The 109,306-nt window shown below is 36.4% G+C and carries 85 protein-coding genes, 2 tRNA genes and 1 pseudogene; 38 read left to right on the top strand and 50 right to left on the bottom strand.

Going from position 1 to position 109,306, the window contains the following annotated elements:
• Positions 1-139: 139 nt before the first annotated feature.
• From chrA to G508_RS0114575, 8 genes are all read right to left on the bottom strand, one after another.
• Positions 140-1,270: a chromate efflux transporter gene (gene chrA / locus G508_RS0114540; RefSeq protein WP_026706008.1), complete on the bottom strand. Its 1,131-nt coding sequence runs from the start codon at positions 1,268-1,270 to the stop codon at positions 140-142.
• A gap of 11 nt (positions 1,271-1,281) precedes the next feature.
• On the bottom strand, positions 1,282-2,538 hold the full coding sequence (locus tag G508_RS19110) for a cation:proton antiporter (RefSeq protein WP_035694909.1): 1,257 nt from the start codon (positions 2,536-2,538) through the stop codon (positions 1,282-1,284).
• A 196-nt stretch (positions 2,539-2,734) separates the two neighbouring features.
• Positions 2,735-3,145 carry a hypothetical protein gene (locus G508_RS0114550; RefSeq protein ID WP_026706009.1) on the bottom strand — a complete coding sequence of 137 codons (411 nt, stop codon included), beginning with the start codon at positions 3,143-3,145 and terminating at the stop codon, positions 2,735-2,737.
• Between the two features lie 71 nt (positions 3,146-3,216).
• Complete coding sequence (locus G508_RS0114555) at positions 3,217-3,783, bottom strand: hypothetical protein (RefSeq protein ID WP_026706010.1); 567 nt, start codon at positions 3,781-3,783, stop codon at positions 3,217-3,219.
• Between the two features lie 278 nt (positions 3,784-4,061).
• The gene (locus tag G508_RS0114560; protein ID WP_157486047.1) at positions 4,062-4,811 is read right to left on the bottom strand and encodes an abortive infection system antitoxin AbiGi family protein; all 750 of its coding nucleotides are present in this window, start codon (positions 4,809-4,811) and stop codon (positions 4,062-4,064) included.
• A 164-nt stretch (positions 4,812-4,975) separates the two neighbouring features.
• A complete protein-coding gene (locus tag G508_RS0114565; protein ID WP_157486049.1) occupies positions 4,976-5,491 on the bottom strand; it encodes a hypothetical protein in 516 nt (171 codons plus the stop codon).
• Positions 5,492-5,948: 457 nt separating this feature from the next.
• A complete protein-coding gene (locus G508_RS0114570) occupies positions 5,949-6,404 on the bottom strand; it encodes a 6-pyruvoyl trahydropterin synthase family protein (RefSeq protein WP_026706013.1) in 456 nt (151 codons plus the stop codon).
• Positions 6,405-6,554: 150 nt separating this feature from the next.
• Positions 6,555-7,322 carry an enoyl-CoA hydratase/isomerase family protein gene (locus G508_RS0114575; protein WP_026706014.1) on the bottom strand — a complete coding sequence of 256 codons (768 nt, stop codon included), beginning with the start codon at positions 7,320-7,322 and terminating at the stop codon, positions 6,555-6,557.
• 141 nt (positions 7,323-7,463) lie between these two features.
• On the opposite strand from G508_RS0114575, the gene G508_RS0114580 reads away from it, so the two are divergent.
• Positions 7,464-7,537 (top strand) — tRNA-Ala (locus tag G508_RS0114580).
• A 64-nt stretch (positions 7,538-7,601) separates the two neighbouring features.
• On the opposite strand, the gene G508_RS19645 is transcribed toward G508_RS0114580, so the two are convergent.
• A complete protein-coding gene (locus G508_RS19645; protein ID WP_051197675.1) occupies positions 7,602-8,099 on the bottom strand; it encodes a hypothetical protein in 498 nt (165 codons plus the stop codon).
• A 328-nt stretch (positions 8,100-8,427) separates the two neighbouring features.
• On the bottom strand, positions 8,428-8,997 hold the full coding sequence (locus G508_RS0114590; protein ID WP_035694911.1) for a helix-turn-helix domain-containing protein: 570 nt from the start codon (positions 8,995-8,997) through the stop codon (positions 8,428-8,430).
• Positions 8,998-9,161: 164 nt separating this feature from the next.
• Here G508_RS0114590 and G508_RS0114595 point away from each other — a divergent pair, with 164 nt between their 5' ends.
• Both G508_RS0114595 and G508_RS0114600 read left to right on the top strand, forming a co-directional pair.
• Positions 9,162-10,418 (top strand): putative DNA modification/repair radical SAM protein, encoded by a 1,257-nt coding sequence (locus G508_RS0114595; RefSeq protein WP_026706016.1) that lies wholly within the window; start codon positions 9,162-9,164, stop codon positions 10,416-10,418.
• Positions 10,418-11,191 (top strand): TIGR03915 family putative DNA repair protein, encoded by a 774-nt coding sequence (locus G508_RS0114600; RefSeq protein WP_026706017.1) that lies wholly within the window; start codon positions 10,418-10,420, stop codon positions 11,189-11,191. The genes G508_RS0114595 and G508_RS0114600 overlap by 1 nt, the downstream gene beginning before the upstream one ends.
• A 116-nt stretch (positions 11,192-11,307) precedes the next feature.
• Here the strand turns inward: G508_RS0114600 and G508_RS0114605 are convergent.
• Both G508_RS0114605 and mce read right to left on the bottom strand, forming a co-directional pair.
• Positions 11,308-11,381, bottom strand: a tRNA-Ile gene (locus G508_RS0114605).
• 128 nt (positions 11,382-11,509) lie between these two features.
• Positions 11,510-11,911 (bottom strand): methylmalonyl-CoA epimerase, encoded by a 402-nt coding sequence (mce, locus tag G508_RS0114610; protein ID WP_026706018.1) that lies wholly within the window; start codon positions 11,909-11,911, stop codon positions 11,510-11,512.
• A 296-nt stretch (positions 11,912-12,207) separates the two neighbouring features.
• Between mce and rbfA the strand changes: the two genes are divergently transcribed.
• Together rbfA and G508_RS0114625 are read left to right on the top strand one after the other, a co-directional pair.
• Entirely contained in the window at positions 12,208-12,600 is a 393-nt protein-coding gene (gene rbfA / locus G508_RS0114620; RefSeq protein ID WP_026706019.1) for a 30S ribosome-binding factor RbfA, read from the top strand.
• 1 nt (position 12,601) lies between these two features.
• A complete protein-coding gene (locus G508_RS0114625) occupies positions 12,602-13,801 on the top strand; it encodes an ABC transporter permease (RefSeq protein ID WP_026706020.1) in 1,200 nt (399 codons plus the stop codon).
• A 183-nt stretch (positions 13,802-13,984) separates the two neighbouring features.
• Here G508_RS0114625 and G508_RS0114630 read toward each other — a convergent pair whose 3' ends face one another.
• Positions 13,985-14,593 (bottom strand): superoxide dismutase, encoded by a 609-nt coding sequence (locus G508_RS0114630; protein WP_026706021.1) that lies wholly within the window; start codon positions 14,591-14,593, stop codon positions 13,985-13,987.
• Between the two features lie 445 nt (positions 14,594-15,038).
• Between G508_RS0114630 and G508_RS0114640 the strand changes: the two genes are divergently transcribed.
• From G508_RS0114640 to G508_RS0114655, 4 genes are all read left to right on the top strand, one after another.
• Positions 15,039-18,203, top strand: a complete 3,165-nt coding sequence (locus G508_RS0114640; RefSeq protein ID WP_026706022.1) for a UvrD-helicase domain-containing protein — start codon at positions 15,039-15,041, stop codon at positions 18,201-18,203.
• A 73-nt stretch (positions 18,204-18,276) separates the two neighbouring features.
• Positions 18,277-19,476, top strand: a complete 1,200-nt coding sequence (gene kbl / locus G508_RS0114645; RefSeq protein ID WP_026706023.1) for a glycine C-acetyltransferase — start codon at positions 18,277-18,279, stop codon at positions 19,474-19,476.
• Between the two features lie 104 nt (positions 19,477-19,580).
• The gene (locus tag G508_RS0114650) at positions 19,581-20,978 is read left to right on the top strand and encodes an OmpA family protein (RefSeq protein ID WP_026706024.1); all 1,398 of its coding nucleotides are present in this window, start codon (positions 19,581-19,583) and stop codon (positions 20,976-20,978) included.
• 65 nt (positions 20,979-21,043) lie between these two features.
• Positions 21,044-23,803, top strand: a complete 2,760-nt coding sequence (locus tag G508_RS0114655; RefSeq protein ID WP_026706025.1) for a PD-(D/E)XK nuclease family protein — start codon at positions 21,044-21,046, stop codon at positions 23,801-23,803.
• Between the two features lies 1 nt (position 23,804).
• On the opposite strand, the gene G508_RS0114660 is transcribed toward G508_RS0114655, so the two are convergent.
• From G508_RS0114660 to G508_RS0114675, 4 genes are all read right to left on the bottom strand, one after another.
• On the bottom strand, positions 23,805-24,587 hold the full coding sequence (locus tag G508_RS0114660) for an alpha/beta fold hydrolase (RefSeq protein ID WP_026706026.1): 783 nt from the start codon (positions 24,585-24,587) through the stop codon (positions 23,805-23,807).
• 169 nt (positions 24,588-24,756) lie between these two features.
• Complete coding sequence (locus G508_RS0114665; RefSeq protein ID WP_026706027.1) at positions 24,757-26,049, bottom strand: aminopeptidase P family protein; 1,293 nt, start codon at positions 26,047-26,049, stop codon at positions 24,757-24,759.
• Between the two features lie 71 nt (positions 26,050-26,120).
• Positions 26,121-26,717: a Crp/Fnr family transcriptional regulator gene (locus tag G508_RS19120; protein WP_084625999.1), complete on the bottom strand. Its 597-nt coding sequence runs from the start codon at positions 26,715-26,717 to the stop codon at positions 26,121-26,123.
• A 39-nt stretch (positions 26,718-26,756) separates the two neighbouring features.
• On the bottom strand, positions 26,757-28,118 hold the full coding sequence (locus tag G508_RS0114675) for a hydroxymethylglutaryl-CoA synthase family protein (RefSeq protein WP_026706028.1): 1,362 nt from the start codon (positions 28,116-28,118) through the stop codon (positions 26,757-26,759).
• 192 nt (positions 28,119-28,310) lie between these two features.
• Between G508_RS0114675 and G508_RS0114680 the strand changes: the two genes are divergently transcribed.
• The 6 genes from G508_RS0114680 to G508_RS0114705 all read left to right on the top strand — a co-directional run bounded on the left by G508_RS0114680 (position 28,311) and on the right by G508_RS0114705 (position 36,818).
• Positions 28,311-29,162 (top strand): ChaN family lipoprotein, encoded by an 852-nt coding sequence (locus G508_RS0114680; protein ID WP_026706029.1) that lies wholly within the window; start codon positions 28,311-28,313, stop codon positions 29,160-29,162.
• Positions 29,163-29,380: 218 nt separating this feature from the next.
• Entirely contained in the window at positions 29,381-30,211 is an 831-nt protein-coding gene (locus tag G508_RS0114685; protein WP_026706030.1) for a succinate dehydrogenase cytochrome b subunit, read from the top strand.
• Positions 30,212-30,226: 15 nt separating this feature from the next.
• Positions 30,227-32,227: a fumarate reductase/succinate dehydrogenase flavoprotein subunit gene (locus tag G508_RS0114690; RefSeq protein ID WP_026706031.1), complete on the top strand. Its 2,001-nt coding sequence runs from the start codon at positions 30,227-30,229 to the stop codon at positions 32,225-32,227.
• Positions 32,228-32,275: 48 nt separating this feature from the next.
• Positions 32,276-33,019 (top strand): succinate dehydrogenase/fumarate reductase iron-sulfur subunit, encoded by a 744-nt coding sequence (locus G508_RS0114695; protein ID WP_026706032.1) that lies wholly within the window; start codon positions 32,276-32,278, stop codon positions 33,017-33,019.
• A gap of 160 nt (positions 33,020-33,179) precedes the next feature.
• Entirely contained in the window at positions 33,180-35,987 is a 2,808-nt protein-coding gene (locus G508_RS0114700; protein ID WP_026706033.1) for a GH92 family glycosyl hydrolase, read from the top strand.
• Between the two features lie 69 nt (positions 35,988-36,056).
• The gene (locus tag G508_RS0114705) at positions 36,057-36,818 is read left to right on the top strand and encodes an amidohydrolase (protein WP_026706034.1); all 762 of its coding nucleotides are present in this window, start codon (positions 36,057-36,059) and stop codon (positions 36,816-36,818) included.
• On the opposite strand, the gene G508_RS19125 is transcribed toward G508_RS0114705, so the two are convergent.
• From G508_RS19125 to G508_RS0114750, 9 genes are all read right to left on the bottom strand, one after another.
• Complete coding sequence (locus G508_RS19125; RefSeq protein ID WP_051197678.1) at positions 36,815-38,452, bottom strand: Ig-like domain-containing protein; 1,638 nt, start codon at positions 38,450-38,452, stop codon at positions 36,815-36,817. The genes G508_RS0114705 and G508_RS19125 overlap by 4 nt on opposite strands.
• Before the next feature lie 81 nt (positions 38,453-38,533).
• Positions 38,534-39,217: a ComF family protein gene (locus G508_RS0114715; protein WP_026706035.1), complete on the bottom strand. Its 684-nt coding sequence runs from the start codon at positions 39,215-39,217 to the stop codon at positions 38,534-38,536.
• An 89-nt stretch (positions 39,218-39,306) separates the two neighbouring features.
• Entirely contained in the window at positions 39,307-43,689 is a 4,383-nt protein-coding gene (locus G508_RS0114720; RefSeq protein WP_035694915.1) for a T9SS-dependent choice-of-anchor J family protein, read from the bottom strand.
• A 186-nt stretch (positions 43,690-43,875) separates the two neighbouring features.
• Positions 43,876-47,025 (bottom strand): T9SS type A sorting domain-containing protein, encoded by a 3,150-nt coding sequence (locus G508_RS0114725; RefSeq protein WP_026706037.1) that lies wholly within the window; start codon positions 47,023-47,025, stop codon positions 43,876-43,878.
• Between the two features lie 164 nt (positions 47,026-47,189).
• Positions 47,190-48,854, bottom strand: coding sequence for a tetratricopeptide repeat protein (locus G508_RS0114730; protein WP_026706038.1), 1,665 nt, complete (start codon positions 48,852-48,854; stop codon positions 47,190-47,192).
• Between the two features lie 174 nt (positions 48,855-49,028).
• A complete protein-coding gene (bioB, locus tag G508_RS0114735) occupies positions 49,029-50,117 on the bottom strand; it encodes a biotin synthase BioB (protein WP_026706039.1) in 1,089 nt (362 codons plus the stop codon).
• Positions 50,118-50,271: 154 nt separating this feature from the next.
• Positions 50,272-50,724: a hypothetical protein gene (locus tag G508_RS0114740; protein WP_026706040.1), complete on the bottom strand. Its 453-nt coding sequence runs from the start codon at positions 50,722-50,724 to the stop codon at positions 50,272-50,274.
• Between the two features lie 138 nt (positions 50,725-50,862).
• Positions 50,863-52,185 carry an HTTM domain-containing protein gene (locus G508_RS0114745; RefSeq protein ID WP_026706041.1) on the bottom strand — a complete coding sequence of 441 codons (1,323 nt, stop codon included), beginning with the start codon at positions 52,183-52,185 and terminating at the stop codon, positions 50,863-50,865.
• Positions 52,185-53,114: a bifunctional riboflavin kinase/FAD synthetase gene (locus G508_RS0114750; protein WP_026706042.1), complete on the bottom strand. Its 930-nt coding sequence runs from the start codon at positions 53,112-53,114 to the stop codon at positions 52,185-52,187. The genes G508_RS0114745 and G508_RS0114750 overlap by 1 nt, the downstream gene beginning before the upstream one ends.
• 268 nt (positions 53,115-53,382) lie before the next feature.
• Here G508_RS0114750 and G508_RS0114755 point away from each other — a divergent pair, with 268 nt between their 5' ends.
• Both G508_RS0114755 and G508_RS0114760 read left to right on the top strand, forming a co-directional pair.
• Positions 53,383-55,629, top strand: a complete 2,247-nt coding sequence (locus tag G508_RS0114755; RefSeq protein WP_035694919.1) for a zinc-dependent metalloprotease — start codon at positions 53,383-53,385, stop codon at positions 55,627-55,629.
• 122 nt (positions 55,630-55,751) lie between these two features.
• Positions 55,752-57,299, top strand: a complete 1,548-nt coding sequence (locus tag G508_RS0114760) for a glycine--tRNA ligase (protein WP_026706044.1) — start codon at positions 55,752-55,754, stop codon at positions 57,297-57,299.
• A 51-nt stretch (positions 57,300-57,350) separates the two neighbouring features.
• Here G508_RS0114760 and G508_RS0114765 read toward each other — a convergent pair whose 3' ends face one another.
• Both G508_RS0114765 and G508_RS0114770 read right to left on the bottom strand, forming a co-directional pair.
• The gene (locus tag G508_RS0114765; protein ID WP_026706045.1) at positions 57,351-57,860 is read right to left on the bottom strand and encodes an acyl-CoA thioesterase; all 510 of its coding nucleotides are present in this window, start codon (positions 57,858-57,860) and stop codon (positions 57,351-57,353) included.
• 83 nt (positions 57,861-57,943) lie between these two features.
• Positions 57,944-58,876, bottom strand: a complete 933-nt coding sequence (locus tag G508_RS0114770; protein ID WP_342662973.1) for an HU domain-containing protein — start codon at positions 58,874-58,876, stop codon at positions 57,944-57,946.
• A 108-nt stretch (positions 58,877-58,984) separates the two neighbouring features.
• On the opposite strand from G508_RS0114770, the gene dprA reads away from it, so the two are divergent.
• Entirely contained in the window at positions 58,985-60,085 is a 1,101-nt protein-coding gene (gene dprA / locus G508_RS0114775) for a DNA-processing protein DprA (protein ID WP_026706047.1), read from the top strand.
• 344 nt (positions 60,086-60,429) lie between these two features.
• Here the strand turns inward: dprA and trpS are convergent.
• A pseudogene (gene trpS, locus G508_RS19130) lies at positions 60,430-61,404 on the bottom strand (tryptophan--tRNA ligase); the annotation flags it as partial.
• Between the two features lie 134 nt (positions 61,405-61,538).
• Here trpS and G508_RS0114785 point away from each other — a divergent pair.
• Positions 61,539-62,279: a lysophospholipid acyltransferase family protein gene (locus G508_RS0114785; protein ID WP_026706048.1), complete on the top strand. Its 741-nt coding sequence runs from the start codon at positions 61,539-61,541 to the stop codon at positions 62,277-62,279.
• Between the two features lie 222 nt (positions 62,280-62,501).
• On the opposite strand, the gene G508_RS0114790 is transcribed toward G508_RS0114785, so the two are convergent.
• The 5 genes from G508_RS0114790 to G508_RS0114810 form a co-directional block, all read right to left on the bottom strand.
• Complete coding sequence (locus G508_RS0114790; protein ID WP_026706049.1) at positions 62,502-64,154, bottom strand: outer membrane beta-barrel protein; 1,653 nt, start codon at positions 64,152-64,154, stop codon at positions 62,502-62,504.
• Positions 64,151-64,699 (bottom strand): RNA polymerase sigma factor, encoded by a 549-nt coding sequence (locus G508_RS0114795; RefSeq protein WP_026706050.1) that lies wholly within the window; start codon positions 64,697-64,699, stop codon positions 64,151-64,153. The genes G508_RS0114790 and G508_RS0114795 overlap by 4 nt, the downstream gene beginning before the upstream one ends.
• A gap of 17 nt (positions 64,700-64,716) precedes the next feature.
• Complete coding sequence (locus tag G508_RS0114800) at positions 64,717-65,154, bottom strand: membrane lipoprotein lipid attachment site-containing protein (protein WP_026706051.1); 438 nt, start codon at positions 65,152-65,154, stop codon at positions 64,717-64,719.
• 105 nt (positions 65,155-65,259) lie between these two features.
• The gene (recA, locus tag G508_RS0114805; protein WP_026706052.1) at positions 65,260-66,264 is read right to left on the bottom strand and encodes a recombinase RecA; all 1,005 of its coding nucleotides are present in this window, start codon (positions 66,262-66,264) and stop codon (positions 65,260-65,262) included.
• A 96-nt stretch (positions 66,265-66,360) separates the two neighbouring features.
• Complete coding sequence (locus tag G508_RS0114810) at positions 66,361-66,951, bottom strand: riboflavin synthase (protein ID WP_026706053.1); 591 nt, start codon at positions 66,949-66,951, stop codon at positions 66,361-66,363.
• 59 nt (positions 66,952-67,010) lie between these two features.
• Here G508_RS0114810 and pdxA point away from each other — a divergent pair, with 59 nt between their 5' ends.
• The 8 genes from pdxA to G508_RS0114850 all read left to right on the top strand — a co-directional run bounded on the left by pdxA (position 67,011) and on the right by G508_RS0114850 (position 74,017).
• Complete coding sequence (gene pdxA / locus G508_RS0114815) at positions 67,011-68,057, top strand: 4-hydroxythreonine-4-phosphate dehydrogenase PdxA (RefSeq protein WP_026706054.1); 1,047 nt, start codon at positions 67,011-67,013, stop codon at positions 68,055-68,057.
• Positions 68,058-68,140: 83 nt separating this feature from the next.
• A complete protein-coding gene (locus G508_RS0114820) occupies positions 68,141-68,683 on the top strand; it encodes a YceD family protein (protein ID WP_026706055.1) in 543 nt (180 codons plus the stop codon).
• 9 nt (positions 68,684-68,692) lie between these two features.
• Positions 68,693-68,887 carry a 50S ribosomal protein L32 gene (rpmF, locus tag G508_RS0114825; protein ID WP_007137315.1) on the top strand — a complete coding sequence of 65 codons (195 nt, stop codon included), beginning with the start codon at positions 68,693-68,695 and terminating at the stop codon, positions 68,885-68,887.
• A 163-nt stretch (positions 68,888-69,050) separates the two neighbouring features.
• The gene (locus tag G508_RS0114830) at positions 69,051-70,040 is read left to right on the top strand and encodes a beta-ketoacyl-ACP synthase III (RefSeq protein ID WP_026706056.1); all 990 of its coding nucleotides are present in this window, start codon (positions 69,051-69,053) and stop codon (positions 70,038-70,040) included.
• 34 nt (positions 70,041-70,074) lie between these two features.
• Positions 70,075-70,560 (top strand): acetyl-CoA carboxylase biotin carboxyl carrier protein, encoded by a 486-nt coding sequence (gene accB, locus G508_RS0114835; protein WP_026706057.1) that lies wholly within the window; start codon positions 70,075-70,077, stop codon positions 70,558-70,560.
• 99 nt (positions 70,561-70,659) lie between these two features.
• Positions 70,660-72,006 (top strand): acetyl-CoA carboxylase biotin carboxylase subunit, encoded by a 1,347-nt coding sequence (gene accC, locus G508_RS0114840; protein WP_026706058.1) that lies wholly within the window; start codon positions 70,660-70,662, stop codon positions 72,004-72,006.
• Positions 72,007-72,257: 251 nt separating this feature from the next.
• Positions 72,258-72,554: a hypothetical protein gene (locus tag G508_RS0114845; RefSeq protein ID WP_026706059.1), complete on the top strand. Its 297-nt coding sequence runs from the start codon at positions 72,258-72,260 to the stop codon at positions 72,552-72,554.
• 128 nt (positions 72,555-72,682) lie between these two features.
• A complete protein-coding gene (locus G508_RS0114850; RefSeq protein ID WP_026706060.1) occupies positions 72,683-74,017 on the top strand; it encodes a sigma-54-dependent transcriptional regulator in 1,335 nt (444 codons plus the stop codon).
• Here the strand turns inward: G508_RS0114850 and G508_RS0114855 are convergent.
• The 4 genes from G508_RS0114855 to G508_RS0114875 all read right to left on the bottom strand — a co-directional run bounded on the left by G508_RS0114855 (position 74,009) and on the right by G508_RS0114875 (position 81,428).
• Positions 74,009-76,432 (bottom strand): hybrid sensor histidine kinase/response regulator, encoded by a 2,424-nt coding sequence (locus G508_RS0114855; protein ID WP_026706061.1) that lies wholly within the window; start codon positions 76,430-76,432, stop codon positions 74,009-74,011. The genes G508_RS0114850 and G508_RS0114855 overlap by 9 nt on opposite strands.
• Before the next feature lie 108 nt (positions 76,433-76,540).
• Entirely contained in the window at positions 76,541-77,734 is a 1,194-nt protein-coding gene (locus tag G508_RS0114860) for a C1 family peptidase (protein ID WP_026706062.1), read from the bottom strand.
• A 110-nt stretch (positions 77,735-77,844) separates the two neighbouring features.
• Entirely contained in the window at positions 77,845-79,749 is a 1,905-nt protein-coding gene (locus tag G508_RS0114865; RefSeq protein WP_035694922.1) for a S9 family peptidase, read from the bottom strand.
• Between the two features lie 509 nt (positions 79,750-80,258).
• Positions 80,259-81,428, bottom strand: coding sequence for a hypothetical protein (locus G508_RS0114875; RefSeq protein WP_026706064.1), 1,170 nt, complete (start codon positions 81,426-81,428; stop codon positions 80,259-80,261).
• Between the two features lie 282 nt (positions 81,429-81,710).
• Here G508_RS0114875 and G508_RS0114880 point away from each other — a divergent pair, with 282 nt between their 5' ends.
• From G508_RS0114880 to G508_RS0114900, 4 genes are all read left to right on the top strand, one after another.
• The gene (locus tag G508_RS0114880; RefSeq protein WP_026706065.1) at positions 81,711-82,826 is read left to right on the top strand and encodes an NAD(P)/FAD-dependent oxidoreductase; all 1,116 of its coding nucleotides are present in this window, start codon (positions 81,711-81,713) and stop codon (positions 82,824-82,826) included.
• Between the two features lie 165 nt (positions 82,827-82,991).
• Positions 82,992-83,669 carry a monofunctional biosynthetic peptidoglycan transglycosylase gene (mtgA, locus tag G508_RS0114890; protein WP_026706066.1) on the top strand — a complete coding sequence of 226 codons (678 nt, stop codon included), beginning with the start codon at positions 82,992-82,994 and terminating at the stop codon, positions 83,667-83,669.
• Positions 83,670-83,672: 3 nt separating this feature from the next.
• Positions 83,673-84,614, top strand: coding sequence for a lipid A deacylase LpxR family protein (locus tag G508_RS0114895; RefSeq protein WP_026706067.1), 942 nt, complete (start codon positions 83,673-83,675; stop codon positions 84,612-84,614).
• Positions 84,615-84,668: 54 nt separating this feature from the next.
• Complete coding sequence (locus G508_RS0114900; protein WP_035694925.1) at positions 84,669-84,971, top strand: hypothetical protein; 303 nt, start codon at positions 84,669-84,671, stop codon at positions 84,969-84,971.
• A gap of 50 nt (positions 84,972-85,021) precedes the next feature.
• On the opposite strand, the gene G508_RS0114905 is transcribed toward G508_RS0114900, so the two are convergent.
• The 11 genes from G508_RS0114905 to G508_RS0114960 all read right to left on the bottom strand — a co-directional run bounded on the left by G508_RS0114905 (position 85,022) and on the right by G508_RS0114960 (position 96,637).
• Entirely contained in the window at positions 85,022-87,127 is a 2,106-nt protein-coding gene (locus G508_RS0114905) for a prolyl oligopeptidase family serine peptidase (RefSeq protein ID WP_026706069.1), read from the bottom strand.
• A gap of 48 nt (positions 87,128-87,175) precedes the next feature.
• Positions 87,176-87,535 (bottom strand): DoxX family membrane protein, encoded by a 360-nt coding sequence (locus tag G508_RS20150; protein ID WP_026706070.1) that lies wholly within the window; start codon positions 87,533-87,535, stop codon positions 87,176-87,178.
• A gap of 142 nt (positions 87,536-87,677) precedes the next feature.
• Positions 87,678-88,250, bottom strand: coding sequence for a hypothetical protein (locus G508_RS0114915; RefSeq protein ID WP_026706071.1), 573 nt, complete (start codon positions 88,248-88,250; stop codon positions 87,678-87,680).
• A gap of 19 nt (positions 88,251-88,269) precedes the next feature.
• Complete coding sequence (locus tag G508_RS0114920; RefSeq protein ID WP_026706072.1) at positions 88,270-90,657, bottom strand: TonB-dependent receptor; 2,388 nt, start codon at positions 90,655-90,657, stop codon at positions 88,270-88,272.
• A gap of 84 nt (positions 90,658-90,741) precedes the next feature.
• Positions 90,742-91,083, bottom strand: coding sequence for a hypothetical protein (locus tag G508_RS0114925; RefSeq protein ID WP_035694931.1), 342 nt, complete (start codon positions 91,081-91,083; stop codon positions 90,742-90,744).
• Between the two features lie 158 nt (positions 91,084-91,241).
• Positions 91,242-92,231, bottom strand: coding sequence for an aspartate-semialdehyde dehydrogenase (locus G508_RS0114930; protein WP_026706074.1), 990 nt, complete (start codon positions 92,229-92,231; stop codon positions 91,242-91,244).
• 163 nt (positions 92,232-92,394) lie between these two features.
• Positions 92,395-92,781, bottom strand: a complete 387-nt coding sequence (mscL, locus tag G508_RS0114940) for a large conductance mechanosensitive channel protein MscL (RefSeq protein WP_026706075.1) — start codon at positions 92,779-92,781, stop codon at positions 92,395-92,397.
• 62 nt (positions 92,782-92,843) lie between these two features.
• A complete protein-coding gene (locus tag G508_RS0114945) occupies positions 92,844-95,282 on the bottom strand; it encodes a bifunctional UDP-N-acetylmuramoyl-tripeptide:D-alanyl-D-alanine ligase/alanine racemase (RefSeq protein ID WP_026706076.1) in 2,439 nt (812 codons plus the stop codon).
• Positions 95,283-95,292: 10 nt separating this feature from the next.
• Complete coding sequence (locus G508_RS0114950) at positions 95,293-95,703, bottom strand: type II toxin-antitoxin system VapC family toxin (RefSeq protein ID WP_026706077.1); 411 nt, start codon at positions 95,701-95,703, stop codon at positions 95,293-95,295.
• Positions 95,700-95,960, bottom strand: a complete 261-nt coding sequence (locus G508_RS0114955) for a DUF6364 family protein (RefSeq protein WP_026706078.1) — start codon at positions 95,958-95,960, stop codon at positions 95,700-95,702. Before G508_RS0114955 ends, G508_RS0114950 begins: the two co-directional genes overlap by 4 nt.
• Before the next feature lie 89 nt (positions 95,961-96,049).
• Positions 96,050-96,637: a thymidine kinase gene (locus G508_RS0114960; RefSeq protein WP_026706079.1), complete on the bottom strand. Its 588-nt coding sequence runs from the start codon at positions 96,635-96,637 to the stop codon at positions 96,050-96,052.
• A 101-nt stretch (positions 96,638-96,738) separates the two neighbouring features.
• Here G508_RS0114960 and G508_RS20155 point away from each other — a divergent pair, with 101 nt between their 5' ends.
• The 6 genes from G508_RS20155 (at position 96,739) to G508_RS0114995 (ending at position 101,868) form a co-directional block, all read left to right on the top strand.
• Positions 96,739-97,821 (top strand): hypothetical protein, encoded by a 1,083-nt coding sequence (locus G508_RS20155; RefSeq protein ID WP_026706080.1) that lies wholly within the window; start codon positions 96,739-96,741, stop codon positions 97,819-97,821.
• Positions 97,822-97,923: 102 nt separating this feature from the next.
• Positions 97,924-98,601 (top strand): 16S rRNA (cytidine(1402)-2'-O)-methyltransferase, encoded by a 678-nt coding sequence (gene rsmI / locus G508_RS0114970; RefSeq protein WP_026706081.1) that lies wholly within the window; start codon positions 97,924-97,926, stop codon positions 98,599-98,601.
• Positions 98,602-98,672: 71 nt separating this feature from the next.
• A complete protein-coding gene (locus G508_RS0114975; protein WP_026706082.1) occupies positions 98,673-99,089 on the top strand; it encodes an OsmC family protein in 417 nt (138 codons plus the stop codon).
• A complete protein-coding gene (locus G508_RS0114980) occupies positions 99,090-99,437 on the top strand; it encodes a HopJ type III effector protein (RefSeq protein ID WP_026706083.1) in 348 nt (115 codons plus the stop codon). It begins immediately after the preceding gene.
• Positions 99,438-99,549: 112 nt separating this feature from the next.
• Positions 99,550-101,247 (top strand): single-stranded-DNA-specific exonuclease RecJ, encoded by a 1,698-nt coding sequence (gene recJ / locus G508_RS0114985; RefSeq protein WP_026706084.1) that lies wholly within the window; start codon positions 99,550-99,552, stop codon positions 101,245-101,247.
• Between the two features lie 264 nt (positions 101,248-101,511).
• Positions 101,512-101,868 (top strand): hypothetical protein, encoded by a 357-nt coding sequence (locus G508_RS0114995; RefSeq protein ID WP_026706085.1) that lies wholly within the window; start codon positions 101,512-101,514, stop codon positions 101,866-101,868.
• Here the strand turns inward: G508_RS0114995 and G508_RS0115000 are convergent.
• On the bottom strand, positions 101,865-102,623 hold the full coding sequence (locus G508_RS0115000) for a UDP-2,3-diacylglucosamine diphosphatase (RefSeq protein WP_026706086.1): 759 nt from the start codon (positions 102,621-102,623) through the stop codon (positions 101,865-101,867). The two genes, G508_RS0114995 and G508_RS0115000, sit on opposite strands and share 4 nt — an antisense overlap.
• A 230-nt stretch (positions 102,624-102,853) precedes the next feature.
• On the opposite strand from G508_RS0115000, the gene G508_RS0115005 reads away from it, so the two are divergent.
• Positions 102,854-109,306 (top strand): choice-of-anchor L domain-containing protein (locus G508_RS0115005; RefSeq protein WP_026706087.1); only part of this gene is annotated, 6,453 nt, incomplete at its 3' end.

Consider the following 109,306-nt stretch of genomic DNA (forward strand, 5'->3'; position numbering starts at 1 on the left):
GAACAGACGAAGCGAATTCCTTATCGTGAAATAGCACCACGGGAAACCATCATAAAGCAAGAATCCCTTCCAGGCAACTGGAAGGGATTTTTTTGTGATGGTAGTAAACAATATTTTATTTGCTTGACAGCATTTCAAATTATAGTAGAGTCAATAGATATCCAAGCAGTGAACCCCCAATTACTATGAAGGCACTGTTTATTTTTTTATATCCAAAAGCGAGAATGAGACTTATTATGGCAATAAAAATTGTTCGCCAATCGGTGAGGGTGTCCTGACCCATAGAGAAGCATACCGAAATGATGATGGCAACCGAAGCCACATTAACAGCATCTAAAAAAGCAGCTGCTAGTTTTGAGTTACGCATTTTCTTAACCAGTGGATTGAGCAAGGCCACAAAGACAAAAGAGGGAAGAAAAATTCCAATTGTAGACACAACAGCACCATAAAAGCCATTTATTTGATAGCCAATAAACGTTACAGATGAAAACACAGGCCCAGGTGTAAATTGTCCTACTGCAATTGCATCAATTAATTGTTGGCGGCTGAGAAGGCCTGTTGACACAAGTTCTGTGTCCAAGAAAGCAAACAACACATAACCACTGCCATAAAGGATTGCACCAATCTTTAGGAATATCAAAAAGAGATTAAAATTGCTTACTGAAAGAAGAAAGGTGTTGCTTAAATTCAAAAAAACAAAAGGGAAAAAAGATTTTAAAGAAGTAGACTTTTCGTTTCGGAAGTATTGTATAAATAGGCTTATGAAGCCAGCTCCAAAAAGCAAATAGATCTCGTTGAAATTTAAAAGGGAACAGATTAAAACTAAAAATCCAATCAGAACTAATTCAAATGATTTTAGTGCTTTTTTTGCCAATGGAACTATTGCAGTAAGAATGATCGCGATGATGGCAGGCTTGATACCGTAGATAAAAGGTTGCACTTCGGGAAGCTGTCCATACAATTTATACAGCCATGCAAAAACTCCAGTGATGCAAACAGCAGGAAGTATAAAGCACAAACCAGCAATAATCAGTCCTTTCCAGCCTCCTTTTTCATGGCCGATATGGATTGCCATTTCTGTGCTGTTTGGACCCGGAATCAAGTTTGTGGCACCAATCAGGTCTAAAAAATGTTGTTCGGTGAGCCATTTTCTTTTGGTGACCACCTCTTCTTGCATCATGGCAATGTGAGCGGCAGGGCCACCAAAGCCAATTGTTCCAAGTTTTAAAAAGAGTGCAGCGATGTCCTTTAGTGAAACTTTATTATTCATTTTATAACTACTTAAGCACCGTCATATTGGTCCAGCTTCTTTTGAATGGAAGCGGCAGAAATTCCGTGTATTAGAACCGAAAGGATGATGGTAACGGCTGTTAATTGAATTAATTTTTGAGATTCGGTAAAGGTAGTTTGGCCCAAAGCATACATCAAATAATATAACGAACCCACACCCCGAATACCATAAAACGAAAGGGTAAACTTCTCAAAATTACTGATGCCTTTTTTTCCTACAAGTGAAATCCATCCCGCAAGAGGTCGGACGAGAAGAATAAGAATCAATGCCGTAAGGATAAGTTTAGGATCCATCAAATCGGTTATATTAGAAGCCATGTACACACCAATAACTACAAATAATAAGGCTACAAATATACGTTCAATTTCTTCTGTAAAGTCATGCAAGCTGTCCATGTGTTGGGCATTTTTTTCACCGTAGCTAAAAGCAGTTGCCGCTAAAAAAACCGCAATAAAACCATAACCGCCTACTATTTCCGCAATAGCATAAGGCAAAAGGGTCAAAGCCAATGACAAAATGCCTCGGCTAATTTTCGACTGCTGATTTTTTGATGTAAATCGGAAAACAACTTTATAAAGAAGCCATCCCGAAACAAGTCCGATGATTACACCGGCTACAATTTTATAGACAAATTCCATCCAAAACCACTCGGTAATCCATTGCGAATAATCGGTGCCTTTTGCTACTAGAAAGATGGCAAAATAGGTAAAAGGAAAGGCGAGTCCATCATTAATTCCTGCTTCCGAAGTAAGGGCGAGGCGTGTTTTCGAGCTGTCTTTTTGGCTGGGTTTTGTCGTTTGCAAGTCAGAGGCTAGGACGGGATCAGTTGGAGCAATGAGTGCTCCAAACAAAATCGCTGCTGCAGGAGTAAAGTCAAGTATCCAATGGCTGGTGTAGGCCGAAGCCACAATCGTTATCGGCATGGTGATCAAAAGCAGCCAAAACGAATATTTCCAAGTAGTCCAGGAAAACGGATCCTTGATTTTTAAACCCGCATTGGTTAGGGCAACAATGACAACGAATTCGGTAATTTCTTCGATAACTTTCACATTGTTTAATGGAGCAATAGAAGCATAATGATCACCAAAAATATAAATGAGCACTCCAATCCCGATATAAATTATGGGAGCCGTAATGTTCTTGTTTTTAAGGACGTTTGGAATCGTAGCTGCCAAAAGCACTACCATTCCTATGAGGAGAAGGTGAATATTATAAGGACTAAAATCAAAAAATGTAGCAGTTGCCATAAAGGAAAGTTTTGGGGATTAACTTTTCCTAAATTTAAAGAAAATACTTAAGACGGGACAGTGTTTTGGGCATTTTTTAGGGATACGGTTAGTAAAAACGTGCGAACTGTTGAGGATTCAGAGCGAAGGGGTTTTAGGCTTGCAGTTTTATTTTGTTTGTCCCATCGAAAGGATGTGGGAGAGAGCTGGGCCCGTATTATTCTGTTTTAATTTCCGCAAGAATTAGTTTGTCAGCTTGCAATTCCACTATTTTATAAATTTTTCCTTTTAGGTTAATAGGTTCAGTGGTGGTTAAAACCCATTCACTTTCATTTAGACTCCATTTTCCCTTATAATTATGAGTCCGCAACCTAGTGTCATTTCCACAAGGTGCAGAATATCTATTATAAAATTCTCCGTTTTTTAGTATTTCAACCCTTAAGCCATATTTATGGTCAGTTGCTTTTCGTTTTTCAAAAATCAGATTGTCACCTTCTCTGTTATATTTCGAATACCAAACTCCAATTAAATCACCAGAATTAAATTCAGCCGATTCATTTTTTTGTCCATAACTCAATTGGTTGCTGAACAGAACCACCAGAATTATTATTAGAAAGTTGTTTTTCATAATGTTTTTTTGCTTGAGTATAATGTTTTGGTACTAACCAGCGTTTCTTGCTCAAATATAATTACTTCCCATCAATCGGTCACCAATTCCTGTTTTTCTTTTCTAAAAAGAAGTAAAATCAATCCTAAAGAAAAAAGCAGGCAACTTAGTACCATATACACTCCATCTTTCAGTATAAAAAATGAAAAACCTACAGCAGGTGCGCCAATTATAACCATTAAGGCTTTTAGAGTATGGGTTTTAATAAAGTTTGAAGCGTGAGTTGCTAATCCAATAAAGAGCAAAGAGGGTCCAATAATTATAAAAGGATATAGGATTGATGGAGTATTGCTAATGTGTTCGCTCAATTCCATTCTAGCAGTATCGTCATTTCCAAAACTCCACATTATAAAATCAATAGTACAAAGGCCTATATGGGCAATAACTCCTAAAGCAGTTAGAAAGGAAGCAACGGAATTTAAATTGTTTTTTGGAAACACTTTATTAAATGAAAGGAGTAATGTTGCCCCAATCAGATTCAACCAATGCGCAAAATCTATGGGTTCCTGAAAATACGCTACTTTAGAGCCTTGAGAAAACAGCATATAACTCACAACAAAAAACAATAATCCGATTAAACAAATACTTTTTGGTTTCATAATTTTTCTATAAAGACAGCTATCTTGAAAATGTGTTCTATTAATTTAGGTTTGCAGTTTTATTTTGTTTTTGCAATGCCAAAGGATTTGCGCGATCAATGTCATTAAGTTAAGCGGTTTAGTTGTCATTCCGAGGAACGAGGAATCTCACAAGTAATTCCGTAATGTGAATTTGACAATGGGATTCCTCGTTCCTCGGAATGACAAAATTGACGCTTTATATCCTTAACTTAATGACATTGTTCGTGAGGGAGCGGGGAAACGGCTGTTGGCAGCAGTTAAAAGTCATTATAAATTTGACTCTTTGTAATTATTCGTGTTGAAAGAATTTTCAATTGCTTTGTTGTGCATTTATCTTCATAAACCGTATTCAATAGTGTCAAAATTTCTGGAATATCATTTTCATCTTCAACAATTATATATGATATATCATCAAAAGAAAATTTGATACTGCAATTTACAAGCTTTATGTTATGTGTTTCCTTATCTTCCTTATAATTTTTACCAGCTATAAATAAAGGCGCGCCTTCAAGTTCCTTTAATCCTGCAACAAATCGCCACTCTCTTTCATCATAAAATCTATAAGTTTCAGAATTTATCTTTCCGTGTATTAATTTACCTTCATAATTTTTGCAATGAGAAAGTATAGCAATATGTTCACTTTGAAGATTTATGTCATTTGACTTTGCCTTTCTTAATTCAATAATGCGTCGATATTGCTCACCAATGTTCTTGGTTAAGCGAGATTCTTTTTCTAAATATAGAACTGGATTTAAACCAGTTGCTTTCGCCCAAGATTTGGTTAAGCCTATCGCGTAAGAGCCATATGAATCGATATGATTTTTTACTTCTGATAAAGGAATGTCACAAAATGAAACCATTGGGAAGGCAACACTTAAATTTGGACCATTTTCGATCATTATTCTCTCTGAACAATATTTTAAATTAAATCCTTGAGAAGTAATTATTCCTTTCAAGTTTTCTACCTTATTGGTATAATGTATTACTGAATTTGTACTGATTGCCATGTTGCGTTTTGTATTAATTGCTGCCAACGTTCCCTCGCTACAAGAGGTTTGAGATTAAATTAAGCCTTATTTTCGGATTTGCCTAAATTTCCCAAATACAAGACCATTTTCAAATTAAACCAAATGCCCAAATCTCTTGTAGCAAGTGTTACCTGCAGTGCTTTTTATTTACGATTAATTTGATTTGAAATTATTTTCAATTTACTTTCTATATTTTCTATTTCTGAATTTCTTGTGATCGTTACATATGCGTTGATTGTGAAGGTCAGGATAGCTAATATCAAAAGTATGGTGACTGACCAATTTCTAATTATGTCATGGTATTTTTCTCTTGATCTTTTTTTTCCTTCATCAAGATATTTTTGATTGTAAAAAGAAGCAATACCAATTTCCGTAATTGCGTGATAAAACACATAATACTCTTCTTCCTGACTATATATCTCTTTTTGATTTTCTAGATACTGAATTTGCTCAACGATTTTATTTTCTGAAAAATCAACGGTTTCTACCAAGTCTGACCAAGTTCGAGCAATTTCTGAAACATGCATATTATCTGGACCAGTTCCTTCTGACCTTTTCTCATGAAGCGACTTTAATATTGCATGTCGAATTTTAAATTTATTTTCCATACTTTCTACAATAGCATTGCGGGTAACTTGTTTATTGTCTAACATCATCATACCTATCCCTACGAAAACGGTTGTATAAGTCTGATTGACCTACTCCCTAGTAGTATCGTAAAAATATACAAAAAGAACCTATAAACACAAATTTTATGTAGAAGAATTACTACTACTTTCCCGTTAACTCTCGCACTCCATTTACACTTTTCCATGCCAACTATTTTTAATAAAAAAACTGCAAGGTTTTAGATTTGCAGTTTTATTTTGTTTGTCGGCACGAGCAAGATGCTCGCGGTCAATATAATTAAGTTAAGCCGTTTAGTTGTTCTTCCGAGGAACGAGGAATCACACAAGTAGCTCCGTAATGTGAATTTGACAATGGGATTCCTCGTTCCTCGGAAAGACAAAACGGACTGTTAATATCCTTAACTTAATGAAATTGTCCGTGTACAATAAAGGGAACGACGACAATACTGAAAAAAAAAGCCCATTCAATTCAGAATAGGCTTGAGATTTATGCTTCGTTATCGCTTGCATACCATTCGGCAAAGGACGATTCGGTTTCTTGTAGTTTTAGTGAAAAAAGAACGATGTCTTGTGGCAATCGGTCTTGGATTCTTTTGGCAAAATCGATGACCATGTTTTCGCTCGTTGGTTGATAATCCACTAGAATCACGTGGTGTCCTCGGTTTTTGAGTTCGTTTGCAAGCTCGATATGGGGTGTGGTTTCGTTGAAAACCGTGGCGTGGTCAAACTGGTCGACAATTTCTTCCTTGACAATTTTTTTGAGATCAGTAAAGTCAATCACCATTCCGAATTTCACATTGTCCCTGTCGGTTATTGGTGTTCCGATAACGGTTACCGAGAGTTTATAGCTGTGTCCGTGAACGTTTTTGCATTTGCCGTCATAGCCATAAAGGGCGTGTCCTGTTTCGAAGGTAAATTGCTTGGTGATTCTGATTTTACTCATGATGGGTTTTCTTTGGGGACAAATTTACAAATTTATTGCTTAGGGTGTTTTGGAAACGGATGTCCTAGCCCTGATGGAAGCGGCATCCTTTTCCTTTTTTCTTTAAAAAGGAAAAGATAGAGCGGACAGCGGGAATAGCTTCTTAAAAAACTACTTCTTGAACTGTTCTAAGGCTTTCTTGGTAAAGTCGGAAAGGACGAGTTTCCCCGAAATGGCGGCACGATCGTAGAGCACTGTTTCCCAATGATCCGTGTTTTCCCAGAGCACTTTTTTCATGGCAGAAAGGGCTTCGGGGTTATAATTGGAGAGCTTTTCAGCAAATATATTCAGGGCATTATCGAGTTCTTCTATGGTTTCAAAAACTTTTGCATAGAGTCCTTTTTGCAGGGCCCACTGGGCAGTTTGCCATTCATCAGCAGCAAGGGTGAGTTCGGCTAGACCGCTAACACCCACTTTTCTTTCGACAGCGGGAGCGATGACAAACGGGCCAATCCCGATGGTAAATTCAGATAATTTGATGCTACTGTTTGTGGTTGCAAATACATAATCGCAGGCTGAAGCCAGACCCACACCACCACCAACGGCTTTTCCTTGAACGCGACCGATGATGAGTTTGGAACATTTTCGCATGGCATTGATCACATTGGCAAAGCCCGAAAAGAACTTGGCACCTTCGTCGAGATTCGAAACCGCCAAGAGTTCATCGAAGGAAGCTCCTGCACAAAACACTTTTTCGCCTTGGCTTTTTAATACAATTATGGCAACTTCTGGATTGTTGCTCAATTGGTTCAACTCGTCAGTCAAGAGCTGCAAAAGCTGACTCGGAAAGGAATTTCCAGAAGGATGATGAAAGGTTATTGTAGCGATTTTTTGATCGATTGTAGTATGGATTGCACCATTTTGGAGGTCTGTGGTCATGTGGTAATTTTTAGTAAAAATACAAAAAGAGGCTTAATTGTAGGGATGTAGAAGGTAATTTGACAAGTATTTTGCATCTTAGTCGAAATTCGAAATCTTTTTTGCAAATTGTTTTGTAATTATAGTATATTTGCCCTCGAAGGGGGATTAGCTCATTTGGCTAGAGCGCTTGCCTGGCAGGCAAGAGGTGACCGGTTCGAATCCGGTATTCTCCACAAGTATAAAACCGCAAAGATCACTAGATTTTTGCGGTTTTTTTTGTGTTTTATGAAGTAGCTATTATGAAGTTGGCAAAGGAGCTCCTACTGCAATTTCGCAACGGTGTCCTGGTTGTCCGTGTGGCGGATTCATTCCCGGAGCCGTTGGTGCTACTGCTGCATTTGTAGGCTGAGTCAATGTTGTTTTTGCAGCTGGTTTTTCTAAAGATGTTGGTTTAGGAACATTATGTGGTGCAGGGGCATTCGCTTTTGGCGAGTTCAAAGGCGCTCCAACGGCAATGTCACAACGGTGATTTGGTTGTCCGTGTGGCGGATTCATACCAGCTGCTGTTGGAGTGGCTCCTGCAGTTGAACTTTGAACCGGAGCCACCGGCATTGGTGTTGATGCTGGAGCAGTTGTTGTCGCATCTTGAGGTGTTACCTCGATCGGGTTTTCTGGAGTTGCCACTGCTTCGGTCAAGGGAGTTTCTGAACTATCTTGTGGCTCTAATTCTTTCTTGCAAGAAGTGAAGAATATAGAAGCAACGAAAACCAAACTTAAAATTGTTTTTGTATTCATGGGATTATTTTTAATTTAAAGAAAATCAAATATAAAACTTTAAAATCCTTTTCGAAATACATTAACATAAAATCATGAACAAAAACAATTTTAACAAAAAAAAGAGACTGTTATAACAGCCTCTTTCTAATGGGTTAAACTTCGGTTCCGCAAGTGCAGTTGCTACCACAGTTACAGTTTTCGCATTTACAGTTTGGATTGTCGCATCCATTATTTCCTGTTGTTTTCATGATTTCTAGTATTTAAATTATTAGTACTACAAAGTTAGAGCACCAGTTATGGTTTGCTTTATGCAAAAAAGGGGAAGATGTATATAATTTTTGGATTCCTAAAGGCTGTCGATGGACTTTCGTTTCTCGTTTCCAATCTTCTTGAAGAGGGAAGGCGAGAGTCCCGTTACCTTTTTGAATTGAGCCGAAAGGTGATGCACACTGCTAAAACCGGTTTTGAAAGCGATTTCGGTTAAGGAGAGTTGGTCGTAAACGAGGAGTTCTTTTACCTTCTCGATCCTTTGAATGATAAAAAACTGCTCGATGGATTTTCCTTCAATCGACGAAAATAAATCGCTCAAATAACTGTAGTCATAATGAATTTTGGAAGTAATAAAAGCCGAAAGATTTACTTTTTTATCCGAGGCATCGAGAAATTCAAGGATGCGCTTTTTGATGTCTTCAACGATTTTATTGATTCGGGTTGCAATTAATTCAAAGCCTACCTTTTTTAGTTCGGCTTCAAGGTTTTTTAGTTCAGATGGGTTTAATTCTTGTGCCACAACCACTTCTCCAAGATCGATCCTCTGGATTGGAATGCCTAGATTTTCAAAGATGTTTTCTACCGAAAGAATGCATCTCGGGCAAACCATATTTTTGATAAGAAGGAGGTTGTTTGAACTTTTCATACTACAAATTTAAACTTTTTATAAATAAGGAAAAGGGCTGTTTTATCGATGTTAATTAACAAATGTTGTACGTTGATATTCCTTAGATTTGTGATAGCAATTTCCTCCAGAAGCAATTTCTGCAAAGAACTTCCTCTACTTATTTTACACTAAACGAAACGAATATGTCCGACAGAATACGTGAAAAATTAACCATTCTTGCAGATGCTGCAAAGTATGATGTTTCCTGCTCGTCAAGCGGAAGCAATAGAAAAAACGACAGCAAAGGTCTTGGCGATGCGAGTTCTTCGGGAATTTGCCATACCTATACCGAAGACGGACGATGTGTTTCGTTACTCAAAATTTTGCTGACCAATCATTGCATTTTCGATTGTGCATTTTGCGTTTCCCGAAAAAGCAATGATGTGAAACGTGCCGCTTTTACGGTAGAAGAAGTCGTGGAATTGACGATGAGTTTCTACCGAAGAAATTATATAGAAGGATTGTTCCTGAGTTCGGGAATTTTCAAGAATGCCGATTATACCATGGAACGTTTGGTGCGAATTGCCAAAAAGTTACGTCTAGAAAATAATTTCAACGGCTACATTCATCTGAAAACCATTCCAGGTGCAAGTCAGGAATTGTTGACCGAAGCAGGATTGTATGCCGATAGGATGAGTATCAATCTGGAAATGCCAACCGAAGCCGGATTGAAATTGCTAGCTCCAGACAAATCGCATGATGATGTCAAGAAACCACTTTCGTTTATCAAGGACAGTATCATTCAATTTAAGGATGAGAAAAAAATCATCAAAAGCACGCTAAAGTTTGTTCCGGCAGGGCAAAGCACCCAAATGGTGATTGGGGCCACTCCCGAAACCGACATGGAAATCATGTACAGTGCCAATGAATACTATAAGAATTATGATTTGAAACGGGTGTATTATTCGGGCTATATTCCGATTAGTTATGATACCCGAATGCCGATGATTGGAAGTCAGCCACCACTTTTGCGGGAAAACCGATTGTATCAAACTGATTGGCTGATGCGTTTTTATGGTTTTGATGTACACGAAATTTTAAATGTAAAAAATCCGCATTTGGATGTAGATATCGATCCGAAACTGAGTTGGGCACTCCGAAATATGGAACAATTCCCGATAGATATCAATACTGCCGATTATAAGATGATTCTCCGTGTTCCCGGAATTGGAGTAGGGTCGGCGAATAAAATTGTACAGGCTCGGAAATTTGGCAAGCTTCGTTCGGATCAGTTAAAGAAGATTGGAATTGCCTATAATCGGGCGAAATATTTTATCAGATGTGCCGATAGTGTTTTCCAATTGAATACACCCGAAGCGTTTACGGTTAAGAACCTTATTTTATCCGAAAGCAATAGCAAATATTTGAAAGTACCCCAAAATCAGCTAAGCCTTTTTTAATGATAACGTATGTTTTTGACGGAAGTCTGGAAGGTTTGCTGACAGCGGTTTTTGAGTTTTATGAACGAAAACCGGGCAAGATTCAGTTGGTAAGTCAGGTACATTTTCAACCGACTTTTTTGGAAGAAACCTTTGAAGTTGTGAATGATGAGGCTAAAGCCAAAAGAGTCTGGGCGGGTTTGTGCAAGAAAATAAGCCCCGATTGGCGAAGCCGTTTCTACAAATGTTATCTCTCCGAAACACCTGAAATTTTCCAGCATCTGTTTGATTTTGCCTGCTATATTTTTGACAATCCAAAAGGTGCCGAAGATAATTTCGGACATCCATCAGTAATCGCCCTTTCTAAAATGGACAAAAGCGTGAACCGTGAAAAGCATCGGATGAAAGCTTTTATCAGATTTCAAGAAACGGGTGACGGTATTTTTTATGCTCCAATTGAACCCGATTATAATGTGTTGCCGTTGATTTCCTCGTTTTTCAAAAACCGATATGCCGACCAAAAGTGGATTATCTATGATTTGAAACGGAAATACGGTTTGTTTTATGATTTGGAAAAAGTGGAAGAAATCATTTTTGATTATGTTCCCGAAGTAAAGAAAAGCAATGTGCACCTGCCTTCGGAGGTGTTGAACGACAAGGAAGAATTATATGCTTTGCTTTGGAATGATTACTTCAAGAGCACGAATATTCCTGCGAGAAAGAATATGAAATTGCATATTCAGCATGTTCCGAAAAGGTATTGGAAGTATTTGACGGAGAAGCAAAATAGGTAGTAGCTTATAAAGATTTGAAGTTGATATTGTCATGAAGAGACCTAACAGGTTTTCAAAACCTGTTAGGTCTTCCGTGAAAATAAAAAAAGCCTTTCCGTTAAGAAAGGCTTTTTAGGTGGTCCCACTTGGAATCGAACCAAGCACCTACTGATTATGAGTCAGTTGCTCTAACCGAATGAGCTATAGGACCAGTTATGAGGATGCAATATTACTACTATTTTCGTTTTGGTGCAACTATTTTCGGTTTTGATTTGCTGTTTTTTTGCGTTTTGAACCCGTTTGGTAACTCACAAAATCCTAATATTCTAAAAATCAGCTTTATTTTATTTCCTGGCAAAGCTCGATCAGAACACCATTTGTTCCTTTTGGATGCAGGAAGGCTACAAGTTTGTTGTCGGCTCCTTTTTTTGGTGTTTCGTTTAGGACGGTAAATCCTTCTGCTTGTAATCTTGCAATTTCAGCAACAATATCTTCTACATCAAAGGCAATATGGTGGATGCCTTCGCCTTTTTTTTCTAGGAATTTTGCAATCGGGCTTTCGGGAGTTGTGGCTTCGAGGAGTTCGATTTTGTTGGGTCCGTTCATGAAGAAGGACGTTTTTACGCCTTCGCTGGCTACTTCTTCTTGTTTGTAGGGTGGGGCTCCAAAAAGTTTTTCGAAAAGTGTGTTGGAAACTTCAAGGTCTTTTACGGCAATACCGATGTGTTCTATTTTTCTCATTTTGGTTGGTTTGGGGCAAAGTTCGGAAAGTTTTTTGGGATTCAACACAAAGTTTGCACACAAAGGTCTCGAAGTTTAAATAATGCCTAAAGTTTTTCAGCTAGCCCCGATGGTGCCATTGTTTGAGCTCTTGCAACTGCCGTAAGAGCTGTTGCAAAGCGAGTGGCTCCAGCGGGAACATGGATGAAACAAATGCCCGAGCTCCCGAAGCTTCGGGATTGCTTCTAATTATCATCAAAAAAAGATAAAACTTTGTGGCTTATTGACTTTGCCTCGAAAAATCGTATTTTTGCAGGATGGAAACAAACAGACAGAAAAAAATAGGCGGGGTGATCCAAAAAGATTTGGTGGATATCCTGCAGGGTGAAGTGAGAAAAAACGGAATTTCGAATTTGATAATTTCGGTATCCAAGGTTGTAGTTACGACAGATTTGTCAGTAGCGACGGTGCATTTAAGTATATTTCCTCAAGAAAAAGCGGCCGAAACTTTGGCGGCTATAAAAACAAATTCGGCTTTGATTAAGCACGATTTGTCACAAAGAGTGCGTTTGCAATTGCGAAAAGTGCCTAACTTGACGTTCTTTATCGACGACTCTCTGGATTATATCGAGAAGATTGACAATGCTCTTGCGGCAAAGGAAAATCCGATTGAAAACCGCGATTTGTTAGAAAGAAGAAGAAAATCGTAATTTGAATTTTTCCCTTTACATAGCCAAACGCTACCTTAGAAGCGCCAGTAAAAATAATGCCATCAACATTATCAACTGGATTGCCACGATAGGAATTATTGTGGGAAGTATGGCGATGTTTGTTATTATGTCCGTCTTTAGCGGCTTGGTCGATTTCAGCCTTTCGTTTACGAATTCGGTTGATCCGGATTTGAAAGTTTTGCCCTTGACGGGAAAATCATTCCTTATTTCGCCCGAACAAGAAAGCCAGCTTAAAGGCTTGAAAGACATCGCTTTTTACAGCAAAGTTGCCGAAGAACAATTGCTTTTTATGTTTGATGGCAAACAGCAAGTGGCCAATTTGAAAGGGGTTGACAGTGTTTTTACAAAAGTCAGCACGATTAAAGAAGGTGCTTTCAGTGGCGATTGGATTGAACCAGGAACGGTTCAAGTTGTGGTTGGCGGAATCATTGCCCAAAAATTATCGATGGGTTTGATGGATTTCAACAATCCGTTTGAGGTTTTTGTTCCCATAGCCGGAAAAGGCGACATCAACCGACTGGAAGATGCTTTCAGGAAAGAGGCCTTGGTGCCAATTGGCGTTTATTCGGTAAACGAAGAAATCGATGCAAAATATGTTTTTTGCGATTTGCCTTTGATTCAGGAGTTATTAAACTTCCAGAAAAACCAGATTACGGGTTTAGAATTAAAACTGAAACCCGAAGTTAATGAAGCAAATGTAGTTGCCGAACTTCAAAAGATTCTAGGTAGTAATGTGATCATTAAGAACAGAGCCCAACTCAACGATTCGCTTTATAAAATGCTAAACACCGAAAATATAGCCGTTTATTTAATCTTTACACTAGTGATTATCGTGGTGCTTTTCAACTTGATTGGAGCTTTAATCATGATGATTTTGGAGAAAAAAGGGAACCTCAAAACACTTTACAATCTCGGAACCGAAATCAAGGATTTACGAAAGATATTTCTACTCCAAGGAACTTTGTTATGTGTAGTTGGTGGATTGATAGGTGTTGTTTTAGGATTGATCATCGTGTTTTTGCAACAGCAATTTCAACTCATCATGATTACCGATTCGCTCGCTTATCCTGTGAAAATCACCATAATGAATATTTTTTTAGTTCTTGGAACGGTTATCGTTTTAGGATTTATAGCTTCGTTGATTGCTTCAAGCAGAGTCAGTAAAAAATTAATGGAGTAAAATAGAAAAAAGAGGCAAGAGAAAAGACTTTTAAAAACTATTAAGGAATTAAGTTTCATTAAGCGTTAAAAAACTTAATTTTTCTTAATTCCTTAATGGTTCAAAAATTAAAATAAAAAAGAGGCAAAAAGAAAAACGTAAAAATCTTTTCTCTTGCCTCTTTTTTCTATTTTCTAAAAGAGATTATTTCTCGATAGCAAATCTTCTAGCTACTTCCGTCCAGTTAATTACACTGAAAAAAGCTTCAATATAATCCGGTCTTCTGTTTTGATAGTTCAAGTAGTAAGCGTGTTCCCAAACATCCATTCCTAAAATTGGAGTTCCACCACAACCTACTTCTGGCATCAATGGATTGTCTTGGTTTGGCGTTCCGCAAACGTCTAATTTTCCACCTTTGTGCACACAAAGCCAAGCCCATCCAGACCCAAATTGAGTAGCACCAGCTTTAGCAAACTTCGCTTTAAACTCTTCAAAACTCCCAAAAGAATTTTCAATAGCATCAAGCAAATCGCCTGTTGGAAGTCCGCCGCCATTTGGCGACATCACTGTCCAAAACAAATTATGATTGTAAAAACCACCACCGTTATTTCTCACAGCAGCATTCTTTTTGTCAAGATTAATCAAGATATTTTCAATCGTCAAACCCTCCAATTCCGTTCCGTCAATTGCAGCGTTCAAGTTGGTTGTGTAAGCATTATGATGTTTTGTATGGTGAATTTCCATAGTTCGTGCATCAATATGGGGTTCCAATGCATCATAAGCATACGGTAATTTTGGTAATTCAAAAGCCATAGTATCGTGTTTTAAATGATTTATAAATAATTAAAATCAAAATTAAACATTTAACTTTGGAAAAGGAAATACTATTTTGTTATAATTGTATTAACAAAAATAATAATACCGTAATTTTTTAGAAGCTCATCCTGCTTTTCATTACAATCTTTTTTGTCAATGGCTTTTTTTGCAAGCCACAAAAGGAGCTTCCGTTGGTCGCTCTTTTGCAGCAGCAAAAAATAGCCATTGCCTAAAAAAGGATTTCCATTTCAATCAGGGCTAGGGTGAAAGTGCTAAAATTCAACATCGGTTCCTAACAGGTTTTCAAAACCTGTTAGGTATTGTAATGATTCAAACACAAAAAAATAAACTAAATTCAATATCAAAGAAAAAATCAGTGCTAATCTGTGACCCGAGACCGAAGGTCGAATAGACGAAGAAAATCAGTAACAAAAAAACAAAAATGAAAAGACACTCCTTTGCAATATACGACGCTTCTGCAGGTTCCGGAAAAACCTATGCACTTGTAAAAGAGTACCTCAAGATCATCCTTTCCGCCAAGCAAAATGATGCGTATCGGAACATTCTCGCCATCACTTTTACCAACAAGGCCGTTCACGAAATGAAATCTCGGATTGTGACCAACTTGTCCGAGTTTGCAAAAGACAATCCCACAGAAAAGTCAGCCGATTTGATGCAGGAAATTGCAATTGAAATCAATCTTTCGTTATCGGAAATCAAACAAAAATCAAAAAGTATCATCAAGCACATCATTCACAATTATGCCGCTTTTGATATTTCCACGATTGATAAATTTACCCACAAAGTCATCCGGGCTTTTGCACACGATTTGAATCTTCCAGTGACTTTCGAAGTCACGCTTGATACTGAAAACCTCTTGATAGAAGCCGTCGATGCCTTGATTGCACAAGCCGGAGAAGACGAAACGCTCACAAAACTTCTAGTCGATTTCACGATGGAAAAAACCGACGATGATAAAAGTTGGGATATTTCACGCGAAATCCTTGAAACAGGAAGATTGATTTTGAATGAAAACAATCGGGAAGAAATCACGCATTTTCACGACAAGACGATTACGGAGTTTTTAGAAATCAAGAAAAAAATCCAAGAAGCCTGTAAAATATTAGGAGATGAATGTGTAGAAGGCGGAACGAATATTTTGAATTTAATCGATTCGAACGGAATCGATCATAAATCATTTTCAAGAGAAACATTTCCCAATCATATCAAAAGCATCAAGGAAAACAGATTCAATCCTAAAAACAAGATGTTTCATGAAGTGGAAGATATTGCGATTAACAAAACCGCAAAAGATAGAGCGATTATCGAAGGCATAATCCCAGAACTGCTTTCGAGTTTAAGCAAGATTTATGAAAACTATCAGAAGATTGGTTTTTATACTGCTTTCCTGAAAAACATAACGCCTTTATCGTTGCTGAACACAGTAAGTAACGAATTATCCAGAATCCAAAAGGAACAAAACATACTTTCGATTGCTGAATTCAATGCTATCATTCACAACGAAATTCAGAACCAGCCCGCTCCGTTTATCTACGAAAGATTAGGCGAACGTTACAAAAATTTTTTTATCGATGAATTTCAGGATACTTCGGAAATGCAATGGCAAAACTTGATTCCACTAATCGATAATGCACTTTCGAGCGAAGATTTGCAAGGCGAAAGAGGTTCGCTGATGATTGTTGGCGATCCAAAACAATCCATTTACCGCTGGCGTGGCGGAAAAGCCGAACAGTTTATCGAGTTGAGCAAGGACTTGAATCCGTTTAATAATCCTGACAAACATTTGGTGCATCTGGATAAAAATTACCGCAGTTATTCTCAAATTATTGATTTTAATAATGGATTTTTCAAGATGCTTTCGGGCGAATTTGAAAATGCAGATTATAAAGATTTGTATGAAAACCACAGTCATCAAAAAAGCAATGATAAAGCGGGAGGCTACGTCAACATTTCCTTTATACCGAAAGTAGAAACTTCGGAAGGTGATGAAGAGGCATTGGATAAAACAGAATTATATGTTTTGGCTACTTTAAATACCATTAAAAAAGTCCAAAGTCAAGGTTTTGAATACCGCGACATCGTAATTCTAACCCGAAAAAGAGGTCAAGGAATTGCAGTTGCGAATTACTTGACAGAACAAAACATTCCGCTACTTTCATCGGAAACGTTGATGATTGCAAATGCTACCGAAGTCCGGTTGATTATTAGTTTTTTGAGGTATTTGAAAAACAGCAATGATTTGGAATCGAAAGCGAATTTCCTGCAATACATCGCCAGAATGATTCAAAACGAAATGCCAGTTCACGATTTTATCGCAAAAGGAATGGAGCTCAAAAATGAAACAGAGTTTGAGCAATGGTTGGTTATTTTTTCAACTGATGCTTCGGGATTGCTTTCGTTTCAAGACATCCGGAAAAAATCTTTGTATGAAGCGGTAGAAATTATCATCTCGAAATTTATTAGTCCTAAAAAAAATAACGCTTACATTCAATATTTCTTAGACATCGTTTTGGAAAGAGATATCAGGAATCAAGCAGGAATTTCGGACTTTTTGAACTATTGGGATAAGAATTCAGAGAAGTTCAGTATTCCATCTCCAGAAGGTGATAATGCTGTGAGAATTATGACCATTCATAAATCGAAAGGATTGGAGTTTCCGGTTGTCATCATGCCTTTTGCGGAAGAAGATTACAGTCGAGCTCCAAGAAATAAATTATGGTTGGATGCGAATCAGGACGATTTCGGACTTCCAAAAGTGTTGATCGACAATAGCAGTGCCGTTGAAGGCTATGGCGAAGATGCTTCGGTGGTTTATAATGCCAAAAAGCAAGAGGAATTGCTGGACAATGTCAATGTTTTATATGTTGCACTAACAAGAGCCGAAGAACAGTTGTATATTATTTCAGGGATGAATTTATCTGCAAAAGGAGAAATCCCGAAAAACAATATGGGGACTTTTTTCATCAATTATTTGGAACAATATGCTGATTTTAATGTCGATACATTCGAATATGAATTCGGAAATCCAATAAAATTATCTGCTGAAAGCAAGACGGTTGAAAAGCCTAAAAATATTGAATTGGTGCAACAAGCTCTGAATCCGAAAAATATAAAAATTGCACAGCGAGAAGCCTTAATGTGGGGAACTCATCAGCAAAAAGCAATTGAGTATGGAAATGTTTTGCATGAGATCTTATCCTTTATAAAAACAAAAAATGATGTGCAACTTGCCATTCAAAAAGCCATTGAAAACGGATTGATTACGATAAGCCAAGAAGAAATTGTAAGGCAAACAATCGATGAAATTGTGAACCATAACGACCTTGAAATTTATTTTTCAGAAGGAAATAAAATTCTCAACGAGCAAACCATCATTCAAAAAGAAGGACAAATCGTGAAACCCGATAGAATGGTTTTGACAAAAAACAATGAGGTCTTATTATTGGATTATAAAACGGGAATTCACAATCGAAAATACCAGTTGCAATTGGAAAATTATGAATCGGCAATTGAGAAAATGGGTTATACTGTTTCAAAAAAAGCTTTGATTTATATAGGAGAAGCAATCAATATAGTAAATTTGTAGCAAAGTAATTAGGGAAAAGCCAAAAGGCACGAGTGAACCCTGAACCATAAACCCATAACCTTATATCTTTAAAATGTACGGAAAAATACAACAACACCTGCAAAATGAATTAAAAACCATTGAAGACAATGGGATTTTCAAGAAAGAAAGAATCATCACTTCGCCACAAGGAGCTGAAATCACGATCTCTACTGGAGAAACAGTCTTAAATTTTTGTGCCAATAATTATTTGGGATTATCTTCTCATCCAGAAGTGGTTCAGGCAGCAAAAGATGCTTTGGATACTCACGGTTTCGGAATGTCGTCAGTTCGTTTTATTTGCGGAACTCAGGATATTCACAAAACGTTGGAGCAAAAAATCGCTGAATTCTACGGAACGGAGGACACAATCCTTTATGCTGCCGCTTTTGATGCAAATGGGGGAGTTTTTGAGCCGTTATTAGGAGAAGAAGATGCTATTATATCAGATAGTTTGAACCATGCATCTATTATTGATGGTGTTCGTTTGTGCAAAGCTTCCCGTTACCGTTATGAAAACAGTAATATGGAAGATTTGGAACAGCAATTAATCAAAGCTAATGAAGCTGGAGCTCGTTTTAAAATTATTGTAACGGATGGCGTTTTCTCTATGGACGGAGTTGTAGCTCCACTTGACCAAATCTGTGACCTTGCTGATAAATATGATGCTATGGTTATGGTGGATGAATGCCATGCTGCAGGATTTATTGGTGCAACTGGAAAAGGAACACTTGAAGCAAAAGGTGTTATGGGAAGAGTTGACATCATCACTGGAACCCTAGGAAAAGCCCTTGGTGGTGCAATGGGAGGATATACAACGGGAAAAAAAGAAATTATAGAATTGCTTCGTCAACGTTCAAGACCTTATTTATTTTCGAATTCTTTGGCTCCCGCGATTGTTGGAGCTTCAATCAAGGTTTTTGAATTGTTGAAAAAGGATACTTCCTTAAGAGATAAATTGGAATGGAATACCAATTATTTTAAAGAGGGAATGAAAAAAGCAGGTTTTGATATTATCGATGGGGACTCTGCAATCGTTCCTGTAATGCTTTATGATGCAAAATTGTCTCAAACAATGGCGAATGAACTGCTAAAAAAAGGTATTTATGTAATAGGATTTTTCTTCCCAGTAGTACCAAAAGAAAAAGCAAGAATTAGAGTACAGCTTTCAGCAGCACATACGAAAGAACACCTAGACCAAGCAATTAGTGCATTTATTGAAGTTGGAATAGCATTAAAAGTAATAACTAACTAATTTTTTATCTAAAAATTATGTTATTTTTTTAACATTTTCTTTTGTGATTAGAATTTATCGCATTACTTTTGTCCTAATAACTTTTGTAACTAAAAAAATCAAGTATGAAACATCTTAACAAAATTTTTGCTGCTGCATTGATGGTTTTCGGACTAAGTTCGCAAGCACAAGATAGCGACAACCCATGGGCTATCTCCTTTGGAGTTAACGCAGTAGATACTCAAGCAAGTGCCACAAGAGATGGTGACTTTGCAGACCGTTTTAACAAACCTTTTAAAGTAAAAGATAACTGGAACATTCTTCCTTCTGTATCTTACTTAACAGTAAGTAGAAGCGTTGGAGATAATTTCTCTGTTGGAATTACTGGATCTGTAAACAAAATCGACAAATTTGTAACTCAGTCAACTGAGAGTTCAGATTACATCGTTACAAATCCTGGTGATTTAACTTATTATGGATTAGACGGTATCATCAGATACAGTTTTATGAATCTTATTGGTTCTAAAGTAATTGACCCTTCTGCACATATTGGTGGAGGTTATACTTGGTTAGGAGATTACAGTGCAGGTACTGTAAATGGAGGCTTAGGTTTAACTTTCTGGTTTAATGATAACGTTGGTTTGTCTTGGCAAACTTCTTACAAGAAATCATTTTCTGACACTCGTGAAGAAGTTCCTACTCATGTACAACACTTAGCAGGTCTTACTTTCAAATTTGGAGGTAAAGACACTGACGGAGATGGAGTATATGACAAAGATGATGCATGTCCAGAAGTTGCAGGCCCAAAAGAATTAAATGGATGTCCTGATACTGATGGAGATACAATTCTTGATAAAGATGATGCTTGTCCAGAAATTGCTGGTCTAGTTGAATTTCAAGGTTGTCCTGATACTGACGGAGACGGAATTGCTGATAAAGATGATGCTTGTCCAGAAGTTGCTGGTTTGAAATCATTCCAAGGTTGTCCTGATACTGACGGAGACGGAGTTCAAGATAAAAATGACAAATGTCCTACTGTTGCAGGACCAAAAGAAAATGGTGGTTGTCCATGGCCAGATACTGACGGAGACGGAGTACTTGACAAAGATGACAAATGTCCTTCTGTTAAAGGTACTGTAGCAAACAATGGTTGCCCAGAAATCTCTGAAGAGCAAATCACTAAATTGAATGCTTACGCTAAAACGATCTTGTTCAACAGTGGAAAATCTACTTTCAAACAAGAAACTTTCGCAGTACTTCAGTCAATCACAGCTATCTTGAAAGAATATCCTTCTTCTAAATTTAGCATCGAAGGTCACACAGATAGCGATGGTAAAGATGCAATGAACCAAAAATTATCTGAAGATAGAGCTGGTGCAGTTAAAAACTACCTAATCGAAAACGGAATTGCTTCTGACAGATTAACTTCTACAGGTTTCGGAGAAAGCAAACCAATCGATACTAACAAAACAGCTAAAGGAAAAGCTAACAACAGAAGAGTTGAAGTGAAATTGGTAAAATAATTTCTTCCTTTTAAATAATTAAGAAACGCCTCGATTTATCGGGGCGTTTTTTTTATTTTTATAAAATGACAAATGCTACTTTTTTAGATAAGATTGCCGAAACCATAATTGATAATTACCAACAGAATTTATCAGATCTGATCGTGGTATTACCTAACAAAAGAGCAAAGGTTTTCTTAATTGAAGCATTAAAAAATAAAGTAGAGAATACTATTTTTTCGCCTCAAATAATTAGTATCGAAGAATTTGTACAGGAAATTGCAAGTATTCGTTCCATTGATAGTATCGAGCTCCTATTTGAATTCTATGAAGTATATCTGTCTGTTACAGATAAACTACATCAGCAAACCTTTGAGCTTTTTGCCAATTGGGCAAAGACTTTACTTCAAGACTTTAACGAAATAGACCGTTATCTTTTAGATCCAAAGCATGTTTTGTCTTACCTAAAGGATATTGATGACATTAAAAAATGGGGTATTGAAGTTGAAAACAAAACCACTTTACTCGAAAATTATATCGATTTCTGGAAACTCCTTCCCAACTACTACGAATCGCTTTATAATCATTTGCTCAATAAAGGAATTGGTTATCAAGGCTTGATTTATCGTCAGGCTGTTGAAAACCTAAATCATTTTTCTAATTCAACAGGTGATAATCAATTTTTATTTGCGGGATTTAATGCTTTGAATGCTTCCGAAGAAAAGATCGTGCAACATTTAATTGCTTCCGATTCTGCTAAAATTTATTGGGATGTTGATGCGGTTTTCTTGAATGACCATTTCCAGGATGCCGGATTATTTGTGAGAAGATTCAAGGATGGCTGGAAACATTATAAGACAAACCCTTTTGAATGGATTGTAAACGACTTCTCGCAATCGAAGAATATCAAGATTATTGGTACTCCAAAAACAATCGGTCAAGCCAAAATAGCGGGAAGTATCATCGAACAATTAATTGATGAAGATGCAGTTTCAATGAATAAAACAGCACTTGTTTTGGGAGAAGAAAATCTCCTCGTTCCACTTTTATATTCGTTACCTTCAACTGTGGGAGCCTTGAACATTACGATGGGATATTCTGGAAAAAATAACCCAGCCCAAATCTTGATTGCCAAGTTGTTCAAGATGCATACCAATGCACTTTCCAGAAGTGGCGACAGTTATGTGTTTTATTACAAGGATGTCTTGGATATTTTGACACACCCGCTAGTGGAACCCTATGCAAGAACATCAAAGTTGGTTGCTATAATCAATCAGAATAATTACACCTTTATTACCCATAAAAAAGTAAACGAACTCAACGAAAATCCAACCGAATTATTTCTTTTATTATTTCAGAAATGGGAAAATGGATCTGTTACGGTACTTGAAACATTATCTAATTTATTGCTAATCATAAAGTCGAATCTGAGCAATGACAATGAGGAAGAAAAGATTACAAAAGCTTTTGTCTATTCGATTTTTAAAGTCATCAATAAATTAATTAATTATTATTCCCAACATCATCATATTGACAAGATTGAAACCTTGCATGCCATCTACAAGCAAATAATTGACCTTGCTGAGGTTTCGTTTGAAGGTGAACCCTTGAATGGATTGCAGATTATGGGAGTCCTGGAAAGCCGTGTGCTCGATTTTGAGACCGTAATTATAACCTCGATGAACGAAGGCAAGTTTCCGGCTGGAAAATCACAAAATTCATTTATTCCTTATGATGTAAAACGAGAATTGGGACTGCCTACTTTTAAAGAAAAGGATGCCATTTATACCTATCACTTTTATCATTTGCTACAACGGGCCAAGAACATTTACCTGCTTTACAATACCGAGAGCGAGGGTCTTGATGGTGGAGAAAAAAGCCGTTTCATTACCCAACTTGAGGTCGAGAAACAACCCAATCATACCATAACGCATGAAATCCGTAACAGCGAAGTTCCGCTAATTGCGTATGAACCCATTGTGATCCCAAAGTCGGGAAGCGTGATGCAAAGGTTGAGAGAAATAGCTGAAAAAGGTTTTTCCCCATCGGCATTGACCAGTTATATCCGAAACCCGATACAATTTTATTTCCAGAAAATTTTACGCATTAGCGAAGTAGAAGAAGTAGAAGAAAATATAGCTTTGAATACTTTAGGGACGATTATTCACGGAACACTTGAAGCTTTATATCTGCCCTTAATTGGAAAGTTCCTTACCGTTGAAGATATTAAAAACTGCATCAAATTGATTGACGAAGAAGTCTTAAAGCAGTTTAAATTGGTTTATAAGGAAGGCGAAATCAAGAAAGGACGAAACCTTCTTGCCTTTGAAGTTGCCAAACGGAATGTCTATAACTTCCTCAAACTCGAACTCCAAGAGATAGAAAATGGCGATGCAGTAAAGATTATCGCATTGGAGAAAACCTATGAAAGAGTTTTAGAACATCCAAGTTTGCCTTTTCCGGTTTTAATCAAAGGAAATGTAGACAGGATTGAATCCCGAAATGGAAAAATTCGAATTATTGATTATAAAACAGGAAAGGTAGAAGCTCGAGATGTTGCTTTAAAACAATGGAATAAACTGACTTCAGACATAAAATCAGATAAGATTATCCAGGTTTTGGCTTATGCTTTTATGTATGAGCTACAACTTCAAGGACAAGAAATGGAGGTTGGAATTATTTCTTTTAAGAACTTGAAAGCAGGTTTTATGCCTTTCAAGTTTAAAATCGATAAGGAGGAAATTTCGACAATCAATCAAGAAATTTCGGGTAATTATATTGAAGAGTTGGTGGTCCTTTTAAACGAAATATTAGATGTGAATGTTCCTTTTGAAGAAAGGATTTAAGCTATATGCTTTTAAAAAACCCCAATAAACTTTTCTTCAAATCATCCCTGTTTTCAATGTGGCTCATGTGTCCGTCTGGAAAAGTGAGGAGTTTTACTTCAGTATTTTCAATCTGTTCGATGCTTTCTTCGTAATTTAAAACAGGATCGTTTTTTCCCAAAACTAACAAGATAGGAAATTGAGCAAAATGCAAAATAACTTCACGGTCCTTGCGGATTTTCATTCCTTCAAGCGATGCAACAATTCCCTGCAAAGGTGTTTTTAAAGCTTCGGTTTTTACATTTTCAATTTCAGATTCTAATTTTTCACGATTATTTTCTGAAAATAAATTGGCAATTGAAAGTCGAACAAAGTTGTTGTAATTTTGTTTTACGGCTTTGATGGCTCTGTCGCGATTGGTTTTTCGTTCATCAGAATCGGCTCTGGAAGTAGAATTTAAAAGCACTAATCCTTTAACGTTATCGGCATACAGTTCGGCGAAAGCCAAAGCCACATAACCGCCCATCGAATGTCCCACAAAAACCGCTTTTCTGATTTTTAATTCTGATAAAACGGCATGAACCACATCGGCATTGTCTTCCATAGAATGCACATATCCCATTGGTTCTGTGTTTCCGTGACCTAATAAATCAATGGTAATGGCGCGGTATTTTTGGGTAAGTTCTGGAATGAAATAATCCCACATCTTGCTGTTTTCCAAAAACCCATGTAACAAAACAACTGCAGTTCCTTTGCCAGAATCTGTGAAAGAAATTTTTGTGTTTTTGTAGATTATTTGTTTCAAGGAAGATGTTTTTATAGTACAAAAGTATAATTTATTATTTCATCAGATACATTTTTTTGCCACAGATTAAAGGATTTTCCGGATTAAAAATTATTCTGATTTTATAAATCTTTGTTTCAAAAAAAACGGCTCGCTTTCGCAAACCGTTTCATAAATCAAAAATCTTAAATTAAGAATTCATCAACCCCTCAATTTCCTCTACCTCAATCGGGATATTTCGCATCAGGTTAAACGGTTCTCCGGATTCTTGAACGACAACATTGTCTTCCAATCTAATTCCGAAACCTTCGGCAGGAATGTAAATTCCAGGCTCTACCGTGAATACCATATTGGCTTGCATTGGCTCGTGAAGCAAACCATAATCATGCGTGTCAAGTCCCATGTGGTGAGAAGTTCCGTGCATAAAATATTTTTTATAGGCTGGCCAATCTGGATTTTCGTTCTGTACATCGGCTTTGTCAATAAGACCCAAACCTAATAATTCAGAAGTCATTAATTTACCCACTTCTAGATGATATTGTTTCCAAAGTGTTCCTGGAACAAGCATTTTTGTAGCTTCGTTTTTCACTCTCAAAACCGCATTGTAAACTGCTTTTTGTCGGTCAGAATATCTTCCTGAAACTGGAATCGTTCTCGATAAATCGCTTGAATAATTGGCATATTCAGCAGCGACATCTAGTAAAATCAAGTCTCCCGCTTTGCATTGCTGGTTGTTTTCGATATAATGCAAAACGTTGGCATTATTTCCAGAAGCAATTATTGGAGTGTATGCAAAACCTTTTGAGCGGTTGCGAACAAATTCGTGGATCAATTCGGCCTCGATTTCATATTCCGTCACATTTGGTTTTACGAATGACAATAATCTTCTGAAACCTTTTTCGGTAATATTACAAGCATTCTGAATCAAATCAAGTTCTTCACTTTCTTTTACCGAACGTAAACGTTGCAAGATTGGGTTTGATTTTTCTACTTTATGAGCCGGATAGTTCTCCTTCCACCATTTTACAAAACGAGCTTCACGTGTTTCAGTTTCAATAGATGCACGATAATGTTCGTTTGTATTGATGTAAATCGTTTCAGAATAGGCCATGATTTCCTTTAATGTTTTATGGAAATCCTGCAACCAAATCACGGTTTTCACACCCGAAACTTCAAAAGCACGTTCTTTTGTTAGCTTTTCACCTTCCCAAATCGCGATGTGTTCGTTGGTTTCTTTAAGGAAAAGAATCTCTTTCAAATTTTCATAAGGAGCATCTGGAAAAAGCAACAAGATACTTTCTTCTTGGTCAACTCCGCTCAAATAAAAGATGTCGCGGTGTTGTGCAAACGGCAAAGTGCTATCGGCCGAAACCGGATAAATATCGTTAGAATTAAAAATTGCAACGCTGTTTGGCTTCATTTGAGCCGTAAACTTTTGACGATTTTTTATAAATAAGTTACGGTCAATTTGATGGTATTTCATAATATAAAACTTTGATAATTGTGTATATCAAAATTAGGGAAAGATTAGTTGTAACAAGTAGCCAAATGGCGTTATTTTATATTTTTTCGGATACGGCTCATGTGCCTTGAAGAAATTCCGAGAAAGGAAGAAAGGTAGTGAAGAGGCACTTCCTGAAGCAGTTTAGGTTCGGTAGACAATAATTTATGGTAACGTTCTTCTGGTGAAAGTGTCAGCAAATCAATACGATAATCATCAATAAGACAAAGCTGTTTTTCAATCAGATTATAATAGAATTGATGGAAAGCTTCATTATTTTCAATCAAATTTTTGAAGGTTTTCAAATCCACAATCCATAATCCACAATCGGATATGGCCTTGATATTTTTTCGTGAAGGCTTGTTGAATAGAAAGCTGTTCAAGGAGCTGGTAACAGAATTTCGAAGTGCCAAATAAGTGGTTTTTTCCTCGTCATCCACCATAATAGAATGTTGCAGGATGCCACTTTCTACATAGCAGAAATAGTGGCAAACTTCGCCTTCCTTAACAAAGAAATCATTCTTTTTGAGCGATAAAAAGGTAAACGCGTCTTTGGATTTTTCCAAAAGCTTACTAAAGGAATCGTCAACAGGATTGGCAAACTCTGTCAGGTAGTCTAAAAAATTCGTAGGTTTTGCCACTGCTTTCATAAGGACAAAATTACCTAAAAATTTCAAACGAAAGAGGTGTTACTCCACCCATTTATAATATCTGGCACCAATCAGATTCGGGATTTCTTTTTCAATCCTATCTAAAACCCATTCTTGTTTTGGTTGCAGGACAGATGTTTTTAATTCCTTTTTATGCAGTTTTTCATAGGTTTCAAAATCAATTTCAATACTTTTTTTCAAGGTTTCAAAGAGTTTTACTTTGGCTACAGCCAATTTCCAGTCGAGCATAACAACACCTTCAAACACCTTTGATTTTGAACCTGAACCATAGGCTAGAAAGCCAATCTTTTTGCCTTCGAGTTCACTATTTTTCTCCGAAGCATTGGCCAAAGTCGAAAGCAATCCCATAAAAATTGAACCGGTATATAAATTTCCAATCAAGGAAGAAGCAAGTTCTGCGGGTTGTAGTTTTTTAGAAACAAATGCTTTGTAGGCATCGGTTTTACTTAGCTCTTTTAATTTATTCTGATATTCCACAGCATCTTCATCGCCCGAAAGTATTTTTTTATGGGCATCCAAGGCATAAATTTCGGGAAGCATTCTTCGGCCCTGAAACGCATAGGGAAGGTGCATGATGATATTTTCCCAGTAATGGTAGAGTGAATCTTCGGTGTTTTTTAAATCCTTCAACGAAAAATAAGCATCTCTAGTTCTGTCGGTATAGCATTGGTTGGAATATTGACCGTCAAAAACAGGCTGGTCCTTGTGGATTTCAATTTCGCTTTCCAAATTTTCAAACCAAGGTTCGTTGCTGGAACTTCCTGTAATTTCTTCTTTTGCGACATGACGATACGGTTTAAAAAAGTCAAAAACACCTTTTGTGCTAACGGTCCATTGATTATCAAAAGCAATAATTCTCGGGTTGGAACTAATCAGCATTGCCAAAGCTCCAGCACCTTGGGTATATTCTCCGGTTGAATTCAAGTCATATTTTGCAATATCGGTAGTGACAACAATCGCTTTTTTATCAGGGTATAATCGAACGAAATCGAGACAATTTTGCAACGCATCAACACCACCAATGCAAGCGAAAGTAAAATCGACAGCATCACATTCGGCAAGTATGTTTTCGCCAAATTTTTGTTCCATCAAGGCAATTAAAAACGAGGCGATTGGTTTAGAATTGTCAATTCCGCTTTCGGTACCGACATAGATTCTGGAAATTTCGCTCAAGTCGATGTCGTTTTCGAGAATGAGTTTCGTCAAGGCATTGGCACCTAAAACCACCGTGTCCTGATGCACATCCGGCAAGGTCATATTGATTAAGCCCAAACCTTTTTCGAGTTTTTCGGGTTCAATATTTCGGGCTTTCGCCAAAGTTTGAATGGATAAATATATTTTGGAAACATCAAAAGCTAGGGCATCAATTCCTGTTCTCATTTTGGATTTTTTTTTCGGATGCTAAAATTAGGACTATCAAGCTAAAAAACATCCTTTTTAATTTAGAAATAACGCCAGATTTTCATTTTTATTGAATTTAGAAAAAAGTATATTCTAAATTATGAAATCCATAATTTTAGTTGGGCAAGCTCTTTATTTATATTAATTTAGCACGACTTTAAAACATTTGAAATGAACTATATTGTCTCCCTATTCGCTTTCGTACTTTCGTTAAATGCTGTTGCACAAGACAAACCAGCTTACCAGATTTTTGATATAAACGGAAAGAAAAGTTCCTATTCTAAAATGTTGCAAAAAGCCGAAAATTCTGAAGTGGTTTTGTTTGGAGAACATCACGATAATTCCATCATTCACTGGTTGCAACTGGAACTTACAAAAGATTTGGCAGAGAAAAAGCAACTGGTTTTAGGTGCCGAAATGATTGAAGCTGATAATCAAAAGCAGTTGGACCAATATCTGAAAGATGAAATCAATCAGAAGGCCTTTGACACTTTGGCCCGGCTTTGGAACAATCATAAAACAGATTATAAGCCTTTGGTGGATTTTGCAAAAGAGAAAAAATTCAATTTCATTGCTACAAATGTTCCAAGACGTTATGCAAGTTTGGTGTATAAACAAGGTTTTGAAGCGTTGGATAAATTATCTGCGGAAGAGAAATCATGGATAGCTCCGTTTCCTATTGCCTATGATAAAAATCTTCCAGGTTATGTGAAGATGCTCGAAATGATGGGTGATCACGCTAATGAAAATCTTCCGAAAGCACAAGCTATCAAAGATGCAACGATGGGATATTTTATATTACAAAATTTAAAATCAAATTCGGTTTTTGTGCATTACAACGGAACCTATCACAGTGATAATTTTGATGGAATAAATTGGTATTTGAAAAAAGTACAACCTGCTCTAAAAATCATGACCATTGCCACTGTTTCGCAAAAAGAAGTTTCAGAATTGGAAAATGAAAACCTGAAATTAGCTGATTTTATCATTGTTGTAGATGAAGATGTGACTAAAACGTACTAATTTAAAAATATTTTTTCAGCAATTTAAAACCTCGATTTGGCAGATTTTTTTCGGCATTAAAAGTTTAATTTCAAATTAATTATGCAGAATAAAATTTTACCTCTGATTTACTGCAAACTATAAACACTTTATACTGATTATAAATAAGTCGAAAAGGTTGTAGTTATTTTGAATATGCGTTATTTTTGTGTACTTTTTTAAACACACAAACAACTCTTATGGCAAAATCTGCAATCTTAAAGTCATCTCTAGCAAAAAAGTACTGGATGGCTCTAACGGGTTTATTTTTATGCTTGTTTTTAGCGGGCCACTTGGCCGGAAACTTACAGCTTATTTTCGGAAATGCATTACAATTCAACCAGTATGCATTGTTTATGACCACCAATCCGGCGGTTAAATTATTATCTTATGTTACCTATATTTCAATTCTTTTTCATGCAATTGATGGTATTTTGCTAACGGTTCAAAACCAAAGAGCACGACCAATCAAGTATGCGAAGGAAAATGCTTCGGCTAATTCAGCTTGGGCTTCAAGAAACATGGCGGTTTTAGGAACATTGATTTTGGTTTTTATCGTGACACACATGGTAAATTTTTGGGCAAAGATGCATTTTGATGCAAACATGCCTTTGCAAACCATAATGATTGACACTGGAGGAGGTAAACAAGAACTTTATTTGACAACAGATGGAGATTATTTGCCAAAGGTTCGAGTAGAGCAAAAACTGGTTACCATCAAGAATAGAACTGAGTTTTATGACACGGGAGCCGATGTAAAAATTAAGGATGGTTATAAAGATCTACACAAAATTACGTTTGCCTTTTTTCAAGATGCAAAATACGGTTTGATTGCCACAATTGCTTATGTAATTGCAATGTTCGTTTTAGCATTTCACTTGCTGCACGGATTTGCAAGTGCCTTCCAATCTTTAGGTGCTAACAATCCAAAATACAACGGACTAATAAGAAGTTTCGGAAAAGGTTTTGCTATCATAGTGCCACTTTTATTCGCGATTATTCCAGTTTACATTCACTTTTTTGCTAAATAATATAGTATACAAATCATGAGTTTAGATTCAAAAATTCCTGCAGGTCCAATTTCGGACAAATGGACAGATTATAAAAATCATATTAATTTAGTGAACCCAGCTAACAAACGTAATATTGATATTATCGTTGTTGGAACGGGACTTGCTGGTGGTTCTGCCGCTGCAACTTTAGCTGAATTAGGTTATAACGTAAAAGCATTTTGCTTTCAAGATTCACCAAGAAGAGCTCACTCGATTGCAGCTCAAGGTGGTATCAATGCTGCAAAAAACTATCAAGGAGATGGAGATTCAACTTTCCGTTTGTTTTATGATACAGTGAAAGGTGGTGACTACCGTGCTCGTGAAGCAAATGTTCACCGTCTAGCGGAAGTTTCAGCTAATATCATCGACCAATGTGTGGCACAAGGTGTTCCGTTGGCTCGTGAATATGGCGGACTTTTGGACAACCGTTCTTTTGGAGGAACTCTAGTTTCTAGAACATTCTATGCAAAAGGGCAAACAGGACAACAATTATTATTAGGAGCTTATTCTGCAATGAACCGTCAAATCGGTCGTGGAAAAATCAAAATGCACAACCGTCACGAAATGCTAGATTTAGTTATCGTAAACGGAAAAGCTAGAGGAATTATCGCTCGTAATTTGGTTACTGGAGAAATTGAAAGACATTCAGCTCACGCGGTTGTCATTGCTTCTGGAGGATACGGAAACGTATTTTTCCTTTCTACAAATGCAATGGGAAGTAACGCGACTGCAGCTTGGAAAATACATAAAAAAGGGGCGTTTTTTGCAAATCCTTGTTACACACAAATTCACCCAACTTGTATTCCAGTTTCAGGAGATCACCAGTCAAAATTGACTTTGATGTCGGAATCGTTGAGAAATGACGGTAGAATCTGGGTTCCAAAATCATTGGAAGATGCAAAAGCCATCCGTGAAGGAAAAAAGAAACCAACGGATTTATCTGAAGCAGAAAGAGATTACTACTTGGAAAGAAGATATCCATCTTTTGGAAACTTGGTACCACGTGATATCGCTTCTCGTGCTGCAAAAGAAAGATGTGATGCAGGTTTTGGTGTAAATAAGACAGGAGAAGCTGTTTATTTGGACTTTGCTGCAGCAATCGAAAGATACGGAAAAGACCAAGCCAGAATAAAGCATTTGGACGAAAATGACATGAAACTGGTGAAGAAATTAGGAACTGAAGTAGTGGCTAATAAATATGGTAACTTGTTCCAAATGTATGAGAAAATCGTTGATGAGAATCCATATGAAACTCCGATGATGATTTACCCAGCAGTTCACTATACAATGGGTGGAACTTGGGTTGATTATAATTTGATGACGACTATTCCAGGTTGTTTCTCAATTGGAGAATCTAATTTCTCTGATCACGGAGCGAACCGTTTGGGAGCTTCAGCTTTGATGCAAGGTTTGGCTGATGGATATTTCGTATTACCTTACACAATCGGAGATTATTTGGCTCCAGATATCAAGACAGGAAAAATTTCTACAGATTTGCCAGAATTCGTAGAAGCTGAAAATAATGTTAGAGAACAATTGAACAAGTTCATCAACAATAACGGAACACATTCTGTTGACCATTTCCATAAGAAATTAGGTAAAATTATGTGGGACAAAGTAGGTATGGCTCGAAATGCAAAAGGCTTGACCGAAGCAATCGATGAAATTGCTGCTTTGCGTGAGGAATTCTACAGAGATGTAAAAGTGCCTGGAACTTTGGACAGCTTTAACCAAGAATTGGAAAAAGCAATGCGTGTTGCTGATTTCCTTGAATTAGGAGAGCTTTTTGCAAAAGACGCTTTGCATAGAAATGAATCTTGTGGAGGACACTTTCGTGAGGAGTACCAAACACCAGAAGGAGAAGCACAGCGTGATGATGAGAATTTTGCTTACGTTGCCGCTTGGGAATACAAAGGAAAACCTAGCGAAGCTGTATTGCACAAGGAGCCTTTGGTTTTTGATAACGTGAAATTGGTTCAAAGAAGTTACAAATAAGATATAAGTTCGGGTGTACCGATTACTTAATTCTCAATACTGAAAATTATGAAACTTACATTAAAAATATGGCGTCAGAAAAACGCTAAAGAAACAGGAAAAATCGTTGAATATCCAATAGACAATGTTTCTCCAGATATGTCTTTCTTAGAAATGCTTGACGTTTTGAACGAAGGCTTAATTAATAAAGGAGATGATCCTGTTGCATTTGATCACGATTGTCGCGAAGGAATCTGTGGGATGTGTTCGCTTTTCATTAATGGAGAAGCTCATGGTCCAGATAGAGGCGTTACAACTTGTCAATTGCACATGAGAATGTTTAAGGATGGCGACACGATCTTTATCGAGCCTTTCCGTGCAAAAGCATTCCCTGTGATCAAAGATTTGGTTGTGGATAGAAGTTCTTTCGATAGAATTCAACACGCTGGAGGATTTATTTCGGTAAACACTTCTGGAAACACAATCGATGCCAATACAATTCCAATCAACAAGCACGATGCTGACCGTTCTTTTGACGCTGCAACTTGTATTGGTTGTGGAGCTTGTGTAGCCACTTGTAAAAACTCATCAGCAATGTTGTTTGTTTCTGCAAAAGTATCGCAGTTCGCCTTATTGCCACAAGGAAAAGTTGAAGCAGCCGACAGGGTTTTAAACATGGTAAACCAAATGGATGCCGAAGGTTTTGGAAACTGTACCAATACAGGAGCTTGCGAAGTAGAGTGTCCGAAAGGGATTTCGCTTGAAAATATTGCTAGAATGAATAGAGAATATTTGGTGGCAAGTATCAAATAAGCCAAAAGAGAATAGCCATAAGGCAAAAGTAAAAACGCATCTGAATCAACAGATGCGTTTTTTATTTTAAGTTACCCAGATAAAGATTTAAACTCTGCTTGAGCTGGTCCCTCAGTTACATAATAAGATTTTCCTATATTTGAAAAGCAAATACAATACAATGAAATATTTTTCCCTCCTATTATTCATTTCAACTTTCACTTTCGCTCAAAATTACCAGCAACACGTCAATCCATTTATAGGAACGGGTGGTCACGGACACACTTTTCCAGGAGCAACAGTTCCCTTCGGTATGGTGCAGCTTTCGCCAGATACCAGAATCGACGGCAGTTGGGATGGCTGTTCAGGTTATCATTATTCGGATAATGTGATTTATGGATTTTCGCATACCCATTTGAATGGAACAGGAGTTTCTGATTTTGGAGATATTATGCTGATGCCAACAATGGGAAAACCTTCATTGCACAAAAACGATTATTCCTCGAAATTTTCTCATACAAATGAAAAGGCTTCCGCTGGATTTTATGCCGTAAAGTTAGACGACGATAATATTGATGTCCGGCTCACGGCTTCAACCCGAGTTGGTTTTCATGAATATACTTTTAATAATTCTGGTCAAGCAAATATCATAATCGACCTGAACCATAGAGATAAGTTGTTGCAAGGAGACGTGAAAATCATTAACGATAAAACAATTGAAGTGTTAAGAAGGAGCGAAGCTTGGGCAAAAGATCAATACGTTTATGCCCGAATAGAGTTCAGTAAGCCGATGAAAATTTCAAAAGCAACGAGCAATAAATTGACGTCATCTCAATTTTCTGATAAATTCTTGGCTTTGAGTTTTTCCAAACAAGTTAAAAAAGGAGAGAAGATTATGGTAAAAGTTGCTCTTTCTCCCACAGGATATATTGGTGCCGAATTGAATATGTCCGAAATCAAGCATTGGGATTTCAACAAGACAAAAAAAGACGCAGAAGCACTTTGGAACAAGGAATTATCAAAAATAGAAGTCACATCAGCAGATAAAGAAAAGCTCTCGATTTTCTACACGGCCTTATACCACACCATGATGCAACCGAATATTGCCCAGGATCTGGACGGAAAATACCGCGGTCGCGACAATCAAATTCATACAGCAAAAGGCTTCGATTATTACTCGGTTTTTTCGCTTTGGGATACGTTTCGAGCTGCTCATCCGCTTTATACTTTGATTGATAAGAAACGAACGTCCGATTTTATCAATACGTTTTTGATGCAATATGAACAAGGCGGACGATTGCCGGTTTGGGAATTGGCTTCCAATGAAACGGATTGTATGATTGGCTATCATTCGGTTTCGGTCATGGCCGATGCTATGGCAAAAGGTATTGAAGGTTTTGATTATGAAAAATGTTTTGAAGCCGCCAAACATTCTGCAATGTTAGATCATCTCGGTTTAGATGCTTACAAAAAGAATGGTTTTATCAGTATTGATGATGAACACGAGAGCGTTTCTAAAACCGTTGAATATGCCTATGACGATTGGTGTATAGCCCAAATGGCAAGCATTTTAAACAAAAAAGAAGACTACGACTATTTTATGAAACGTTCCCAAAACTGGAAGAATCTCTTCGATTGGGAAACCGGTTTTATTCGTCCCAAAAAGAATGGTGGTTGGTCAACACCTTTTGACCCGAGGGAAGTGAACAATAATTTTACCGAAGGAAATGCTTGGCATTATACTTTTTTCGTTCCACAAGATATTCCCGGAATGATTGAAGCCTATGGCGGAAATGAAAAATTCGAAGCCAAACTCGATGAAATGTTCAATGCCGATAGCAAAACCACAGGAAGAGAACAAGTCGATGTGACAGGTTTGATGGGACAATATGCTCAAGGAAACGAACCAAGCCATCACATGGCCTATTTGTATAATTATGTTGGAAAACCAGAAAAGACAACCGAAAAAGTACATTATATTTTAAATGAGTTCTATAAAAATGCTCCTGACGGCTTGATTGGAAACGAGGATTGCGGACAAATGAGTGCTTGGTATGTGTTGAGTTCGATGGGGATTTATGCTGTGACACCGGGGAAACCGGTATGGGAAACAACTATTCCAAGTTTTGAAAAAATTAAAGTAAATTTTGAAAACCATACTTCGAAAACGATATTAAAAACTTCGGAAGCATTTGATTTGGTTTATTTTGATTCTGATAATGAAGATTATGATGAAGTTGCTATTGTCGGCATGCTAGATTCAGATATAGAAAAAATTATTCCAGTTCCCGTATTTACAGATGAGAGCAAGTCGTTTAAAGACAAATTGAAAATTGAAATTATTTCGCAAAATCCAAATGATGAAATTTTCTATATGTTTAAAACTGCCAGTCCAGGTAAGACAGCTTGGATGAAATACACAAATCCATTAGACATTTCACAATCTGAAAAAATTCAAGCGTATGTGAAAAGTGAAGGAAAAAGTAGTAAAGCTGTTTCTGCCACTTTCTTCAAAAAACCAAACGATTACACCATCGACATCAAATCAAAATACAACCGACAATATCATGCAGGTGGTCCCGAAGGTTTGATTGATGGAATCCACGGGGCAAAAAACTGGCAAAAAGGCGAATGGCAAGGCTATCAATCTCAGGATTTTGAAGCAGTTGTCGATTTGCAGAAAGCTCAAAAAATCAATTCCATAAGCTCAACTTATTTGCAGGATTCCCGTTCTTGGATTTTGCTTCCGCAAAAGGTGGAATACTATGTTTCTAATGATAATATTCATTTTCAGCTGATGAAAACGGTAGAAAGCACCCTCGATTGGAAGTACAATGATACTGCAATTGTAGATTATAAAATCGATTTGGAAAACATAACTGCACGATATGTAAAAGTCAAAGCCTATAATTTTGGCAAGCTTCCCGAAGGACATCAAGGCTTTGGAAGCGATGCTTTTATTTTTATTGATGAAATAACTATTGAGTAAATAGGCAAAAGGTAATAGCCAAAAGCAAAAAAACTAATTACTAATCACTATTGGCTAATGCCTAAAAACATGAAAATAGCTTTAATTCAAACGGATTTAATTTGGGAAAATGCTCCACAAAACCGGAATAATTTTGAAGCAAAAATCAATTCAGTTGCTTCGGATGTGGATTTGATTGTATTGCCGGAAATGTTCTCGACGGGTTTTTCGATGCATCCAGAACAGCTGGCCGAATCAATGCAAGGAGAAACTGTACTGTGGCTTCAACATTTGGCAAAAGCCAAAAATTTAGCACTAACAGGAAGCTTGATTATCAAAGAAAAAGGCAATTTTTATAATCGGATGGTGTTTGTTTTTCCTTCGGGCGAAATGCAGTATTATGACAAAAGGCATTTGTTTTCCTTGGCTGGAGAAGATAAAGTATATTCGGCTGGAGCCAAAAAACAAATTGTAGCCCACAAAGGTTGGAAGATTTGTCTCCAAATTTGCTATGATTTACGTTTTCCGGTTTTTGCTAGAAATACCGAAGATTATGATCTCTTGATTTATGTTGCCAATTGGCCCACAACTCGAATTTTAGCTTGGGACACGCTTTTGAAAGCTCGGGCAATCGAAAATATGTGCTACACAATTGGCGTGAACCGCATTGGCGAGGACGGAAATAATCATCCTTATCCTGGACATTCGCAAGTGATTGATTTTCTTGGGAAAAACCTGATTGAACCTTCAGGAGAAAACACAATTTTAACGGCTACTTTGGATAAAACCGAAATGCTGGAAACCCGAAAAAAATTAGGCTTCCTGAACGATCGTGATGTATTTACTCTTTAAGGACTTGGAGTAATTGGAGGTTTAGGATTGGATTGTGGTGTCAGTATAAAGTTTACATCAACATCCCAATTTGCCCTTCCTTCTTCTTCTGTTGGATAATAAATTACTTCTTCGCCTGTAGTTTTTTCTAGATAATTTCCAGGATCCCATACACCATTTCCGTTTTCATCATAAATGATTCTGATAAAGAATTTTTTAGGTAAAAAGGACTCGAAGACTATGGTAGAACTCTCCGTAGAATATTCTGAATCTAGGACTTTTCCTTTTGCATCTGTGAGTTCTACAATTATCGGGAACTTCTTGACATTTTGCAATTTTAGCACCATATTGGCATAATCGGATAAATCTCGGGTACTGAATTTATAGTTTAAGGTGTCGTTTTGGGTCTCATAAAAATCTGTCAGGGCACCTGGTAAAAGCAACATCGTATATTTTTCAAGAGGCTCTTTCTTGAAATCAAATTTCAGGGTTTGATTAAATTCGTCATACTTGGTTGTGAAGGGAACAATGATAGAATCCTTGTTTCGTAGTGTTATTTTTGTGCTGTCGAATTTTGTCAACGGAATGGAAGAAACTAGTTCAAAATTCTCTCTAAAGTGAAGCGTTCCCAACGGTTTTGCCGTAAAACTCAACGTGTCTTTTTTCTGATCCTTGATTTTGAAATTAAAGTCTTTTTTGAAATTTTCATTCACGATTTCCAAGTTCAACGAATCTACTTTTACAGGAGGAAACCATATTTGAACAGAATCTTTTTCGGGTAATTTGGTCACGATTGTTGGAAGGATTTCGCTTCCGTTTCGTAGCGTGAATTTTGCTTTTTCGGGTTTTCCTTCATATCCAACTGTGGCACGATTTCCCGAAGCCTGACTAGGTTTTAGGCCTTTAAAAACAGGAACTTCCTGAAAGAGTTGTAGATTATAATTTGAGGGTTCGTTATCGACTATGATGTGTTCCTTATAGAAACCGATTTTATCTTTCTTAGGATCAAAAATATAATTGTTGTTGTAATCCTTCATTGCGATAAGCATGTATTTTCCAGCCTTTATATTGTCTATTTGCCATGTTTTCGAGCTGTCTAAGGTGTTGGTTACATAGCGTGGTTTTTCTTTGTAAACTATCGAATCAGTAAATTTTTCGTTTACTTCATACAACATTACGGTAACAAAATTATCGACCGTTTGCTCGAGTGCATCACTAATGGTTCCGCTAACAGAAAGGGAATCAATGTAGGTTCCTGTAGAGAAAATATATTTGAATTGAGGATAAGGATTTCCTTCGTTGTTGTCCTGAATACTTTGCCCGAAGTTGAAACTGTAGGTTGTGTTGGGTTGTAAAGTATCTTTTATTTTTATCGTAATATACTTGCTAGCGTTTGTAGGCGAAATGACAGGCGGAACGCTCATAGGAGGGGAAACAACTAACTGCTTGTTGATGTCCTTTAGTTTCACATATTCATCAAAGTATAATTTTACTTCATTTCCTTTAAATTCGGTGCTAAAATTTTTAGGAATACTTCGCTGTAAAACTGGTGGAATAGTATCGGTTAAACCACCTGTTATATTGCCTCTTTTGGCACAGCCTACAACGAAAACCGTTAAAAGGATTAGAAAATACTTGTACTGAGACTTCCACATAAAAAAGTAAAATTTGTAGCTCACAAAATAACAATTATATTTAGTGTAAACGAAATGTTTTAGAGAATTATTAGCAATACTTTACGAATGCGAAAATGCCATGGTGATGATGCTGAGTTTTGCTCCAGGGATCTTCAGGATTGCCTTGCCACAAGCTTCCAGTGTAGCTCCAGTGGTGAGAACATCGTCAATGAGAAGATAATGCTTGTTGTGATGCTCTTCATTAAAATTTACGTCAAAAAGAGCTTGAGTCACATCGGCCCTGCCTATACTATTTTTTAAGGTTTGCGTTTTTGAATACCTGTTTCGACGCAAAAGTGTTTCGTCAAGCGGAATTTCAAAATTATAGGAAAGGGATTTCCCAAATGTTGTAACCTGATTGTAGCCTCTTTCTTTTAATTTCTTCGGATGAAGCGGAACAGGAATAATGGAATCGACGGTTTTCAAGATGGCATTGTCTTTCAAATCCTCCGAATACCAATCTCCAATCAAGGTCCCTATTTCTTCATGACCACGGTATTTGAGACTGTGGATGATTTCTTGAACGATGCCTTTTTTATGAAAATACATGAAAGAGGAGCCATATTCAACTTGTATCCTGCCATAGAATTTCTGGGTAGTTTCGTTCTCTTGATGCAAATGATGACTCGTGAGTGGCAGTTCATGCCTGCAATTTGCACAAATTATTGCCTCGTTGCTCATCAAAAAAGCATCACATCCCACACAGGCTTTCGGAAAAAATAAATCGGTCAAGGCTTTCAGCATATATTCTATTTTGGATCGAATTATAAAAGTATAAAAAAAAGGCCGAAAGTATTGAAACCTTCGACCTTTTTTGAATTAACAAAAACAAACTACTCTTTTATGATTTTCACTACTTTAGTGGCATTAGTAGCAACTACTTTTACGATATAAGTACCGCTAGCCAGTTCAGAAAGGTCAACTTGTGGTTGGTTAGTATCCATCTTTTTACTGATGATTTTCTGACCCAACACATTATAAACTTCTAGGTTGGTAATATTTTGATCGTATGAAAGGTTCAAAATATTTTTTACAGGATTTGGAAAATAGCTGAATTTAGAGTTGTCGAAAACATCATTTCCTAAATCTGAAGACCAAATTACATTATCTATAAACATGCTCACAAAAGGAGATTCTCCTCCATTTAAACGTAATCCGATATAGGTGTCGGTTCCTGTATAATTAGCAAAATCTACAATGGTCTGTATCCAATCCCCAGTTACTGTAACGGTTTCTTTTAAGGTAAACACAGCAGTATCAGTATTGTCGCTCAAGGTTCCTACTTCTATCTGACAAGGAGGACCTGCATGTGAAAATGCTAATTGATGTGTTCCAGCACTTAGATTAGAAAGTTTTGGCAGTACTAAAATTTGTTCGTCTTGAACGCCTGACATTCCTTTGAAAACGTTAATAGAATTTGGAGCACCAAAGCCATCATTTGGTTTTACACCAATAAAATCAATATCATTTTCTGATGGTCCTCTTAAGATAGTTGTCCAACATTCTGGAACAGCATTCACTTCGGTAGTGTCGAAATTTTCATTCACCTCTGCTACAGCAGGACAAATTTCGGTTATGATAGGTTCCCAAACAATATCATCTACATATATAGTCGTATTGTTTACACCTCCATGACGAATTCCGATATACATGTCCGTTCCTGAATAATCACTAAAATCAATAGTGTGTTTCGTATAAGTATCAGTTGCAGGAACTGTAGCAAATACCGTAAAATCAGCATCAGAAGCGGTGTTGTCATCAAGTGTTACAACTTGAATCCCTCCTGTATTTCCTTTTAAATAGAAGCTCAATTGATGCGTTCCAGTTGCCAAATTTTCCATTGGAGGCGAAATTAGCATGATGTCGTTTCCATTATTATTGGTACTGTTAAACATCGAAACAGCTTTTGTTCCAGAATTAGGGTTGATAGTAGTCACCATTACAGAAGCAAAATTTTCTGCAAATGAATCTCCTCTTACGATTCTCGACCAACAAGTTGGAAGAACATTCCCGGTTGTAGCATCAAAATTCTCATCAAAAGCTGTTCCTGCAACACATTTGGTTCTGAAGGTTTTTGGACCTACCCATTCGCCTTCAGTATCAGCACATAAAGAACGAATCCAAACATTATATTCCGTATCAGCTGTTAAACTTTCCAATGAATATTCCATTGTAGCAGCGGTTTCATCGATAGTTCCAGCATTAGCATCGGTTATATCGGCAGTAGCATAAGAGATTTCCCAATTGTCTGAAAGCAATTCTCCCATTTCCCATGTTACGAAGGCTGTTTCTGTCGTAATATCTGTAATTGCAACAGTTTCAACACTTGGACATAATGGAGCAACTTCCCACACAAAATCATCAATATAAGCATAACTATTTGTGCCGTTATGACTCAAACGGATACCGATATATTGGTCTGTGATGCCTTCCCATTGTGTAAAATCAATGATATATTCTGTATGAGTTGAGGTTAAAGTAATCTCTTCAATAACCGTGAAAACAGCATTTGGAGTATTCTTGTCTAGTGTTCCAACCTCAATAGAAGATAGATAATAATGTGTAGCGAAGAAACGCAAACGGTGTGTTCCAGCACCAAGATTAGAAAGATTTGGAGAAACCAAGATTACATCCGTTAGATCCGTTTGATTTTGGCTGTATAGCTCAATTGCTTGTCCTTCACCATGTGCATTGCTAGTTGTACTTCTCACAAGTCCGGCATTTGGACTAGAAGTTCCTTTGATGATCGATGACCAGCAAGATGGTAGAGCAGGAGTGGCAACACTATTAAAATTTTCTGTAATGCTATCTACCGCAACACAATCTGTTTTGAACAAGATTGGCCCGATCCAAGCTCCTTTTTCGCTACCACAATCAGAACGAACCCATGCTGCATACGAAGTATAATCATCTAAATTTGGAATTTCTATTGTAGTCGTTTCGGTTGTTAGAACAGGAGTTAAAGTATTAGCATCAGTAGTTAAAGGATCTCCATATACTACATCCCATGAAGATTCTGGTCCGTCTTCTTCCCATGACAAAGTAGCACTGTTAGCTGTGACACCTTCTAAAACAATATTTACAACATCTGGACAAGATGGAGCCAGTTCCCATTTTACGTTGTCAAGATACGTATAACTATAGGTTGCAGCATTATTGATACGGAAACCAATATAAGTATCAGTACCACCAAAGCCAGTGAAATCTACAATATGCTCTTCATAATTGTTAGTAACTGTGATGCCTTCTAAAGGTGTGAATATTGCTGTGTTGGTTGTATTATCTAATGTGCCAATTTGCAAGTTTCCATTACCTTTCACAGAAAATCTCAAACGGTGAGTTGCCGTTTCCAATGTGTTTACATTTGGAGTAACCAAAATCACATCGTTAGTTGTGTCTAAAGTTACATAGCTTCCCGGTGTAAGTAAAACAGCATTTGGAGCCGATTCGTTATTGGCAGTTCCAGTAGCAATGTTTACATATTGTCCTGGTTGTTCTCCTCTAATAATGGTGCTCCAGCAAGCAGGTAAGCTTGGAGTTGTAGTAGTGTCAAAATTTTCACTGAAATCTGCTATTGCAAAACAAGCCGTTCTAAAAGGAATCGGTCCTGCCCAAGCTCCAACACCACCTTCACAAACTGAACGTACCCAAACATTATAAGGAGTATCTGCTGTTAAATCTGTTAGTTCAAGCGAAGATGTTGTTGCTTCAAATGATGTTAACAAAGCTGGATTTGTAATCCCCGAAGCTGTATCATACACTACCTCCCATTCGGTTTCGTCGCCAGATGACCAGCTAACTGTTGCTGTTTCTTGTTGAATATTTTCTACTACAATTCCTGTCACATCTGTACAAGCTGGAATCGCTTCCCAACGGATGTTGTCTAAATTAATAGCATTATAATTTGTAGTAGAATTTAGTTTTATACCAATGTAAGTATCTGAACCTGTGTAGCTAGAAAAATTCACTGTATATTCTGCATAAGATGCTGTAGTCGCTACAGTTCCAACAGTTGGAAGCGGAGTGAAAGTTGCATTTGCAGTCGCATTGTTTAATGTTCCAACAACCAATTCATTTACGGCAGTTCCATCAGCGAAAAAACGCAATTGATGATTTCCTGAAGCTAGATTGCTAAGTTTTGGAGCAACTAAAATTATATCGGCAGTATTCGGAGTATCAGCATTGACTAATTTCACACTATTTAAACCGGTAACAGCATCGCCAACAACTGTACCAACGGATGCAAATGTAGAAACACCATTTCCTCTTATGATTGAAGACCAGCAAGATGGAAGAGCATTTGCAGCAGTGGTATCAAAGTTTTCAGTGAAAGTTGTTGCTGGATTACATTCTGTTCTAAAAGACGTAGAATAAGACCAATCAGCAGCATTTCCGCCACAAATATTTCTTATCCAAATATAATATACCGTATCGGCATCCAGATTATTTAACATTGCAAACGGACCTGAATCTCCTGTTGGAGCTGTATCAGATGTTGGAGCAATATTTTCTTCTGAAAGATAATATTGGCTGGTTCCATCTGGACTTGGATTTCCCCAAACTACCATTGAAGAGTTAAAAGTTGTCATTATCGTATTCAAGAAAAATGGAGTAGGACACGCTTTTTGGATACCTCCAAAAATAATATTAGGTAAAAAATTTACGAGGCCACCTTCTTGTGGAGCAGCCAAGTTGGGAGATGTGACATCATTTTGGTAAACAAGTGAACGATTTCCTGTTGCTTCTTGCGACAGAAAAGAGTCATTGTTGTTATCATGGCCCGATTGTAATTCGGCAGTTGCCACAACTAAATTGTCTGTTCCGTTGTAAGGAAAAGGGGTTGCAAAAGTAACAGATACCCATCCTTGTCCATTCACTGAAATTGAACCTGAATAGACTTCGGTTAAATTTGTCGTCGCTTCCCAATCAGTCCCAGATGCGAATTCGCTTTTAGTAGTATGGCCAAGATATACTTTTAAATCTTGACTACTATTAGGAATATTATTTCCTATCGGACCTCCATAGTACCACGAAATTGAATTAATAGATCCATTGGCATTAATTTCGGCAGCCGTATAAATGGATTGCGAATAGGAATAGACATAATACGGATTTATCGGGAGGTTTTTGAGTGTGGTGCCGTTCCCGATCAGCACCTGTCCTTGACCCTGGAACATTCCCAGAAGTAAGAGGAGTAAAAGTGTAATTTTCTTCATTAGTATTAAGGTTTTTTGATTTTTTAAATTTTCCAAAAATCAATTGGTTTGTCCTATTATAGTAACAGGAAAAAACGTGACAACCCTAAGGTAAAAACGTGATTATATTTAATACCAAGCATTTATTAAAAGCAAAAAAGGCTGAAAGTAATGCACAATCAGCCTTTTCATGGTTATAAAAACTATTTATTGTTTTAAAATTTTAATACTTTTTGTTTGATTTTCTGCATTAACCTTCACAAGATAACTTCCGCTTGAGAGATTTTGCATGTCAATTTGAGCAGTAGTTGAATTTATTTCGTGTTCCATTATCAGCTGCCCCAACATGTTATAGACCGAAATTTTGGTGATGTTTTGGTCATACGATACATTCAAAACATTTTTCACAGGGTTTGGATAGAAGTTGAAATTTGATTTTTCGAAACCGCCATTTGATAAATCTTCAGATTGCCAGCTGATGTTGTCCATCCCAATTGGCATATAACCTTCTTCAGAGCTTAAACGAAAACCAATTCTATTGTCAGTACCCGAATAGGAACCAAAATCAACCGTATATTCTTCATAAGAACTTGTCAGGGTAATTTCTTCGTAAAAAGTAAAGAACCCGTCTCCATCCAAAGTGCCAATTTCCAAACTTCCAACATCTCCCAATCTTGCAGCATAAAATTTCAGCAAATGGGTTCCTGCCGTAAGATTATTTAAAGTTGGCGATACTAAAATGATGTTGTCTGTTGAAGCCGAACCTGCATTATAGATTTCAACACCTTTAGAACCAGCATAAGGTTGCCAAGTGATTACCGAAACACCTGCACCACCGTTAATGTCGATATTTTCTCCACTAAGGACTGATGACCAACAGCTAGGAAGTTGTGGAGCATCTGCATCCTCGAAAGTTTCATTAAAACTAGAAACTTCCTCACAAGGAGTTCTTACTAAGAAAGGTCCTTTCCAAGCCCCATTTCCATCAGTTTCGCCACAAACGGTTCTAACCCAAACGTTATAATTCGTGTTGCTAGACAAACCTTCAATTTCGTTGCTTGCGATTGTAAGTATATCCGAAATTGTTGCAAGATTTGGATCTGTAATGGAGACCAATCCGTGAGCGGTTTGCCATTGTGATGCATCACTTGCATTCCAACCAACAGCAATTGTATTGATATCCAAAGCTACTGCATCCACATCAGTTACATCTGGACATGCAGGAATTGGTTCCCAAATCACATCATCAATCATCACACCCGAAAACATTTGTATAGTGTTGTATCTAAAGCCGATGTAAGTATTCGTTTCAGCATACGAAGAAAAATCAATTACATATTCGGTCATTGCATCATTGTCAAGTTCTACTTGTTCAAAAACTTGAAATGGTGCAGCATTGGTATTACTTGCCAATGTTACAATTTGCAATGTTCCTGTTCCTTTTGCAAAAAATTTCAAGCGATGTGTTCCACTTGACAGGTTGCCCAAATTAGGCGAAACAGCCATAATATCATCTGTTGGAGCAGGATTGGAATAACCACTGTATAATTCAAGACTAGATGTGCCAGAAGTAGCAAGATCGTTATAAATAACTCTTACATCTGCATACAAAGACAAGCTATTTCCTCTCAAGATACTCGACCAACAATAAGGTAATTCCTGACCTGTTATTTCATCAAAATTTTCATTGATACTGTTTACCGGAGGGCATGCTGTAGTAAAAGCAGTTGGGCCAACCCAAAATCCTTCTCCATCATCACATTTTGACCGTACCCAAACATAATAGGTTGTTTCTGCAGTTAATCCTTCGATGGAAGCTGTAGCCTCTTCATTAGCCTCAATTACGGGAGTTAGAGTTGCGGGATCTGCGGTTGCAGAATCGCTATAGACAACTTCCCATTCTGTAATCGATTCATCAGCTGTCCATGCAATTGTTGCAGTAGTTGTAGTGGCTAATGGAACAACAATGTTTTCCGCATCAGGACATAAAGGTGCCAATTCCCAACGAATGTTGTCAATGTAGCCAAGGAAATTTTCATTAGTTGTATTTAATCGGATACCAATATAAGTATCGATTGTGCCTTCTGCAAGATCAAAATCAATCTTAAATTCTTTGAAGGTATTGGTTAAGTTGATTTCGTCTATTACATTAAAATTAGCCCCACCAACATTATCATCCAATGTTCCGATAATAAAGCTACTACCCTGAATTGCCGAAATATCTTTTGCAAAAAAGGTCAAGCGATGTGTTCCAGCCGCTAGATTTGAAAGTTCTGGCGAAACCAAGAAAAACTCCGAAGTTCCATCTCCATTGGTGTAAAATTGAACTGAATTTCCTGTAACTCCATCTTCATTGGTCACCACAACTTCGCCTGATGTAGGGTCTCCATCTTGGTTAAAAATTACTGAAGACCAACAAACAGGAACTGTTCCTGGTGTTGTGCTGTTAAAATCTTGATAAAAAACACTAATTGGATCACAAAGGGTAACAAAAGAAATAGCGTTCGACCATGTTCCTGGACCTTCTTCACAAACATCTCTTACCCAAGCATAATAAGGCGTTCCTGAAAGTAAAACATCTTCAACAACAGCCATTTGACCTGATGCCACACTTCCAGTTGGTTCGGTAGTAGGAGTTGGAGCGGTGTTTGTAGTTGCAAAATAATATTGTGAACCTTGAGTTGCTGGAGCATTTGAAGTCCAATATAGCGTCACACCATTTGTAGTGATATCTTCGGCTATTATTTCAATTGGTTTCGGACATGCTTGGTTGATTCCGTCAAGCGAAATATTGGCTACAAAATTGGTTAACATTCCTTCTTCTGGATTTTCTACATCTACAGCTTCAGACCAACTTGCAAAAGTTATGGATCTATTTCCTTCAACTTCATACGCATAAAATTGATCTTCATAAAAATCATTCTCATCACTGTCTTCTTTGGCAGCAACAATTAAATTATCAGTTCCGTTGTAGGTAAATGGATTTTGAAGTTCAATGGTGACCCATCCTGGTCCATCGGCTTCTATTTCGCCAACATATACTTCGGTCAAATTTTCAATCGGTTCCCAGTCGGTTCCTGATGAAAAAGCGGTTTTTGTAGTATGCCCTAAATAAACAGTCAATTCCTGGCTTCCTTCTAAATTATAATCTCCGGCATAGTACCATTGTATAGAAGTAATTTGTCCAGTTGCTAAAATTTCGGAGGATAAATAAATAGATTGTGCATACGAATATGGATTTCTAGGTTCAAAAGGAACTCCTTTTTCAATCGCCGTTCCATCTCCAAGTTGCACTTGTGCGAAACTGCCAAAAACCGACAGCAAAAGCACGGCAAAACAAATTGTAATTTTTTTCATGTGGTTGGATTTTTATTTGCTAAATGTTCCAAAAAGGCCAAACCATTTCAAAAAAAATAATCAGACAAAGCGTGACATACAATAAGACAAAGCGTGAATTTTGACGTAAAACCTAGAATTTAAAAGGATTTTATTCGATAATGAATTTCAAAAAATTCATGCTATCAAATAGTGGCTAGATAATCATAAAGACTGATATCTTCTGGAATTTCCATCTTTGCCGAAATTCTTTCCTTGCGTTTTCTGCAGGATTCAGGTGCGATATTGAGCATCGAAGCGATTTCTTTGGTGCTTAAATTCATGTAAATGTAGGACAGGAATCGAATGTCGTTTGCAATAAGGTTCGGGTGTTTTGCTTTTAATTTCGTTAGGAAATTTTGATTCACTTCTTCAAAATGCGTGATAAAATTATCCCATTCATTATCGGTTTTTAGATGTGTTTTCAAGGTTTGGATGTGATTTACAAGTAAAGCATCCTTTGAAACCTGAGGCAATTCTGAAAGTTCTGACAAGACCTCCTCAATCATTTGGTTTCTGCCTGAAAGATATAAGGCTTTCGCCGATAATTTCCGGTTCTTTTGTTCGACTTCGTTTTTGAGACGTTCCTGTTCGAGTAGTGAAATTGCCTTTTGTTCATCGAGTTGTTTCTCTAATAAAAGCAATTCGTTCTTTTCTTTTTCGAGTTCTAATGATAAAATTTGCTGATTTCTTTCGGCAATCAATTTCTTTTGCTTGTGTTTTACCGAAAGGTTTTGGAGTATCAAAATGATAAAAAGTACCACAATAAAAATAATAGCAATGATAGAATAGAACATTTTTCGTTCGTTGCTCAAGGTGGCCTCATTCAGCTTGATCTGGTTTTGATAGTTTTGGATTTCAAATTTAACCTTGCTAGTTTCATACAGCTTTCCATTCTTGATGGCATCGAGTTTTGCATTAGAGGCAATTATAGAATCCTTGTAACTAAAGGCCAAATCATAGTTTTTTTTCTTGAAATTAATTTCCGAAAGCAATTTGAATGCCATTATTTTGGTCTCGATGTTCGGATTGTCCTGCAGTAACATTTTGGTGTAAACCGAAGCTTCGTCCAATAGATTATCTTTTATATAGGATTTTGCGATAATAGTAATCAGCGAAAGATCGGCTTCAAAAGTGCTTAAGTTTTTTGAATTTTCAAATAATTCTAAGGCAACTTGCCTGGATTTTGTGGTATTTCCCTCATCTAAATCACATTGGATGAGGCCAATTTTTGCCATTAGATGAAAGTTTTGCTGGCTAATCAAAAGTGGAAGTGCCTCATTAAAATAACTTCTTGCCAATTTAGGATTTAACTGTTCGTTTGCCAGATTTCCTAAATTCATGGCATAAAGTCCAATCTTTAAGTCGTCGTTATTTTGCTTCGCAATGTCGTAGGCTTTTTTAAAATATTCATTTGCCTTTTCATAATTTTTTTCTTTCGAATAAAGAATCGCAATGTTGTTTAGCACAATCATTTCATATTTGGCATCCAGTTCTTTCAAAGCAATCGAATAGGCTTCGATATAATAATTGAGGGCTTCGCCATATTCCAAAAGTCTATAATAATTGGCTCCAATATTGTTTATGGCCAGAAAGCTTTGTTTGTACCATCGGTTTTTTTCTGACAAGGTTCTTGCCTGTGTCAAATATTCAAGGGATTTGATATGCTCGTTTTTGTTCAAAGCCTCCACGCCAGCTACAATTAGTGAATCACATTTTTCAATGGTATTCGCTTTGGTTGCTATACTAAAAAAAAGACTGATCAAGATACTGAAGAACCAATACTTGAATTGCCTGAAACTTATAAGCATAATGGGTTAGAATTTAATTCAAATAAAGGCTTGGAATGGAGTGATTGAATTATCATGAATGGTTTTGTGTAAAAGCAAAAAATTAATTTCAAAAAAAATGCTCTTAACAAAAGCTAAGAGCAAATTTATAAAAGGTTTATTCTAAGATAAGAAACTTTAACAAAAGAGAAAGATTTATACTTTCAATTTCCCCGAAGCTTCTAGGTTTCTTTCGATTGTATGTCCAGGACGTGACCATTTTGGTTTTTCACCTAGAGGCTGAAATTGAGAATCTTTGGCTTCAACGGTTGTAGGTTGCGATACTTTTGTAAATGGCTTTTGAGGAATCAATCCCAGCATTTCGAACATCTTCATGTCTTCGTTTACATCTGGATTTGGAGTCGTCAACAATTTATCTCCAGCAAAAATCGAATTTGCTCCAGCAAAGAAGCACATTGCCTGACCTTCACGGCTCATGTTCATTCTTCCTGCAGAAAGACGAACTTGTGTTTGGGGCATGATAATTCTTGTTGTTGCCACCATTCTAATCATTTCCCAGATTTCTACTGGTTTTTCTTCCTCAAGGGGAGTTCCTTCAACGGCAACCAATGCATTAATTGGCACTGATTCTGGCTGTGGATTTAGTGTTGATAGGGCAACAAGCATTCCGGCTCTGTCTTCAACGCTTTCTCCCATCCCGATGATTCCGCCACTGCAAACGGTAACATTTGTCTTACGAACGTTCTCGATGGTTTGCAAACGGTCTTCGAAACCGCGTGTTGAAATTACTTCTTTATAATATTCCTCAGACGTGTCTAAATTGTGGTTGTAGGCATATAAACCAGCTTCTGCCAAACGTTGAGCCTGATTTTCAGTAATCATCCCAAGTGTACAGCAAACCTCCATGTCCAGTTTATTAATGGTACGAACCATTTCTAAAACCTGATCGAATTCTGGTCCGTCTTTCACATTTCTCCAAGCAGCACCCATACAAACACGTGAAGAACCGCTAGATTTTGCACGTAAAGCCTGAGCTTTTACTTGACTAACCGACATTAGATCATTTCCTTCAATCTCGGTGTGATAACGTGCTGCTTGTGGACAATAGCCACAGTCTTCAGGACATCCACCTGTTTTGATTGATAATAATGTAGAAACCTGAACCACATTTGGATCATGAAATTTCCTGTGAACTGATGCTGCTTCGAAAAGCAAATCCATCATCGGTTTGTTATATAGTGCTATAATTTCTTCTTTTGTCCAATCGTTTCTTGTGATACTCATACCTCGATTTTTTAATGCTCCAAAAGTAGGCATTTCCCTTTTAAGTAGAAAGTTTCTTTATTTAAAGTTTAAATTCAGAATCATTCTATAAAAAAAAGGGTTTATAAACAGAAAAATTTTCTGGTTATAAACCCTTGACAGATTGCAATTTTAATTAATCTACTTTATTGATGACTTCAATTTTGTCTTTCCACCATTGCATCAAACAAAACGAAATAATAATTGAGGAAGCTATGGATTCAAACAATAAACCTATGCAATAATAATGAATGGTAAGTTCTCCTCCGCCAAAAAGAAATCCTTTAGAAAGTTGTTCTAAATAGTTCTCTCCACCACGAAATTGAATATAAGCCAATAAACTACCAATACTTAAAACAGCACCAACCATAGAGGTAGCAATAGCCGAAAGCAAATGCCGGTTGTAACCCCGAATACCATCTTTATGATTCATCTGGATAGTTCGATTCACTCCAAATGCTACAATAAAAAGGTTTAATACTCTTAGATAGAATTCATCGGCTAGACCGAGATATTCTAACACTAAAAAATAGATTCCTATTCCTAAAAATATGATAAATCCATTTGCAAATTCTCTTGATAGCTTCATAATGTTTAATTTTTTTGTTTCTAGTACTAAATAATCAAATTTATATTTACTAAAAGTACAAAATAATCTTTTTGAAAGCTCTGTTTTATTGCGGATTTAATAAAATTTTAATACATCTTAAGATAATGCTTCGGCAATTTATTTTATGATATTTCCTTGAGAATCATAGAGTAAAATCCAATCGTTATGAAAAAAATAGTCCCATTTGGCCGAAGCCATATCTACATTTGGATTAATCAATGTTCTAGAATCACCACGATTTATGGCTACTTTTGAAATTACAAAAATGCTTACATCAACACCTTTTTCGGCAAATTCTTTTTTTATTCGTTGTGACATTTGCCAGATACCATCAGGATTTGTAGCGGCAAAATTCCTTTGTTTTCGAGTAAGATTTTTTAGATAATCATAGGGAATTTCCATTTGAGTTTTCTTGTCGATAACTTTATAAGTTGCATAACCTTGTCGTTGCCTCAACATCATCCTCCAACTTAAACGATGTCCTTCTTCGGTCCATAAAACATCACCTTTTATGAAATGGTGGCGTATTGGAAGAAGTGTTTGAATGATGAAAAACGGAAGGAAGAAATAGATTAAAACAGGTTTGTTCTCGTAGATTGGTTCGCCATATTCGATAGGGATTTTTTTTCTGAAGAACAAACTTCTAATTTTTTCTGGTGGATAGAAAAATACAGTAAAGCTCAAGGCAAAAAATGGGAAAATGCCTATTTGTAAAAAGATAGCATTAAAAATATGAAACGATATGGCTGCTATAAATGCAAGGGTTCTTGTTCTTTTCCAAAGCAATAGTGGAACGATGAGCATATCGAAAGCAATTCCAGAATAGGCAATAAAAAGATGGAACCAGTGTTGACTGAATAGTTCGGCAAACGTATCAAATTCAGTTTCGGATAATATTATTTTTGTGAAACTTCCGTCCAGCCATCCGGGATAAAATTTGGCAACTGTTGCATAAAAATAAACGATTGCCATTTGCAAAATCATCACTACAGAACACCATCTTGGCATCTTATGTTGCTTTATTTCGGGATTATTTTTTACATCTAGGGAGGCATATCTGTTGGCGGGCAAAAAAAACATTATCAGGCAAACGAGAATCAAGAGGTAATAATGGTTGTTGTAGGATGTTTTTTGCATCAGATAAACTCCTGTCCACAAAATCGTGAAAAGGCCTATAAAAAAACGGTATTTGTAGCCTAGCATGACCATCATTCCGGCGATTCCCATGAAGAAGAAATAGAAATACATTCCGTATCCAGGAAGCGGCTGAAGCCAGTCCATTCCGATGTGTGAAAACGTAAAATAGGGTGCTATTAATACTTTTCGAACCCAACCTGTTGCAATTGCCCCAAAAGTTTCGGCAGCCAAAAGAAAACCAAGAAAAATTCTGAAAATAATCAGTGGAGCATTGTCGATTGGTTCAAAAAGCTTTTTTAGCATCACTTTTTATTTTTGATGAATTCTAAGGAAGTATGTTTATCCTTTGCTAATTGTTTCTGCAATTTCGAAACCGATTCAAATTTTTGTTCCGATCGGATTCTGCTTAAAATGCAAACTCTGATTTCCTTTTCGTATAAATCTTCATCCAAATCAAAATAATGAATTTCAATCGTTTGTTTTTGTCCGCTAACGGTTGGGTTGAATCCAATATTCATCATTCCATAAACGGTTTTTCCATCAATTATACTTTTAACTACATACACTCCTGTTAGCGGAATGAGTTTGTAGTTTTCTTTAATTCCAAGGTTAGCGGTTGGAAAACCTATGGTTCTGCCCAACTGTTTTCCCTTTTCAATTGTTCCCGTCAGGAAATATTCATAACCTAAATAATCGTTTGCCCGTTGGATATTTCCTTCCATGAGAGCGTTTCTGATTTTAGTAGAACTTACTGAAACTTCGTTGATTTCTTGGGGAGAAATTTGTTCGACTTCAAAATTGTATAGTTCTCCAAAAACAATCAGATCATCAATATTGGCGGTTCGATTTCGTCCAAAACGATGATCATGACCAATAATAATCTTTTTTATCTTGAAAATGTCAACTAGAATATTCTTGACAAATTCTTCGGCAGTTAATCTTGAAAAAGTTTGATCAAAAGGATGAATTACTAAATTTTCAAGACCTATTTTTTCTAATAAGAATGCTTTTTCATCAATTGTATTGAGTAATTTAATCTCCGAATCACCTTGTAAAACCATCCTCGGATGTGGAAAAAACGTAAGTACGAGTGATGCAGTATTTTCATCAGTATTCTGTACAAGACGTTCAATTATTTTTCTGTGACCAATATGAACGCCATCAAAAGTGCCAAGCGTTACGATTGTTCCAGATTGGGTTTTGAAATCGTGTACAGCATTAAAAATTTTCAAAATTTTGGTTTTTAGAGTAATGCAAATTTATAGGTATGATGTCAATAAATGAAATGTAATAGTGTATTTTTTAAAAGAATGAGGCTAAAATGGTCAAAATTTAGTTATAGCATTATGATTTTTTTTTAGAGATGTTTATGTGACAAATAGTCAATAAAACCTACAACTTTATGAAAATGTGTTAAATAATATTGTTTTTAACGGAACTAAAATGAATTAAACATTTTAAATTATTAGTTTTGCTAAATCAAGAAATAATAAATAAATTATGAAATTAAAATTACTAGTAACCGTAGTAGCCATTTTGACTTTTTCTTTAGGGAATTCTCAAAATTCCTTTTGGACAACAATTTCCGATGAAAGAATCAATGAAGCAGATAAATTGGAAAGAACTTCTATTCCAAGTGAATATCAACTATTTAGATTGGATTTTGAAGGAATTAAAAACCAACTAAAAAAAGCACCAACTAGAAACTTTGGAGGTATAACTCCTGTGTCGAATGTGGTAATTTCTTTCCCAAATGCAGAAGGTGAATTGGAACAATTTCGCATTTATGAATCTTCTGTAATGGAAGCTGAATTGGCGGAGAAACATCAAGAAATTCAATCGTATGTAGGTCAGGGAATTGATAATCCTACTGCAAGAATGTATTTGACCACCACCATTTTTGGATTGCATGCTATGACAATTTCTAGCAAAGGAGCTAGTTATATTGATACACACACAAGAGATTTAAAAAACTATATCGTTTATAATAAATCTAGTTTGACTACTACCAAGCACTTTCAATGTAATGTAGAAGACACTGTTGCAAACACAGCTGATTCTGAAGGGTTTGAAGTTCCGAGCCCAGTAACTATGGCAAGTGATGGACTTTATAGAACTTATAGATTGGCAATGGCTTGTACAATTGAATATGCAGCTTATCATGTGAATGCGGCAGGATTAAATTCAGCTACAGAAGCTGTGAAAAAAGCAGCGGTTTTAGCAGCAATGAATGTTACAGTTGCAAGAGTAAATAGTGTTTATGAAATAGACATGTCACTTAGGATGGTTTTGGTCGCTAGTAATACAAATATTATTTTTATTACTACTGATAATTTTAATAATAGTGATGCGAATACATTAATAAATCAAAGTCAATCAGTTATAAACAGCACAATTGGTTTTATGAATTACGACATTGGCCATACTGTTAGTACTGGAGCTGGAGGACTTGCACAATCTCCATCTGTATGTGGCAATTTTAAGGCGAGAGGGGTTACTGGTTCTTCAGCTCCAGTAGGAGATCCTTTTGATATAGATTATGTAGCTCACGAAATTGGACATCAATTTGGAGCTTCTCATACGTTTAATAACTCATGTGGAGGTAATAGGGAAAATGGATTTGCAGTGGAACCAGGTAGTGGATCTACAATAATGGCTTATGCCGGAATTTGTCCAGTAAATGTTCAAAATAATTCTGATGACTATTTTCATGCAGTAAGTATTGCACAAATGATGGAACACATTACAGGTGCTGGTGATTGTGTTGAAGGGGTTACTAATGGCAATTCGGCACCCGTAATTCAGTCTTTAGCAGATTATACTATTCCAATTGGTACAGCTTTTATTTTAAGAGGGAATGCCACAGATGACGAATCTACTTTGACTTACTGCTGGGAACAGAGAGATTCAGGAGCTACTGTTGCCCTTCCAAGTGCATCAACTACAACAGCAAACCCTAATTTCAGGTCGAGAATGCCTTCTGAGTCACCTAATCGATATATGCCTTCTTTACAGTTTATTTTGAGTAATTCTTTAACGAATCCTATAAGCTGGGAAATTATTCCAAATGTAAATAGAACTATGAATTTCGCTCTGACTGTTAGAGATAATCAATTGGTAAATGGAGGACAAACATCAAGAGATGATATGATAGTGACTTTTACCTCAGTAGCAGGTCCTTTTAAGGTTACTTCCCAAAATACAGCTGGAATAACATGGACTTCAATCCCTCAAAATATAACATGGGATGTAGCTAACACAACAGCCTCGCCAATAAATACAGCTAATGTAAATATTCTATTATCTACTGATGGTGGTTTAACCTATCCAATAACTTTGGCAGCGAACACTCCAAATGACGGGAATCAATTAATTACTGTTCCAAACGTGACATCATCTACTTGTAGAATTATGATTGAAGCAGTTGGTAATATCTTTTTAGCCGTTAACTCGACCCAATTTGCAATTGACAATGAATTAAGCAGTGAGGATTTCAGTCTTGAAAATTTCAAATTATACCCAAATCCAAATACTGGAAACTTCAATATCGAATTCAATTCTACATCTTCTAATGATGTAAAAATTGCAATCTATGATATTCAAGGAAGACAAATTTTTGATAGATCTTACCCAAATACAGGAATGTTTTCTCAAAATCTAGACTTGAACAATGTTCAATCTGGAGTTTATTTGGTGAACATTTTTGATGGAAATCAAAGGGAAACTAGAAAGATTATTATCAATTAATCTTTTCTCATATTATATCAAGCCGTCTGAAAATCAATTCAGACGGCTTTTTTATTTAGGGTAAGGTGTTTTTCAAGTCTTTTTTGTTAAAATACAAACCGTTTTTATATTTTTGCACCACTATGGCAAAACAAGAAGATTTATTTAAGAATGTAGTTTCGCATGCAAAGGAATACGGATATATTTTTCCGTCAAGCGAAATTTATGATGGTTTGAGTGCAGTTTATGACTATGCACAAAACGGAGTAGAGTTAAAAAAGAACATCCGAGAATATTGGTGGAAATCGATGGTTCAGATGCACGAAAATATCGTGGGTCTTGATGCTGCAATTTTGATGCATCCAACTACTTGGAAAGCTTCAGGTCACGTTGACGCTTTCAACGACCCGTTGATTGACAACAAGGATTCTAAAAGAAGATATAGAGCGGATGTTTTGATTGAAGATTATGCAGAAAAACTCAATCAGAAAGCAGAAAAAGAAATAGAAAAAGCAAGTGTTCGTTTCGGTGAAGCGTTCAATCTTGAGGAATTTGTTACTACAAATGCCAGAGTGGTTGAATACCTTTCTAAGAAAAAAGAAATCTTGGAAAGAATGGCACGTTCTCTTGGAAACGAAGATTTAGCTGATGTAAAAGCGTTGATTGAAGAACTAGAAATTGCCGACCCAGAAACAGGTTCTAGAAACTGGACAGACGTGAAGCAATTTAACCTGATGTTCGGAACAAAATTAGGGGCTTCCGCAGAAAACGCAATGGATTTATACCTTCGTCCGGAAACGGCTCAGGGTATTTTTGTAAACTTCCTAAATGTTCAAAAATCAGGAAGAATGAAGATTCCTTTTGGAATTGCTCAAACTGGAAAGGCCTTTAGAAACGAGATTGTTGCACGACAATTTATCTTTCGTATGCGGGAATTTGAACAAATGGAAATGCAATTTTTTGTAAAGCCAGGCGAAGAAATGAAATACTACGAATACTGGAAAACCACGCGTTTAAACTGGCATTTGTCTCTTGGTTTAGGAAAAGAAAATTACCGTTTTCACGACCACGAAAAATTAGCACATTATGCAAATGCAGCAGCTGATATCGAATTCAATTTTCCTTTCGGATTTAAAGAATTGGAAGGAATTCACTCTCGTACTGATTTCGATTTAAAAGCACACGAAGAATTCTCTGGTAAGAAAATGCAATATTTTGATACAGAAGAGAATAAAAACTACACGCCTTATGTGGTGGAAACTTCAGTAGGTTTAGACAGAATGTTCTTGGCAGTTTTCTCAAACTCTTTAAAAGAAGAAACTTTAGAAGACGGTTCAACAAGAACAGTTTTGCAATTGCCATCAGTTTTAGCGCCAACAAAAGCGGCCGTTTTACCTTTGGTTAAAAAAGATGGATTGCCGGAAGTTGCAAGAAAAATAATCGAAGAGTTGAAATGGGACTTCAATGTGGCCTATGATGAAAAAGATGCCGTTGGTCGTCGTTACCGTCGTCAGGATGCTCTTGGAACGCCATTTTGTATCACGGTTGACCACCAAACTCTGGAAGATGAAACTGTTACAATTCGTCATAGAGATACGATGAAACAAGATAGGGTTTCAATTTCCGAATTAAAAGGAATTATAGAAAATGAAGTTTCGATGAAAAACTGGTTGATGAAAACCAAAGTATAATCGAAAAAATAGAAATAAAAAACGGAGACCTAAAATCTCCGTTTTTTTATGCTATAAAAATAAAGCTTTTAGTTCTGTCGCCTCGGATGGTTTCATCTTTCCAGCTAGAACAAGGCTTAATTGTTTTCTTCTCAAGGCAGCTTCGAAACGCTCTTTCTCCAATTCGGTTTCTGGAACAATTGGAGCTACTTCAACTGGTCTTCCTGTATCATCAACGGCTACAAAAGTATAAATAGCTTCGTTTGCCTTGTTTTTATTGCCTGATTCACGGTCTTCAATCCAAACATCAATATAGATCTCCATTGAGCTTTTAAAGCTTCTTGAAACTTTTGCTTCAACTGTAACAACACTTCCCAAAGGAATAGCGCGGTTAAAAGCCACGTGGTTTACAGAAGCTGTAACCACAATTCTGCGTGAATGTCTTCTTGCAGCAATACTTGCAGCACGGTCCATTCTGGCCAATAATTCGCCGCCAAAAAGATTGTTCAAAGGGTTAGTTTCGCTTGGTAAAACCAAATCTGTCAATATCGTCAAGGAATCTGAAGGATGTTTCGGGGACATAAGTTTTTTTTGCAAAGATAAATACGTTTCAAAGAAAAATCCCGATTTGTATTGAAATTATTCAGACAAATCGGGATTTCTTTTTATAAATCTTTAATCAGCAACCAAGCTTCTTTATTCTGTGTTTTGTGAATCTCTGCCATCGCTTTTTGTGATTCTGCATAAGTTGAATAACTTCCGTAAAGTACCGGATAGAGTCCGAATTTATTTTTTTCGAGCCTTCTGGATTTGAAACCTTCCTTGCTCAAACGCTCATAAATTCTTTGAGCATTGCTTTCTTCTCTAAAAGCACCAGCAACTATATGATAAGAAAGTTTTTGTTCCTTAACCGTAAGTTTTACATTCGGAAGCGGACTTTCGATAAAAAAAGTTGCTTCTTGAATCTTGTCTTCCACTTCTTTTTGAACTTCCGTTTGCACTAATTTGGTTTCTTCTAGAACTCTTTCTTGATATAAATTAGCTCCAAAAATTCCAGCAATCCCAATTCCAACCACAAAAACTGCGGCATATTTAAGATAAGAATAATTTCTTGTAGTAGAAGTTTCGGGAATTAAAACAATTGGTTCTTTTTCTTCCACAATTGGATCATTTTGAATGATTTCTCTTTTAACCAAAGGCGAAACAAAAGAAGTTAATCCAAAAGCTGCGGTATGATAATTCACTTGATTAGAAGCTTCAAAAACTAAACTTCCCTCATGGTTCAATGAAACAGTACCGATATTTTGTAAAGTGATTTGCTGATGGTTCAATAAAGCATTTTTCCATAAAGAAACTTCTTTTTGGATATCCTGAACGGCAGTTTCATAGGAAGTTTTTTCCATTTGCGAAATGTGGCTGGCCAAAAGACCGTCATTATTCTTTAGATAAGAATTAAATGACACCAATTTCTTTGGAGGATAGAAAGCATTTGAACTTTCATCCCATTGAGCCGATTGTATTTCGGTCAAAAAAGCTCCGAAACCAGGTACGGTAACGCATTGGTATCGGTATAAAAGTTGTGATAAGTAGTGTTCCATCTTCATGACAACAAAGTTAGATATTAACCGAGGCTATCAAAATTTTATCAACAAATTTTATTAACAATTTAAAAAAAATGTCTTTAATTTGAACCTCAATTATTTGCCATGGATGAACAGGAATTATTTTATGTATTAGCACTTCAAAAAGTAGAATTGGTAGGTGATATCGTCGCTAAAAAACTCATCAACCATATCGGAAACGCTCAAGATGTTTTTAAAGCAAAGCCTTCCCAACTATCATCCATAGATGGAGTAGGAGCTATTTTGATTCAAAATTTAAAGAATGAAGATGTTTTCAGAAAGGCAGAAAAAGAATTGAAATTTATTACTGAAAATAAAATCAATACTGCATTTTTCAAGGACGAACATTATCCTGAAAAACTAAAACATTGCATCGATAGTCCCGTTTTATTGTTTACTTCGGGGAATATCAATCTCAACAAGCGAAAAATCATTAGCATCGTTGGTACTCGACAGATTACACCTCAAGGAACAGAATTCTGCAAGAAGCTTATCGCCGATTTAGCTCCACTCGACCCAATTATTGTAAGCGGTTTTGCCTATGGTGTAGATATTGTAGCACATCAAGCGTCTATTGAGCATAACCTTCAAACAATTGGAGTTGTGGCTCATGGTTTGAACCAAATTTATCCAAGTGCCCATAAAAAATATGTCGCCAAGATGGAAGAAAATGGAGGTTTTATGACCGAATTTTGGAGTTCATCTAATCCCGATAAGGAAAATTTCGTGAGAAGAAATCGCATTGTTGCAGGAATGTCCGAAGCTACAATTGTGATTGAATCTGCTGATAAAGGAGGTTCGCTCATTACAGCCAATATGGCTAACGATTATAACCGCGATGTTTTTGCCGTTCCCGGAAGAATCACGGATAAATATAGCCAAGGTTGTAATAATTTGATTAAAACCCAAAAGGCAAACTTGCTTACTTCTGCAGCAGATTTGATTTATATGCTGAATTGGGATATTGAGGAAAAACCGAAAGCAATCCAAAAACAATTGTTTGTTTCATTAGATAATGATGAACAAAAGATATATGATTTTCTTCAAAAAAACGGAAAGGAACTGCTAGACATTATTGCAATTCAATGTGATTTCCCGATTTTTAAAATCTCTGGAATTTTATTGAATATGGAATTGAAAGGTGTTATTCGACCTTTGCCTGGGAAATTGTTTGAAGCTATTTAAATTGATTGAAGTTTAACCTAAACTTCAATCAATTTTTTTATATTAATTAATGATTTTAATTCATTTTGGTCAACAATATTATTATATGTTACTCTTATAAAATAAGTAAATAAAGCCTTCTCTGCATTTTGATGGTTACTTAAAGGTCTGCCTATAAATTCTGTCTTGTTATTTCTCTTTAAGGCTATTTTATAGATTGGCTTTGATTCTTTTCTAACAGTTATTATTTCTGCTTGTTTTTTAAAATTTTTGTATTCATTGGTGATTTGAACAATTCTCTCTGGAGATATTCTCTTTGGAATTATTACTCTTGTATTTTTTCTAAATATAGGTTTTTTTGATGTTTTATACCCTAATTTCTCTCGCACTCTATTTAAGACGCCATCAGCAACGATATTTGCCTTTTTAGCTCCTAAATCTAATATTCTCTCAAGTTTATCAAGATTATTCATATAGTAATTATATTTTTCTCTTTCGGTTTTGAATTTTTCTGTAATCAATTCAAAAAGAGCCTGTTTGGCGTGACCCCAACCGAAATCACGGTTCACATTTTTATATTTTTCAAGCATTTCGGCTTGTTGTTCCTGAGTCGCAAGAAGCTTGAAGATAGTGAAAATCTTGCAAGTATCAGGATCTTTTGGGTCTTCAAGTGGCGTGCTGTCTGTCTCAATTGACATTACTTGCTTACGCAAAGCCTTATCATCTAGGAAAATATTGATAATATTATTGGCAGATTTGCTCATTTTTCCACCATTTGTTCCTGGAACTAGCTTGGTATTTTCATTAGTTATAGCTTCAGGCAATACAAAAGTTTCTCCCATTTGTTTGTTGAAACGCTCAGCTACATCACGCGTAATTTCTAAATGCTGCAATTGGTCTTTACCAACAGGGACAAATTCTGCGTCATACAATAAAATGTCAGCAGCCATAAGCATCGGATAAGTAAACAATCCAGCATTTACATCTTCTAACCTGTCAGCTTTATCTTTGAAGGAGTGAGCCAATTTTAATCTTTTATATTGGAAGAAACAACTTAAATACCAAGATAATTCGGCCGTTTGAGCCACATCCGACTGACGGTAAAAAACAACCTTATTGATATCAACTCCACAAGCAAGCCAAGTTGCAGCAGTACTATAAGTGTTTTGTCTTAAAGTAGTTGCGTCTTTGATTTGCGTAATCGAATGCAAATCTGCAATAAAAAGGAACGTCTCGTTCTCTGGTTTGTTTGATAATTCAATTGCAGGAAGAATTGCTCCTAAAAGGTTACCTAAATGTGGAGTTCCCGTGCTTTGAATGCCTGTTAGTATTTTTGCCATTGTAAACTTAATTTTCGCAAAGGTAAATGTTTTGGTAAAAAGTATGGATTGAATTCTTACATTTGGGCAACAAAAGTTCAAGAAGCTCTGTCTTTTGAAAAAACCTTGTGAAGAATTCAAATAAAATAGATACAATGCGATTTTTTAAAATCATTTTTTGGGTACTCTGGCGGATTTGGTTCTACATCATGATGGGACTCCCTATCATTGTTATGTTTCCGTTTTTGGTGATTTCTATTTTGAAGGAAAAATGGTATCCCTACTTTTTTGTGATGGCTAGAATTTGGGCCAAATGTATCCTTTATGGAACCGGATTTTATTATAAGGTAGAGCGAGAGGAGGTTTTGCCTGTTGGCAAAAGTTATATGTTTGTGGCCAATCATACTTCAATGACGGATATTATGCTGATGCTTGCTATGGTGCGTCACCCATTTGTTTTTGTTGGGAAAAAAGAATTGTCAAAGATTCCGCTTTTTGGATTTTTCTATAAAAGAACTTGTATTTTGGTTGACAGAAGCAGTTCGAAAAGTAGAATGGCGGTTTTTGAACGTGCTCAAAAAAGATTGAATCAAGGTTTGAGTGTTTGTATTTTTCCAGAAGGAGGCGTTCCAGATGATGAAAGTATCATTTTAGACGAATTTAAGGACGGAGCTTTTCGTTTAGCAATAGAACATCAAATTCCGATTGTTCCGTTGACTTTTGCAGATAATAAAGAGCGTTTTTCGTATACATTTCTAAGCGGTAGTCCGGGTATCATGCGAGTGAAATTCCATAAAGCGATTCCAACCCAAGGAAAAACCTTGAATGATAAAAAAGAAGTGAAAGATGCCGTTCGAACGGTAATCTATCATCAGCTTCTGAAATTTGGGAAATAACCCAATATTCCTTGAAAAACGATCCATTTAATTAACACGAATTGCACAAAATTTCACAAATGAATTGGTGGAAATTTGTGCAATTCGTGTATGATTTTTAATGAGATGACTTTTTCAGTTTAATTATTTTTTTGACCAATAAAAAAGAGTTTGCGAAAGCAAACTCTTTTTACTTTGTTATCCCGACAATAACAAAGACCAAAAACAAATAACAAAATAAAACTAAAAATTAAAACTGACACCAGAGTAAAGCCCGATGAAATAAGGCTTGAAGTTTCCAGCGTCTTTATTGAAGGTATTGATTTGATATTTAAACATTGGTTCAAAATTAGCCTCAAATGATTTCCAGAAACGGTATCTGAAACCAACCCCAACATTGGTGCTGAAATGGATATCGTTCAGGTTGTTTGCCTTTCCTAAACTTGCAGACATCATTGAGGACGAAACCGAAACTTCATTTTCATTTAAAAATAATGTGCTAATTCCGCCAATTAAATTGACTCCAAATTTTTTGTCAATTAGCTTATAGGACATCTCCATTGGGACTTCAAAATAACCCATTTTTTGCGTCATCACGCCTTGATTGTTGTTTTGAATTTCACTGTCAAAGCCCAATTCTGCCGTATTCCTCATGCTGATCACTTGAATCGTGGCACCTGCATTGGAACTTGCAACATTTGAAAAACTAACCTGATCGAGTGCTGCAAAGAACACAACATCATTTGTATTGTAGCCTAAAGTAAATTTATTGACTCCGGTTCTAACCGAAAGTTTTTTGTTAAGAGCATAATTCACTCCAACTCCAAAGCTTAAATTGTTTTCATAAGACTTGCTGTTTTCTGCAAATTGATTGTCGATTGGCGAGCCATTTGAAGCCGAATTAAAATAAATAGGGGCGACATTAGAGCTAATTTGCCACCTATTTATTTTTGTTTCAGCAATCGTTTTCTTTTCTTCTTCATTTTTTTTCAGCAATTCCTCCAGTGCATTGGGCTCTTCAACTTTTGCAATAGCAGTTGAATCTTTTTTATTGGTAATCGTTTTAAAATCTTCTTTACCAATGGTGTTTTTATCTTCTATCGATTTTTGATTGTTGGCTATTTGTGTTTTCGAATCCTCATCATTTAAAACGGTTTTTTGATTTGAATTTAAAGGTTGATTCGTATTAACATCTTTTTTATTTTGAGCTGCAACTGCATTATTTTCTTGAGATGATGCAGTTTTTTGATTGTTATTTGTATTCTTCCCGATTTGATTTTTTTGTTTCTGAACCGACTGATTGTCATCTGCGACAGCATTATTTTTATTTTCTATAGCAAATGAATTCAATGTTTTAGTACCTTTCTTAGTAGCAGATTTTTCAACTTGGATTCCTGTTTTGGCTACAGCATTATTTTCTTCAGATGAAATAGTTGTTGTGTTTTTCTTGGCTGCCGAATTTTTTTCCTGATTTACAACAGCTGTGTTTTGATTTGCAAGGTCGTCGTTGCTGTTCGTTTTTTGATTGATTGATGCTGGATTAACATTACTGTTATTGTCAACAGTATTTTTTTCTGATGCTTTTTCAGTAGCAACAACAGATTCATTTTTCGGAGCTGTTAGACTGTTTTTATCCTTTGGTTGTGTGTCATTTTCTATTACAACTTGATTGTTTTCAATCGAAGTTGAATCATTTAGAAGTAAATTCAACCCAAAGAAACTCAGCACTAATCCTGCTGCAATTCCGGATAATTTTAACCAAAACGGCACGATTCTTCGCTCTTTCTTCTCCCTCAAAGCTGCATCAATGTTGACCCAAATGTGTTCTTTTGGCTCGACTTCGAAATCCTTGAATTTCTCTTGAAACAGTCGGTCTATGTTTTTTTTATCGCTCATTTCGCTGATGGTACTATTTTTTTTCCTGTGTAAAGATCTATCTTTTCTTTCAAAATCATTCTAGCTCGTGCTAAATTTGACTTGGTAGTTCCTGTGGTAATTTCGAGCATTTCTGAAATTTCCTTGTGGGAATATCCGTCAAGTACATATAAGTTGAAAACTAATCTGTAACGATCTGGAAGTTCTTGGATGATGCTCATCAGGTAATCCAATGAAATGTTTTCATCCTCTATTTCTAGGTCTTCTTCTTCTGGAATATTTTCGTTTACGATTTCCAGAAACCGGACACCCGTTCGGTATTTTTGCAGTGCATTATTGACCATTATCCTTTTGGCCCAACCTTCGAATGAACCTTTAAAGTTGAATTGGTCGATTTTTTTGAATATAATGATAAACCCATCTTGCAAGTTGTCTTCGGCTTCGGCATAATTAGCCGAATACTTCAAACAGACGCCAAAAAACTTTGCAGCAAACAACTTGTACAATTGTTCCTGAGCTTTGGCGTCGTTTCTCTTGCAATCCGAAATGAGTTGTTCTAAACCCACGGTTTATTTGATATTAATTAATATTGAGCTGGTGCTTGATAAGGATAAACGGGAATTTCAACCTCTTCAAAAGTGTCGATTCCTTGTTCGTCCGTTCCTTTGTAAAATTTAAAAATATAAGAATCCTCAGTTCCTACTTCGAAATTGAAGCTTAAACTGTCTAATTCTTGAGTTTCAAGAGGCAGACAATAATCTGCATACAATGCTCTTGATTGAATCCCTACGATTCGTGTGTTTTCTTCTTTTGCATAATAAAAACCAGTTATTTGATGGCAATTCGTAGGTAATTTGTAAAACATTTTCATTTCATATTTTTGTCCTTGAACAAAACTTGTGGGAATCTCGAAGCTTTCAACAGGTAAAACTTCAAAATAATAATTATTCTCTCCACCATCATCCAAACTGCAAGAACTAACTGCAAACACTGCCAATAATAGCAATACAAACTTTTTCATTTTAATATTTTCTTTTTATAGATATTTTCTTTTAGATGTGATTTTGTGCCTTTGGTTGCGTTATAGGCTAAAAAAAAACATCCGTTTTGGCGGATGTTTTTAGTATTAAGCGTTACTTTCTTTTATTTGAGCTTTAATTTTTAACTCCAACTCTTCGGCTAATTCCGGATTGTCTTTTATCAAGGCTTTCACAGCGTCACGACCTTGTCCTAGTTTGGTTTCGCCATAACTGAACCAAGAACCAGCTTTTTTAACAATTTCAAATTCTACTGCTAAATCAAGAATTTCTCCAGTTTTCGAAACCCCTTCGCCATACATGATGTCGAATTCGGCTGTTTTAAAAGGTGGAGCTACTTTGTTTTTTACGACTTTCACTTTGGTTCTGTTTCCAATTACGTTTTCGCCATCTTTAATTTGAGATGAACGACGGATATCCAAACGAACTGAAGCATAAAATTTCAAGGCATTTCCTCCTGTTGTAGTTTCTGGATTTCCGAACATAACACCTATTTTCTCTCTCAACTGGTTGATGAAGAAAACAGTACAATGCGTTTTGCTGATGGTTCCTGTTAGTTTTCTCAAAGCTTGTGACATCAAACGTGCGTGAAGACCCATTTTTGAATCTCCCATTTCACCTTCAATTTCGCTTTTAGGGGTTAATGCTGCTACCGAGTCAATAACCACAATGTCAATTGCTCCAGAGCGGATAAGGTTTTCAGCAATTTCCAAAGCTTGTTCTCCATTATCGGGTTGAGAAATGATTAGGTTTTCTATATCTACACCTAATTTTTCTGCATAATTTCTGTCGAAAGCATGTTCTGCATCAATAAAGGCTGCAATTCCGCCCGCTTTTTGAGCTTCGGCAATCGCATGAAGCGTCAAGGTTGTTTTTCCTGAAGATTCAGGACCATATATTTCAATAATTCTACCTTTTGGATAACCGTTTACGCCAAGGGCTAAATCGAGACCCAATGAACCAGAAGAAATAGTTTCTACTTCCTCAATGGCTTTGTCTCCCATTTTCATTACCGTACCTTTTCCGTAGGTTTTGTCTAGTTTGTCAAGTGTTAGCTGTAAAGCTTTTAACTTTGCTTCTTTCTCTGAACTCATCTTTTCTTTCATATAATGTTAGGCACTTATTTTTCGTAAAAATAGTTTTTTTTGGGTTGAAAATGTATTTAAATCAAATTATTTATTGACAGATTATTAATTCCTCAAGGAATGCAATCTCGCCACATATTTCCCAACCACATCAAATTCTAAATTGATTTTCGTACCCATTTTAAAATTCTTAAAATTCGTATGTTCGTAGGTATAAGGTATAATCGCAACACTAAATTCGTTTTTCTTCGAATTTACAACCGTCAAACTTACGCCATTAACGGTAATCGAACCTTTTTCGATGGTAATGTTGTTCCAGTTTTCGTCGTATTCGAATGTATAATACCAACTTCCGTTTGCATTTTCAACGCTTTTGCAAATTCCCGTCTGGTCAACATGTCCTTGAACGATATGTCCGTCCAATCTATCGCCTAATTTCATAGCACGTTCCAGATTTACAACATCTCCAACTTGCCAATCTCCAATATTGGTTTTATCAATTGTTTCTCTAATTGCCGTTACCGTATAAGTATCTTCATTTAAGGCCACTACCGTCAAGCAAACGCCATTATGCGAAACACTTTGATCGATCTTTAATTCATTTGTGATGGAAGAAGTGATGGTAAGGTGCAGATTGTCATTTTCTTTTCGGACTTCTTTCACCGTCCCGAGTGATTCTATAATTCCTGTAAACATTTCTTGTTTTATTTTACTAAATTTGCACTTCAAAATTAGCAATAAATAACCTGAAGAGAATGAAAAAAGCAGAAAATATAATCGTTGGAATTTCAATCGGAGATTTAAACGGTATTGGAAGCGAAATAGTACTGAAAACATTCGAAGATGCAAGAATGCTCGAAATGTGTACACCGGTTATTTTTGCCAATGTAAAGACACTTTCCTTTCTTAAAAAGAGTTTCGAATCGACCACAATGCTTCACGGTATTGATAAACTCGACCAAATACTTACTGGAAAAATCAACGTTTTGAATGTTTGGCGTGAAGGGTTTACGTTAGAGTATGGTGTAAACGATGAAACCGTTGGTAAATATGCAATCAAGTCATTCGTTGCTGCAACCAATGCTTTAAAGGAAGGTTTGGTTGATGTCTTGGTGACAGCTCCAATCAATAAATATAATGTGCAATCGGAAGAATTTAAATTTCCAGGACATACTGATTATCTGAATCAAGAATTGGAAGGGAATGCCTTGATGTTGATGGTTCAAGATAATTTGAGAGTCGGATTGTTGACCGATCATATTCCAGTTAATGAAGTCGCTTCACATTTGACAGAAGCTTTAATTCGTCAGAAAATTGAAACCGTAAGACAATCGTTGATTCAAGATTTCAGTATTAATAAGCCGAGAATTGCTGTTTTAGGATTGAATCCTCATGCTGGAGACGGTGGAGTTATTGGAAAAGAAGACGACGAAATCATCAAGCCTGTCATCAAAAAAATGTTCGAAAAAGGGACGATGGTTTTTGGACCTTATCCTGCCGATGGTTTTTTTGGAAGTGGCCAGTATGAAAAATTCGATGCTGTAATCGCAGCCTATCACGATCAAGGATTGATTCCGTTCAAGACATTGTCTTTTGGAAGTGGAGTGAATTACACGGCAGGATTGAATAAAATCCGAACTTCACCTGATCATGGAACGGCTTATGATATTGCAGGAAAAGGAATTGCAGATTATAATTCGTTCAAGGAAGCGGTTTATTTGGCCCTTGATATTTACAAATCAAGAAATGAATATGCCGAAATCAGTAAGAAACCATTGAAAACAAAGGAAAAACACTTATAAACAAAAAAATGTTTATAACCCTTTTGATTTTGCGATAAATTTATATCTTTGCACTCCCAAGTTTGGGACAAATTGTTGATACCATGAAGCAGTTAAATGAATATTTAATTCCTTTTATAGGATTAAAGTTAGGAAAACACCAGTTTGAGTATCAAATAAATAACAAGTTCTTTGATCACTTTGGATATGATGACTTTGAAAGTTCGGATATCAAAGTAAATGTAGTTTTGGAAAAGAAAAGTACGATGCTTGAGGTAAATTTTAAGCACAAAGGTACGGTTCATGTTCCTTGCGACTTGACCAGCGAAATGTTTGATATGCCAGTGAAAGGCAAATTGAGATTGGTGGTTCAATTTGGAGAGGAATTCAACAATGACAATGATGAATTGTTGATATTGCCACACGGAGAACATCAGATTGATATAAGTCAATATATCTATGAAATGATTGTACTCTCGATTCCATTAAAACGGGTTCATCCAGGAATAAAAGACGGAAGTTTAGATACCGAAGCCTTGAAAAAGCTAAAGGAACTTACAGTCAAAGAAAAAAAGAAAGAGGTTAAAGAAGAAGAGAATATCGACCCACGTTGGGACAAATTAAAACAACTATTAACGGATAAATAATATAGTAAAATGGCACATCCTAAAAGAAAAATCTCGAAAACAAGAAGAGATAAGAGAAGAACTCATTACAAAGCTACAGTTGCTCAAATCGCTACTTGTCCAATAACTGGAGAAGCACATTTATACCACAGAGCTTACTGGCATGAAGGTAAAATGTACTACAGAGGACAAGTTGTTATCGACAAGTCTGTTGCTGTTGCATAATACATTTTAGCAGTTAAAATTTAAACTCTCCCCCGTGAGAGTTTTTTTTGTTGTTTAAAACTTTAGTGTTAAATAACTGGATTCAAAACATTAAGGTTTAGAAATTTTTTGTAATTTCAACAACTTTTCTGATCTGATTTTCAGAAAACAAACAAGCATCCCTATGAGTACAATTACAGCCGCAATTACTGCTGTCGGAGGATATGTTCCCGATTTTGTTTTAACAAACAAACTCCTTGAAACCATGGTCGATACAAACGACGAATGGATCACTTCAAGAACAGGAATCAAAGAAAGAAGGATATTAAAAGGTGAGGGTTTAGGAACTTCCTACCTTGCTATAAAAGCAGCCCAAGATTTAATGGCTAAAGGAAATATCGATCCATTAGAGATCGATTTGGTTATCCTTGCCACCACTACACCAGATTTACCGGTAGCTTCAACTGCCGTTTATGTTGCCACAGAAATTGGTGCAACAAATGCCTTTGGATATGATCTTCAGGCAGCATGTTCTGGATTTTTATTCGGAATGTCATCAGCTTCAGCATTCATACAATCAGGAAAATATAAAAAAGTATTATTAATTGGAGCCGATAAAATGTCGTCGATCATTGATTATACTGATCGTGCAACTTGTATCATCTTTGGAGATGGTGCAGGAGCCGTTTTATTTGAACCAAATTATGACGGATTAGGAATTCAGGATGAATTTTTGAGAAGTGACGGAATTGGAAGAGAATTTTTGAAAATTGATGCAGGGGGTTCTATACTTCCAGCTTCTGCCGAAACTGTTGCCAATAAACAACATACCGTTTATCAAGACGGAAAAACCGTTTATAAATATGCCGTTTCTGGAATGGCTGACGTTAGTGAAAAAATTCTCGAACGCAATAATCTTACAAAAGACGATGTAAACTGGTTAGTTGCACATCAAGCAAATAGAAGGATTATTGATGCAACCGCAAGCCGAATTGGTTTAGAAGACGATAAGGTATTGGTAAATATCGAACGATATGGAAACACTACTTCTGGAACTTTGCCATTAGTATTATTTGATTTCGAGAAAAAATTCAAGAAAGGCGATAATATCATTTTTGCTGCTTTTGGAGGTGGATTCACATGGGGATCGATCTATTTAAAGTGGGCTTACTAAATTACGAACAAACTATAACTAAAAATAAGATATCATGGATTTAAAAGAAATTCAAAACCTAATCAAATTTGTAGCAAACACGGGAGTTGCTGAAGTAAAATTAGAAGTTGACAATGTGAAAATCACGATCAGAACAACTTTAGAAGGAAATACTCCAGAGATTACTTATTTGCAGCAAGCGCCAATCCAACAAGCATTGCCACAAGCTCCAGCAGCACCTCAACAAGCTCCAGCTACACCAGCGGCTCCAGCAGCTCCAGCAGCTGATGACACTTCAAAATACATTACCATTAAATCTCCAATTATTGGAACTTTCTACAGAAAACCATCTCCAGACAAACCAGTTTTTGTTGAAGTTGGAAGCTCAATCGGAAAAGGAGATGTTCTTTGTGTAATCGAAGCAATGAAACTTTTCAACGAAATTGAATCTGAAGTTTCAGGTAAAATCGTAAAAATTCTTGTTGACGATATGTCTCCAGTAGAATTTGATCAACCATTATTTTTAGTAGATCCATCATAATTTTAAATTCCAATATTTTAAATTCCAAATCCCAAGGTAAGATTGTCTTGTAGGATTTGTTTTTTGGGATTTGTTTTTTGAATTTTAAAAAAAAATAAGATGTTTAAAAAAATATTAATTGCCAATAGAGGTGAGATTGCACTTCGCATCATCAGGACGTGTAGAGAAATGGGCATCAAAACCGTTGCCGTTTATTCTACAGCCGATGCAGAAAGTCTTCACGTTAAATTTGCAGACGAAGCGGTTTGTATCGGACCTCCGCCAAGTAATTTATCCTACTTGAAAATGTCAAATATCATTGCAGCAGCAGAGATTACAAATGCTGATGCAATTCACCCAGGTTACGGTTTTCTTTCTGAAAATGCTAAATTTTCGAAAATCTGTCAGGAGCATGGTATCAAATTCATTGGTGCTTCTCCAGAGATGATTGATAAAATGGGAGATAAGGCAACAGCCAAGTCCACTATGATTGAAGCCGGAGTTCCATGTGTTCCTGGTTCTGAAGGAATTCTAGAAGATTTTGAACAAGCCAAAAAAGTAGCCAAAGAAATAGGATATCCTGTTATGATGAAGGCAACTGCAGGTGGTGGTGGAAAAGGAATGAGAGCCATCTGGAAAGAAGAAGATTTGCTTAAAGCATGGGAAAGTGCTCGTCAAGAAGCGGCTGCAGCATTTGGAAACGACGGAATGTACATGGAAAAACTTATCGAAGAGCCACGTCATATCGAAATCCAAGTTGTAGGTGATTCTTACGGAAAAGCATGCCACCTTTCTGAAAGAGATTGTTCGGTTCAAAGACGTCACCAAAAATTGACAGAAGAAACGCCTTCTCCTTTTATGACCGATGAATTACGTCAGAGAATGGGTGAAGCTGCCGTTAAAGCTGCAGAATACATCAAATATGAAGGTGCTGGAACAGTAGAATTTTTGGTTGATAAACACAGAAATTTCTACTTTATGGAAATGAACACTCGTATCCAAGTAGAGCATCCAATTACAGAACAAGTTATTGATTATGATTTGATTCGTGAGCAAATTATGGTTGCAGCAGGTATTCCAATTTCTGGAAGAAACTATTTGCCACAGCTTCACGCTATCGAATGCCGTATCAATGCGGAAGATCCTTATAACGATTTCCGCCCGTCTCCAGGAAAAATTACAACTTTGCATACTCCGGGAGGTCACGGTGTTCGTTTGGATACTCACGTTTATTCAGGATATACCATTCCACCAAATTATGATTCGATGATTGCAAAGTTGATTACAACGGCTCAAACCAGAGAAGAAGCAATCAACAAGATGAAACGTGCTTTGGATGAATTCGTCATCGAAGGAATCAAAACAACAATTCCGTTCCACAGACAATTGATGGACGATCCAAGATATGTTGCCGGTGATTATACCACAGCGTTTATGGACGATTTCAAAATGAACGATCCAAAATAAAAGATTTTTAAAACCCTACAGCAATGTGGGGTTTTTTATTGCGAATTGATTTTGTTGCTGAGTTGGGTAATTTTTACACATCATGTTGCTCAAATTCTACAATTTTATCAAGATTATTTTTTTTGTATAAATTTTAAAGATCCTTTAAGGATAAGGCTTTTGGCCTAATTGAAGTTGCTTATATGCTTTTGGCACAATAATTTCATTACACTAAATAACAAGCAAGTATAACAATTCAAATATCCCCAAATATGAAAAAGTTATTTTTATCGATAGTAATAGTTATGGGAAGTTTTGCTTCAATTGCAACCACAACAGCACCAACGTTAAATTTTGGAAATAATGCTTTTGTTCAGGAAGATTTCAAAGAGATTACCACAGCAGAATTGCCAGAGGCCGTTAAAACCGCATTGAAAACATCCTATCCTGATGCGAAACTTGAAAAAGCATATGTAAACTCAAATAAAGAGTATAAATTAGATATTACAGTTATAGACCAGAAGGCTACTGTTTATGCGGATGCCAATGGAAACTGGATAAAGAAATAAGTTAGGGTAACTTATGATTTTGTTTTTGTTAAGAGAGATTCACTCAGTGGATCTCTCTTTTTTTTAGAACTTTTTTAAGAAAAAACACGTTTAATAATTTTATATTAGCCTTAAAGTTAGAACCCCCTATGTCAAAAATCCTATTGGTTGAAGATGATGTTTCTTTTTGTAAGATGCTTGAAAGCTTTCTTACAAGAAAAGATTATGTTGTGGCAACTGCATTTTCAGCTGAAGAGGCAAAAGCTAAAGTTAAATCGGATAGTTTTGACTTGATTATTACCGATTTAAGATTGCCCAATTATGACGGAATAGAATTAATGGCAGAATTCAAGAAAGATTTTCCCCAAATTCCAGTAATCCTGATGACAGGTTATTCCGATGTGAATACTGCCGTGAAAGCAATCAAGAATGGAGCTTCGGATTATATTTCTAAACCTTTTAATCCAGAAGAAGTTTTATTGGTAGTTTCAAATGCACTTCAAACTGAAACCGTTGAAGTGGTAAAAGAAAAACCACTCCCTAAACCTAAAAAAACCACTTCAAAGAGCGAATTTATTACGGGAATTTCACCAGCTTCAAAAAAACTAGCAGAGTATATTCAATTGGTAAGCCCAACGAATATGTCAGTTTTGATTATTGGCGAAAGCGGAACCGGAAAAGAAGTGATTGCCAAAAGCATCCACGAGAATAGTATCCGAAAAGGTAATAATTTTATCGCAGTAGATTGTGGCGCCATTCCAAAAGAATTGGCGGCAAGCGAATTTTTTGGTCATTTGAAAGGGTCTTTTACTGGAGCAATTAATGACAAAGTAGGCTATTTTGAAGCAGCAAATGGCGGAACGATTTTTCTAGATGAAATAGGGAACCTATCTTACGAAAATCAAATCCAACTTTTGAGGGCTTTGCAGGAACGAAAAATCAAGCCTGTAGGAAGTAATAAGGAAATAGAGGTAGATATAAGGATTATTACTGCCACAAACGAAGATTTGCGTGAAGCGGTTAAAAAAGGCGATTTCCGTGAAGATTTATACCATAGAATCAATGAATTCTCCATTCACTCGCCATCGTTGAGAGAGCGAAACGAAGATTTGATGATCTTTGCCGATTTTTTTCTTGAAAAGGCAAACGAGCAATTGAACAAAGACATCATCGGATTTTCATCTGAAGTGATGACGATTTTCCAAAATTATAAATGGCCCGGAAATCTTAGGGAGCTTCAAAATATCATCAAAAGAGCAACACTCTTATCGCAAGGTGATTTTATTGAAAAAGGTGTTTTGCCATCAGAATTATTTCAGCAGGAAACTCAGGGCGACGTTCATTTTTCCTTATCGGATAATGAAAAAGACACCATTATTAATGCCTTGGCCAAAACCCAAAACAACAAATCTGAAGCGGCAAAATTGCTTCAAATCAACAGAAAGACACTTTATAACAAATTGAAATTATACAATCTAGACTAGATGATTATCCTTTTGAATAAGGGCGAAAAGTTCTTTAACTTTCAGATGTAGCACTTTCAGATTAAATTTTATTTCATCGTCTGAGCATTTTTTTATTTCAAAATCTTCAAGGATAGTAGCAATTTCGAGGGCATTAATTTGCTTGAACATGGGGTACATCTTATGAGCTATTTCCTTGAATGTATGCAAGTTATTGTCCGAAAAAGCCTTTTCCAACTGCTCCAGATTTTCATAGGATGAAGAAATGAAAGAGATCAAAACTTCCTTCAAGGCTTCATCTTCATTGGGAAGGAAGGCTTTCAGCGAAGCCAAGGAATATAGTTGCTTTTCATCGTTTTCAATCCATTCATTCTCAGTAGATATTTCAGTATTATTAAAAACAGAATGGATAACGTTCAACAAGATTTTAGGTGAATACGGTTTCCGTAGAGCGGTTGTAAATCCAGCATTTTTATATATGTGTTCACCAAAATCAGTTCTTCCGGTAACAGCAATAACGGGTTGTTGCTTATAATCTTCATGTGTTTTTAAGGCTTCTAAAAAAGTAAAACCATCCATTTCTGGCATTTGAATATCGGTAACGATAAAGTCAAATTTTTTGGTTTTGATTGTTTTCAAAGCCTCTCTAGCATCTGTAAAATGCATCACATTATAGTGGTGTTGCTTCAAGACTTCGACCGTCAAATTCAACAAATTTACATCGTCATCTACTACAATCGCGGTTAAATTATTCGGTTTTGGAATTTCGGTAATCTTTTCTTTTTTGAAAGCAGCATTTTCAAATTCCAACGGAAGTGTTATTTCGAAGATACTTCCTTTTCCAAATTCGCTTTGAAGCGAAAGCTTTCCACCTAAAATTTCCACCATCTTTTTAGAAATTGTCAGGCCTAATCCAGTTCCGCCATATTTCTTTTCGATGCCATCATTGGCTTGCGTAAATTCCTCAAAAATGAGCTGTTGCTTGTCTTTTTCAATTCCAATTCCAGAATCTTCAACTTTAAGCACGACAGTGTTTCCAGTGGTTATGGCCTCAATTTTTATAAATCCTTTTTCGGTAAACTTAAAAGCATTTCCAATAAGATTGGTCAAGACTTGTCTTAATCTGAAGGGATCGCCTACAATTCTTTGGTTGAGCTTCTTGTCAATGTTTAATATCAGTTCAAGATTTTTTTGTTCGTAAACCGATTGTATGCTTTTTCCAACCTCATGGATGATTTCTTTCAATGAAAAAGGAATATGCTCGATAGTTATTTTTCCCGCTTCAATTTGCGTAAAATCCAGCAAATCCTGAACAAGTTGCGAAATATACTCCGATGAACCCTTTATGTTTTTAGTATAATAGGATTGTTTGTTGTTGAGGTCAGAATTGCTTAATAATTCTGCATAACCAACAATAGTACTCAAAGGCGTTTTTAAATCATGACTAACGGTCGAAATCAATTGTTCTCGATTTTTTAGCAAGGTTTTCGTTTTGGAATTGGCTACTTCCAACTGATTTTTATAGGATTGGGTTTTGGAGAAATCGTTCAAAATTAGAATGGAGAAGAAAATCGTCAATACAAATCCAACTCCTGCAGCAATAGAAACTACTTCGTTGGTTTTGTTCAAAGCGGCTTCTTTTTCAGCATTGCTCTTTGTGGTATTGATGATGATTTCGCGTTCGATGATGCTTAGAATTTTTCGAAGCTGTTCAGAGATTGTAAGCTCGTTTTGCAACAATTCATTCTCTTGGATGTTTAAGGATTCCTGCTTTTTAGAGGTTTTCCGAACCACATCGCTCAAGGCCGCCTTTGAGGCAATAAGCATAGAGTCGAGTGCTTTTTGGGTCAATGTGTTGGTACTGTCGCTTGGAATATTCTTATTCATATAATCCACAAAATCAGAGTAGACCTTTTTTTCATACTCCTTTAGCGAAGAAGGATCCTTGAAGAAATCATTGAGATTCAGCTTTCTCAACGTGCCTTCCATATAGGTAATCTTGTTGATGGCTTTTTGAACGGCCTCATCATCATTCGATTGGTTTTTTATGGTTTGGAGCTGCCGGATGTTTTCGGTTTTTTGGGAAAGAAGCATTTTCACACTGTCCAAAAGCGTAATTTGGTAGTTGTTGGTGATGAGTGTCTTCAAGGAATCGATTTCCGCTTTAAGCGAATCGGTTTGTTCCAAATATTTCTGGAAATCCGTTTCGGAGTTGGATTGTATGGTGACTCTCGAAAAGCTCTCGGTCTTATACATGTTCGAAAGCAAATTACTTACTTTAAGAATCTTATTGTTTTCTGAAGCCAATTTATTTTCTGTTGATGAAAAGACACTGTTTTCAGTATATAAAATCCATCCGGCTACTATCACCAAAGCCGCCAAAGCCAAATAGCTTACAAAGACTTTTATCGGGATATAGCTTTTTTTGGTATCCATATTCCAAAGATAAAAATTAGAAAAAGGATTAATTTGTATAAATTGTTAAAATATTAAAAACAAAAAATCCCGAACGAGTCGGGATTTAATTTACATAATCGAAAAAGATTATACTTTTAATTTTGTTGCAATTTCCTTAGGAATTCCGCCTTTGTGAACCATGATTGCCGTTGTTTTATATTTCACGAATTCTTTGGTCATATACAAATAGCCTTTGTAGTCGTTGCTTTCGCCCCAAGAATTTTTAACGATATAGTATTCTTTGCCGTTTTGGTCTTTCGAAAGTCCAACGATATGCATTCCGTGGTCATCCGTAGTGGTATAATTGTCAAAAGCTTGCTGACGCATGGCTTCGGTAGTAATTTGCTCTTTTTTTGGACCATTAAACAAATCAGCCTTTTCTTCAGCTGTCATGTCATCAAATTTTTTATCCGATACAAAGGCAACACCGTTTTTCCAGCTGAATGTTTTTTCGCTCACATCTCCAGCCCAAGCTACAGAATATCCGTTTTTCAAACCATTATCGATAATGTCTGTAAGTTCGTTCATCTTTACATTATATACTTGATCCAATGACCAGTTGTCTGGAACCAAAAGTACATTTTTAGTATAATAAGGATATTCTTGGAAAGAAGAAATTTCTACGTAATCATCAGGATTGATTCCGATAATTTCCTTCGCAAAACTCTCAGGAGTATATTTTTTTCCGTTATAATCGAATGATTTTGGTGCTTGACCTAAATAAGAATCAATCACGGCGGTGTAAGCGGTTTCCCAGTTTGGTGTCAATTGTCCGTTTGGATTTTTTACAACAGCTTCTAAAAGTCCTTGTGTCAAGGCTCCCATTTCACCAAATTTATTCTTATCGGTACCATAATTCAAACCGGTATAAACCGATTGCGGAACAGCACCATATTTTTTATACATGTTCATCACATCATGCAAAGCGCCACCGTCTCCAAGTGTCACGGCACCGTGCATACGAACATACATTCTTCCTTTTTCAATATAGGTATTTCTGGCCGAATAGATTTGGGAAATTTCAACCGGTTTTTTCCCCATTCTCACCATTTCTGATTCGATGAAGGAATTGGCGGCATAGCTCCAACACGTTCCAGATGATCCTTGGTTTTTTACAGAAGTATTTTCAAGGTTGATCACATCAGTAAATTTAAACGAAGCCTTGCTGTTTTCGCTGGCATTTACTTTAAGTGAGTTGACAAGATTGTCTTGTGCAAATGTTGTTACAGAAGCAAACATAGTTGCAGCAAGTAAAAACGGTTTGATAGAAGTTGTATACATATCTAGTAGTTTGAATTTTTTTTATAAGTTCGTAAAAATAAGAATTGTTACAAGGAAACGGCTATTTTAACAGTATTTTAGTTGGTTTGAAAGAAGAAACTTTCAAATAATTACAACGTCTCCTTCAACCATCTAAAAAATTCACCTTGCCAAACCTGTGCATTCTGAGGTTTTAACACCCAGTGGTTTTCATCAGGAAACAATACAAACCTGCTTTTGATACCTCTCAGTTGAGCAGCTTGGAAAGCCTCTTGTCCTTGCCCGATTGGAACTCTATAATCTTTTCCGCCTTGAATGATTAAGATAGGAGTATTCCATTTTTCCACCATTTTGATAGGGTTGAATTGCGAGAACGTTTTTTGAGCAACCGCATTGTCCTTTTCCCAATAAGCACCACCGTGGTCCCAGTTATTGAAGAAAACTTCCTCGGTTGTTCCGTACATGCTTTCCAAGTTGAAAACACCACAATGCGAAATAAACGTCTTGAAACGGTTGTTGTGGATTCCTGCCAAATAGAAAACAGAATACCCACCATAACTCGCTCCAATGGCACCTAATCGTTTGCTATCCACATATTTTTCTTTGGCAACATCATCAATAGCCGAAAGATAATCCTGCATCACTTGTCCGCCCCAATCCTTGCTGATTTGCTCGTTCCATTCTACACCGTGACCTTGCATTCCACGACGGTTCGGAGCCACAATAATATACCCTTGAGCAGCCATTACTTGAAAATTCCAGCGGAAAGAATAAAATTGCGTCAAGGCACTTTGTGGTCCACCTTGGCAATATAATAAGGTTGGGTATTTTTTATTTGGGTCAAAATTTGGCGGAAACACTACCCAAACCAACATTTTTTTACCGTCGGTTGTGGTAACATAACGTCTTTCGGTTTTGCTTAAAGCCAATTTACTGTAGGTTTCATCGTTCACTTTTGTCAATTGTTTCCAACTGTTTTTCTTCAAATCAAAAGAAAAAATCTCCGAAGCATGGTTCATATCCGTTCGGGTCACAATCACCGAAGAACCTGAAAAACCTACAATTTCATTTACATCAAAATCACCTTTTGTAAGTTGATTTACCGTAATGGCAATTCTGGTCAAACCAGGAAAATTCACTTCAAACAATTGTTTAGTTCCGTCAACTGGAGCCAAAAAATAGACTTTCTTTCCATCGGCACTCCAAGTAAAAGCATCTACCGTTCCGTCCCAACCAGCAGTCAGGTTGATGTCCATTCCTTTAAAACGGACGATGATATCATTTTTATCGGCTTCATAACCGTCGCGTTTCATTTGCAACCACGTTAAATTTCCGTCGGGCGAAAATTGTGGAGCTGTATCATAACCCAAATTACTTTCGGTTACATTCTTTGTGGTTTTCGAAGCCAAATCATACTCATACAAATCCGTATTGGTTGAAATGGCATATTCCGTTCCCACTTTTTTCTTCGAAACATAGATGATTTTCGAACCGTCAGGCGACCAAATAAAATCCTCATCACCACCAAAAGGCTTCTGTGGACTATCAAAAGGTTCGTCCTTCATGATGTCAATCCCAACGGCATCTTTTTTATATTCTTTATAGAAAACGTGGTTGTGTTTCCCCTCGTTCCAAGTGTCCCAATGGCGGTAATCCAAAGCATCATAAACTTGAACTTCCGATTTGTCTAAAGCAGGATAATAATCTTTTCCAAGTACTTTTTCAATTTTCACTTCTTCGCTGTAAACATACCATCTTCCATCAGATGAAAACCCCTTATCCTTCAAAAGTGAGGCATAATCGGTAATTTCAACCGCATTTCCGCCGTTTACCGGAATGGTATAAAATTTAGAATTCGATTTGTTTTCTTCCACCGAAGGAATCGAAACTTTATAGACAATATTTTTATTATCTTTCGATATTCCAAGTGCCGAAACACGTCCCAGTTTCCACAACAATTCAGGTTTCATCACGTTTTGTGCAACAGCATTCATACTCATCATACTTATAATTAAAAGCAAAAATTTTCTATTCATAATTCAGGTTTTTACAAGGGCTTAAAAGTAAGTATAATTTAGCAGTGCATCAAGAGGATCAGGATAATTTGGGCGTGCCACCCTTTTCAAAAAGGCAAATTCAGTTTGTCCATAGCCTTTTTGAAAATGCTGTCGGGCTTTCCGTTCCCAATCTTTTCTTTTTTTAAAGAAAAAAAAGAAAAGGATTTCCACTTCAATCCCTCACGCTAACGAACGGACGAAGTAATCCCTTACGAGCGAACGTATGAAATAATACTTTACCTAAGGAGAATTTCCTTTAAGTTAAATATTGTAATTACGACGAAGGAAGCAATCACAAAATCTACTTCCTTGCTCTGCGAAGTCTCTCTACTTCAAACCAGATTATCTTTAATTTTTTTAGTTGTATTGAGTGTGAAGTCGATAGACTTCGCAGAGCTAGGACTTTTGAAGCGGAATTATAAATCCAAGCTATCGTTTTGTAAAAGAGAACATCTATTGAATGTTTTTACACAGTTCATCTAACAGTCTTAAAACTGTATAGTCATCTCTTCAGTAGTTTTAATATCCGAATATTCTAAAATCAAATTAATAGGGTAAGTAATTATTCCAAAAAAATATGTTGGGGTAGTCGCATAATCATTCATTGCGACAATATCGTCTATATCTTTTCTAAAATCGTAATAGTTTTTGAAATAAACATCTTCGATTTCATAAAATATAACTTTCTTTTTCAACGTCTTGTCTTTCTTTGAGATTGATTCTTCTGTTCTAAAAATTGTTTCAGGATTTGGTTCATAGTCGAAATAAGTATTAAAAAGTTTGTAGTGATCGGAAAATTTTTTTGAAATTTTCTTATTCCTGTTGAAAATCAGTTTTGGACGGAGACTATCTAAGATTTTCACATTCGTTCTATATAATTCACGCAATACTTTCAAATGCTCGGGGCCATATATCTTCACAGTATCGTTATCTTCAAAACAGATTGACCTTATTGTTTTATTGCTATCATAGTCAACCTCAATCCGATAATACTTGGGTTTACCTGGATAGGATTTTATATCGTCAGTAATATGAAATAATTCATTCATTATTGGGTCGAAATCGACCACGTTTGAATAGTTATCTTTAATAATAAGTCCTAAGGAGACAAGAAACACATTTACAAAGCAGATATTTAATAATATTGCTAAAATTGCTTTTTTAAAATTTTTAGTAAGTGCTATTGGAAGAAGAAATAATATCGAAAAAAACAGTATTGCATTTGTTAGGTTAGAAATAAAATAGAAAGTATAGTTTTCTGTTTTTAGGAAAAGGTTTGAGAAAATTAAAATTGGGATAAAATAAAGAGTCCCAATTATATAACAATAGGAAAATATATGCCAAAAAACAAAATATTTGTTTGTCAGTTTTAGAGTAAGAGAGTTTATTATGCAAAAAGGCATTATCAACATTAGTATGACATAAATCGCTTTATAACCAGCTTCATAGGAAGGTGAAGAAAAACCAAAATGCACTAATAGTAAAAGAAGCGTATAAAATATTACTTTGCTCGCTTGATGAGGAAGCCCTTTTGCTATAAATAATCTATAAAAATACTTTGGACGTGCTAAAAATAAAGGAATTTCGGCCAGCCACTCGAATACATTAGCAATCGAAATATTATCTATTATATCCTTAAGAAACTTCGGTATATCCATATCGGTGCTAAAAGGTTTGCCATAACTTACATATACCAGAAACAAACTTTCGCCTATACAGCCAAATCAAGATTGTTATCCGATATAAAAGTTAATTTTATTTTGTACTAAAGTACTCTTTTCCATAACAATTACAAACCTACAACCCCAAAACAACCCCTCATTACGGTTTTCCGTAAAACCCATAAAAAATCCCAACAACTTCCAAAATCAAAAATCGCTATTCAAAAATCTTCAATCAAAACCAAAATCCACTAAATTTGTTTTTCAAAATACTCCAAAATGAATCTAAGTTATTGGGAACTAAAAAACTGGTTCACAAATGTTGATTATGCCATTGTAGGCAGCGGTATCGTCGGGCTTCATACAGCTTTAAACTTGCGTGAAAAATTCCCAGAAAGTAAGATTTTGGTGCTCGAAAAAGGAATGTTGCCACAAGGAGCCAGTACCAAAAATGCAGGTTTTGCGTGTTTTGGAAGCCTTTCGGAAATCATCGATGATTTAAAATCACATTCAGAGGAAGAAGTGATTCAGCTGATTCAAAAGCGTTGGCAAGGTTTGCAATTGCTACGAAAAAGATTGGGCGATGCTACGATAGATTTCAAACCTTATGGCGGATATGAATTGTTTTTGCAGGAGGATGAAAGTAGTTTACAGGAATGTACTTCCAAAATGCCTTTCGTAAACGAAATCCTGAAACCACTTTTCAAGGCGGAAGTTTTTGCCAAACAAATTGACCGTTTTGGATTCCAGAACGTAAACGAATATTTGTATTACAACCCGTTTGAAGCCCAAATCGATACGGGAAATATGATGCAGGCCTTGTTGAAAATGGCGGTTTCGCAGGATATTTTAATCTTAAACCAGCAAACCGTTACTTCTTATCACGAGAATTCTAATGGAGTAGAAGTGGCACTTGGAGATTTTACCTTCCAAACTAAAAAACTGCTTTTTGCCACGAATGGTTTTGCAAATTCGCTGACCAACGGAGCCGTAAAACCAGCAAGAGCACAGGTTCTGATTACGAAACCTATTCCAAATCTCGACATCAAAGGAACGTTTCATCTGGACAAAGGCTATTATTATTTCCGGAATATCGGCGACCGGATATTATTTGGCGGAGGCCGAAACCTCGATTTCGAAGGTGAAACCACAACCGAATTCGGCGAAACAGAAATCATCCAAAACAGGTTGGAGCAATTGCTAAAAGAAGTAATTTTGCCTAACCAGGAATTCGAAATCGAACACCGTTGGAGTGGCATCATGGGAATGGGTTCGAGCAAAAAACCCATTGTGGAGCAAATCTCCGAAAATGTGTATTGTGGCGTGAGGTTAGGAGGAATGGGAGTTGCAATTGGTAGTTTGATTGGTAAGGAATTAGCGGAATTAGTTGGATAAATTCCAAAAAGCAATTTCCAAAAAACAAATAAGCTCCAAAACTAGAAATTTCAATTTTCGAAACCTAGAAACCGAATTTTATGCGTTATCAAAGGATTTGAGATTTATAAAATTGAAATTTATTTGTTTTTTGGAAATTGTAGATTGGAATTTTAAAACATATTTATGATAAAAAAAATATTCAGATTCTTGTGGAAAGCGATGCTTTACTTCTTCGTGATTTCTACTTTTTTAGTGGTGTTATTCAAATTTGTCCCAGTTCCGTTCACACCTCTGATGGGAATTCGTGCATTGGAACAAAAATCGGACGGAAAGGAAATGACCTGCAGTCATGATTGGGTTCCGTTAGAAGAAATTTCTCCAAACATTCAAAAGGCAGTAATTGCCAGTGAAGACGCCAATTTCCTCACGCATTATGGTTTCGATTTTAATGCGATTGAAAAAGCAATGGAAAACAATGAGAAAGGAAAAAGACTAAAAGGGGGAAGCACGATTTCGCAACAAACTGCAAAAAATGTCTTTCTTTGGCAAGGCAGAAGTTATATACGAAAAGGTCTTGAAGCTTATTTCACTGTTTTGATTGAGTTGATTTGGGGAAAGGAACGGATCATGGAAGTCTATCTCAACAGCATTGAAATGGGAAGTGGCGTTTATGGCATTGAAGCCGCTGCGAATCATTGGTATGGAAAAAAAGCCGACAATTTATCCAAAAGAGAAGCGGCGGGAATTGCGGCAATACTTCCAAATCCTAGAAAATTCAAAGCGAGTAATTCCTCAGGTTATACCGAAAGACGAAAAAGCAGGATCATGAAACACATGCGTTATGTGAAACTAGAATATTGAGGTATGCTGAAAAAGTCACTCCTGCTATTTTTGTTTGTGTCTTGCTATGTTTTGGCACAAAAAAAGCCAACCGAAATAGGAATTGTTTTCGATAATGACTTATATACTTCTACAGTTAACGATAAATATTATACCAACGGGTTTGAGTTTTTTTACCGCTATCTGATTGATCATAAAAATGAAAAGGTCAATAAAAAAATTATTGAATTTCGTTTAGGACAATATATTTATAATCCCCAGACGATTCGTGCAGGTGATATTTTCAAAAACGACAGGCCATTTGCAGGTTATCTTTTTGGTGAAGCAGGGTTGAATACTTTTTATAATAACCAATCGGTTCTAAAAATCAATGGACAAATCGGGTATGTTGGTCCGAATGCTTTTGGAGAAGAAGTGCAAAGGGGTTTTCACGATGTTTTTGGATACCGAAATGTTTATGGATGGCAGTATCAAATAAAAAATGCTTTTGCAATACAGGCAAATGTTTTTTATTCGGTGAAATTATTTCCGAAGAAAGAAAGCCAAATTGATGCACAGTTTCAAGGAGAAGCAAGTGTGGGAACTATTTTTAATTCAGTAACCGTTGGTCCTGTTTTTCGATTCAGTCTAAAAAGATTACTTCCGGTTTACAATTCCAATTTATACGATGGCTCGCTTCGGGCAGATAAAAACTATAAGGAAGAAAGCGAATTTTATTTTTATGCTTCGCCAAAGGTCAATTATCAGGCTTATGATGCTACGATTCAAGGAAGCATGTTTAATGACAATAGTCCGGTGACTTTTCCGTTGGAACCTTTTCGGTTTAATGCAGAAGCCGGGTTGAAGTATAGAAAAAACCATTGGAATTTATCGTATTCTTTTTTGTTTAGAGGAAGAGAAGCGAAGAATAATGTTATTGAGGATTATTTTTATGGTTCGATTGGGGTTGGGTATTTGTTAGATTAAAACCGTATGAGTTCTTTTTTTTCTTAAATTTAGGCGTCCAAAATTCTACAAATTATGAGTGCAAATTACAAATATGCTACGGTTTTAGAAGCTATAAAACAATTGCGGCAAGACGGTTTTACAATTGATTTCAATATTGAAAAAAATGCTTTGGCAACAAATACCAACCATTATACCCATGATGAGTTTGAGATTACACAAGTTTATAGGTATGAAGGCGATTCAAGTCCGGATGAAGAAGCAACCGTTTACGGAATTGAATCCAAAGACGGCTTGAAAGGAATTCTAGTTACCTCTTATGGGATGTATACGGAATCAGCTTCGGAAGAATTACTTCAAAAATTAGCTCTAAAATAAAAAAGCATCCGTCAATTAAGGCGGATGCTTTTTGTTTAAGCTTGCTTTTTTTAAATTTTATATGGCAATTGTTTGAATCCCATATTATAAAGCGTAAACGCTTGCATGTCTACAATTTCCTCAATAGTTTTAGAAACCGGTTTTCCAGCTCCGTGGCCTGCATTGGTTTCAATCCTGATCAAAACTGGATTCGGACCTGTTTGCTTGTCCTGTAACTCGGCAGCAAATTTGAAACTGTGTGCTGGAACCACACGGTCATCGTGATCGCCAGTTGTTACCAAAGTTGCAGGATATTTTACACCTGATTTCACATTATGAACGGGAGAATATCCTTTCAGGTAATCAAACATTTCTTTAGAATCTTCGGCGGTTCCATAATCATAAGCCCATCCGGCTCCAGCCGTAAAAGTATGATAACGAAGCATGTCTAAAACTCCAACCGCTGGTAAAGCTACTTTCATCAAGTCTGGTCGTTGTGTCATTACGGCACCAACCAATAAACCTCCGTTTGAACCTCCACGAATGGCTAAGAAGTCGGATGAAGTATATTTTTGAGCAATCAAGTATTCGCCAGCGGCAATGAAATCATCAAAAACATTTTGCTTTTTCAACTGTGTTCCAGCATCATGCCATTCTTTTCCGTATTCTCCACCACCACGTAAATTTGCTACAGCATAAACACCGCCTTGTTCCAACCAAACAGCATTTGAAACACTGAAAGCTGGTGTCAAGCTCACATTAAAACCACCATAGGCATAAAGAATGGTTGGGTTTTTACCGTTGAGTTTCAATCCTTTTTTGTGGGTAATAATCATAGGAACTTTTGTCCCGTCTTTCGACGTATAAAAAACCTGCTTGCTTTCATAATCGGCAGAATTGAAATCAACTTTTGGCTTTTCATATTCTTTTGATGTTCCAGTTTTTGGATCATAGGAATAAATAGTTCCTGGAGTGGTATAATTGGTAAACGAGTAATATAAAGTCGTTTCTTCCTTTTTACCTCCAAACCCTCCAGCCGAACCTACGCCAGGAAGTTTTACTTCACGAATTAATTTTCCGTTGTAGTCATATTGCAACACTTGCGTCACGGCATCTTTCATATATTCTGCAAAAATAAATCCACCACCTGTGTTTGCCGAAAGCACATTCTTAGTTTCTGGAATAAAATCTTTCCAGTTTTCAGGAGTTGGATTTGAAGCATCAACAGTTACAATTTTTTGGTTTGGAGCATTTTTGTTGGTAATGATATACAACTTAGAACCTACATTTTCAATGATGCTGTTGTCGGTTTCAAAATTATCTACAATCGTGACAATTTTGCTATCAGCTTTGCTCAAATCCTTGATATATAATTCATTTCCAGAAGTAGAAGTAGAAGCCGAAATAATCAAATACTTGTTGTCTTCTGTAACCCCACCACCAACATATCTTCTTTTTTCTTGGTCGCCAAAAATCACCTTATCTGATTTTTGCGACGTTCCTAATTTATGAAAATACAATTTGTGTTGATCTGTTTTTGCTGAAAGCTGACTACCTTCAGGCTTGTCGTAGCTTGAATAGTAGAAACCTTCATTTTTATACCATGAAATTCCGCTGAATTTTACATCCACGATTTCGGCTTCCAGCTTCTTCTTGGTTACAGCATCAAGAATCGTGATTTTGTTCCAATCGCTTCCTGCTTCAGAAATAGAATAGGCAACTAGAGAACCATCTTCTGTAAAGGAAACACTTGCCAATGAAGTAGAACCATCTGCCGAAAATGTATTTGGATCAAGAAAAATTTCTTCCTTGCCATTCTTGTCTTTTCGGTATAGTACGGATTGATTTTGCAGTCCGTTATTTTTGTAATAATAGGTATAATTTCCTCTTTTAAATGGAGCTGAAATTTTCTCATAATTCCAAAGTTTCTCCATTCTTTCTTTCAATTGCTTTCTAAACGGAATTTTCTCCAGATAATTGAAAGTAACTTCGTTCTCGGCTTTTACCCATGCCGCAGTTTCGGCGGATTTATCATCTTCTAGCCAACGATACGGGTCTTGGATTGTTGTTCCAAAATAGGTGTCGTTTACTATTTTCTTTTCTGTAACAGGATATTTTAATTGTCCAAAGGATGCGATAGTTGAAGAAACCACCATTGTTACTATTATTTTTCTCATTATTAATAAATTGGTTTCTACAAAAATAGCGAAATCTAATGTTAGGATTTAGTTAAAAAGCGGAACGTATTGTCTCCAATGCTTGTAAATCAAAATTCCAGTTAGTGTGGCTGTTACCAATGCAGGAATGACACCCGAAAAATCAAGATAAAGGTGAAAAAGTAAAATGTTTACACAAATTGGTGCTAAAATCACGAGTGCAAAAGCTACCCATTTTTTGGCCAGCAAAAGAATACTGATTGCAATTTCTAAAAAGGCCACCACTGGAAAAACATAATCAACTTGTCCGAAAGATTCAATTAAATTACCTGCTGGAGTTGGGATAAACTCAAAAAATTTATTCAATCCCGATACTAAAAGTATAACTCCCAATAAAATTCTTACGATTTTTGTAAACATTGAATTCATAGTAAATTGTTTAAAGGATTATTAATTGCATAAATTTAACAAATATTTTGTAAAATATTGATAATTAATTCTGTAAAAAATTACATTAATAAAAAAAACCGTTCGCAATGGAACGGTTTTGAGTACAATTTAAATAAGTGTTTTATTCCACGGTTACAGGAAAAACAACCTGTATATCCGTTTCTCCACCAGCATTTGTGATATCTCCCGAAGCAACATTTGCTCCAGCTTTGTTTGGTTCGTGTCTTAAAATCACGGTCAAATTTCCAGATTGTGGATTGGCAGAAGCTGTAAATTTAAATTCCAAACCAATTGGATCTCCATTCACGTCTTCGTCAGCATAAGCAAATGTTCCAGACAAGCCTCCTGTTGCACTAAAAAAGAATTGGTGCTCGTCGCCTTCTTCTTCCACTTCTAGTGAAATATTATCTACTGGATTTGTCAGTTCGTTTAATAAGGAAACCGTTCCGTTATAAGTTGTTAAAGCCGAAACGCTTCCTGTTGATGTGATTACTGGAGCATCTGGACCGTCTCCATCCAAATCCCTTGAGGTTAAAACTACGGGATTTCCGCCACCTTCAGGAGTTAGTGTTACGGTTACAGTCGTGATTACTTCTTCTTCATTTACAGGTTGACTTGAGTTGTCATCACTTGAACATGAGTTGAAAGAAAGTAAGGCGATGAAAGCGAATGGTACTAATTTAAGGGTTTTCATTTTGTGTAAATTTTAATTTTTAATAATTGAATTTTAATTGAACTGTGAAATTCCGACCCATATCGTCTGTATAAAAACGTGTACGGTTGAGGTAATCCCGATAGTTCGTGTTGAATAGGTTTTGGATAGTAAATCCGATGGTAATCTTAGATTTTTCAAAAGCAGCAAAGGTCATTTCAGAGCTGAAGTGCAATTGATGATAGCCTTTCGGAGGCTGGCTGATTTCAACCAGAGTCGGAACAAATTCGCCATCAACAGGAACATCGGCAATAAAATCATTGTTTGGGAAACGTTTTTGCGTAAAAACCAATTCACTTTTTAAGCCTAAAACCAAATGATGCCACTCTTGTTTTTTGAATTGAATTTCGTTGTTCCAATTTACAGGAGGCATATCAATCAAGGCTTCTTTGTTGTTTTGGTCTTCTCCATAAACATAAGCAAAAGTCGAATGATAGTTGAAGTTTTTTGCAAAATCATAATCTGCATTGATGTCAATTCCCATTAATCGTGCATTGACTTGGCGGTATTCCCAAACCGGAAAAGCTCCTCTGTTGGATTGCTCCAAACCTGTTGGTTCCAGCAAAGTAAAGTCATTGATGAGATTCAAATAAGGATTGATTTCGAATGCAAATTTAGCAGAAGTATGAGCCAAAGTCGTTGAAATTTTAATCGCTTTTTCTTTTTCCAAACGCAAATCGCCTAATTCTATTTGTCCTGTAGAATGATGCAATCCGTCACTGAAAAGTTCCGACGGATTCGGGCTTCTACTCGCCAAACTCAAATTGGTAAACCATTTCAAATTTGTATTGATTTGGTATTTTGTCCCGATGCTTCCCGAGAAATTATGATAGGTAAAAACAGGATTGGTTTTCCATTGGTTTCCAACTTCTCCGATAATGATATCTGAAAAATCAGCATCGTAATTCCGCTCGTTCCATCTGGTTTGAAGGTAAAATTTCGTGGCATCGATTCGGCTGAAATCATAGCGGAATCCGGTTTCAAGTTCTAAATTTTCGCTCAAGGCAAAAGTGCCAATACCGTAAACACCCGCTTCATATTTGTCATAATCGGGAATCAAGGGCCGAACTCCCGTATCCGTATCAGCAAAATTGTTTTGAAAAACGCCACTAATTCCAAATTTATATTTTGAAATTTCACTCGAAGAAGTTTCCAAATCCACCAACATCAAATGTGTTGATAAAGACAAATCCAGGGAAGGTTTATTTCTGGAATCGCCTCTTCTGATGTCATATTCCAAACGGTTGTTCAGCTGAAAAGCATATTGCAAAGTCAGTTTCCCGAAGTCAGAAAAAGTATGATAATAGTTCAGTTTGCCCAAATAATGTTGCACTTCCTGTTTTGGAGCATTGATGTTATACGTGAAATCGTTGATTACCGATGGTTTTCCAGTGTTGATGGCATTCACCAAATCGGCAATGTTTCCGGTATGGGAAGCTCTTAAAATCCCAATTGTAGCATTGTAATAACTGAAAAACCCCGAGAATCCTGAATTTTCTCCTTTGAAACCAATTCCGCCAGAGAAATTTTTCTCACGGTTTCCAGTATTCGAGAGTATATAATCCGGTGCTTCAACATCTCCAAGATACTTGAAAGTGCCTTGCAAGTTCCAATTCCAACCCGATTGATAACCTTTAAAAAGCGAAGAAGAAATACTTCCGCCTCGACCGTTTGAAGCTCCGTTCAGGATGGTTTTTCCGTAAAGCGTATCTTTTACAGGAATGGGTAAGGGCTCAATAATGACTACACCACCAATTGCATCGCCACCATATTGCAATCCCGAAGCACCTTTAATGACCGAAACTTTTCCAGCCGTATTGATGTCGAGATTTGGAGCATGTTCCAATCCCCATTGTTGGTCTTCCAGACGAACATTGTTGTTGATGATCAGAACCCGACTGCTGTGCAAACCGTTGATGATTGGTTTCACAATCGTGTTTCCAGTCTTCAAGGAAGATACGCCACTGATTTCCTTCAAGGCATCGCCCAAACTGCCACTGCTGTATTTTTCGAGTTGGTCAATCTTGAGTTCTTTCCTGTCGGAAGTTGCATTGGTCTTGATGTTTTTGTCCTTTATTTCAATTTCCGAAAGAGCCGAAATGTCTTCCTTTAATTGAATGTTCAGTACGACATCTCCATCAATATCTTGCGAAAATTCTACCGTTTTGTATCCAATATAGGAAACCACGATACGATTTTGGCCGAAAGGCACGTCTATCGAAAAGTTTCCAGCCGGATCACTAACGGCAAAATTCTGACTTGCATGAACATGAGCTCCATCAAGAGGTTCGTTTTTTTCGTTTGTAATCTTCCCGCTTACTTTGTTTTGGGAATATACAAACGATTGGTTTCCAATAAATAGGAAAACAAGTGCTATGAAATAACGCATTGGTTTTTGAAAAATCTAAAATGATAATTAGGACAAATTTTCAACAGAAAATCGTCCGATAAAGAGCAGGATGCTCCAAATTAATTAGCAGATAGAAGAAGGTGGACCCCGAAGAGTAGCCTGACTTCCTGAAAAAACGGAAGGTATTTCAGTATAAAAAAAGCTATAAGCTATAGCTTCAAAAGAAGTTTTGAATTGAAAAGAAGTAAATTCTGTTCCGATGAAACTGCTAAAAGTAAATTCGCAGACAAAACATTTTTCGTGGTTGTGGTCGTTTGCGTGAACGTCTTTTTTGGAAGAATCAACGTTGGTGAATGTTACTTTTTCTTCTAAAATATGCCCATACGAATGTAGTGATTGAAACAGTATCGCAAACAATACGGTAATCATCAAGGAAAGATTTAGTATGGCAAATTTTTTCTTCATCCAAATGCAAAGGTAATACGGGAATAAAAAAAATGGTTTTATTTTAACATTTTAAAATGAAAAAACCATTAAGATATTAAGTTTCATTAAGCTTTGGATTGGCTTAATTGTCTTAATATCTTAATGGTTTAAAAAATATTTATTAAAAGTGAAAACGTTTAAACCAAATTATGAGCCACCAAATACTCCGCAATCTGAACCGTATTGGTTGCAGCTCCTTTTCTCAAATTATCCGCTACAATCCACATGTTTAAAGTGTTCGGCTGGCTTTCGTCACGACGAATTCTTCCCACAAAAACTTCATCTTTTCCTTGTGCATATTTTGGCATCGGATAGGTATAGGTGTCGGTGTTATCCTGAACTACAATGCCATCTGTTTCATGCAAGATTTGGCGAACATCATTCACATCAAAATCATTTGAAAATTCAACATTCACCGCTTCACTATGACCTCCAACGATTGGAACTCGAACGGCAGTTGCAGTAACGGCAATGGTTTTATCGCCTAAAATTTTCTGAGTTTCACGAACCAATTTCATTTCTTCTTTCGTATAACCGTTGTCTTCAAAAACATCACATTGTGGAATGGCGTTTCTGTGAATTGGATATTTATAAGCCATTTCGCCTTGAATTCCAGCATACTCGTTTTCTAATTGTTGAACCGCTTTCACACCAGTTCCAGTAATAGATTGGTAAGTAGAAACAATGATTCTTTTGATATTATATTTTCTATGCAAAGGAGCCAAAGCCAAAACCATTTGAATGGTCGAGCAGTTTGGATTTGCAATAATTTTATCGTCTTTTGTCAGTTCCGATGCATTGATTTCAGGAACAATCAGTTTCTTATCAGCATGCATTCTCCAAGCCGAAGAATTATCGATAACGGTAGTTCCTGCAGCTGCAAATTTTGGAGCCCATTCCAAAGAAGTTTCTCCACCTGCCGAAAACAAAGCAATATCGGCTTTCATATCAACTGCCGTTTGCAAACCAACCACCTTATATTTGATACCCTTGAATTCGATTTCTTTTCCAACAGATCTTTCGGATGCAACTGGAATCAATTCGGTTACAGGAAAATTTCTTTTTGCTAAAACTTCAAGCATTACTTCGCCAACCATTCCGGTAGCTCCAACGACAGCAACTTTCATATTGATATTTTTTAAGATGGATGTTTTTTTTTCTGACTGCAAAAGTAAATAATAAAACAATTAAAAAAACGAATTTAAAAAATATAACAAAAAGTTATAAAAAAGAAGAACCATTCAAGTTAATGAATGGTTTAGTTAGAATATATAATGTAGCGGAAATATCTTAAGGTCTGTTTTTCAATGCATCACGGATTTCCATCAATAGCTTTTCTTCATTTGTTGGAGCTGGTGGTGCGGCAGGAGTTTCTGCTTCTTTCTTTCTGGAAGCATTGATTCCTTTGATCACTAAAAACAATACAAAAGCGACAATTAAAAAGTTGATCACAGCAGAAAGAAACATACCGTATTTTACCGAACCAAAAATGGTAAGCTCTTCTAATTTTGTAAGATTTGCAGCCTCTAAAGCCGGTTTCAATAAAAGTGGTGTAATTACATCTTCAATAAACGAAGTAACAATCTTGCTAAAAGCAGCACCAATGATAACCCCTATAGCAAGGTCTACCACATTGCCTTTCATTGCAAAGGCTTTAAATTCTGACATCATTCCCATAATAATTTTTGTTTTAAGTTAATTGGATAGCTAATTTAATTAAAAATTTAAAAACATGAGTTTTATTCCCTATAAAAAACGCGTTTCACCCTTTGGGAGATACTTGTAAGGATTTCATAAGGAATCGTATGAATTTGTTCGGCAATAAAATTTACAGTTGGGCTTTCGCCGAAAATAATTACCTGATCGCCTTCCTTGCAATCAATTTCCGAACAATCTACCATCAACATATCCATACAAATACTACCAACGATGTAAGCTTTTTGATGATTGATGGTCACGAAACCAAGTCCATTTCCCCAACTTCTCGAAATTCCATCGGCATATCCAATCGGGATTGTCGCAATTTTGGTGGTTTTTTGAGCCATAAATCTTCTGCCATAGCCAACGCTTTCACCTTCATTAATAGTTCTAATCTGAGAAATAATAGATTTTAAAGTACCCACGTTTTCAAGATAATGCTGTTCGTCAGCATCATTTGAGATGCCGTAAAGTCCAATTCCTAAACGAACCATGTCGTATTGTGCTTCGGGAAAATTTGAAATTCCCGAAGTATTCAGAATGTGACGAATTGGATGTATCTTTAATTCTTGCATCAATTTTGAAGATAATTTTTCGAATAAATCAATCTGGGAAAGTGCAAATTGCTTGTGATTCAAATCATCGCTTGTTGCCATGTGCGATAAGATACTTTTCACTTTTATCGAAGGTGTGTTTTTTAAAGTCGAAATCAATTCTTCCAAATCATTTTCCTGAAAACCAAGGCGGTGCATTCCTGTGTCGAGCTTGATGTGAACTGGATACTGATGCATTTTTTTTTGCTCGGTAATTTTCAAGAAAGCATTCAATCCTTTTATAGAATAAATTTCGGGTTCCAACTGATATTGAATTATCGAAGGAAAGCTAGTGTTTTCAGGATTCAAAACCATAATTGGTGTCGTGATTCCGGCTGATTTAAGCGAAATTCCTTCATCGGCGAAAGCCACACCCAAATAATCTATTTTATGATGTTCGAGTAATTTTGCAATTTCAAAACCGCCATTTCCATAACCAAAAGCTTTTACCATAACCATCAATTTGGTTTCGGGCTTTAATTTCGATTTAAAGAAATTCAAATTATGTCCAATCGCGTTGAGGTTGATTTCCAGAACCGTTTCATGGGTTTTCTCTTCCAATAAAGCTACGATTTTCTCGAATTCAAAAGTTCGTGCTCCTTTTATTAAGATGGTTTCATTTCTGAAAGATAAACTGTCAAATGCATTGATGAAATCTTCGGTATTTTTAAAAGTGATGCTGTTTAAAAATTTATTTTTAAATTCAGAAATCGTACTTCCGATACCAATTACACGATTGATTTTATTCGAAATAATCAACTGCGAAACCTTGGCATATAATTCTTCCTTATCCAAACCGCTTTGGAAAATGTCAGACAGAATCAAGGTCTTTTTCTTATGGTGTTTCTGGCTTTCTAGAAAATCCAAGGCAATTTTCAACGACTGAAAATCTGAGCTGTAACTGTCATCAATCAAAGTCGAATTGTTGATGCCGTTTTTGACTTTCAATCGCATTTCGACAGGATAGAGCAATTCCATTCGGCTTTCGATGGTTTTATGGTCGTAGCCAAAATGTAGCAGTACCATCATGCATTGGATGGCATTTTCAATCGAAGCATCATCCAGAAAAGGAATTTTTAGGTCAAAATGATGGTCGCCAAAATCTATATGTAAAAGCGTCTTGTCGAGAATCGATTTTTTAGAAATGAAAACATCAGCATCTCTGTCTTTGCAACTCCAGGTAAACGTTTTTGAATTTTTTATAAAGGCATCAATCGTCTTGTTTTTGTTGTAAATCAACACATCAACATTAGCAAATAGCTTGAGTTTTTCCTTTATTTTTTCGCCCAAATTCGCAAAACCTTCGTCGTGAGCCGAACCAATATTGGTCAGTAATCCGATGGTTGGTCTGATGATAGGTTCGAGTTTTTGCATCTCGTTGATGGTAGAAATCCCGGCTTCAAAAATCCCTAGATTATGTTTTTCATTGATGGAAATAACTGAAAGCGGAACACCTACTTGCGAATTGTAACTCTTCGGACTTCGAATAATATTATAATCCGGGCTCAAAAGAAAATTCAGCCATTCCTTGACGATGGTTTTTCCGTTGCTTCCGGTAATTCCAATGACAGGAAACGAATATAGATTTCGGTAAAAAACAGCAAATTGTTGTAAAGCTTCGGTTGTGTTTTTTACTTTTAAAAAATTGGCTTTGCCTTCTAAATTTTCTGGAATATACGTCACAACAAAATTCTGAATGCCTTTGTCGATTAATTCTTCAAGATAAATATGAGCGTCGTTATTTGGTCCAACCAAAGCAAAAAATAGTGTTCCTGAATTGTTTTGAAGTGAACGACTGTCAATAGAAACATTGTCGATTTCTAATGTCGCATTTCCATTGAAAACGGCTTGAATTTGAGGGATAATATTTTGGATTGAAAGTGCCAAAAGGATTGTTTTAAAGTTGTGAAGCTAAAAACTCGGTTGGAGTCATTACATTAATTTTAGAATTTTTAAAGCCAATTTTATCTCTTGTAATTATACAATCACAATTATGATGCAATGCACTATTATATTGAACGGCATCTTCAAAATCTGAAAAATCTGAAATCAGACTTTTGTCGATATTAAACTCGTCAATTACAGAAACATTACAAATGATTCTAAATTTTCGTAAAATTTCTAATACAGATTCTTTTGTATTTACTTTAGAGGCTATGTAAAACGTATTTACAAAAGATAACGAAGAGGTAAATAAAGTTAGTTCGTTTTTTTCGGCATTGGTTGTAATTTCTGCAATTTCATAGTAAAAAGGTTCTCTTTTAATAATTAAATCGATTATTACGTTAGTGTCTAAAAAAACTCTCATAAAGAATTATATTTTTTTATCAAATACTCTTGTCTGTCTTTTTTATAATCAAAATCAGCAGGAATTCCGCCATTTTCTAAAGATAAACTTTTTACAAAATCAGAAATTTGCACACTATCTTTCTTGTTTTCTTTAGAAATTATTGTTTTAAAGTAACTTTCTACAATAGATGAAACGCTAACTTTTTGTTTCGCAGCATATTCCTTAGCGCTTTCAATTACGTCTTTGTCTAATTTTAAGGTGAGTTTGGTATCCATAAAAAGAAGAATTAATTTATACGTACAAATATAATAAATTTGTTCGTACAAATTAAATTGAATGACAAATGTTTAGTGAAGATTAAAAACTACTCCTGATTTCTCTTCATCGCCTCAAAATAAGCAGCACGACTCAAAGGCTCATATTCTTCCGTTTCGCCAAGCATTACGAGCTTGTCGTTATCTGTTTTTCTAAAACTATAATTGGCGAGGTTTCCCGTTCGAGTACAAACCGCATGCACTTTTGTAACATATTCAGCAGTTGCCATCAAGGCAGGCATTGGTCCGAAAGGGTTTCCTTTAAAATCCATATCGAGTCCGGCAACAATTACTCGAATACCTGAATTGGCGAGGTCATTACAAACCGTAACAATTTCGTCATCAAAAAACTGAGCTTCGTCAATCCCAACCACATCACAGCCTTGTGCCAAGATTCTGATATTTGCAGCAGCAGGAACTGGAGTCGAACGAATTTCGTTGGTGTCATGCGAAACAATCATTTCATCATGGTAACGGGTGTCGATGGAAGGTTTGAAAATTTCGACTTTTTGCTTGGCAAACTGAGCCCTTTTGAGCCTTCGGATAAGTTCCTCGGTTTTGCCCGAAAACATCGAACCGCAGATTACTTCGATCCAACCAAATTGTTCTTTATGATTTACTGTATTTTCGAGAAACATTTTGTATTTTTCAGCCTTAAAAAGGATTAGTTTTTTTTACTTTGTAACGAAAACAAATTTATTAAAAAAGAAGCGCCTTACTTACTATAATCTTAAAAGTTATGAAAAAAAAGCTGGAAGCCGAATTAATCAGCATTGCACACAGAATTTTAAAGCTTAAAAACAAATCGGAATTGGTACAATTGCATCAGGAAACCCAAAAACTGTATGAGAAATTGTCAGTTTTGAAATTTGTGGAGGAAAATTTCGGAGATGTAAAGCCAACTATTGGTTATAAGGAAGTCGAAGATAAACTGGAAGAGGCTTTTGAAGAAAAAGGAGAAGCTGTAGTGGAAGAAACTTCGGTTAATGAAGAAGTTGAAGAAATAGTTGGAGCAGAAACGCCAGAAGAAATTGTGTCTGAAGTGGAAGAAGCAACAACAGAAGAGGAATCTGAGGAAGAAACAGTGGATGAAGTTCCAGAAGAAGCATTAGCGGAAGAAGATGAAATAGAGGAAACTCCAGAAGAAGAAGTTTCGGAAGTAGAAAAAGAAGCTATAGCCGAAAGCGAAGACGAAGAAGAGCCAGTTGCGGTTGAAAAAGAAGGAGAAGAACCTTCGGTTGAAGAAGAGGAAGAAGAAACTCCAGCCGAAACCAAAATAGAAGAGAAAAGAGAAACCCTTTTTGAACCTACTTTTGAATTGGCTTTTGATAAGAAAGAGGATGTAGAAGAGGTTGCCAAAGAATCAGGGCATCAAATTATTTTTGAAGATTTCCTGGGTTCAGATTATAAAGAATTAGAATTTGTAAAGGCTGAAATCGAAAAACATCATGAAGAACCAGAACCTGTAAAGGCCGAAGTTGTAGAAGAAATTGAGGAATTCAAAGAAGTTCAAGAAGCTCCTGAAGAAGAAGTTCAGGAACCAGCGAAAAGAGAATTTCCAGAAGCTCCACAATATGAAGGGATAAAAATCACCAAAGGAATCACATTTGGATTGAATGACAAAGTTGGATTTGTAAGCCAGCTTTTTGCCGGAAGCAACGAAGATTTCAACAGAGTTATCTCTCAATTGAATACGTTCAACACGTTTCAAGATGCCAAAAATTTCATTGAAGATTTGGTAAAACCAGACTATAATGACTGGAAAGGAAAAGAGGATTTTGAGGAACGTTTTCTTGAAGTGGTAGAGCAAAAGTTTAAGTAATCAATAGAAATTTTAATTTAGTTGCCACAGATTTCAAGGATTAAAAGAATTTATAAAATCTGTGAAAATCTGTGAAATCTGTGGCAAAAGATAGAAAAGTAAATGTCAAAATTATACATAGTTCCGACGCCAATTGGCAATCTCGAAGACATGACGTTTCGAGCCATTAGGGTTTTGAAAGAAGTCGATTTGATTCTGGCAGAAGACACCCGAACGAGCGGAAAATTACTGAAGCATTTCGAAATCGGAACACACATGCACAGCCATCACATGCACAACGAGCACAAGACGGTTGAGAATTTAATTTCGAGATTGAAAGCTGGTGAAACCATTGCCTTGATTTCGGATGCGGGAACTCCAGCGATTTCTGATCCTGGTTTTTTGTTGACCAGAGCTTGTGTAGAGAACGGTATAACGGTAGAATGTTTGCCTGGTGCAACAGCTTTTGTTCCGGCTTTGGTGAATAGCGGTTTGCCAAACGATAAATTTATATTCGAAGGATTTCTTCCTGAAAAGAAAGGAAGGCAAACGAGATATTTGGCTTTAGCCGAAGAAACCCGAACCATGATTTTATATGTTTCGCCACATAAATTATTAAAAACCTTGGCAGAATTCATTACGTATTTCGGCGAAGACCGACAAATTTGTGTTTCAAGGGAATTGTCAAAACTACATGAGGAAAATGTTCGAGGAACGGCTTCGGAAGTTTTGAAACACTTTGAAGCAAAACCACCAAAAGGCGAAATTGTAGTGGTTGTTGCTGGAAAAGCTACAAAATGAATCAAAAACAGCTTTTAAAAGATTGACTTCGAGAATTTTTCCAATCTTTTAATCCTTCAATCTTTAAATTTATGAACACACATCAAGTACATACAAAATGGCTCGGCGAAATGGGATTCGAGCATCAGGGAGGCATTATCAAGATGGATGCTGATGCAGAATTCGGTGGAAACAACGAAGGCTTGCGACCAAAATCAATGATGCTGGCTTCTTTGGCAGGTTGCACCGGAATGGACATTGCTTCCTTGGTGAAGAAAATGAAGGCTGAAATCGATACTTTTACTATTGATGTTGAAGGTGATTTAACCGAAGAACATCCAAAATTTTACCATTCTGTTCGTGTCAATTATAACTTCTTCGGAAGCGATTTAGACGAAGCAAAACTGCAAAAAATTGTCTATCTTTCGGTAGATAAATATTGTGGCGTGATGGAAATGTTCCGTCAATTTGCAAAAGTAGAAGTCAACATTAATTATTTGAAATCCTAAATGACCCTTACAGCTTTTTTAAAACAACTTCAAGAAAATCCAAAATCCATTGCGTTTCAAGATACGATCCAAGTCATTGAAGCAAATTACGATTTTACACCAACGGCTTTCCAAAACGGAAACCAATACAATAAAGCAGGAGAAAATAATGGTTCTTGTAAAATATTTGCCTTTGCGAAACTTCAAAATCTTTCAAAAGAAGCAACATTGGCTTGTTTTGGAGCCTATTATTTTGAAGACGTTCTGCAAAATCCTGAAGCAACCGATCATCAAAACATCCGAAATTTTATGCAAACGGGTTGGGATGGAATTCAATTTGAAGGAGAAGCACTTGTTTTAAAACATTAAGAAATTAAGGCTCATTGAGCCAAACCAGACTTAATTTTCTTACTATCTTAATGGTTCAAATTCATAATAAACAATAAAAATAAAAAATAATTAATTTAAAGCCATATAGAAAATGCGTTGGACAATCAAACCAAAACCAGAAGCAAGCCAAATAAAAACCTTGGCTCAAGCCCTAAATGTTGAAGAATATATCGCTTCACTTTTACTGCAACGTGGCATCGAAACTTATGAAGATGCCCGACAATTCTTTAGACCATCTTTAGACGATTTGCACGATCCCTATCTGATGAAAGATATGGATTTGGCTGTTTCTAGAATCGAAAAAGCCATTGCCAATAACGAAAACATTATGGTTTTTGGCGATTATGATGTTGATGGAACCACAGCTGTTTCGCTCGTTGCTTCCTATCTAAAGTCGTATTATACAAATGTAGCCACTTATATTCCGGACCGTTATGATGAAGGTTATGGCGTTTCCTTCAAAGGAATCGATTATGCCGATGACAACGGAATTTCATTGATAATTGCTTTGGATTGCGGTATAAAATCCATTGATCATGTGGCCTACGCCAAAGAACGAAACATCGATTTTATCATTTGTGATCACCACCGTCCGGGCGAATTTCTGCCTGAAGCCGTTTCGGTTTTAGATCCGAAAAGAGAAGATTGCACTTATCCCTATGATGAATTATGCGGTTGCGGAATCGGTTTCAAACTCATTCAAGCTTTAGGGAAAAATAAAGGCGAATCTATCGAAGATTTAGTACCTTATTTGGATTTGGTTGCAACAGCAATCGCAGCCGATATTGTACCCATGACAGGCGAAAACAGGATTTTAGCAAAATTCGGACTAGAAGTCATCAACTCCAATCCGCGACCTGGAATCAAGGCGTTGATTCATCAAGTCAAGAAAAAAGTGTTGGATATTACAGATGTGGTTTTCATTATCGCACCAAGAATCAATGCTGCTGGAAGAATAAAACATGGTAATCATGCAGTTGAATTATTGTCAGAATTCGATTTTGATCAAGCCGTTCAGTTTGCATCGGAAATAGAAAAATACAATGTCGATCGAAAAGAACTCGACAAGCAAATCACAATCGAAGCTTTAAATCAGATTCAGGATAATGCTGAAGACAAACGATTCTCAACGGTTGTCTATCACGAGTCTTGGCACAAAGGCGTCATCGGGATTGTAGCTTCCCGCCTCATCGAAACCTATTATCGTCCTACTTTGGTGTTCACGAAAAGTGGCGACAAATTAGCCGCTTCGGCTCGATCCGTGAAAGGTTTTGATGTCTATAATGCCCTTGAAGCCTGTTCAGAACATCTTGAGCAATTTGGTGGTCACATGTATGCCGCAGGTTTGACTTTAAAGGAAGAGAACTATCATAACTTTAAAAATGCCTTCGAAGAAACCGTCAAAAATACCATTCACGAAGATTCGCTGATGCCGGAAATCCAAGTGGATGCTGAAATCGAATTATCCGATATTACACCAAGATTCATCCGAATCCTCAAGCAATTTGAGCCTTTCGGACCTTTAAATATGACACCTGTTTTCCTTACTAAAAATTTAATTGATACTGGATTTGGAAAAAAGATCGGTCAAGCCGAAGAGCATATCCGTCTTTTTGTCAAGCAAAATAACTCCGAAGGAATTGCTGCAATTGGTTTCGGAATCGGAAATAAATTGGATCTCACCACAAATCGACAACACTTTCAAGCCGTTTATTGTATCGATGAAAATGAGTGGAACGGCAATGTTTCCTTGCAACTTCGATTGAAAGATATTAAGGAGCATTATTAATTTCAGGAGCTTTTCTCGCTGTTCATTACAATCTTTTGCTTGAAAGTATTTTTTTCTACGACACAAAAGGAGCTTCCGTTGGTCGCTCTTTTCTGCCAAGAAAAAATATATTTTCAAGCAAAAGGATTTCCATTTCCATCAAGGCTAGCTTCGCCGTTGGAAACAGTAGTTTTCAAATAAATCGTTCTGCCAATGAGACTTTAACAATTCTATTTAGAATCAATATAAATAAAATAGTATATTTGTTTCAAATAGAATGTAGTTATGAAAGGAATTGAGCAAATTTATTACAACAACTTTGGAATGTCTTTTTATTGGAAGGAAAAAAATGCGGTAAAATCAGAAAAGATTCAGTTGGTTTTCAGAGAAACAGGATTTTATTTCACGGTTTCGGAATTGGAGCATTTTGTAGATTTAATTGAAGACAGCTGCAAACGAAACAGCTGTTGCGAAAACTGCGAAATGAAATACCGTTGTGCAAAATTCCTACTCAAAACGCCAGTCTCTCAAATTGATTTAGCCGTTTCCATGAAAGAACTCGACTCTATAAAAGACCTTGTAGAAGGAACTTTGTTCAAAATAAAACTAGAAGAATATATCTGTGGAGTAGGGATGAATTAATTTTTATATTCTTTTAATTCAAAATTTTCGCCATCAAAAACACCATACGTGAAATAGCCAATCCAGTCGCCAAGATTTACATATTCTGAATTTTCTCCAACAGAAATTTTCATTGGCAAATGACGGTGTCCAAAAATAAAATAATTATAATGTTTGGTTTCCAATTTACGTTTGGCATACAAAACCAGCCATTCATTATCCTCTCCTAGAAATTTAACATCGGCATCACCCGAAATCAATTTGTTTTTTACCGAAAGATATTGGGCCAATTTCACACCAATATCCGGATGCAACCATCTGTAAAGCCATTTTGAAAAGGGAGCCGTGAAGACTTTTTTCATTCGTTTGTAACCCTTGTCACCAGGGCCTTTTCCGTCTCCATGACCAATTAGGAAGGTCTTGTCTCCAAAAGTAAATTCTTTATTATCATGATAAACAGGAATATTCAATTCTTTTTCAAAATAATCCGACATCCATAAATCATGATTTCCTACGAAGAAATAAATTGGAATACCGCTGTCGCGAATTTCAGCCAACTTACCTAGAACACGAACAAATCCTTTTGGAACAACAGTTTTATATTCAAACCAAAAATCGAATAAATCGCCCAATAAAAAAATGGCCTCAGCATCATTTTTCACTTCATCCAACCATTGAACAAAACGTTGTTCTCTTGGGAAACTTAACTCAGGAGTTGGAGCACCAAAATGTTGGTCGGAAGCAAAGTAAATTTTCTTATTTTGGGACAATTGCATTATTCATTTTTTAAAACCCAAATATAGCAAATGTTCAAAGATTTCCTGTAAACGTTTACTATAATAAAAATTTTTCCTATTTTAATAGTCGAATTCAATGGAGAAAGTAATTTGTAACAATAAAAAACTAATTAGTTAAATATGAATTTTAAGTTAGATTATTCTTAATTTTTGTTAAATTTGAAGTTCTTAAACTACGAAACTATATTAAACTACCTAAATTTTCATTTATGAAAAAAATTACATTTTTATTATTAGCGGTTTTCTATTCGGTGGTAGGATATTGTCAATTTCCAGATGATCCTGAGAATTTTGATGAAATCACTCCCTTTCCTGGTGGATTACCGACAGGTTGGATCATTGCCAACAATGGCGTTGGTCTCAACCAGAGTTGGCGACTTACTAACCAAGCACCGCCATATGTTAATGGAACTCAGGCCATGTTTGTTAGCACGGAAGAAATTGGGCAAGGAAATACCTCTGAAGATTTCTTGATTACAAATTTAGTAACTGTTCAAGAAAATGGGCAATTGCGTTTTCAAGCACATCAAACGGTTCCTGGAAATCAGGGAACAATTTATGAGGTGCGTTATTCCACCAATATTGCCAACCAATCTGATATTTCGCAATATCAACTCTTGCAATCATGGACAGAACCAGAAATGAATTCAGTTTATGACGCTTTCGAAGAGAAAGTGGTAGATCTTACTCCAACATTGACAGTAGGTCAGCAAGTTTATATCGCTTTTGTAAGAGTGCATACACAAACAACGGTAGGTGTTGGTGGTGATAGATGGGTGCTTGATGATGTTAATGTAACGGTTGAGTGTTTTATGCCAACTGAGCTTGATGCAATAAATATTGCGTCTCAATCTGCATTGCTAACATGGGAACATGAAGGAACAGCTATTAATTTTCAGTATGCAGTAGTTCTAGCCGAAGCATCACAGCCAGGTAATGATAGCCCTTTGATTGAAAATACTGGTACTGGGGATGTCAATTTTCTTGAAGATAATCTTGATGAAGATACCGGATATAAATATTATGTAAGGGCAGAATGTGAAGAAGGAGTATTTAGTGATTGGGCTGGTCCTTATTTTTTTAATACAATTCCTTTCGGTACGGTATGTGCTGATCCTATTCAGGTTACTACTTTACCATATGAAACCGATGCCAATACAGGCGATTTTGGAAACTCTATCGCAGGTCCTCAAGGAACAGATTGTGGTGCAACTCCAGCAGGAACTAACTTCTTGGCAGGGAATGATGTGATTTATAGAGTTGTAGCTCCAACAGATGGAATTATCAGCATCACATTAACGCCTGGAGCAGCTAGATCTTCGGTTTTTGTATATGATGAATGTACTGATATTGGAACAGCTTGTGAGGCAGGTCTTGCTAACACAAATTCTACTACTAGAGTTATCGATAACTTTCCAGTTGTAGCAGGAGAAGATTACTATGTAGTAGTTTCTTCTAGTTTGCCTACACAAACATTTCCTTATAATTTAATTATACAATATGAAAATTGTGACAAGCCTGAAAATTTAGGTTTTGATCAAGCAAATGCTACTCTTGATGGAGGAACTGCTTCATGGACTGAGGTAGGAACTGCCACTATATGGGAAATTGCCGTTCAAGATGCAGGCATGCCTATTCCTTCAGGTCCAGGTTCATACATGTCATTTATTGATGATGATGGTGTAGCCGGAGAGGTTTTAAGTACTTTAGAAACAGCTCATCTTTACCAATATTGGGTAAGATCAGAATGTTCTCCAGGAGTTTACAGTGCATGGGCGGGACCATTTGTCTTCAATACGGCAATTTGTGCTCCAGAAGATCAATGTACTTATACCTTTAGAATGACCGATTCTGCCAATAATGGTTGGAATGGTGCTAGAATGCAAATTAGACAAAACGGAATCGTTCTTCCGATTCTTCCTGTTTCAACACCACCTAATACTATTGGAGGAACTTATCCTTCTGGTGCAGGACCGGTTGATGTAACAGTAACAATGTGTGACGGAGTTCCTTTTGATGTTTTTTGGTTAACAGCAGGTTCACAACCACAACAGTGTATCCTTTCGGTAATCAACTCTTTCGGGCAAACCATATATACTAAGGTTGCTGGAGAAGGAGTACCTGGTTCAGTTGTTTATAGTGGTATTGTTAATTGTGATGTGCCACAATGTGATTTAGCACCTACAGCAGTAACAACAACAAATATAACAACTCTTGGTGCAACTGTAACTTGGACAGCTCCAGGAACAGAAAATTTACCATACGAAATTTACTGGGTTGAAACTGGAGGAACACCTCCAACAAATCCAACGGATGATCCATTTCCAGTTACAGGTGTAAATGGGCCAGCAGCTCCTTTTTTCCACGTAATTCCAAACGGACTTACAGCTGATACAACGTATGATGTGTATGTAAGAGTGATTTGTAATTCACCAGGAAATTCACCATGGTCAGCAGTTCATACTTTTACAACATTGCCAACCTGTCCTAAACCTACTGGACAAGTGGTTACACCAGGATCTATAACTTTAAACAGTGCAGAACTTGTTTGGGTTGAAGGTGGTATTGCTTCAGAATGGGAGGTTTTATTATTAAGAGCAGAAGATGGAGTAGCTCCAGATGCACCAGGTGTTACTCCTGTTTTGGCTGATGGAGATTTATACTACCCAGGTTTAACGGGTGCTACAACTTTAACACCAACGAACTTAGTTAACGCTACAATCTATCACTACTATGTAAGAGCGGTGTGTGGTGGAAACGATCCAAGTACTTGGACTGGACCAGTTATCTTTAACACGATCACGTGTGCAGATGAAGATAAATGTGTATTCAGATTCAGATTGACTAGTACTGCTGGAAATACTTGGAATGGAGCAAGAATGCAAGTTCGTCAAAACGGAATTGTAGTGGCTACCATAGGAAATAACATGATTAACAATGTCAATGGTGTAGCGGTTAGCTTATGTAACGATGTGCCAATCGATGTATTTTGGAGTATCGAAGGAAACCAGCCAGATACAATTGGTTTTGATATAGTGAGTCCATTTACAGATATTATTTATACGATGTTACCAGGAACACAAACTCCACTTACCATTGTATATGATGATAACGAAATTGGAAATTGTGTACCTCCAACGTGTCCAAAACCAATAGACTTGGATGTAACGGTTGGAAGTATCACACAAACAACAGTTGAACTTAGCTGGACAGAACAAGGAACTGCTCAACAATGGGAAGTTTATGTTGTGCCAGTAGGTTCTCCATTGCCAGTAAACTATACACCATTAAATACAGATGTTGAAGGTTATTACTTAACAGATATTAATGAGAATCCATATACTGTAGAAGGTTTAGATCCAGGAACAGCCTATATTTATTATGTAAGAGCAATTTGTTCAGCTGATGATATCAGTACTTGGACTATTTTGGCTCCAGATACCTTTATTACAAAACCGGTTAACGATGAATGTAGTGCAGCTTTGCCTGTTCCTGTAAATCCAACTCGTGTTTGTGCTGATTTCGTTTCAGGAAACACTTTAGGAGGAACTTTATCTTCAGAAGGAACAACTTGTACGGGAGGTAAAGATGACGATATTTGGTATACATTCGTGGCTACTAATCCAATTCATATTATTACTTTCAGTAACGTTGTAGGGACTTCTACAAATATTGATCATGTATTGTATTCAGGAGTTGGATGTGGTAATCTAACGCAAATGTATTGTAGTGATCCACTTATTAGTATTGCAAGTAACCTAGTTGTAGGAGATCCTTACACTATTAGAGTATTTACAAGAGAAGTTAGCCCGGCAAACGGAACAAACCCAAAGAATGCTTCGTTCGATTTATGTATCATCACTCCAGATCCAATTACGAATGACGAGTGTGATGTTGCAATAGTAGCTCCTGTTAATGAAGGTTTGGATTGCATTGTATCTACTAGCGGATCTATAACTGGTGCTACAGCTTCTCCACAGTCAAGCACATGTGCAGGTGCTGAAGACGATGACGTTTGGTTTGAATTTACGGCAACTAGTCCAACACATGTAATCGATTTTCAAAATGTAGTAGGAAGTTTAAGTGATGATATCAATCATTCCTTGTATATGGGAGATGAATGCGGAACGTTAACATTAGAATATTGTGAAGCTGGAAATCAAAGCATAGCAGAAGATCTAGTAGTTGGAAATATTTATAAAATTCGTGTATGGTCTGCTGCAAGTACATTACAAGACATAACTTTCGATCTATGCATTGGAAGTATAATACCTCCTATTACAGTTGATACAGAATTATATACGAATGAAGAATTAGTTACAGAGATTTTGATTAAATCAGAATGTGCCACAGTAACCAATATTGCTTGGTCAACAGGTACTGGTGTAAACAATGGTATCGGATATTTTAACAAAGATGAATCTCAATTTCCTTTTGAGGATGGTATTGTTTTGATTTCTGGTAGTGCACTTTCTGTTCCTGGGCCTAACACAAATATCATTTCAGGAGGTGGTTTAGGAGGGGATGCTGATTTATCAGCAATATTGGCAGCTCAGACGCCACCAGTAACTGGTACATTAAACAATGCTACTTCTTTAGAGTTTGATTTCGTGGCAATAGACCCCAATATCAATTTTGAATTTATGTTTGCATCGGAAGAATATGGTACTTTCCAATGCGGATTTAGTGATGCCTTTGCATTTATCTTAACAGATGTAACCGAGGGTACTGATCCAGTTAATTTGGCGGTAATACCAGGTAGTGAACCTCCTGTTCCTGTAACTGTATATAATATCAGGGATAATCAATATAATGCAGGCTGTCCTTCAGTGAATGCGGAGTATTTTGGTAGTTATTATGCCAATCCAGCTGGAGTTTTAGGAGCTCCTGTTAATTTCAATGGAATAACTGTTCCGATGGTAGCCTCTTCAGCAGTAATTCCAGGACACACTTACCATATCAAAATGGTTATTGCAGATATTAATGATTCTGCTTATGATTCTGCGGTATTTTTAAAAGGAGGAAGTTTTAATATAGGAAATATTAATTTACCAGAAGATTACTTGATTGCAGACGGAACTGCTCTTTGTCTTGGTGATGATGTGTTATTAGATTCAGAGTTAGATCCAACATTGTATTCAGTTCAATGGTTCAATGGAACTGATTTGTTAGAAGGTGAAACAAATCCAACCTTAGTAGTTTCTGAAACGGGAACTTATGTTATTGAGGCTGCTTATATTGGAACAGATTGTATCACAAGTGATTCTATTGTTGTAGAATATTTCTTAGATGCCGATGCAGGAACACCAAACGATTTAGTGTTGTGTGATGCTTCTGGTAACGGAATATTTGACTTGACTTCTAACGAAACAATAATTTTAGCTCCATTTACCCCTGATACTCATGAAGTAGTATACTTCTTGACTGAGGAAGATGCTCAAAACAATGTGTTAGAAAATGCAATCCCAGTTGAAGACTTGGAAGCATTTCCAGGAACAAACGGACAAACAATCTACGTTAGGGTAAATTATCTTGGAACTTCATGTTTCCAAGTAGTAAGCTTTGATTTGATTGTTCAAGATCTTACGCCTCAGTTTACATTATTAGGAGCTCAACAAATTTGTCCAGAAGGAAGTACAACTATTACGGTTTCTCCTACGGCAAATAATTTTGATCCAGCTTTAGTAACTTATACTTGGACATTCAATGATGGTCCTCTTGCAGAAACTTCTGGTTCATTAACTATTAATGGAGAAGCAGGTTATGGAACTTATACTGTAACAGTAAACAACTCTGGTTGTACAAGCACTCAAACATTTGAGATTACCAATGCAAATACAACTTGGTTCTTTAATCTAACTGCTCCAGCTGATTTATGTCCTGAAGAAACAGGAACACTTTCAGTAACAGTTAATAATAATCCAAATGGATTCCCAGTAACCTATACTTACACCTTAGCAGATGGAAGTGAAGTAGTTTCTAATAATAGCTCAATTACAATTGATGAGCCAGGAACTTACTCTGTTATGATCGACATTCAAGGTTGTATCAGTGGACCTGAAACGGTTACTGTTGGAGAAAGCGTTGCAGATTGGCAAATAGCTTTCGAAGGAGAGCCTTATATCATTTGTCCAAGTCAAGCAGTTACACTTTCATTTACAGCTACTAATTTTGACATAAACAATCCAGACGCAACTTATACTTGGACATCTCCAAGTGGAGCAGAAGGGCAAGGAGCTACTTTCAATGCAACGGAAGTTGGAACTTATACTTTGGAAGTTGATATATTAGGATGTACCTCTTCATTTGAAGTTGAAGTTGAAGAAAACTCAACGGCTATCGAAGTAGAGTTTGTTCAAGGATGTGAATCTAACCAATACCATTTGGAAGTAAATCCTGCAAATGGTTCATTTGATCCATTGACATCAACTTATGTATGGGATGGTCAAGATGTTACCCTAACAGATGAGCCAAATGTTATTATTCTTGGTGCTAACGGAGAATACAGTGTTACTGTTACCACACAAGACGGATGTTCAGTAACTCAGTCTATAACGGTTAATAATGTTGGCTGCCAGATCCAGAAGGGTATCTCCCCAAACAACGATGGTGACAACGACAGTTTCGACCTAAGTGCCTTCAATGTTAGGGAGATCAGCATC

Origin of the sequence: Flavobacterium soli DSM 19725, assembly GCF_000422705.1 — a bacterium.
Lineage (GTDB): Bacteria > Bacteroidota > Bacteroidia > Flavobacteriales > Flavobacteriaceae > Flavobacterium > Flavobacterium soli.

Bases quoted from the DNA above. Each gene is read 5' to 3' on its own strand.
- chrA (WP_026706008.1), bottom strand. From the start codon at position 1,270: ATGAATAATAAAGTTTCACTAAAGGACATCGCTGCACTCTTTTTAAAA.
- G508_RS19110 (WP_035694909.1), bottom strand. From the start codon at position 2,538: ATGGCAACTGCTACATTTTTTGATTTTAGTCCTTATAATATTCACCTT.
- G508_RS0114550 (WP_026706009.1), bottom strand. From the start codon at position 3,145: ATGAAAAACAACTTTCTAATAATAATTCTGGTGGTTCTGTTCAGCAAC.
- G508_RS0114555 (WP_026706010.1), bottom strand. From the start codon at position 3,783: ATGAAACCAAAAAGTATTTGTTTAATCGGATTATTGTTTTTTGTTGTG.
- G508_RS0114560 (WP_157486047.1), bottom strand. From the start codon at position 4,811: ATGGCAATCAGTACAAATTCAGTAATACATTATACCAATAAGGTAGAA.
- G508_RS0114565 (WP_157486049.1), bottom strand. From the start codon at position 5,491: ATGATGATGTTAGACAATAAACAAGTTACCCGCAATGCTATTGTAGAA.
- G508_RS0114570 (WP_026706013.1), bottom strand. From the start codon at position 6,404: ATGAGTAAAATCAGAATCACCAAGCAATTTACCTTCGAAACAGGACAC.
- G508_RS0114575 (WP_026706014.1), bottom strand. From the start codon at position 7,322: ATGACCACAGACCTCCAAAATGGTGCAATCCATACTACAATCGATCAA.
- G508_RS19645 (WP_051197675.1), bottom strand. From the start codon at position 8,099: ATGAATACAAAAACAATTTTAAGTTTGGTTTTCGTTGCTTCTATATTC.
- G508_RS0114590 (WP_035694911.1), bottom strand. From the start codon at position 8,997: ATGAAAAGTTCAAACAACCTCCTTCTTATCAAAAATATGGTTTGCCCG.
- G508_RS0114595 (WP_026706016.1), top strand. From the start codon at position 9,162: ATGTCCGACAGAATACGTGAAAAATTAACCATTCTTGCAGATGCTGCA.
- G508_RS0114600 (WP_026706017.1), top strand. From the start codon at position 10,418: ATGATAACGTATGTTTTTGACGGAAGTCTGGAAGGTTTGCTGACAGCG.
- mce (WP_026706018.1), bottom strand. From the start codon at position 11,911: ATGAGAAAAATAGAACACATCGGTATTGCCGTAAAAGACCTTGAAGTT.
- rbfA (WP_026706019.1), top strand. From the start codon at position 12,208: ATGGAAACAAACAGACAGAAAAAAATAGGCGGGGTGATCCAAAAAGAT.
- G508_RS0114630 (WP_026706021.1), bottom strand. From the start codon at position 14,593: ATGGCTTTTGAATTACCAAAATTACCGTATGCTTATGATGCATTGGAA.
- G508_RS0114640 (WP_026706022.1), top strand. From the start codon at position 15,039: ATGAAAAGACACTCCTTTGCAATATACGACGCTTCTGCAGGTTCCGGA.
- kbl (WP_026706023.1), top strand. From the start codon at position 18,277: ATGTACGGAAAAATACAACAACACCTGCAAAATGAATTAAAAACCATT.
- G508_RS0114650 (WP_026706024.1), top strand. From the start codon at position 19,581: ATGAAACATCTTAACAAAATTTTTGCTGCTGCATTGATGGTTTTCGGA.
- G508_RS0114655 (WP_026706025.1), top strand. From the start codon at position 21,044: ATGACAAATGCTACTTTTTTAGATAAGATTGCCGAAACCATAATTGAT.
- G508_RS0114665 (WP_026706027.1), bottom strand. From the start codon at position 26,049: ATGAAATACCATCAAATTGACCGTAACTTATTTATAAAAAATCGTCAA.
- G508_RS19120 (WP_084625999.1), bottom strand. From the start codon at position 26,717: ATGAAAGCAGTGGCAAAACCTACGAATTTTTTAGACTACCTGACAGAG.
- G508_RS0114675 (WP_026706028.1), bottom strand. From the start codon at position 28,118: ATGAGAACAGGAATTGATGCCCTAGCTTTTGATGTTTCCAAAATATAT.
- G508_RS0114680 (WP_026706029.1), top strand. From the start codon at position 28,311: ATGAACTATATTGTCTCCCTATTCGCTTTCGTACTTTCGTTAAATGCT.
- G508_RS0114685 (WP_026706030.1), top strand. From the start codon at position 29,381: ATGGCAAAATCTGCAATCTTAAAGTCATCTCTAGCAAAAAAGTACTGG.
- G508_RS0114690 (WP_026706031.1), top strand. From the start codon at position 30,227: ATGAGTTTAGATTCAAAAATTCCTGCAGGTCCAATTTCGGACAAATGG.
- G508_RS0114695 (WP_026706032.1), top strand. From the start codon at position 32,276: ATGAAACTTACATTAAAAATATGGCGTCAGAAAAACGCTAAAGAAACA.
- G508_RS0114700 (WP_026706033.1), top strand. From the start codon at position 33,180: ATGAAATATTTTTCCCTCCTATTATTCATTTCAACTTTCACTTTCGCT.
- G508_RS0114705 (WP_026706034.1), top strand. From the start codon at position 36,057: ATGAAAATAGCTTTAATTCAAACGGATTTAATTTGGGAAAATGCTCCA.
- G508_RS19125 (WP_051197678.1), bottom strand. From the start codon at position 38,452: ATGTGGAAGTCTCAGTACAAGTATTTTCTAATCCTTTTAACGGTTTTC.
- G508_RS0114715 (WP_026706035.1), bottom strand. From the start codon at position 39,217: ATGCTGAAAGCCTTGACCGATTTATTTTTTCCGAAAGCCTGTGTGGGA.
- G508_RS0114720 (WP_035694915.1), bottom strand. From the start codon at position 43,689: ATGAAGAAAATTACACTTTTACTCCTCTTACTTCTGGGAATGTTCCAG.
- G508_RS0114725 (WP_026706037.1), bottom strand. From the start codon at position 47,025: ATGAAAAAAATTACAATTTGTTTTGCCGTGCTTTTGCTGTCGGTTTTT.
- G508_RS0114730 (WP_026706038.1), bottom strand. From the start codon at position 48,854: ATGCTTATAAGTTTCAGGCAATTCAAGTATTGGTTCTTCAGTATCTTG.
- bioB (WP_026706039.1), bottom strand. From the start codon at position 50,117: ATGAGTATCACAAGAAACGATTGGACAAAAGAAGAAATTATAGCACTA.
- G508_RS0114740 (WP_026706040.1), bottom strand. From the start codon at position 50,724: ATGAAGCTATCAAGAGAATTTGCAAATGGATTTATCATATTTTTAGGA.
- G508_RS0114745 (WP_026706041.1), bottom strand. From the start codon at position 52,185: ATGCTAAAAAAGCTTTTTGAACCAATCGACAATGCTCCACTGATTATT.
- G508_RS0114755 (WP_035694919.1), top strand. From the start codon at position 53,383: ATGAAATTAAAATTACTAGTAACCGTAGTAGCCATTTTGACTTTTTCT.
- G508_RS0114760 (WP_026706044.1), top strand. From the start codon at position 55,752: ATGGCAAAACAAGAAGATTTATTTAAGAATGTAGTTTCGCATGCAAAG.
- G508_RS0114765 (WP_026706045.1), bottom strand. From the start codon at position 57,860: ATGTCCCCGAAACATCCTTCAGATTCCTTGACGATATTGACAGATTTG.
- G508_RS0114770 (WP_342662973.1), bottom strand. From the start codon at position 58,876: ATGGAACACTACTTATCACAACTTTTATACCGATACCAATGCGTTACC.
- dprA (WP_026706047.1), top strand. From the start codon at position 58,985: ATGGATGAACAGGAATTATTTTATGTATTAGCACTTCAAAAAGTAGAA.
- G508_RS0114785 (WP_026706048.1), top strand. From the start codon at position 61,539: ATGCGATTTTTTAAAATCATTTTTTGGGTACTCTGGCGGATTTGGTTC.
- G508_RS0114790 (WP_026706049.1), bottom strand. From the start codon at position 64,154: ATGAGCGATAAAAAAAACATAGACCGACTGTTTCAAGAGAAATTCAAG.
- G508_RS0114800 (WP_026706051.1), bottom strand. From the start codon at position 65,154: ATGAAAAAGTTTGTATTGCTATTATTGGCAGTGTTTGCAGTTAGTTCT.
- recA (WP_026706052.1), bottom strand. From the start codon at position 66,264: ATGAGTTCAGAGAAAGAAGCAAAGTTAAAAGCTTTACAGCTAACACTT.
- G508_RS0114810 (WP_026706053.1), bottom strand. From the start codon at position 66,951: ATGTTTACAGGAATTATAGAATCACTCGGGACGGTGAAAGAAGTCCGA.
- pdxA (WP_026706054.1), top strand. From the start codon at position 67,011: ATGAAAAAAGCAGAAAATATAATCGTTGGAATTTCAATCGGAGATTTA.
- G508_RS0114820 (WP_026706055.1), top strand. From the start codon at position 68,141: ATGAAGCAGTTAAATGAATATTTAATTCCTTTTATAGGATTAAAGTTA.
- rpmF (WP_007137315.1), top strand. From the start codon at position 68,693: ATGGCACATCCTAAAAGAAAAATCTCGAAAACAAGAAGAGATAAGAGA.
- G508_RS0114830 (WP_026706056.1), top strand. From the start codon at position 69,051: ATGAGTACAATTACAGCCGCAATTACTGCTGTCGGAGGATATGTTCCC.
- accB (WP_026706057.1), top strand. From the start codon at position 70,075: ATGGATTTAAAAGAAATTCAAAACCTAATCAAATTTGTAGCAAACACG.
- accC (WP_026706058.1), top strand. From the start codon at position 70,660: ATGTTTAAAAAAATATTAATTGCCAATAGAGGTGAGATTGCACTTCGC.
- G508_RS0114845 (WP_026706059.1), top strand. From the start codon at position 72,258: ATGAAAAAGTTATTTTTATCGATAGTAATAGTTATGGGAAGTTTTGCT.
- G508_RS0114850 (WP_026706060.1), top strand. From the start codon at position 72,683: ATGTCAAAAATCCTATTGGTTGAAGATGATGTTTCTTTTTGTAAGATG.
- G508_RS0114855 (WP_026706061.1), bottom strand. From the start codon at position 76,432: ATGGATACCAAAAAAAGCTATATCCCGATAAAAGTCTTTGTAAGCTAT.
- G508_RS0114860 (WP_026706062.1), bottom strand. From the start codon at position 77,734: ATGTATACAACTTCTATCAAACCGTTTTTACTTGCTGCAACTATGTTT.
- G508_RS0114865 (WP_035694922.1), bottom strand. From the start codon at position 79,749: ATGAATAGAAAATTTTTGCTTTTAATTATAAGTATGATGAGTATGAAT.
- G508_RS0114875 (WP_026706064.1), bottom strand. From the start codon at position 81,428: ATGGATATACCGAAGTTTCTTAAGGATATAATAGATAATATTTCGATT.
- G508_RS0114880 (WP_026706065.1), top strand. From the start codon at position 81,711: ATGAATCTAAGTTATTGGGAACTAAAAAACTGGTTCACAAATGTTGAT.
- mtgA (WP_026706066.1), top strand. From the start codon at position 82,992: ATGATAAAAAAAATATTCAGATTCTTGTGGAAAGCGATGCTTTACTTC.
- G508_RS0114895 (WP_026706067.1), top strand. From the start codon at position 83,673: ATGCTGAAAAAGTCACTCCTGCTATTTTTGTTTGTGTCTTGCTATGTT.
- G508_RS0114900 (WP_035694925.1), top strand. From the start codon at position 84,669: ATGAGTGCAAATTACAAATATGCTACGGTTTTAGAAGCTATAAAACAA.
- G508_RS0114905 (WP_026706069.1), bottom strand. From the start codon at position 87,127: ATGAGAAAAATAATAGTAACAATGGTGGTTTCTTCAACTATCGCATCC.
- G508_RS20150 (WP_026706070.1), bottom strand. From the start codon at position 87,535: ATGAATTCAATGTTTACAAAAATCGTAAGAATTTTATTGGGAGTTATA.
- G508_RS0114915 (WP_026706071.1), bottom strand. From the start codon at position 88,250: ATGAAAACCCTTAAATTAGTACCATTCGCTTTCATCGCCTTACTTTCT.
- G508_RS0114920 (WP_026706072.1), bottom strand. From the start codon at position 90,657: ATGCGTTATTTCATAGCACTTGTTTTCCTATTTATTGGAAACCAATCG.
- G508_RS0114925 (WP_035694931.1), bottom strand. From the start codon at position 91,083: ATGAAGAAAAAATTTGCCATACTAAATCTTTCCTTGATGATTACCGTA.
- G508_RS0114930 (WP_026706074.1), bottom strand. From the start codon at position 92,231: ATGAAAGTTGCTGTCGTTGGAGCTACCGGAATGGTTGGCGAAGTAATG.
- mscL (WP_026706075.1), bottom strand. From the start codon at position 92,781: ATGGGAATGATGTCAGAATTTAAAGCCTTTGCAATGAAAGGCAATGTG.
- G508_RS0114950 (WP_026706077.1), bottom strand. From the start codon at position 95,703: ATGAGAGTTTTTTTAGACACTAACGTAATAATCGATTTAATTATTAAA.
- G508_RS0114955 (WP_026706078.1), bottom strand. From the start codon at position 95,960: ATGGATACCAAACTCACCTTAAAATTAGACAAAGACGTAATTGAAAGC.
- G508_RS0114960 (WP_026706079.1), bottom strand. From the start codon at position 96,637: ATGTTTCTCGAAAATACAGTAAATCATAAAGAACAATTTGGTTGGATC.
- G508_RS20155 (WP_026706080.1), top strand. From the start codon at position 96,739: ATGAAAAAAAAGCTGGAAGCCGAATTAATCAGCATTGCACACAGAATT.
- rsmI (WP_026706081.1), top strand. From the start codon at position 97,924: ATGTCAAAATTATACATAGTTCCGACGCCAATTGGCAATCTCGAAGAC.
- G508_RS0114975 (WP_026706082.1), top strand. From the start codon at position 98,673: ATGAACACACATCAAGTACATACAAAATGGCTCGGCGAAATGGGATTC.
- G508_RS0114980 (WP_026706083.1), top strand. From the start codon at position 99,090: ATGACCCTTACAGCTTTTTTAAAACAACTTCAAGAAAATCCAAAATCC.
- recJ (WP_026706084.1), top strand. From the start codon at position 99,550: ATGCGTTGGACAATCAAACCAAAACCAGAAGCAAGCCAAATAAAAACC.
- G508_RS0114995 (WP_026706085.1), top strand. From the start codon at position 101,512: ATGAAAGGAATTGAGCAAATTTATTACAACAACTTTGGAATGTCTTTT.
- G508_RS0115000 (WP_026706086.1), bottom strand. From the start codon at position 102,623: ATGCAATTGTCCCAAAATAAGAAAATTTACTTTGCTTCCGACCAACAT.